Below are 109742 nucleotides of genomic sequence, written 5' to 3' on the forward strand. Positions count from 1 at the left end.
CGGAGAAGTTGAGGTCGACGTCGGTGACCGAGACCACAGGCTTGCTGCCTGCGCGTGAATCCGCGCGGCCGGCCTCCGGGGGGGGGGCGCGGTTGTCGTCCTGTGCGTGATCGATGCTCATGAGAGCCACCTCTTGCGTCGCTTGTAGTGCTTGACGTCCCGATATGACGTCGCGGCGTCCCCTCGCCCGAGGTAGAAGTCGCGAATGTCGTCGTCCTCGAGCAGCTCTGCGGCCGGCTTGTCCATCACGACCTTGCCGTGCTCCAGGACGTATCCGTGCTGGGCGATCGAGAGCGCCATCGTCGCGTTCTGCTCGACGAGCAGCACCGTCGTGCCGCGGGAGTTGATCTCGACGATGATCTCCTTGATCTGCTGGACGATCTTGGGGGCGAGCCCCAGGCTCGGCTCGTCCAGCAGGAGGTAGGTGGGCTGGGCGACGAGGGCCCGGCCCATCGCGAGCATCTGCTGCTCCCCGCCGGACAGGTAGCCCGCGGTGCGCTTGCGTCGCTCACGCAGGACGGGGAACAGCTCGTAGATCTCCTCGATGCCCTCGGCGAGGCCGCTGGAGCGGGTGTGGCCACCGACGCGGAGGTTCTCCTCGACCGTGAACTCGCTGAAGACGCGCCGGCCCTCGAGGACCTGGCCGAGTCCTGCGGCGACGATGCGGGGTGCGCGCCACGTGTGGATCGGGGTCTCGTCGAGCAGCACCTGGCCCTTGGTGATCTTGCCGCCGTGGACGTCGAGCAGGCCGGTCAGCGCGCGGAGCAGTGTGGTCTTGCCGGCTCCGTTCGCACCTAGCAGGGCGACGATCGATCCCTTCGGCACATCGAGGCTCACGCCGCGAAGGACCTGGATGACCTCGTTGTAGACGACTTCCAGGTTCCTTACCTGCAGCATGTGCCCCCCGCTCGATGTGACGTAGGCGGGACTGTACGCGTGATCCAGGTCACATGAGCATGGGGGTGGCTATCGTCGAGGGCGACGAGGTCCGGGGGGCGCGGTGTGATGCACGTCTCCAAATACATGCACCTACAGTGTAGGTTGATCGCGTCGAGGTCAACACCTGATCGCGATTGATGTTTCGGCGGGCAGGGGGTGGACCGGGTGACGGATGGGCGCAAGCACAACACCGACGGACGGATCGCGCGCGGCGAACGGACCCGGGAGTCCATCGTGGCCGCGCACACCGCGCTGCTGCGTGAGGGAGTGCTCAAGCCGACCGGCAAGGTCATCGCAGACCGGGCCGGCATCTCCCTGCGGACGCTGTGGCTCAACTTCAAGGACCTCGAGGCTCTGCTGGTCGAGACGACCGGCTACTGGCTCGCACTCGACGAGGAGCTACGCACCAAGATCGATTCCGGCCAGTCGCAGGCGCGGAGGATCAAGGCCTATTGCCGGATGCGGGCGTCCCGTCTGGAGAACATCGCGCCGGCGGCCCGTTCGGCGCGCCTGGGTGAGCCGTTCTCCGAGGCGTTGCGGGCCAGCCGCCGCCAGCACGTCGACCGGGTCGTGGCCGATGTCGAGGCGGTCTTCGCGACGGAGCTCAGCGCTGCCGGAGATCGCCGTGACTTCCTGCGCGCGGCTCTGGTCGTCACCTCGAGCTGGCCCACCTGGGCGATGGTGCGGGACGACCTGGGCCTTTCCGCGGTCGACGCGGAGGACTTCATGCGTAAGTCGATCGGCGTCCTGCTGCAGGCATGACGAAGGGCCGGCTCCTCACGGAACCGGCCCTCCAGAGTCGTGCTTGCGTCAGTGCCTAGCGCTCGACTTCTCCGCGGATGTACTTCTCCAGCATCTCGCGACCGAGGTCGTCGGGACGCTGCTCCGGGGGGGACTTCATCAGGTACGACGAGGCCGACAGCAGTGCGCCGCCGATGCCGCGGTCCTTGGCGATCTTCGCCGCACGGATCGCGTCGATGATGATGCCGGCCGAGTTGGGCGAGTCCCAGACCTCGAGCTTGTACTCGAGGTTGAGTGGGACGTCTCCGAACGCGCGACCCTCGAGGCGGACGTACGCCCACTTGCGGTCGTCGAGCCACTGGACGTAGTCGCTCGGGCCGATGTGCACGTTCTTGGCACCGAGGTCGTGGTCGATGTTCGACGTCACGGCCTGGGTCTTGGAGATCTTCTTGGACTCAAGACGATCACGCTCGAGCATGTTCTTGAAGTCCATGTTGCCGCCGACGTTGAGCTGGTACGTCCGGTCGAGGACGACGCCGCGGTCCTGGAACAGCTTGGCCATCACGCGGTGCGTGATGGTGGCGCCGACCTGGCTCTTGATGTCGTCGCCAATTATCGCGACGCCGGCGTCCTCGAACTTCTTGGCCCACTCGGGGTCGGAGGCGATGAAGACGGGCAGCGCGTTGACGAACGCGACCTTCGAGTCGATCGCGCACTGCGCGTAGAACTTGTCGGCCTCTTCGGACCCAACCGGGAGGTAGGAGACCAGGACGTCGGCCTTGGTGTCCTTGAGGACCTGCGCGACGTCGACCGCCGGAGCGTCCGACTCCTCGATCGTCTCGCGGTAGTACTTGCCGAGCCCGTCGAGCGTGTTGCCCTTCTGGACGATGATGCCGGTCGGCGCGACGTCGGCGATCTTGATGGTGTTGTTCTCGCTGGCCTGGGTCGCTTCGGAGAGGTCGAAGCCGACCTTCTTGGCGTCGACGTCGAACGCGGCAACGAACTCGATGTCGTTGACGTGGTACTCGCCGAACTTGACGTGCATGAGCCCGGGGACGTTGCCCTCGGGGTCAGCGTCCTTGTAGTACTCGACGCCCTGGATCAGAGACGTGGCGCAGTTGCCCACACCCACAATTGCTACGCGTATCGAACCCATGGGTTCTCCTTCATTCTCGTGTCACTTCTCGGTGGTGTTGTTGTCTGTACTGGTCGTGCTGTCCTGCTCGTCGGGATAGCCGCCCGACCTTTCGCGGTCGATCAACTCGGTCAACCACTTCACTTCACGCTCGACGGACTCCAGACCGTGCCGTTGCAGCTCCAATGTGTAGGAGTCGACCCGGTCCCGCTTGCGCTGACCTGCCTGGCGAACGTTGTCGAGGCGTTCCTCGAGCCGGCTTCTACGCCCCTCCAGGATGCGAACCCTCGAGGCGGCGTCGGTGCGCGCGAAGAACGCGAACCGGACGCCGAACGTCTCGTCGTCCCACGTCGAGGGACCGGAGTCCTCGAGTGCCTGGGCAAAGTGTTCCTTGCCTTCGGCTGTGAGCTGGTAGACGATCTTTGCCCGACGTCCCCGTGCCTCGGGGTCCTCGGTCTCGTCGGCCACGATGTAGCCGGACTTGCCGAGAGCCTTGAGGCACGGATAGAGCGTGCCGTAGGACAGGACGCGACCCCAGCCAAGCAGGGCGTTGACCTGCTTGCGCAGCTCGTAGCCGTGCATCGGGGCATCGTGGAGCAGTCCGAGGACTGCTACCTCGAGTGCCGCGCCGCGTCGTGTCATCTGACCTGTCCTGACAAAGTATGCCGTTTGTTCGTATATCGGAACGATACATCGAATCGGTGTATCGGTAATACCCCCGCCCTCGTGACGCGCGACACGGAGCGCAGTTCGATTAACCAATACTCAGGTAGGTTCGGCACACTTGGACGTTGGAGGATCCGATCCCGGGATCCCGATGGAGGTATACGGACCCTTGGCAACTCAGCGCAGGAAGCCCTCGCGCGCGAAAGCGCAGCGCAACGGACGACTCAGGACACTCGCCCGCAAGATCGGTGGCAACGGTCCATGGTGGCTCGGGACCATCAGGTGGTTCGCCTTCCTCGGCGTGCTCGGGCTCCTGTCCGGTGCGGCCACGTTCTTCATCCTGTATCGGGCGATCTCGATCCCGGATGCCAACGCGGCCTTCCAGACGCAGACGACCAAGGTCTACTACTCCGACGGCAAGCACCAGCTCGGCACCTTCGCCCAGCAGGACCGCGAGAGCATCACGATCTCGGACATCCCGGCCTCGATGCAGGCCGCAGCGATCGCCGCCGAGGACCGCACGTTCTACACCAACCGCGGGATCGACATCAAGGGAATCATCCGGGCGGCGCGCAACAACGCGACGAGCGGCACGATCCAGGGTGGCGGCTCGACGATCACCCAGCAGTACGTCAAGATCCTGTACCTCACACAGGAGCGCTCCTACAGCCGCAAGGTCAAGGAAGCGATCCTGTCGATCAAGATCCACAACCAGCTGGAGAAGAAGGACATCCTCGAGGGCTACCTCAACACGATCTACTTCGGCAACGGCGCCTACGGCGTCGAGGTCGCCTCCAAGACGTACTTCGACAAGCCTGCCTCCGAGCTCGACTACGCCGAGTCAGCGGTGCTCGCGACGATCATCAACAGCCCCACCTACTACGACCCGTACGCCGAGGGCGCCGAGGACCGGATCGGGCCGCGCTTCCGCTACGTCCTGGCCGGCATGGTCAAGTCCGGTGCGATCACGGCCGACGAGTCCGCGAAGTACAGCGACAAGCTGCCGAAGTTTGCCAAGAAGCGGGACATCAACAAGTTCAGCGGCTCCAAGGGCTACCTCCTCGATCTGGTCAAGCGCCAGATGGACGACCTGGAGTTCGACGCCCAGCAGGTCGACGGCGGCGGTCTCCGGATCGTGACGACGTTCAACTACGACCGTCAGAAGGCCGCGGTCAAGGCGGTCAAGGACCTCCGGCCGAGTGGCGCCGAGGAGCTGCACCAGTCGCTCGTGTCGGTCAAGCCCGGGACGGGTGCAGTGCAGGCGATGTACGCCGGCCGGGACTACGTCGACAACCAGTTCAACTGGGCGACCAATGGCACGCAGCCCGGATCGACGTTCAAGGCGTTCGCCGTCGTCGCCGCGCTCGAGGACGGCTACAGCCTCAAGACCAAGCTCAACGGATCGTCGCCCCTGATCATCGATGGCAAGCAGGTCACGGAGAACCAGGGTGACAGCGGCGGTCAGTCCTTCGGCTCGGTCCCACTGGAGGTTGCGGCGCAGAAGTCGATCAACACCGCCTTCGTCGATCTGATGGACCAGATGACCGATGGGCCGACCAAGACCCTCGATGCCGCGGTCCAGGCGGGTGTGCCCGCCTCGATCGTGGACAAGATCAAGGACCAGGCCGGCGGTCCTCCGTTGGTGACTCCGCTGGGCTACTTCCCGGTGCCACCGGTCGACATGGCCAACGCCTACGCGACACTCGCCGCGGGCGGCAAGCGCGCCGACTGGTACGTCATCCAGACGGTCAAGGACGACCGCGGCAAGACCCTGCACAAGCACAAGAACAAGAGTGAGCAGACGATCCCCGAGGATGTCGCCGCCGACACCATCTCGGCGATGCAGAAGGTCGTCAACTCCGGCGCGGCCGGCACCGGTTCGCGGGCGCGGACTGTCTGCCCGACGGCCGGCAAGACCGGCACGGCCACGGCCGGCGCCGACAATGACCAGCATGTGTCGTCGTCGTGGTTCGCGGGCTACACGCCGAAGCTCGCCACCGTCGTGATGTACAACCGGGGCAAGTTCGGCAACGGTGACCTCGAGGGCTACATGCTGCCAACCTTCTACGGCGGCGGGATCCCGGCGCAGACCTTCCAGGCGTACATGAATGCCGCGCTGCAGGGCACCGACTGCGGCTCGTTCCCGACGCCGGCCAACCTCAAGAGTGACAAGGGCACGGTCTACAAGCCGCCGCCGCCCAAGTGCAGCAAGAGCCAGGAGCTCAACGACGCGAAGACCAAGTGCGTCGCCAAGCCGACGCCGACGCCGACGCCGACGCCGACTCCGACTCCGACTCCGACTCCGACTCCGACTCCGACTGCGACGACTGAGCCGGCTCCGAAGCCGAAACCCGGCGGAATTCTGGGCGGTTAGCGCAGGTTGACGGCGTCGAACGTCGCGGTGGTGAATCGCACCGCGACGTCGACGCGGTCACCGACCTGCGGGGCACGCGCGTTCGCCGGCAGGAAGATCATGCTGGCCTGCATGTGTGGTGGTTCGGCGAACCATCGCTGTTTGCCATCGATCGTGAACGGTGACAACGAGAAGCCGGCCGCCTCGAGTCCGCCCTTGGCCAGCGATTTGCCGCGCTGGACGACGCCAGCAGTCGCCTTGGGCGCCTCGAGTGCGATGCCGTGGCTCGTGCCACCGGAGATGACCAGCAGGAAGCCGTCGCGCGGCATGGGCCGCTGGCGATAGCCGACGCGTTCGCCGCGGGCGACCAGATGGGTGTCCAGGACCGTCGCGCGCACCGACAGGGCGCCCAGGTCGCCGAGCCACAGTGACGTGCCGATCCGGGGACGGACGTCGAGGTTGGGGCGACGCTCACACAGGATCGTGAGCTCTGCCGGGGTCAGGTGCGAGACGTAGAACGTCGTCGTCTCGACCTGCGACGCCTCGAGGGCAGCGGCCCACCGCTCGGCCTCACCGAGATTGCTGCCTGCCATCGGTAGGTGGATCGCGAATCCCTCGACCCGGAGGTCGCCGAGCGCGGCGACGGCGGCGGCCAGCTCGTGCCGGTCCAGACCATGCCGGGACATCGAGGTCTCGCCCTCGACCAGCACACGCGAGCCCGATCCGGCGCCGGCGGACAGGGCAGCGATGTCCTCGACCCGACCAACGGTGTGGATGACCCGGTCGTCGAGCACGACATCGGTGAAGAACGGCCGCCACGGGGTCAGCACCATGACATCGCCACCGAAGGCGGCAAGCGCGGCGGGCACCTCGGCGTACGTGCCGACCGCGATGGTGTCGAGGCCCAGCTCGGTGGACTCGACGGCGAGCCGGTCACGTCCGAAGCCGTAGCCGTTGCCCTTGATGACCGGGACGATGCCGGGCGTGTGCTCGACCAGGGCGCGAAGCCCACGGCGCCAGCGTTCAGCGTCGACTTCCAGATCGAAGGCCACCGTCATCGCCTCTTCAGATATGTGGTGAAGCCGAGATACAGCGCGCGGTTGAGCGGCAGATCCCACTCACCGAGATACTCGACGGCTTCACCGCCGGTGCCGACCTTGAACTGGATCAGGCCGACGTGCGGGTCGTCGGGGTCCAGCGTCTCGGTGATGCCGCGCATGTCGTACGCCGAGGCGCCGGCCTCTCGCGCGTCCCGGATCATCTGCCACTGGATGGCGTTCGACCCGCGGACGTCGCGCTTCTCGGTGGTCGACGCGCCGTAGGAGTACCAGGCGTGGGAACCGACCCGGACCATCGTCGTCGCGGCGACGAGATCACCGTCGTGACGCGCCAGGTAGAGCAGCAGCCGATCGGGTTCCTCGGCGGTGAGCGCGTCCCACATGCGCTCGAAGTACGGCAGCGGACGCGGGGTGAAGTGATCGCGCTCGGCGGTCTCTGAGTAGACCCGGTGGAAGTCGGCGAGATCGGCGCGGGACCCGCGGGTCACCTCGACGCCCGCCTTGGCGGCCTTCTTGATGTTGCGGCGCCACTGCTGGTTCATGCCGGCGAGGAGGTCCTGCTCGTCCCGGCCGGACAGGGGGATCTGGAAGTTGAACTTGGGCTGGCCGGCGGAGAAGCCGCCCTCCGTGCCGATCTCCTTCCAACCCAGCCGCCCCAGCGCCGCGGCGACCTCGAGTGCCTCGCTGTCGCTCTCGTCGGCGGGGACGGCGGACAGCGTCGTCAGCACGGGATCGGCGATCGCCTGCTTGATCGTGGCGGCGTGCCAGCGGCGGGTCACGACCGGTGGGCCCATGCGGATGCCGAAGGCACCCTGACTCTTGAGGTGCGCCGCGAGCGGGGTGAGCCAGCGGGCGAGGTCGCCGTCGGTCCAGTCGATGTCCGGGCCCTCGGGAAGGTAGGCCAGATAACGCTTTAGCCGGGGCAGTTGGCGGTAGAGCACCAGTGCGGCACCCACGAGCGTGACGCCGTCGAACCAGCCGATCGACTCGCCGCGCCACTCGTTCTTGACTGTCGCCCACGCAGGGGTCTGCAGGAAGCTCACGGAGGGCCGACTTCGCACGAAGGCGAGGTGTTCCGGTGTGCTGATGGGCCGGACCACGAGTGCTGACATCACCAGGTCACGCTACCAACCGGCGGCGAGTCCATGCCGCTCGCGAGGCGCGGCCGCTCCACAAGGCTGGACCGACCTCACGCGACGACGACGAACTTCGGCTGACGAGGGGTCAGGAGGAGCGCCATGCCGGCCTCGGCCGGGGTGCGATCGGCCTTGCGATGGTTGCACCGCAGGCACGCGGCGACTGCGTTCTCCCACGTCAAGGCCCCACCCCGGCTGCGTGGTACGACGTGGTCGACCGTCTCGGCCTGTCCTCCGCAATACGCGCACATCCGGTCGCGGGCCTTGATCGCGCTCTTGGTGCACAGGCGTGGCCGGCGGTGCCGCCAGCGGGTCACGACGTAGCGAACCAGGCGCAGGACCTTGGGCACGGGGAATGGGCCGAACGATCCACCGGCCTCCTCCTCGATGACGGCGACCTGGCGAACCAGCATCTTGATCGCGTGCCGCATGGAGACGCGCTGCAGGGGCTCATAGCTCGCGTTGAGCACCAAGACATACGCATCGCTCATCGGTGCGGCCCCTTTCTGAGCGAAAGCGTAGCCGCCGATTCCCCACATTGGCTGAAGTCTCGCCCGAAAAGTGCTCCGGCCGCAGGGCCGGATGCTCGCCGAAACACGCCAACGACGAATCTGACCTACGGTGGACGCTGTGGACACACCAGAGCTCTTCGACGGTTACGGACCCGTGGTGGGCTTCGACGAGATGTTCCAGGACGGTGCGGTCCGGTCCAACTACGGCCAGGTGCACGAGTCCTTCGACACGATGGGCGCCGACGAGGTGCGGCTGCGGGCCGACTCGCTGGCCTCGTCCTATCTTGAGCAGGGCGTCACGTTCGGCGTCGAGGGTGAGGAGCGGCCGTTCCCGCTCGACATCGTCCCGCGCCTGATCGAGGCGGCCGACTGGGAGCACGTCGAGCGCGGGGTCCGCCAGCGGGTGTTGGCGCTCGAGGCTTTCCTCGCCGATGCGTATGGCCCCGGCGAATTGTTCGCCGATGGTGTGGTCCCTCGTGCGACCGTCATGACCTCCCCGCACTACCACCGCGTCGTGGCCGGCCTCGAGCCCGCCAACGGTGTGCGGGTCCACGTCGCCGGAGTCGACCTGATCCGCGACGGCAACGGAGACTTCCGGGTCCTCGAGGACAACGTGCGGGTCCCCTCGGGCGTCTCGTACGTCATGACCAACCGCCGCGCGCTGTCCGCCGCGCTGCCCGAAGTCTTCGCGGATCACCGCATCCGGCCCGTGTCGCAGTACTCACAGCAGCTGCTCGCAGCACTGCGCAAGGCCGCGCCGGCCGGCGTCCACGATCCGACCGTCGTCGTGTTGACGCCGGGTGTCTACAACTCGGCCTACTTCGAGCACACCTTGCTGGCCCGCACGATGGGCGTCGAGCTCGTCGAGGGCCGAGACCTGGTGTGCCGCTCGGGCCGGGTCATGATGCGCACGACCAACGGCCTCGAGCCGGTCGACGTGATCTACCGGCGCATCGACGACGAGTTCCTCGACCCGGTGCAGTTCCGGGCGGACTCCGCGCTGGGAGTCCCGGGCATCATCAACGCCGCCCGCGCCGGTCACGTCACGATCGCCAACGCCGTCGGCAACGGTGTCGCCGATGACAAGCTCCTCTATACCTACGTGCCTGACCTGATCCGTTACTACCTGTCGGAGGAGCCGATCCTGCGCAACGTCGACACCTGGCGGATGGGTGAGGCCGACCAGCGCGAAGAGGTCCTGGACCGACTCGACGAGCTGGTGCTCAAGCCCGTCGACGGCTCCGGCGGCAAGGGCATCGTGATCGGGCCGGCCGCATCGAAGGACGAGCTGGACGAACTGCGCGGCAAGATCCTGCTTGACCCCCGCGCGTGGATCGCGCAACCGGTCATCTCGTTGTCGACCGTCCCGACGCTTGTCGAGGACGGAATCCGTCCGCGGCACGTCGACCTACGGCCGTTCGCGGTGCACGACGGCGACGACGTGTTCGTCCTCCCCGGTGGGCTGACCCGGGTCGCGCTCCCGGAAGGCGAGCTGATCGTCAACTCCAGCCGTGGCGGCGGCTCCAAGGACACCTGGGTCATGGCGAGCCCGACCGATCCCGACGACGAGGGCGAGGTCGCGCCGACCGCGAGCATGGTCGCTGGAACCCCGCAGTCCGCAGGACCCGCGATCGACGGTGAGTCCGGTGGACTCCACGTGCAGGAGCAGGAGCAGCAGCAACAACAGCAGCACGACGGAGGACCGACATGCTGAGCCGTATCGCGCAGTCGCTGTTCTGGATCGGCCGCTACCTCGAGCGGGCCGATGACACCGCCCGCATCCTCGACGTGCAGATGCAGGTCCTGATCGAAGACCCCGGCATGGACGAGCGCACCTCCTGCGAACAGCTGCTGTCCGTCATGGGCGTCGAGAGCTACACGGGCAACCCCAACCGCTGGATGATCCTGGACCTGCTGGCGCACAACGCCGACTCCCCGGTATCCATCGCGGCCGCGATCGGCGCCTCCCGGGAGAGCGCGCGCCGCGCCCGCGAGACGTTGTCGACCGATATCTGGGCCGCGATCAACACGACGTGGCGCGGCCTGCCGGCGGCGCGCGCGATGCGCTCGCCGGACATGTTCGCGTGGGTCCGCAACCGCACCGCAATGATCTCCGGCATCGCCGACTCGACGATGTCGCGCGATGAGGGCTGGCAGTTCTACATGCTCGGCCGAAGCATCGAGCGCGTCGACATGACGGCGCGACTGATGTCGACCGCGGCTCTGGCCTCGGGTCCACAGGTTGCCTGGCCGACCACGTTGCGCGCGTGCGGAGCGTACGAGTCGTTCATCCGCGCCTATCGCGGTATCGAGGCCGATCGCCAGGCCGCCGAGTTCCTGCTGCTGGACCGCTGGTTCCCCCGTTCGATCGTGTCCTCGCTGGCGCAGGCCGAGAAGGCACTGACCAAGCTCGAGCGGAGCGGCCAGCGCTCGGGCTTCAGCGACGAGGCGCAGCGCCTGCTCGGCCGGGCCCGCACCGAGTTGGAATATCGCCCGCTCGCGGACATCGTCTTCGACCTGCCGGTCGAGATGGAGCGGCTGCAGCGCAGCTGCGCCGCTGCAAGCGATGCCGTCACGGCACGCTACTTCGCCGAGTACGAGGAACACACGTGGAGAGGCGGGGTCCTGCTGTGAGCTCGCACCAGAGAACTGATCGCTCGCACGCTGCCGGAGGTCCCGCATGAGCATGCAGATGCGGATCCGGCACACGACCGGCTACCAGTACGAAAAGGGTGCCGTCGCGTCGTTCAACGAGGCGCGGATGACTCCCATGACCACGTCCGAGCAGTACGTCCTGCGGTCGCGGCTAGAGATCTCGCCGACGCCGTGGAGCTATGAGTACCGCGACTACTGGGGCACGACCGTCACATCGTTCGAGGTCCACGACCCGCACGCCGAGCTGACCGTCGTCGCGACCTCGACGGTCGAGACCCAGGAGGTCCCACCCAAGCCGCACGGCGTGACCTGGGACGAGCTCAAGGCCGTGCAGGACGAGTGGTGCGAGTTTCTCGAGCTGTCCCAGTGGGTCTCACCGTCACCCGCCCTGCTCGAGGAGCTGCGACCGCACCGTGAGGCTGCGGCCAGTCCCAGCGACTACGCCATGGCGGCGACGCGCTTCCTGCACGAGCGGGTCGCGTACGTCCCGGGCAGCACCGAGGTCACGACGACCGCGGCCGATGCCTGGGAGGCGCAGACCGGCGTGTGCCAGGACTTCGCCCACCTGACCCTCGGTGTCCTGCGGGAGGCGCGGATCCCCGCCCGCTACGTCTCGGGCTACTTGCATCCGTCGCCCGATCCGGAGATCGGTGAGGCGGTCGAGGGCGAGTCCCACGCATGGATCGAGTGGTGGGACGGCGAATGGGTCGGCTGGGACCCGACCAATGCGATCACCTCCGGTCCACGTCACGTCGTCGTGGCGAAGGGCCGCGACTACGGCGACAGCCCACCGCTGCGCGGAATCTTCTCGACCTCGGGCGGCTCCCAGCTGTTCGTCGGCGTCGAGATCACCCGCCTGCGCTAGCGTCGGGCCCATGGCACTCCTGTACGCAGCCCAGCTGACCCCGTCGAAGATCGAGCTGATTTTCGGCTGGCTCCCGACCCGTTCCTGGTTCTCCGGCGACCCTGCCGGGCTGGAGTCGATCGGGGCCTACCGATTCGACGACCCCGATGGCGAGGTCGGCGTCGAGACCCACCTGGTCCGCGGACCGGATGGCCCGACGTACCAAGTGCCGTTGACCTATCGGGGCGCGCCGCTGGCCGGTGCCGACGAGTGGCTCGTCGGCACGATGCAGCACTCGGTACTGGGAGATCGCTGGGTCTACGACGCGTGCGGCGACCCGGTCTATGCGCAGACCCTCGCCGCCGCGATCCTCACGGGCGGCACCCAGGCCGCGATCGAGATCGACGACCACGGTCACCGCTCATCGGCCGAGCCCACGGCCCGGGTCAAGGGCAGCGGGCTCCTGACCAAGCTCGGCACGGTCGGCCTGGTCGACGTCCGTGACGAAGACGAGACCACCGTCGTGGTCACCTCGGTCGCCGAGATCGTCGTGCGCCGGGTCATCGGCGCCGGCTCCTCGGTCCTCGGCGAGCACGAGCTGGTCGGCACGTGGCCTGGCGTGTCCGATCCGACGGTGCTGGCCGCCGCCCGGTCGACGGGCTGACCAGGTCTCCCCGACTCGCGTCTGCCCGGTCCCCGGCTAGCGTGGACACCATGACCGACAGCGCCTCCTTCGCAGATCCCGTCCCCGAGCTCCACCAGCCCTACGTCGCGGCAGCGGATCGCTACACCCACTGGGACTATCGGCGGGTCGGTCGGTCTGGTCTGCTGCTGCCGCCGCTCTCGCTGGGCCTGTGGTGGAACTTTGGCGACAACTTCCCCTTCGACAACCAGCGGGCCGTCCTGCGCCACGCCTTCGACCGTGGCATCACACACTTCGACCTGGCCAACAACTACGGCCCGCCGTACGGCTCGGCGGAGGAGAACTTCGGCCGGATGATGCGTACGGACTTCAAGCCGTACCGCGACGAGCTGATCCTGTCGACCAAGGCCGGCTACGACATGTGGCCCGGGCCCTACGGCGACCGTGGCTCGCGGAAGTACCTGCTCGCGAGCCTGGACGCCTCGCTGGAGCGCATGTCGGTTGACTACGTCGACATCTTCTACTCCCACCGCGCCGATCCCGACACGCCGCTGGAAGAGACCATCGGCGCGCTCGACACCGCGGTGCGTACGGGCAAGGCCCGTTACGCCGGCATCTCGTCGTACTCGCCGGAGCGCACCGCCGAGGCGGTCGCGATCGCCGAGGACTTCGGGACGCCGATCGTGATCCACCAGCCGTCCTACTCGCTGGTCAACCGCTGGATCGAGGAGGGCCTGACGACGGTCCTGGCCGAGCACGGCGTCGGCTCGATCGGCTTCGGGTCGTTGGCCCAGGGCCTGCTGTCGGACCGCTACGTCGAGAGCTCCGACCCCGAGCGCTCGCAGGACCGCGGCTCGTTCAATTCCTCGATGGCCAGCGAGGACAACCGCAAACGGCTCAAGGGGCTCGCCGCGATTGCCAAGAAGCGCGACCAGACCCTCGCCCAGATGGCGATCTCGTGGACCCTGCGACCCGGTGGCGTCACGTCGGCCCTGATCGGTGTCTCGTCGGTCGAGCAGCTCGACGAGAACCTCGCGGCGGCCGGGCGGGTCGACTTCACCGACGAGGAGCTCGCCGACATCGACACGTACGCCGGCGAGGCCGGCATCAACCTGTGGGCGCCGAGCTCGCAGGTCTGACGGTCAGCTGGTCGGCGCCGCCCTGATCCGCCGGGTCAGCTCCTCCGGTGGGATCGGCACGATGTCGGTGATCCTGGCGGTCCCGACCTCCAGCTCCCCGTCGTCCAACGGTTCGCACCGGACGCCGGCGTGGCCACGCAGCGCCTGGTGCGCGCCGGGCGCGTAGACCGTGTTCATCCACGCGCACGGGTTGGCTGGTGTCATGCAACGGAACCGGATCGGTCCGTGACCGCCGTCGAGAGTGAATGTCGTGCGGGCCAGTGCGTCGACGTCGAGCCCGCGGGTCACGATGTTGCGTCGCGCCAGCGCGGGTTCGAATGGTGTCGCGGCGGCCGGGAACAGTCCCTCGCCGGCGATCTCCTGCTCCAGCCGCTCGATGCTCTCCGCGGCGAGCAACGTGACCGCTGCGAAGGCGAACCGGGTGCCGAAGTAGCGGTCACCGACCAACCCCTTGTGCGCCCGCACGCGGACCCGGTCGACGATCTCGGATGGGACGTCATACGGCTCGGGACCGTCAGCGGGACGCCCGTCGTAGCGGCGGACGCGCGAGACCAGCAGCGTCACGATCTCGAGCTCCACGCCTCGACGGTACTCGTGGGGGCGTCCCCTCCGGCGCAGATGTCAGGGTCAGGACGGGACAAACCTTCAGCGTCGTGGTCCGCACCCACGGATAACGTGGTCTGACACGAGCCGATCCGACCCAGGAGACCGCATGACCGAGACATCAGTCCGCACCGTCGCCGCCCGGACCACCGATCTCACCAAGGTCTACGGCGAGGACGACGCTGAGGTCCGCGCACTGGCCGGGGTGAGCGTCGAGATCTATGCCGGTGAGTTCACCGCCGTCATGGGTCCCTCCGGCTCGGGCAAGTCCACGCTGATGCACTGCATGGCCGCGCTCGACAACCCGACCGCCGGCACGGTGCACATCGGCGACGTCGAGCTGTCGAGCCTCAAGGACAAGGCGCTGACCGAGCTGCGGCGCGACCGGGTCGGCTTCGTGTTCCAGGCGTTCAACCTGGTGCCGACGCTGAGCGCCGAGGAGAACATCCTGCTCCCGCTGTCGATCGCCGGGCGCAAACCGGACGCCGAGTGGTTCGACACCGTAGTCGACACGGTCGGCCTGCGCGACCGCCTGCGGCACCGGCCCCACGAGATGTCCGGCGGCCAGCAGCAGCGGGTGGCCTGCGCACGCGCGCTGGTCAGCCGGCCGTCGATCGTCTTCGCCGACGAGCCCACCGGCAACCTGGACTCGATCTCGAGTGCCGAGGTGCTGGGCTTCCTGCGCCGCAGCGCCAGCGAGTTCGGCCAGACCATCGTGATGGTCACGCACGATCCGATCGCGGCGTCCTACACCGACCGGGTCATCTTCCTCGCCGACGGGCTGGTCGTCGACGAGATGCGATCGCCGACTGCCGAGTCGGTGCTGGAGCACATGGCGGCCCTGCAGACCCGCGCCATGGAGTCCTGAGATGTTGCGGGTCACGCTGCGCAACCTGCTGGCGCGCAAGGTCAGGCTGGTCCTGAGCGCGTTCGCGATCGTGCTGGGCGTCGCCTTCTTGTCGGGGTCGCTGATCTTCACCGACACGATGGGCAAGAGCTTCGACAACATCGTGAGTGGCTCGGTGAGCGATGTGTCGGTCCGGCTGACCGGCCTCGACCTCGGTGGCGGGTTCACCGACGCGGTCAACATCGACAGCCGGCAGATCCCGGCCTCGCTGGTGCCGACGCTGGCTGCCGCCCCGGGCGTTGCGCGAGCCGACGGCTCGGTCGACGGCCAGGGCCTGTTCGTCGTCAAGAAGAACGGCAAGCTGCTCGGTGGTACGGGCGCACCGACGCTCGCGTTCAACTACAGCGACGCACCCAATGCCAATGGCGACCGGTCCGTGCTGATCGCCCAGGGCCGGGAGCCCAGCGGCCCCGGTGAGGTCGCGATCGACGAGAAGTCCGCGACCTCGGCCGGCTACGCGATCGGCGACACCGTCGACATGATCACCGCGGGCGCGCAACCCAAGGTCGAGGCGAAGCTGGTCGGCTATGCCGAGTTCGCCGGCGGTGGGCTGGCGGGTGCGAGCCTGGTGTTCTTCGACACCAGCACGGCGCAGGACATCTTCCTGGACGGCGCCGACGCCTTCACCAGCATCGGGCTCACGGCCAAGCCCGGGTTCAGCCAGCAGCAGGTCGTCGACGCGATCGAGCCGCTGCTGCCCCAGGACACCGAGGCGATCACGGGCAAGAAGGCGGCCGCCGAGATCAAGAGCATCGTCGACACCGCCCTGGGCTTCCTCAACACCTTCCTGCTGGTCTTCGCGGCGATCGCGCTGGTCGTCGGCACGTTCCTGATCATCAACACGTTCTCGATCCTGGTCGCGCAGCGCAGCCGCGAGCTGGCCCTGCTGCGCGCGCTCGGGGCATCGCGTCGGCAGGTCACCCGATCGGTCCTCGTCGAGGCAGCCGTCGTCGGCCTGCTCGGCTCGACCCTCGGACTTGGCCTGGGCTTCGGGCTGGCGGCCGGGCTGCGTGCCCTGTTCGCCAACTTCGGTCTCGACCTCACCGGCAGCCCCTTGGTGTTCCAGACCAGCACGGCGGTCTTCGCGTACGTCGTCGGTGTCCTGGTCACGATGTTCGCGGCCTACCTACCGGCTCGCAGAGCCTCCCGCATCGCGCCCGTTGCGGCGATGCGCGACGACATCGCGCTGCCCGAGGGCTCGATCCGACGACGTCTGGCGATCGGAGTCGGCCTGGCGATCCTGGGAGCTGTCCTGATGACGACAGGCTTGATGGGCTCGGGCTCGTCGGGTGCCACCCAGGTCGGTCTCGGGATCTTCGCGATCCTCATCGCGATCGCGCTGATGAGTCCCGTGCTCGCGGTGCCGGTGCTCGTGCTGATGGGCAGTGTCTACGTACGGCTGTTCGGCACGGTCGGGCGGCTCGCGACCCAGAACTCGCTGCGCAACCCCCGCCGCACGGCGGCGACCGCGTCGGCGCTGATGATCGGGCTGGCCCTGGTCACCACGATGTCGGTGCTGGGCGCGTCGATCAACAAGTCGATCGATGTCGGCGTCAAGAAGGAGTTCACCAGCGACTACCTGGTCTCCAACGCGATCGGTCAGCCGTTCTCGCCGACGATCGCGGGCGACATCAAGGCCGTCGATGGTGTCCGTACCGTCGCTGCGACCCAGCTCGTCTCGGCCGAGATCGATGGCGATCGCATCAACATCTCCGCTGGTGACTCCCGGGCGCTGGGACAGATCTTCGACATCGACTACCTCACGGGTGGCCCGGCGCTGCAGGACGGCCAGCTCGCCCTGGTCCAGGACAAGGCGGACTCCCTCGGGGTCGCGGTCGGCGACACCGTCACGCTCCGGTTCGCCGCAGGCACGGTGCCGCTCACGGTTTCGGGCACCTACACCTCGACGTATGTCGTCGCCAGCGCCATCACGCCGTTCTCGACCGTTGCTGCCGGCAAGGTCCAGCGGGCCGACTCCACCATCGCGGTCAACGCCGACGACGGGGTCGACCAGGTCGCACTCGGCAAACGGCTCGAGGCCGCGACGCTGGCGTTCCCCACCGTCACGGTGCAGAACCAGGAAGAGTTCGCCCAGGCGCAGCGCTCGCAGGTCGACCAGCTGCTCTACCTGATCTACGCGCTGCTCGGCCTGGCGATCATCATTGCGGTGCTCGGCATCGTCAACACGCTGGCGCTCAGCGTCATCGAGCGCACCCGTGAGGTCGGGCTGCTGCGAGCGGTGGGTCTTGGCCGCGGACAGCTTCGTCGGATGGTGCGGCTCGAGGCGATCGCGATCGCAGTTCTAGGTGCGCTGCTCGGCATCGCAGCGGGTCTGCTGTTCGGCATCGTGCTGCAACAGGCCGTCGCGGACCAGGGCATCACGGACCTCGCGATCCCGTGGACCCGCCTCGCGGTGTTCGTCATCGTCGCCGGTCTCGTCGGGGTCCTCGCAGCGGTGCTGCCTGCCAGGCGTGCGGCCAAGCTCAACGTGCTCCGGGCCATCACGACCGAGTGACCGAGCCCGAGTCCATCGAGTCGCCGATCTGCCGGTCGGGCCGCGGATTGGCTTTCATTCCGGCTGTTCCCGTAGACTTCACCGGTTGCCAATCGGTAACGCCTCTCCTGCCGCAGGGATCCTGCGGCCGTTTAGTCCGAAGGAGACTGAATGTCATTGCGCCCGTATGAAGTCATGATCATCCTCGATGGTGACCTCGAAGAACGTACCGTCGCCCCCAGCCTCGACACCTACCTCAACGTGATCCGCCAGGACGGCGGAAGCGTTGACAGCGTCGACGTGTGGGGCAAGCGCCGCTTCGCCTACGAGATCAACAAGAAGACCGAGGGCATCTACGCCGTCGTCCAGCTCCAGGCCGAGCCGGCCACGGTCAAGGAACTCGATCGCCAGCTCACGCTCAACGAGTCGGTTGTGCGTACGAAGGTCACACGTCCCGACGTGAAGTAGGCCCGACCCACGGACAGAGATGTCCACAAGGACCGCGCGTGACACCTCGCAGGTGTCGTACCGCTGCGGTTCACTTGGAGTCAGACACCCCAAACCCGAAAGGCTGCGCACATGGCAGGCGAAACCGTCATCACCGTCATCGGCAACCTCACCGACGACCCGGAGCTCAAGTTCACTCCTTCGGGCGCCGCAGTTGCCAACTTCACCGTCGCGTCGACGCCTCGCACGTTCGATCGTCAGACGAACGAGTGGAAGGACGGCGATGCGCTGTTCATCCGCTGCGCCGCATGGCGCCAGCTCGCCGAGAACTGCGCTGAGTCGTTGCAGAAGGGTCAGCGCGTCATCGTGACGGGCGCCCTTCGTGTTCGCAACTTCGAGCGCCAGGACGGATCGAAGGGCACGAGCGTCGAGATCAATGTCGACGAGATCGGCCCCTCGCTGCGTTACGCCACGGCCAAGGTCACCAAGGCCAACCGGTCCGGTGGCGGCGGCGACTTCGGTGGCGGCCAGGGCGGCGGCAACGCCGGCAACTCTGGCGGCGGAGGCGGCGGGGCACAGAGCAACCCGTGGTCGACGCAGCCTGCGGCACCACAGGGTGGTGGGTCTGACGCCTGGGGCGGCAACGCCGGCACGACCGACGAGCCCCCTTTCTAAACACACGTCAGCATTAAGTTCAGGAGCATCATGGCAAAGCCAGTCATTCGGAAGCCGAAGAAGAAGAGCAATCCGCTCACCGCGGCCAAGATCACCGAGATCAACTACAAGGACACCGCGCTGCTGCGCAAGTTCATCTCCGACCGCGGCAAGATCCGCGCGCGTCGCGTCACCGGTGTCACCGTCCAGGAGCAGCGTCTCATCGCCAAGGCCATTAAGAACGCCCGCGAGATGGCGCTGCTGCCCTACACCTCCACCAGCCGCTAAGGGGCCCGAGATGAAGATCATCCTCACCCACGAGGTCACGAACCTCGGCACCCCCGGCGACATCGTCGAGGTCAAGGACGGCTACGGCCGCAACTACCTGCTGCAGCGCAACTTCGCCATTCGTTGGTCGAAGGGCGCAGCCAAGCAGGTCGAGTCGATCCAGGCTGCGCGTCAGGCGCACGCCGTCCACGACCTCGAGGAAGCCCAGAGCATCAAGGGCAACCTCGAGGCCAACACGATCAACGTGCCGGTCAACGCCGGCGCCGGTGGTCGTCTGTTCGGTGCCGTCACGGTCTCGGACATCGCCGACGCCCTCGGCGTCGTCGGTGCCAAGGTCGACAAGCGTCGTATCGAGGTCGGCAACCCGATCAAGTCGCTCGGAGTCCACACCGTCTCCGTGCGCGTGCACCCCGACGTGAGCGCGCAGGTCAAGCTCAACGTCGTCATCGCGAAGTAGCCGCCTGGCGGGTCAGGTCCGGCGAGATGCCAGATCTGACCCGCTACGGGTGGTTTTCCCGACCATGCGTACGCCCGCAGCCTCTGCTGCTCTTCTTCTCGCCGGAAGCCTCGTGCTCTCCGGCTGTACTGGTGCGTCGGACGACGGCAAGGACGCCAAGCCGGCTCCCTCCAGCACCTCGGCCGATCAAGGCCCGCGCAGCACCGCTTGGACTGCCGCGTCGCGAAGCCGGGTCGCCGCAGGTGGCACCCTGCGTCTCGGCGCGGACGCCGTGCCCAACAACTTCAATCCCGCGCATCCCGCAGCGACCAACTCCGAGGCCGGCAGGCTGTTGGCGCCAACAGTCGGTGGCGCGGTGCGGATCACCGCCGACGGTGGGTGGAAGGTCGATCCTGACTACGCCATGTCGGTCGAGGTGGCCGACAAGGATCCGCTGAAGATCGAGGTGCGCCTCAATCGCGACGCGGTGTGGGAGGACGGCACCTCGATCACCGCGAAGGACATGACTGCCTACTGGAAGGCGCTCAACGGTTCCAACAAGGATTTCGAGGTCGCCTCGACCTCCGGTTTTGAGGACATTTCCGGGGTCACTCAGGGCAAGACCAAGTTCGACTACACCGTGACCTTCAGCAAGCCCAACGCCGAATGGCCGCGCTACATCTATCCACGCCTGGCCGCCGACGTGACGTCGTCCCCCAAGCTGTTCAACAAGGGCTTCCGTGACAAGGCGATCTCGTCCAACGGGCCGTTTGTCGTGTCGTCGATCGACGCCAAGAAGGGCACCGTCACGGAGGAGCCCAACCCCCGTTGGTGGGGAGCCAAGCCCAAGCTCGCCAAGATCGTCTGGCAGGCGGCCGACCCGGGGCTGCAGGCCAAGGCCTACGCGGCGGGTGACCTCGACGCGGTCGATCTGGACGCCGACACCTACGACACGGGTGCGCAGGCCAAGATCGGCGAGGTCCAGCGCGCCGCGGGCGTCGACTGGTCGCAGGTGACGCTCAACGGCGGGCGTGGACCACTCGAGGACGCCGATGTGCGCCGAGCGGTCGCCCATGCCATCAACCGCGCCCCGATTGCCAAGGCAGCCGGCGCCGAGTTCGGCGCGCCGCCCCAGCCGCTCGGCAGCGTCATCCTCGTGCCGGGGCAAGAGGGCTACGAGGATTCCTCCGACGGGTTGGCCTACGACCCGAAGAAGGCTGCGGACCTGCTGACCAAGGCCGGCTGGGTCGAGGGCTCGGACGGCGTCCGCACCCGCAAGGGCAAACCGCTGACCCTGACGATGCCGGTGCCGGCTGACACGCCCAGCAACAGCGACCGGGCCAGACGGATCGTCGCTGACCTCGGCAAGGTCGGCATCGACGTCGAGCTGGAGGACGTGCCGGCCGGGAAGTTCTTCGACAGTCGGGTCATCCCGTTGGACTTCGACCTGGTGACCTTCCTCCGACAGGCCTCGCCCTTCCCGCTCGCCGGGGCCAGGGCGCAGTTCTACCCGATCGACTCGACCCAGAACTTCACTGGCATCGGTCGGGACAAGGTCGGTCAACGCTGGGATGTCGCGACCGCGACCCTTGACGACAAGCTGCGACTCAAGCGCATCACCAATCTCGACGAGCTGCTGACCGAAGACCCGACCGTCGTGCCTCTGGCGGTCACGCCGCTTGCGGTCGGGGTCCGCGACGGACTGGTCAACTACGGCGCCGCCCAGTTCGAACAGCCGGACTGGACGATCGTCGGGTTCAGCGCGAAGAAGTAGCCGCGGCGACGACTGCCGCAACCCGGACGACGGCTTCGGTGGCGGCTCTGGATCGCGACGGCAGATAGCGCTCGGTCCGTTCGACATAACGCGTCCCGATGATGCTGGAGTGATCCGCGTCGATCGCGTGCAGCGCGGTGCTCCAACCGGCATGGCGCAGACGCAGCTCGAGGCCCGTGACGAGGTCCGGGGTTGCGCCCGGGTCGTGCTCGCCGTACGCGAGATCGATGTGGCAACGGCCGGCGCCGGGCGGGAAGGCCACGGGCAGGGCAGACCCGGAGATCGGCTCGATGACACGAGGCCCGTCACCGGGAGCGATCAGCACGACCCCACCGACCGCGATCTCTGATCGTCCGGCGTTGGCGGCGACGCCGACGGCGGCGGTGCCCCCGAGGGACCAACCCCCGATGACGACGGATCCGGGATCGCGGCCGTGCCGTTCGGCGAGGTTGCGGGCGAACCGCAGTGATGCCAGCAGGTCCGACCGTCCACGGTCGGTCGCCTCCGAGCTCCAGTCGACCGACAGGGCGAGCAGGCCCGCCGCGGCGACCTGGTCGGCCAGCGGATGCATCGACGAGCGGTGGTCCACGCCGCGGCCGTGCCACAACAGCACGATCGGGCCGTCAGGATCGCCCCGGATGTCCAGAAGTCGTCCCGGCGCGTAATCCTTGGTCGTCGTCACGCCCTCAGTCTGCCGAACGAGTGGTGCCGAGGACCATCCATGTGCTGCCGCGCTGACGTTGCCACAGTGTTGCCAGCCGCGCCGCGATGAATCCGCCGTAGGCGACCCACAGCCAGGTGAATCCGGCGTCCAACTGGCCGACCGCCAGGACCAATGGCGCATAGACCGCGAGCACGACCAACCCCGCGCGGGCGAGATAGGCGCCGTCCCCGGCACCGATCAGCACTCCGTCGAGCACGAAGACGACGCCGGAGAGGGGCTGGATCACGGCCACGACCAGGAGGGCGGGCACGAGCGCATTCCGAACGGCCGGATCCGAGCTGAACAGGTGCGGCAGCAGCGGTGCCGTGACGGCGAGGAGCACCGCGGCGACGATCCCGGTGCCGACGCCCCACCCCACCATGCGATTGGTGAGGGCTCGGGTGCCGGCCGCATCGCCCGCGCCGAGGGTACGTCCGGTGAGCGTCTGCCCGGCTATCGCGATCGCATCGAGCCCAAAGGCCAGGAATGTCACGAGTGACATGGCAACCTGGTTGGCCGCGAGCGGCACGTCGCCGAGATCGGCCGCGACCAGCGTGCCCAGCACGAGCGAGATCCGCAGTGTGACGGTTCGGACCAGCAGGGGTACGCCCTGTCGAGCCGCGTCGACGATCTCAGCGAGCCGCGGGGAGGTGGACGCCCGGACCCGGCGGGCCCGCCGTACGACCACCGTGACGAGCCAACCGGCGGCAAACCACTGCGCGAGGACGGTTCCGGTGGCCGCTCCACGGATGCCCCAGTCAAGCCCGTAGACGAAGATCAGGCTCAGCACGACGTTGAGGACATTCGCCGCGATCGCGGCGATCAGCGGAGTGCGTAGGTCGAGCACGCCGCGCATCGCACCGGTGGCCGCGAGCACCAGCAGCATCGCCGGCACCGCGAGCGCGGAGATGACCAGGTACTCCTGCGCGAACCCGGAGACGGCGACCGAGCTCGACAGGGCGCCGGCAAGCAGTCCGCTGGTGGCGCCGGTCAGCACCGCGAGCGCGAGACCGAGCGCCGCCGCGAGCCACAGGCTGCTGAGGGCAAGACCCAGGGCGGTGCGTTCATCCCCGGCACCGTGGTGTCGCGACACCGTCGCTGTGCTGCCGTAGGCCAGGAAGATGCACAACCCGACGACGGTCCCCAGCACGACCGACGCGGCGGCCAGGCCACCCAGCTGGGGAGTCCCGAGGTGGCCGACGATCGCGGTGTCGGCCAGGAGCATCAGCGGCTCGGTGATCAGGGCGAAGAAGGCAGGTACGGCGACGGCGACGATCTGCCTGTCCACCTCACGCAAGGGGCGCATCAAGGCCTTCCAAAAGTGACGGGACGGTGTCGTGGGGACAAAGTGACGGGATTTGTCGACAAGTCTATGAACAGGCACCCGTGGATGGCGGCCGGGGCAGAACTATTTTGTCTCCACACGCTTTCAGAGGCGTTTGTGCAGGTCAGAGGATTTTGGCCCAACAAACAAAAAACTTTGTCCACACCTTCGTCCACTGGCTGTGCACATGGCCATCGGCGTTTTCCACAGGCTCATCGAAGTTGTGCACACCCCCTGTGCGGCGCTGCCTGTGCATGCGGGTCACAGGGGCCTACTGTGACGGGTCGGCACCTACCTGCGGCAAATTGACAGAGCCGGCGGCTAGCGTGGGACTCGGGCGAAAGGTGACAATTCTGTGAGCGTGACGGACCTCTACGAGGCAGCATCCGGGCCTGAAGAGGACCCCGGCTCCGGACGCGTCCCGCCGCAGGATCTGGCCGCCGAGCAGAGCGTCCTCGGCGCGATGCTGATGAGCAAGCAGGCCATCGACCCAGCCACCGACATCCTCCAGGGTCGCGACTTCTATCGCCCTGCACACGAGCTGATCTTCGACACGATCGTCGACCTGGCGAACCGTGGCGAACCGGCCGACGCCATCACGGTGGCGGCCGAGCTGCATCGCCGCGGCGACGTGGGTCGCATCGGCGGCGCGCCCTACCTCCACACCCTGGTGGCGGGAGTGCCGATCGCGGCCAATGTCGACTTCTACGCCGACATCGTCCGCGAGAAGGCGGTGCTGCGCCGGCTCGTCGAGGTGGGCCAGCGCATCGCCCAGCTCGGCCAGGCCGGGCAGGGTGACGTGGCCGAGATCGTCGACCGGGCGCAGGCCGAGGTCCTCGACGTCGACGGCACGAGCCAGAACGACGACTACCGCTCGGTCGCCGACCTGATGAGTCTGACGATCGACGAAATCGAGGACATCCAGGGCCGTGACGGCCAGATGACCGGTGTTCCTTCCGGCTTTCCCGACCTCGACAAGCTCACGACGGGCTTCCGTTCCGGTCAGATGATCGTCGTGGCGGCTCGTCCGGGTGTCGGCAAGTCGACGCTGGGCCTGGACTTCTGCCGCTCGGCCTCGATCCGCCACGGCATCCCCAGCGCGATCTTCTCCTTGGAGATGACGGGCGCCGAGATCGCGATGCGCATGCTCTCGGCCGAGGCCCGCGTCAGCATCTCCCACATGCGCGGTGGCGGCATGCACCAGCGTGACTGGGACGCCATCAGCAAGGCCATGCCGCGCGTCCAGAGTGCGCCGATCGTGATCGACGACAGCCCCAACATGACGATGCCGGAGATCCGGTCGAAGGCGCGCCGGATCAAGAAGCAGTACGGGCTGGGCCTCATCGTGATCGACTACCTCCAGCTCATGACCTCGGGCAAACGAGTCGAGAACCGTCAGGTCGAGGTCTCGGAGTTCTCCCGCCAGATCAAGTTGTTGGCCAAGGAGCTCGAGCTGCCGGTCGTCGCGATCAGCCAGCTCAACCGTGGGTCCGAGCAGCGGACCGACAAGACGCCGCAGCTGTCCGATCTGCGCGAGTCCGGCTCGATCGAGCAGGATGCCGACATCGTGATGCTGCTCAACCGCCCCGACGCGCACGGAGCCGGTGAGTCAGAGCGTCCCGGCGAGGCGGACATCATCGTCGCCAAGAACCGCTCCGGTCCGGTCAACAAGGTCGCAGTCAGCTTCCAGGGTCACTACTCGCGCTTCACCCCGATGGCCCACGACGCGGAGCCGTCCGGTGCCGCGGCGGGCGACTTCTTCGGCTGACGCCGCTACTGATACGTGATCAGGTCGGGGTGAGGGCGGACCCGACGCCACGTCTGCGCGACAGTCAGCATGCGCGGGTCCTCGTCGTAGAAGTTCTTCCAACCCCAGCCGATCCCTTTGGGTGCGTCGTGCCGCAGAGTCTTCCACGTCCCCTGCTTGGCGCCCTGCGAGCCCGAGCCGTCGACATGGATGACCGTCGCGAGCTCGGCGTGCCGGGTGTCGAGCCGATCGCGGTGCTTGATCATCGACAGCGAGAACTGGTGCAGCACGAACAGCTTTTGCGGCAGGACCTTGCGTCGGGTCAGGTCGGCCAGCCAGTCCGCGACTCGGTTGACCTCGGCTGCCTGCACGGAGCCGATCTGGCGTAGGTGCTTCTGCCCCTTCTTGAGCCGCCACTCCGGGTCCAGGGCCAGGCCAACATGGGGCCGTTCCAGCAGTCGGCGGTACAGCTTGGCCTGGGTCAGGAAGTCGCTCCGTCCGGGCTGCAGGTCCAAGATCACGTAGACGCCGGCCTCCTCGGCGGCGTCGACCAACGGAGTCAGCTTCTCGATCGACGCCTCCTGGGAGTAGTCCCTGTCCTTGCCCGCCCCCCCGGATGCGACCGTCGCGATGATCTCGAACGTCGGCACGAACTCGGCCTTGCTGACCGCCCGATACTTCTTGGCCAGCCGCTTCACCCGGGCGATCGAGGCCGCGACGCCCTGTTCTCCGAGGACCCCGAGTGACGGCGCGCCGGGATGACCGTAGAGCGCGGTGTAGTGCCTGCCGAGCGCGAGGTAGCCGCCGGAGGCCTGCGTGGCCCGTTCGCGTACGACCGCCAGGGAGTAGGTGAACCCATCGGCGAATGCCGTGCCGAGGGCGACGACCGGCGTTCTGGGGCGGGCGGCGAGGATCTTCGCGGCGGCCGGATCGCGGCGCGGATCCGCGCCCGGGATCTCGACGACTTCGGCGCCGGCGCTGACCGCGCTGGCGACCGCGGCGGCATTGTCATTGCGGGATCGGGTCACCACGATCGTGTCGAGGTGGCGCTTGCCGGGTCCGGCCGTCGTGCCACGGATCTCGGCGACCACCTCGGCTGCCCGGGTACGGTCGACCGGCACGGTCCGCGCGCGGGGCACGTCGTGCGTCGCACCGAAGGTCAGCACGGTTCGCGCTCCCAGCCTCTCGAGCTCGGCTGGTGCCGCAGGGTCGTCCAGAAGTACCGGCACGCCGAGCGCCGACGCCGAGGCGATCGCGATCCGTTGAGCCTGCTGGTCCTTCGCGTCGACGAGCACGGCGGTGTTCGACGACCGGTACAGACGCCGGGACACCTCGATCGAGAACCGGTTCGGGTCGGTCGACCGGACGATGTCGACGCTCGCGGTCGGTTGCCGGACCTCGGTGTCGTCACCGGCCGGAGATCCGGGCGACGAGCGGTCCATGGTGTGTACGACGGCCCCGATCACGAGCGTCAGGGCGACCGCGGCGCCGACCACGATGATCCGATTGCGACCGACGGATACGCTCATGCCCGTGACCCTACTGACCACCCTGATGACCGAGGCAGCAAGCGCCCCCGACTCCGGGCTGGCCGGCTGGACCGTGGACCTGATGGACAAGCTCGGTCTGTTCGGCGCGGCGCTGGCGGTCGGGATGGACAATCTCTTCCCGCCGATCCCGAGCGAGATCATCCTTCCGCTCGCCGGATTCGCCGCGAGCCAGGGCACGTTCTCGTTGACCGGGGCGCTGATCGCCACGACGCTGGGGTCCGTCGTCGGCGCCGCGATCCTCTACTGGCTCGGAGCGATCTTCGGACGCGACCGCGCAGTCATGGTGTTCGAGAAGGTGCCTCTGCTCAAGGTCAGCGATTTGGAGAAGACCGAGGCGTGGTTCGCCAAGCACGGCGGCCGAGCGGTGTTCTTCGGTCGCATGGTGCCGATCTTCCGCAGTCTCATCTCGCTGCCCGCCGGCGTGGAAAAGATGAACTTCTGGCTGTTCCTGCTGCTCACGACGCTGGGCAGCCTGATCTGGAACTCGCTCTTCGTGGTCGCCGGCTATCGCCTCGGTGAGAACTGGGACGCCGTCGAGCCGTACGCCTCTGCGTTCCAGAAGGTCGTGATCGGACTCGTCCTGCTGGTGATCGGCGTCTTCGTGTTCGTCCGGATTCGCGAGAAGCGGCGCCCGGCCACGTCCTGAGATGATCCGGATCGCGCAGCGGGTGCCAGGTCTCGACCCGCGACCTACAGTGGCGGCATGAGCGCATTCGACGAGAAGCAGGCCATCGAGGCAGTCCACCCCCAGCTGCTGATCGGTGGGCAGTGGCGTGACGCTGAGGGTGGCAAGACATTCCCGGTCGAGGATCCATCGACCGGGAAGACCCTCGTCGAGGTCGCCGACGGCACGGTCGCCGACGGCAAGGCGGCCATCGACGCCGCAGTCGCGGCGCAGAAGGACTGGGCCGCGACCCCGCCTCGCGACCGCGGCGAGATCCTGCGCAAGGCGTTCGAGCTGATCACCGAGCGAACCGATGAGCTCGCGATGCTCATGACCCTCGAGATGGGCAAGCCGCTCAAGGAGAGCAAGGCCGAGATCGCGTACGGCTCGGAGTTCTTCCGCTGGTTCGCCGAGGAGTCGGTCCGGATCTCGGGCCGCTATTCCGTGGCGCCCAACGGAGCGACCAGGTTGCTGACGCTCAAGCAGCCGGTCGGTCCGGTGCTGATGATCACCCCCTGGAACTTCCCGCTCGCGATGGGCACGCGCAAGATCGGCCCGGCGATCGCCGCGGGTTGCACGATGGTCGTCAAGCCCGCGGGCCTGACCCCACTGACGATGCTGTGGCTCGGCGCGGTGCTCGCCGAGGCCGGCCTCCCCGACGGGGTGCTCAACATCATCACGACCACGAGCACGGGCGAGGTCATGGAGCCGATCATCCGCGACCCGCGCCTGCGCAAGCTGACCTTCACCGGATCGACCGAGGTCGGGCGGTCGCTCATCGAGCAGAGCGCCCAGGGCCTGCTGCGGGTGTCGATGGAGCTCGGCGGCAACGCGCCGTTCCTGGTCTTCGCGGACGCTGACCTGGACAAGGCGGTCGATGGCGCGATGCTCGCCAAGATGCGCAACATCGGTGAGGCCTGCACGGCCGCCAACCGCTTCATCGTCCACGAGTCGGTCGCGGAGGAGTTCGCGACCAGGCTGACCGAGCGGATGCAGGGCCTGTCCGTGGGTCGCGGCACGGACGATGACATCGACGTCGGGCCGCTGGTCGAGGCCAAGCAGCGGGACAAGGTCGCTGAGCTGGTCGACGACGCCGTGCAGAAGGGTGCCACGGTGCTGACCGGTGGATCCGCCCCCGAGGGGGCCGGCTACTACTACTCGCCGACCGTGCTGACGGACGTGCCGCTGGATGCCCGACTGACCAAGGAAGAGATCTTTGGCCCCGTGGCCCCGATCTTCACCTTTGCCGACGAGGAGGACGCCCTGCGGATGGCCAATGACACCGAGTTCGGACTGGTTGCCTATGCGTTCACGCAGGACCACGCCCGGGCGATCCGAGTCTACGAGGGCCTCGAGACCGGCATGGTCGGCCTCAACCAGGGCATCGTGTCGAACCCGGCCGCCCCGTTCGGTGGCGTCAAGGCCTCGGGCTTCGGCCGCGAAGGTGGCGCCGAGGGCATCGAGGAGTACCTGGAGACCAAGTACGTCGGCATCGCCCTGTGATGCGGCGAGCGCTGACCCTGGCCGGGGCGGCGGTGCTGCTGCTGTCGGGCTGTGGCGGATCCAACGCCGACTCGGCTAGTCCGACGCCCACCACGGCGAGCGGATCGCCGGCCGCGATCGATCCCGCCGAACCCGCGTGCGGCTTCCTGACCCCGCCCGAGCGCGAGGCGCTGATCGGGTCGGCGATCGACGAGGTCGTCGCGACCGGTGGCTCGAACGACAGCAGCCTGTGCCGGTGGCAGGCAGCCACGGCTCTGCTCCAGGTCACGACGCTGCCCGCTCGGGAGTGGGCCAAGACCCTTCCCGACGTCGTTGCGCAGCTGGAGAAGTCCGGCACGACGTCCGGCGACGACGCCAAGGATCTGGCCCGGGCCAAGAAGCTGCTGACCGGCGCGGACTCGTTCTCCGACGCCGAGGCGTGTGCCGCGTTCACGACCCTGGCCGAGATCGGCGGCGCCGACAAGGGCGCCACCACGACGATTGCGACGGTACCGATCACCGAGACCGAGTCCGGTCTGTCCGGCCAGATCTGCTCGGGCGGCGAGCTGACTTCGATCCTCTACTCGGTCCCAGACCTCGAACGCACCACGAAGGTCGAAGCCGCGGTGCAGAAGGCCCTGAAGGCAGCCCAGGCACGCGCAGTGGCCGCCCGCTAACCTCGCGATTTGTGACGAGCGGGGCGGGGGGGGGGCTAGAAGGAGACGTCGGCTCGGCGCTCGTCGTGGCCGGGCTTGTCGCAGTACGTGTGGCCGTCGGTGAACCGCACGCCATCGGTGAAGCGGGCCTCGATCTGACCCGAGCCGAACTGCTCGACGTACAGCCGGGAGTACAGCCCACCCAGCTCCAGCAGCTCGCCATGCGTCCCGCGCTCGACGAGCTTGCCGTCCTCGAGACCGAAGATCACATCGGCATTCTGGATCGTCGACAACCGGTGCGCGATCGCGATAGTGGTCCGGTTGCGGGTCGCCCGCTCGAGCGCATCCTGCACCAGCCGCTCGGTCTCGGAGTCGAGCGCCGAGGTCGCCTCGTCGAGGATCAGGATGCGGGGATCCATCAGCAGCACCCTGGCGATCGCGAGCCGCTGCTTCTCGCCGCCGCTGAGACGATATCCCCGCTCGCCCGTGATGGTCTCGTAGCCGTCGGCGAACGACAGGATCCGGTCGTGGATGTTGGCGTCGCGCGCCGCCTGCTCGATCTCGTCGGCCGTCGCGTCGGGCTTGGCGTACGCGATGTTGTCGCGGATCGTGCCGTGGAACAGGTAGGGCTCCTGCGTGACCATGCCGACCGCCTCGGCGACCGAGCCCATCGTCAGGTCGCGCACGTCCATGCCGTCGATCAGCACGGCGCCCTCGCCGACGTCGTAGAAACGCGGCACGAGGTACGTCATGGTGGTCTTGCCCGAACCCGACGGGCCGACGATCGCGGCGAGCTGGCCGGGCTCGACCTTCAGCGACACACCCTCGAGCGCCCAGCCCTGCTCGGGAGCCGGGTCGACGCGCTCGATCCGGACACCGTTGTCGCCGAAGCGATCTGTGCTCGGCGAGCCGGTCAGGCTGCGCGGCTCGGGATAGCGGAAGAACACGTCGCGGAACTCGATCGATCCGCGCAGGTCGTCCGCGGCGAGCGTGACCGCGCCCGGGCGCTCGCTGATCGCGGGCTCGAGGTCGAGGTACTCGAACAGCCGCCGAAACAGTGCTAGCGAGGTCTGCACGTCCAGGGAGACTCGCATGAGCTGCAGCAGCGGCATCTGCAGCCGGGCCTGCAACGTGGTGAACGCGACGAGTGTTCCGGCGGTCAGGGCCGTGCCGCTGTTGAGCATGTAGCCGGCGGCGAGGTAGATCAGCGCGGGGGTGATCGCGAAGAACGTCTGCACCGTCGCGAAGAAGGCCCGGCCGGTCATGGCCTGCTCGACCTGGAGCCGGGTCTGGTTGCGGTTGGCGCGGCGGTAGCGGTCGACCTCGGAGTCGGCCCGGTTGAAGACCTTGGACAGCAGGATGCCCGAGACGCTCAGTGCCTCCTCGGTGATCGCGGTCATCTCCGACAGCGACTCCTGCGTGCGGCGGGCCAGTCGCTGCCGACGCTTGCCGACCTGCAGCTGGATCCACACGAACAGCGGCATCACGACCAGGGTCAGCAGGGTCAGCTGCCACGACAGGATGACCATCGAGATGAAGGCCGCGATGACCGTGACGCTGTTCTGCAGGATCGAGGTCGCGGTGTCGGTCAGGACCGTGCGCACCCCGGCGACGTCATTGGCCAGCCGCGACTGGATCGCCCCGGTCTTGGTCGCGGTGAAGAATGCGAGCTCCATCTTCTGCAGGTGCGCGAACAGGTCGCCGCGCAGGTCGGCCATCGCCGAGTTCCCGATCGTCGAGGTCAGCCAGTTCTGGCCGATGCCGATCAGCGCGGTGACGACCGGGATCGCACACAGGGCGCCGACGAGCCACCCCAGCAGGTGGAGGTCGACCGCGCCCCCATCGGTCGGGAACAGAGCCTGGTCGAACACCGCCTTGGTGAAGAACGGTGCGATCGAGGTGAGTGCGGCCGCGGAGACGACCGCGACCGCGACGTACGCCATCTTGCGGCGGTAGGGCCGGAGCATGCGGGCGATGCGGCCCAGGATCGGCGGGCCTCCAGCGATCTCGTCGTCGGTGAGGTGCGTGACGCCCGGCCCCCCGCGAGGCATCAGTCGTCGATCTTGGTGAGCAGCACCTCGGTCGACCCACTCGTCACGGCGACCAGCTCGGTCGTGCCCCAGACGCCGGACTCGGTGCGCAGCGCCGCCCAGATCAGCAGCGCATCGGGGTCGGCGACGAACTCCGGATCGACGTGCAGCGTGAACTCGACGGGCACACCGGGCGCCTCGATCGCGGTCGCGGCGAGGACCTCGCCGTCCGCGTCGGTCAGCTTGATCGTCGCGACGGCTCCGGGCGGCACGGCGATGCGTTCGCGGAAGAAGACGGTGCCGTGGACAGTGAGGACGGGTGCGGAAGCCATGACCTGAATGTTATGCCTCCATGCCACGGCACCGCCTCCGGAAGACCCCGACGCGCGACCGGGTTGCGCTGGAGGCGAACACGGGTGTTCCGGACGGCTCCCCGCGTGGTTGATTGAAGGCATGAGCTCGATGCTGGTCCTCGGTGGCACCTCGTGGCTGGGTGGGCACATCGCCTCCGCCGCGGTGGGCCGCGGCCACGACGTCACGTGCCTTGCGCGCGGCGAATCCGGGGACGCCCCGCACGGTGTGACGTTCGTCCGAGCCGATCGCGCGCAGCCGCACGCGTACGACGCCGTCACCGGCCGACCCTGGGAGCTGGTCATCGACGTCGCCCGCCAGCCGGGTCACGTGCGTTCGGCGATCGACGCCCTCGGTGCCACGTCGTCGCACTGGACGTTCGTCTCGACGGGTTCGGTCTACGCCGACCAGAGCGGCCCGCTGACCGAGGACTCGCCGCTGCTGGAGCCGCTCGACGGCGACACCGGCGAGCCCGAGCAGTACGGCGAGGCCAAGGTCGCCTGCGAGCAGCTGGTGCGCAGGCTGCCCCACCACCTCGTGGTGCGGGCCGGGCTGATCGGCGGCCCGGGTGACCGCTCGGACCGACTGGGCTACTACGTGTCGCGGTTCGCGCTCGCCGGTGCGGAGCCGGTGCTCGTGCCCGACGTGGCCGAGCAGCCGATGCAGGTCGTCGACGTGCGCGACCTGGCCGACTGGATCGTCGGCGCGGCCGAGGCGGGGATGACCGGCGTCATGCACGGCGTCGGCGAGCCGACGACGGTGGGCGACCTGCTTCAGCTGTCGGCCGAGGCGGCGGCCTTCACCGGCAGACAGGTCGCCGCGGGTGAGGACTGGCTGCACGCGCACGATGTCGAGGAGTGGATGGGCCCTCGGTCGTTGCCGCTGTGGCTTCCCGCGAGCCATCACGGCATGGGCCTGATGGACGACTCGCTCGCACCGTCACACGGCATGATCCGGCGCCCGCTGGTCCAGACGCTGCTCGACGTGCTGGTCGACGAGCAGGCGCGCGGCCTGGACCGGGAGCGCCGGGCCGGGCTGGGCAGGCCCGACGAGATCGCACTGCTGGCTCTCCTGCGCCCTTGAAATGTACCCCTAGGGGGTATAAGTTCGAGCCAGAAGACATACCCCCTAGGGGTAACTGGAGGAGCGATCATGACGAGCGACCAGCAGCCGCCCTACGGCTACGTCGACAAGAAGGACCAGTACCTCAAGCGGCTGCGCCGCATCGAGGGCCAGGCGCGTGGACTGCAACGGATGGTCGAGGAAGACCAGTACTGCATCGACATCCTGACGCAGGTCTCGGCGATGACCAAGGCGTTGCAGTCGGTCTCGCTCGGCCTCCTGGACGACCACCTGAGCCACTGCGTCGTCGACGCGGCCCGCGCGGGAGGCGCCGAGTCCGACGCCAAGATCCGCGAGGCATCCGAGGCGATCGCCCGGCTCGTCCGCAGCTGACCACCCTCACCACACGAGAGGAACACCCATGAGCACCAGCACCTACACCGTCGTCGGGATGACCTGCGAGCACTGCGTCCGGTCCGTCACTGAGGAGGTCGGCGCGATCCCGGGCGTCAGCGACCTCAGCGTCGACCTGACCACCGGCGAACTGACCGTCACGAGCGAGGCAGCACCGGTTGCCGACGATGCCGTGCGCGACGCCGTGTCCGAGGCCGGCTATTCCCTGACATGAACACTCCCGCCAAGGTTGGCGCCTTCGTCGCGGCACTCGTCGTCATCTTCGGCGCTGCCGCGGCGCTGGGCAACGCCGTCGGACCCGTTGGCTCCGGCGAGACCACGACCATGAGCCACGAAGCCGATGACGCGATGGGTGACATGACGGGTGCCTCCGATGAGCTGCCGGGTGGACTCCAGGTCGCCGAGAACGGCTACCGACTCGCCCTCGCCGAGACCCGGCAGCAGCCTGGCGAGCGCGCACCGATCACGTTCTGGATCATCGGACCGGACGGTGAACCGCTCACCCAGTACACGACGCTGCACGACAAGCGCCTGCACCTGATCGTGGTGCGACGCGACCTGGACGGGTTCCAGCACGTGCACCCGACCCTGTCGGCCGACGGCACCTGGTCCACCGAGGTTGCGCTCGACCCCGGCCAGTGGCGGGTCTTTGCCGACTTCGATCCGTCCGGTCCGGACCCCCAGGTCACGCTCGGTGCCGATCTCGCCGTCGCCGGGTCGTCCACGGCGAAGGCGCTGCCCACACCGTCGCGCACGGCCCGGGTCGACGGCTACACCGTGAGCCTGGAAGGGCAGCCGGTGGCCGGGGCGGACTCCGAGCTGACCTTGACCGTGGAACGTGACGGCAGGCCGGTCGCCGACCTGCAGCCGTATCTCGCGGCGTACGGCCACCTGGTGGCACTGCGCGACGGAGACCTCGCCTACCTGCACGTCCACCCCGACGGCGAGCCCGGTGACGGGCGGACCGAGCCGGGGCCCGGCATCACCTTCCACACCAGCTTCCCCTCGGCCGGCAGCTATCGGCTCTACCTGGACTTCAAGCACCAGGGCACGGTGCGCACCGCGGAGTTCACGGTCGACGTACCGGCCGGCGACGGGCACGACAACACGAACGGACACGGACACTGACATGACCGTCACCGACAAGACCCCCGCCACCGAGCGGACCGACCTGACGATCGCTGGGATGACCTGCGCGTCGTGCGCGATGCGTATCGAGAAGCGTCTCAACAAGCTCGACGGCGTGACCGCGACGGTCAACTACGCGACCGAGAAGGCGCGCGTGGAGTCGACCGGCCCGATTGCGGCCGAGCTGCTGATCGCCGAGGTCGAGAAGGCGGGCTACTCCGCCGAGGTGCCGCGCACCGCCGCAGAACCGACCGAGGAGACTCCGGTCCACGACGATCCAGCGCGTGAGGCCAGGACCCGGCTGATCGTCTCGGCGATCCTCTCGGTCCCTGTCATCGCGTTCGCGATGGTGCCGGCGCTGCAGTTCACCTACTGGCAGTGGCTGTCATTGACGCTCGCGGCGCCCGTCGTCGTGTGGGGCGCACTGCCGTTCCACCGCGCGGCGTGGGCGAACCTGCGCCACGGCGCCGCCACGATGGACACGCTGATCTCGATCGGCACGCTCGCGGCCTTCTCGTGGTCGGTCTACGCACTGTTCTGGGGCTCGGCGGGCGAGCCAGGCATGAAGCATCCGTTCGAGCTCACGATCTCTCGCTCGGACGGCAGCGGGAACATCTACTTCGAGGCCGCAGCCGGCGTCACGACGTTCATCCTGGCCGGCCGGTGGTTCGAGGCCCGCTCGAAGCGACGGGCCGGCTCGGCGCTGCAGGCGCTGCTGGCCCTGGGCGCCAAGGAGGTCTCGGTGCTCCGCGATGGCGTCGAGGTCCGCATCCCGACCGACGACCTGCACGCCGGCGACGTCTTCGTCGTCCGGCCCGGCGAGAAGATCGCGACGGATGGCATCATCACGGACGGCAGCTCCGCGGTCGACGCCTCGATGGTCACCGGCGAGTCCGTCCCGAGCGAGGTCGTCGAGGGCGACCGGGTCGTCGGCGGCACGGTCAACACGAGCGGACGGCTCACGGTGCAGGCGACCCGGGTGGGTGCCGAGACACAGCTGGCCCAGATGGCCCAGATGGTCGAGGACGCGCAGAGCGGCAAGGCCCAGGCCCAGCGGCTCGCCGACTCCATCTCGGGGGTGTTCGTGCCCATCGTGATCGCGCTGGCGATCGGGACGCTGGGCTTCTGGCTCGGGACCGGAGCGGGCGCGTCGGCAGCGTTCACGGCGGCCGTCGCGGTGCTGATCATCGCGTGCCCGTGCGCGCTGGGACTCGCGACGCCGACCGCCCTGATGGTCGGGACCGGACGGGGCGCGCAGCTCGGCATCCTGATCAAGGGGCCGGAGGTCCTGGAGTCCACGAGGTCGATCGACACCGTCGTGCTGGACAAGACCGGCACCGTGACGACCGGTCGGATGACCCTGCAGGACGTCGTGGTCGCCGCAGGTGAGGACCGGGCGACGGTCCTGCGGATCGCGGGGGCGCTCGAGAACGCCTCGGAGCACCCCATCGCCCGGGCGATCGCTGATGCGGCCGCCGCCGAGGTCGGCGCTCTGCCCGAGGTCGAGTCGTTCGACAACACCGAGGGTCTCGGCGTGCAGGGGGTTGTGGAAGGTCGTGCCGTCGTGATCGGCCGGGCCGCCTTCCTGGCCGACTGGTCTCAGCACCTCGGCGATCTCGAACCCGCCCTGGTGGCGGCCGAGTCCGCAGGTCGTACCGCCGTGGTGGTCGGCTGGGACGGTGCCGTGCGCGGCGTGCTGGTCGTGGCCGACACGATCAAGGACTCCAGTGCTGATGCAGTGCGTCAGATGCGTGAGCTGGGGCTGCGGCCGGTCCTGCTGACCGGCGACAACGAGCCGGCCGCGCGAGCCGTGGCCGCGGCGGTCGGTATCGACGAGGTCCACGCCGGGGTCCTCCCGCGGGACAAGGTCGAGGTCATCCGTCAGCTGCAGCAGCAGGGACGGACCGTCGCGATGGTGGGTGACGGGGTCAATGACGCAGCCGCGCTGGCGCAGGCCGACCTGGGGCTGGCGATGGGCACGGGAACAGATGCCGCGATCGAGGCGGCCGACCTGACTCTGGTCCGTGGCGACCTGCACGCGGTCGTCGACGCGATCCGGCTATCGCGCCGCACCCTGGGCACGATCAAGGGCAATCTGTTCTGGGCGTTCGCCTACAACGTCATCGGGCTGCCGCTGGCCGCGGCCGGACTGCTCAACCCGATGCTGGCGGGTGCCGCCATGGCGCTGTCCTCGGTGTTCGTCGTCTCCAACAGCCTGCGGCTGCGACGCTTCACGTAGAACCACCAGGAAGGAAACGACCATGAGTGCCCACGACCACAACCCGACCGGCCGAGCATTGACCAGCAGCGCGATCGCGGCGACGGTCCACTGCCTGACCGGGTGTGCCATCGGTGAAGTCCTGGGCATGGTCATCGGGACCGCGCTGGGCCTGCACAACGCCGCGACACTGATCCTGTCGTTCGTGCTGGCGTTCGTCTTCGGCTACTCGCTGACGATCCGTCCCGTGCTGGCCGCGGGACTGCCGCTCGCCCGGGCGTTCAAGGTCGCCCTGGCGGCCGACACACTGTCGATCCTGACGATGGAGATCGTCGACAACGGCGTCATCGTCGCGGTGCCGGGCGCGCTCGACGCGGGACTGTTCAGCCTGCTGTTCTGGGGCAGCCTGGCGTTCTCGCTGGTCGTCGCCTTCGTCGTCACGGTCCCGGTCAACCGGTGGTTGATCGGTCGCGGCAAGGGCCATGCCGTCATGCACGAGTTCCACTGACCGCGACCCCACGGAGCAGGCCGTGGGTCGGCTCCCTAGGCTCGGGCCATGAGTGACATTCCTGGACTGGACGGCATGCTCGGCGTGGAGTACGTGGAGGTGACGGCCGACCGGGTCGTCGCGCGCTTCACGATCGGCGACCACCACCTGCAGCCCTTCGGCATCCCGCACGGCGGCGTCTACTGCGCGGTCCACGAGTCGACGGCCAGCGTCGCGGGCCAGGTCTGGCTCGGCGACCGAGGCGTTGTGGTGGGCACCAACAACTCGACCGACTTCCTGCGGCAGGCCAAGGTCGGCGACGCGATCACGGTGACCGCCACGCCGATCCACCGGGGGCGCAGCCAGCAGTTGTGGCACCTGAACTCGGTCGGCGAGGACGGCAAGCTGATCGCGCAGGGCCAGGTGCGCCTGGCCAACCTTGACCAGGAGGTGCCGCCCGAGGTCGTCGCGCGCATCACGGGTGTCCACACGCAGGAGTGATCCGGTGTGGCCACGGGTTGAGCGGCGTTCGAGTCCGGCGCTCTCACCCGGTACGCTGGTCGTAGTCGATCGCGACTGGCGTTGAGGTGGGTACCACCGGGGAGCGATCACCACATCGAGACATCGGGACCGTTCGCCTGGGCCCCACGTCAGCCAAGTACCGCTGACTGGAGGCATCCGAGATGATGATGACCATGACGAACACTGATCCTTTCCCGACCTCGTTGCTGGGCGACGAGGACGTACGCGTCCTGTTGCTCGAGAACATCCACACCGATGGTGCGGAGTTCCTCCGCGGCAAGGGCTACCAGGTCGAGACCCGCAACAGCGCGCTCACCGAGGACGAGCTGATCGAGGCCATTCAGGGCGTCCATCTGCTCGGCATCCGCTCCACGACGTACGTCACGGAGAAGGTGCTGGCCGCGGCTCCTGACCTGCAGGCGATCGGCGCCTTCTGCATCGGCACCAACCAGATTGACCTCGAGGCCGCCACCCGCAGGGGTGTTGCGGTCTTCAACGCGCCCTACTCCAACACCCGCAGCGTCGTCGAGCTCGCGATTGCCGAGATCATCTCGCTGGCCCGCCGACTCCACGAGAAGTCCACCGACATGCACAACGGCGTGTGGAACAAGTCCGCGGCTGGCAGCCACGAGGTGCGCGGTCGCACGCTCGGCATCATCGGCTACGGCAACATCGGCAGCCAGCTGTCGGTCATCGCCGAGGCGCTGGGCTTCAAGGTGGTCTTCTTCGACATCGACGACAAGCTCGCGCTCGGCAACGCCCAGCGCTGCTCGACGATCGAGGAGCTGCTGCAGATCTCGGACGTCGTGACGCTGCACGTCGACGGCCGGCCGGGCAACGCCGGCCTGTTCGGCGCCGAGGAGATGGCGCAGATGAAGCCTCGCGCGCTGTTCCTCAACCTGTCGCGCGGCATCGCGGTCGACACGACCGCGCTGCGCGCCCACCTCGAGTCTGGCCACATCGCGGGTGCCGCGATCGACGTGTTCCCGGTCGAGCCCAAGCGCCAGGGCGATCCGTTCGAGTCGGACCTGCGCGGGCTGCCCAATGTGATCCTGACTCCCCACGTGGGTGGGTCTACCGAAGAGGCGCAGGTGGACATCGGCCGATTCGTCGCGTCGAAGATCCGCTCGTACGCCTCGTTCGGAAGCACCTCGTTGAGCGTCAACATGCCGGAGATCAACCTGCCGGGCGACTCCACGAAGCACCGACTGGCCCTGGTCCACCGCAACGCCCCCGGCGTGCTTGCGACGATCAACGGTCTGCTCGGCGAGCACGGGGTCAACATCGAGGCGCAGTCGCTCTCGACGCGTGGTGAGATCGGCTACGTGCTGACCGACGTCGCCGACGAGGTCGGTCCCGACGTGCTCAAGGAGCTGGCCGGACTGCCCGAGACAGTTCGCCTGCGCCAGCTCAGCTGACGGTCCTTGAGCCTGTCGAAGAGTGTTTCGACAGGCTCAGGGGACCTGACGGACTAGGACGTGCTGAACGGCGGGTAGTCGTCGGTCAGCAGGTAGAGGTAGCTGTTGACGCGCAACGACCAGCGCGTCATCCCGATCACGAAGTTGCGGAGTCCCGAGGGCCAGCGACCGGTGATCAGCACCGCGAACCAGCCGATCACGACCACGAGACCCAGCACCATGCTGATCAGCCCGAGCACGATGAACTGCGGAATGGCCAGGAACAGCCGGAAGAAGATCGTGAGCCGGTTGCGGTTCTCGATCGCGGGGGCGAAATCGACGCGCACCCGGGGATCGTCGCCGGGATCGGCGAGGGTCATGTCGAACGAGAACGGCGGGTAGTCCTCCTTGAGGAACAGGAGGTAGGTCGTGACGCGGGTGTTGTAGCGGAGGTACAGCGCGATGAAGCCCAAGATGCCCTCCGGGACTCGTCCGGTGAAGACGCCGAGGATCCAGGCGACAAAGCCCAGGATCTCGGCGACGAACTGCAGGACTGACAGCACGATCAGGTGCGGGATCGCCAAGATGATGTTGCCGATGACTCGCCAGCGGGCGATCGTCTCGGGCGGGTCGAAAGTAAAGGTGACGGGATAGGCGGGCACGGCTGCGTCGCTCATGGGAGGTCCTCGCATCGGCGGAAGTGTCATCCGCACCGTATCGCCGACGCAGGGTGCCGGGTTGGGCGTTGGTCAGACTGCCAGTGCGGCCAGCGTCTCGGCGCAGCCGGCGTCGACCTTGAGGGTCGCGAGGTCGTCGGCCCGGGTCGCGCCCCGGTTGACGATGATGATCGGGATGTCGCGCTTGCGGGCCGCGCGGACGAACCGCAGACCAGACATGACCTGCAGCGACGAGCCGAGCACAACCAACGCCTCGGCCTGCTCGACGAGCCCGTAGCTGCGCTGCACCCGGTCCTTCGGGACGTTCTCACCGAAGAACACGACATCGGGCTTGAGGTCGCCGCGACACGTCGTGCACGCAGCGACCCGGAAGTCATCGGTGACGCCCAGGACCACGTCGCCATCGGGTGCGATCTCACCGATCCGTGACTCATAGCCGGGGTTGAGCGCCGCCAGCCTGGTGTGCAGGTCGGCGCGCGGTGTCACGTCGCGACAACCCAGACAGATGACCCTGTCGATCCGACCGTGCAGGTCGATGACCTCGCGGTGCCCGGCCCGCTCGTGCAGCCCGTCGACGTTCTGCGTGATCAACCCGGTCAGTCGGCCGGCCCGCTGCAGACGGGTCAGGGCCAGGTGCGTTGCATTGGGCTCGGCGCCCCGCATCCGGCTCCACCCCACGTGCGCGCGGGCCCAGTAGCGCTGTCGTCCCTCGGGTGTGCGCACGAACTCTTGGTACGTCATGGGGGTTCTCGCGGGCGAGCCCGGGCCGCGGTAGTCGGGGATGCCCGAGTCGGTCGAGACACCTGCGCCGGTCAGGACCAGCCAGCGGCGATCCGCGAGGACATGGGCGATCGCGCGCCGGTCAAGGTCAATCACAGCCCCAAGCCTAGGGCGGTGGGTGAAGGCCGCGCGGGTCCGGCAGCCGTAAAACATGCGGATCCCGGTGGTCGGAGTAGCGTCGTCGTCCAGTCTGGTCGGCGCAGGTCGGCCATGGGAGGAAGGGAAGAATTGTGATCATTCTTGGAGTCGTCCTGTTGATCCTCGGGGCGCTGCTGAACATCTCGATCCTGTACACGATCGGGGCGATCCTCGTCGTGGTCGGTGCGGTCCTGTGGATCCTGGGTTCCATGGATCGCGGCATTGGCGGTCGAAGGCACTATTTCTAGCCACCGCCTGACGAAGGGCCGCCACCGTGAGGTGGCGGCCCTTCGCATTCAGTCGGACAGCTCGATGAGCTTTGCGACAGTCCGGAGGTTGCGAGCCGTCCCTGGGACGTGCAGCGCGCGGCTGATCGACTCGGACTTCATCATCGGGCGCCCCGCCCCGTTGGCGTACCGGATGTGCATCTCGGTGCCGATCACGGCCCAGCAGTCGTCCCCGGTCTCGTACGTCCCGGCCTTGACGATCGCCGCTGGGCTGGGCTGGCCGGCGAGGAACGAGACGTAGGAGTACTTCGGTTCGATCACATCGAAGGGGTGCGCGTCGAGCGCGGTCCGTAGCTCGGCCGGTGTGCGTGACATGACGTCGCGGAACCAGCCGAAGCGCTGCTCGAGCGCCTGCTCGAGCGCGCGGTCGAAGTCGGCGGCGGGGCCCGGCACGTCGGCGAGCAGGTTGCCCGAGGCGATGTAGGTCGAGACGTCGGTTGCGCCGAGGTCACCGGCGATCGATCGCAGCTCGGCCATCGGCAGCTGCGCGGGTCCGACGTTGACCGCGCGCAGCAGGATGATCCGTTGGCTCATCCGACCAGTATGTCCGGTCAAGCCCCCGCGAACGTGACGTCTGCGGGCCGGAATCCGGCGGATTCCGGCCCGCCAACGTCACACTCAGCGAGTGGTGTGCCTGTCAGAGGCGCGCGGCGAGCTCTGTGGCCTGCTTGATCGCGCGCTTCGCGTCGAGCTCGGCCGCGACGTCGGCGCCGCCGATCACGTGGACCGTCACACCGCGGGTCTCGAGCGGCTCGATCAGGTCACGCACCGACTCCTGGCCTGTGCACAGGACGATGGTGTCGACGTCCAGCACACGGGACTCGCTGGTGTCCTTGCCCGTGGCAACCGTGATGTGCAGGCCGTCGTCATCGATGCGGTCGTACGTCACGCCCTTGACCATCTCGACGCCCGAGTCCTTGAGTGTCTGGCGGTGTACCCAGCCGGAGGTCTTGCCCAGGCCCTTGCCGAGCTCGGTGGTCTTGCGTTGCAGCAGCGTCACCTCGCGCTTCGGCGGTGACTTGAGCTTGGTGGTCAGACCGCCCCGCTCGATCTCCGGATCCGTGATGCCCCAGCGCTGCATCCAGTGCTCGAGCGACTCGTCGGTCTCGTGCAGCAGGAACTCCGACACGTCGAAGCCGATGCCGCCGGCACCCATGACCGCGACCCGCTGGCCGACGGGCGCGTCGTGGCGGATGACGTCCTGGTAGTTGACGACCTTGGCGTGGTCGACGCCGGGGATCGAGGGAACCCGTGGCTCGACGCCCGTCGCGACGACGACCTCGTCGAAGTCAGCGAGTTCGTCGATCGTCGCCCGGGTCCCGAGGTGGATCTTGACGCCGTTGATCTCCAGCTGGCGGGAGTAGTAGCGGATCGTCTCGGTGAACTCCTCCTTGCCGGGGATCGCCATCGCCAGACGGAACTGACCACCGAGCTCGGAGAGCGCCTCGAACAGCTCGACGGTGTGGCCGCGGCCCGACAGCTCGGTCGCAGCGGCGAGGCCGGCGGGCCCGGCACCGACGACCGCGATGCGCTTGGACGTGCGCGTCGGGGACAGGATCAGCGTGGTCTCGTGGCCGGCACGTGGGTTGACCAGACAACTGGCCCGCTTGTTCTGGAACGTGTGGTCCAGGCAGGCCTGGTTGCACGCGATGCACGTGTTGATCTCGTCGGCTCGACCCTCGGCCGCCTTGTTGACGAAGTACGGATCCGAGAGCAGCGGCCGGGCCATCGACACCAGATCGGCCTGGCCCGAGGCGATGATCTCCTCGGCGACCTCGGGGGTGTTGATCCGGTTGGACGCGACGACGGGCACCGAGACCTCGGGCCGGAGCTTGGCGGTGACCCACGCGAACGCGGCGCGCGGCACCGAGGTGACGATCGTGGGAACGCGGGCCTCGTGCCAGCCGATGCCGGTGTTGATGATCGAGACGCCGGCGCGGTCGACCTGCTTGGCGAGGTGAACCGTCTCGTCCCAGCTCTGCGCGTTGTCGACCAGGTCGAGCAGCGACATCCGGTACATCACGATGAAGTCCTCGCCGACGGCCTCGCGGACCCGCTCGACGATCTCGATCGGGAAGCGCATGCGGTTCTCGGGGCTTCCTCCCCAGCGGTCAGTTCGGTCGTTGGTCCGGGCCGTCAGCATCTGGTTGATCAGGTAGCCCTCCGAACCCATGATCTCGACGCCGTCGTAGCCGGCCCGGCGGGCCAGGACGGCGGACTTGGCGAAGTCGGTGACGGTGCGGTCGACCTCTTTGGTCGACATCGCCTTGGGCTTGCCCATCGGAGTGATCGGCGAAGGCTTGCTCGATGCGCCGCGCTTGAACGGGTGGTAGCCGTAGCGGCCAGCATGCAACAGCTGCATCACGATCTTGCCGTCGTGCTCGTGCACCGCGTCGGTCACGATCCGGTGCTTGTCGGCGAACTTCGCCGAGGTCATGGTCGAGCCGAAGGGCAGCAGCCAGCCGTGCCAGTTGGGGGCGTAGCCGCCGGTCACGGACAGGGCGACGCCGCCCTTGGCGCGCTCCGCGAAGAACGCCGCGAGCTCGGGAAGGTGCTTGGCGCGGTCCTCCATGCCGGTGTGCATCGAGCCCATGATGACGCGGTTGCGCAGCGTCGTGTGGCCGAGGTCGAGCGGCTCGAGCAGGTGTGGATAGGGGTTCATCGGGCTTCTCCGGTCATGTCGGCGATGGCTTCTGCCTGGATCTGGGGGAACTGGGCGCCCATCGCGGCGGCGAGGGCGTTGGCGGCCGACAGCGGGCGCACCATGACGGTGAGCTCGGTGATCAGGCCCGCGTCATTGGTGCGGATCAGGTCGAGACCATGGATGCTCACGCCGTCGACGACGGTCTCGAACACCAGGGCTGAGCCGTGCCCGTCCTCGTCGGCAAGCTCGCGGACGTAGCGGAAGTCGGTGAAGACCCGGCCAACACCGCGCAGGATTGCCGCGACGATCGGCTTGCCCTCGTACGGCTTGAAGGCGACGGGGCTGCGGAACACGACATCATCGGCGAGCAGGGCACCCACGGCAGCGAACTCTCCGGACTCGACGGCGGCGCGAAACTCTTTCATGCAAACTCCTGTGATGGGATGGTCTGGTGATCTCGAAAAATGCGGCCCGGTTCCTTGTCGTCGCGGGCCTGTTCAACGTCGTGATCTGGCCGCGGTTCGCCAAGGCGATCGTCGACGACGACCGGGCGTGGAGCGGTGAGCACTGGCACAGCACCCCGCAGGCGTTCTTCTGGGTGCATGCCGTGCTCATCACGACCGCGATCGTGATCGGCCTGGGCGTGCTGGTGGTGGGCGTACGCGCTCATCGCTCCTCCAGCCGCTGAAGGATCTCGTCGCACCACGTGATGCCGGCCTGCTCGGCGAGCATGCCGCCGCGCAGCACGAGCCAGCCGCCGATCTCGTCGTCGGTCAGGTCGTCGGGGTGGGGATAGAAGCGCGCTGCGCTCTCCTCGTAGTACGCGATCTGCGCCAGGTGCGCCCGCCTACGCACGCGGACGTCGTCGACGATCGCCGCACTGTCGCCGAACGGCAGGGCGCGGAGCTTGACCGCGAACTCGCTGCGCAGGTGCTCGACCGGCGTGGCCTTGGACGTCCAGAGCGCGAGCTCCTCGCGGCCCCCGGACGTGATGACGTAGACCTTCTTGTCTGGACGACCGTCCTGCGCGACGAGCTCGGAGGCGACCCAGCCGTCACCCTGCATGCGGCCCAGGACCTTGTAGATCTGCTGGTGGCTGGCCTTCCAGAAGTGCCCGATCGAGGCGTCGAACCGGCGCGCGAGGTCATATCCCGACGCGGACTTCTCCGCGAGGGACACCAGGATCGCGTGCTCGAGTGCCATGCCGGAGACCGTACTATGCAACGAGTTGCAATGCAATGGGATGCGTATGCGTGGTCTGGGGGCTGACCGTTCCCTCCACGAGGCTGGCAGGATCGGCCCATGCCCTACTTCGCCACGATCTACCACTACATCGAGGACTCCGTCGAGGCCCGCGATGCCGTCCGCCCGGCCCATCGTGACTATCTCGCCGAGCTGACCGCGCGGGGCGACCTGCTGCTGTCCGGTCCGTACGTCGGCGGTGCGGCCGCCGCGCTGCTGGTGTTCGACGCCGCGGGCGAGGCGGAGACCCGGGCTCTGACCGACCAGGATCCGTTCGTGCTGGAGGGCCTGGTCGCCGAGGTCAGCGTGCGGGAGTGGCAGCCGGTGTCGGGGCGGCTCGCGCCGCAGACCTGAGCCACTCGACCACACCCCGGGCCGCGGCACGCCCGGCCCGGTTGGCGCCGATCGTGCTGGCCGACGGGCCGTAGCCGACCATCTGGACCCGGGGGTCGGCGACCGCGATCGTGCCGTCGAGCCGGATGCCTCCGTGCGGGCTCCGCAGGTGCAGGGGTGCGAGGTGGTCGACCGCGGGCCGGAAGCCCGTCGCCCAGAGGATCACGTCGACCGGCTCGAAGGTGCCGTCGGCCCAGCGCACGCCGTCGGGCTCGATCCGTGCAAACATCGGCCGGCGGTCGTATGCCCCCAACCGTTCGGCCTCGCGCTCCTGCGGACGGAGGGAGAGCCCGGTGACGCTGACGACGCTGCGTGGGGGCAGGCCCTGGCGCACGCGCTCCTCCACCTTGGCCACGACCTCGCGGCCGATCTCCGCGCTGAACTCACCGGTGCGCCAGACCGGCGGGCGGCGGGTGGCCCAGAGCGTGTCGGTGAGCGGTCGCAGCGCGCCGAGGAACTGCACCGCTGAGGCACCACCCCCGACGACGAGGACGCGCCGGCCGCGGAAGTGCTCCGGGCCCGGGTAGTCCACGGTGTGGAGCTGCTCGCCGAGGAATGTCTCGGCGCCGGGGTAGTGCGGGATGAACGGATGCGACCACGTGCCGGTCGCGTTGACCAGCGTCCGGCTGAGCCACGATCCGGCATTGGCATCGGCGTCCGTTCGCAGGAGGCCGGACTCGTCGCGCACGGAGCGCACCCGGACCGGCCGGACGATCGGCAGCTCGTGTCGCTTCTCGTATTGGCCGAAGTACGCCGGCACGAAGGAGTTGGCCTGATCGCCCTCGCGCGCCGCCGGGATCGGTTCGTCGGGGAGGTTCGCCACCCCGTGCACGTCCTGCATCGTCAGGGCGTCCCAGCGGTGCTGCCAGGCCCCGCCGGGTGCAGAGTTGGCGTCGAGCACGACGTGTTCGACACCGCGCCGAGCCAGGTGGTGGGACGCCGACAGCCCGGCCTGGCCGGCACCGATCACGATCGCGTCGAGGATCTCCACATCTCGTGCAACGCCGGCGCGCGCCGGCCTATTTCGCCGATCCGGGCGCGGATCCAAGGGTCACGAGCTCGGGTTCGGGCGCTCCGCAGCACCCGCCGCCGGTCTCGGTCGCGTCGAACGTGCCGGCGCCACCGCACACGCCGGTGTCGGGCAGCGTCAGCTCGACCCGCGCCGCCGACTCCCGGTCGCCGCTGATCTCGGCGACGACCGACCGGGACTGCTCATAGCCGGTCAGGCTGAGGAATGACGTCGCCCGGCCATAGGACTTCATGCCGACCAGGTAGAAGCCGGTCTCCGGGTGCGCGAGCACCGCGGCTCCGTGCGGCTCGACCGTCCCGCACGAGTGCACGTTGGGATCGATCATGGGCGCGAGCTCGCGGGGCGCCTGCAGGACCGGGTCGAGGTCGAGGCGAATCTCCGACAGCATCGAGAGATCAGGACGGAAGCCGGTCAGTGCGATGACCTCATCGACGCCTTCGACGACCTGCCCGTCGGACGATCCGAGGGTCAGCGTGCCGTCGGCCGCGTGGGTGATCGAGGAGGTGCGGAACGTGTTGACGGTCGTCACCACGGGGGATGTCGCGGCCTGCTGGGCGCGCCTGCCGAGGGCCCCCCGCTCGATGAGCTCGTCATTGCCGCTACCGGCGAAGGCCTCGCCGACATCGGCTCGGCGGACAAGCCACGAGACCCGGGTGTCGGGTGCCTGGCGGGCCAGCTCGACCAGGGCGACGAGGGCACCCTTAGCGGACGCTCCGGTGCCGGCCACCGCGATGTGCCGCCCGGCGTACCGGGCGCGGGTCGCCTCGTCGTCCAGGTCGGGGATCCGGTACGAGATGCGGTCGGCCGCTGCCCGCTCGCCGGGTGCGGGGACGCCATCGGCGCCGAGCGGGTTGGGGCCCGACCAGGTGCCGGACGCATCGATCACGGCCCGCGCCTCGATGACCTCCTCGCCGGCAGCCGACTCGACGTGCACCGCGAACGACGCCTCGTCGCGACCGGAGTCGACCAACCGGTCACGCTGGCTCTTGGCGACACCCACGACACGAGTGCCGAGGCGCACACCGTCGCCGAGTGCGTTGGCGAGCGGCTCGAGGTAGTCCCGAGCCCATTCGCCGCCCGTGGGATAGCCGGCCGGATCGGGGCTGGTCCAGCCCGCGGCGTCGAGCAGCTCGGCGGCGTGCGGCTCGATGAGCTCGGACCAGGGCGAGAAGAGCCGCACGTGGGACCACTCGCGGACCGCGGCACCGGCCGTCTCGCCTGCCTCGAGCACGACGTACGCGAGGCCGCGGGTCCGGAGCTGGGCTGCCGCGGCCAGTCCGGCGGGGCCGGCCCCGATCACGGCGACGGGAAGGTCGGTGTCATGCGTGCTGCTCATGGTCTCCACTCTCGATGATCCATTGAAGTCTGTCGATGTAGGACTCTACCGCTTCATCGACGAATGTCAATCAATGGTGCACAATGGAGTCCATGAAGACTGCGCAGCCCGTGCTGGACACCTCCGACCCGGCGGGCTGCTGCGCGCCGATCGGCGATGGAGCGATGACGGCCGAGGACGCGACGGTGCTCGCGGCGAAGTTCAAGGCGATCGGCGACCCCAACCGGCTGCGGCTGCTGTCGCTCGTCGCGGCGCAGTCCTCCGGCGAAGCCTGCGTGTGCGACCTCAACGAGACGGTCGACCTCTCGCAGCCCACCGTCTCGCACCATCTGCGGATCCTGGTCGAGGCCGGGCTGCTGACCCGCACCAAGCGCGGCACGTGGTCGTACTACGCGCTGGTCCCCGGTGCGCTGGACGCGCTGGCCGACACCCTCAGGTCCTGATCGAACCCGTCGCTGCCAGCAGCGACGTGGCACGAACTGCTTCGCTACGCCAGACCCGATGCGTCGCCTGGTGAGCGCTGCGCTCCGGCACCGTGTGGCGCGCCAGCAGGTGCTGCATACCGCCCAGATTGCCCTACCTGTTCGGGGGGGGTAGACGCGCGGACAGAAGTCCTGGGCACTTCCTCCGAGTGCGCACAGAGCGACCTCGTTCCGGCACTTTGGTCCGTGCGTCCACGACCTCGGTGCTGCGTTACGCCGCGAGCGGCGGCGACAGATCATCCGAGGGCGATCACCTCCGACGCAACCTCGACTTGGCCGTGAAAGCGTTCGGCTTCCGGTACGCCGCGGCTGTCACCTGATGGTGCAGCAGACCCAATTGGACTGATCTATGGACCACGCGACGGTCCGGTCGCCGAGCTCACAGGGCGGGCCCAAGCTGTGCGGGCAGGATTCATGTGACGAGGAGGGGCAGGGTCACGACGGCGAGGAGGGTCTGAACCCCGGTGATGGAGGCCATGAGTCGCGTGTCGCCGCCCATGCGCGATGCCAGCACGTAGGACGACGGCGCGGTAGGCACGGCGCAGATGACCACGATGCTGGTCAGCAGGGCACCCTCGGCTCCCAGCGCGTGGGCAATCGCACCGGCCGCGAGCGGGACCGCCACGAGTTTCAGCCCCGACGTCAGCGTGATATCAAGCAGATCGCAGCGCCGAAAGCGCACGGTCATCGCGGCTCCGACTGCCAAGGTTCCACTGACCAGTGCCGGTTCTGCCAGCAGGCCGAGAGAGGAAGCCAGGAAGCCGGGCAGCCGCAGGCCGAGCAGGCTCAACGTCAGACCGATAGCGCAGGCCTGGATCAACGGGTTGCCGATCAGTTCGCGCGCGAGGCGTCTCGGGCGGAGTGTGGCCTCGTTGGCACCGTGGATGCTCAGGACGACGACGCTGATGACATTGACAAGCGGCACCATCAACGCCGAGGCCAGCGCGAACAGCGCGACGCCCTCGTCTCCGTGGAAAGCAGCCATGAACACCAGGCCGATGTAGGTGTTGATCCGGATACTGCCTTGCACCAGTGACGTCGCCCGCGGACCATCGGCCTGGAGCTCTTCAGCGTCGAGGCCGAGGGCCAGCGCCTCGGGGTCTGTGGTGCACCTGGCTGCACGACCGCCTTCATCGACACCAGCCGTAACGGCAGGCGCGCCTACTGCACCGCCAGATGTGGCAACGCGGTCGCCGTCCGTCGGCACCGCGACAAACACGCATGACCCCGGCCGCGCATCCTGTGCATAGGACCACCAGTCGGCGCGGGAGGGACTGCCCAGAGTTCAGTTGCCACCGTGACCTGCCCCACTTCGCCGCGAACCGGGGGCCGGGTTGCGGTTGGGTGCGTCGCAATCTCGGTGAGGAGCATTTGCGCCGGGCGCATCCTTCTACTGGTTCGCGCCCTTGTCGGTCCATTCCAGGCCGCCATCAGCGAACATGTGGACATAGCCGCAATTTGCGCAGATCGCACCTTCCGCGGACTTGTTCGCCCAGTCAATGTCAAAGAAGGTCATTCCAGTCGTTTGCATCTTGATTTGACGCGAATAGAACTGGTTCGACTGGCAAACCACACACGCCAACGACTTGCCGCGTATGAGTAGCGTGCCCATCTTTAGTTTCGCCATAGTGCCTCCGGGGGAGCAGTTGTCTCAACCCCGTCAGCGTGCCAGATCTGGAGAGGTCAGGGGTTGCTGCCGCGCACAGGGAATCCAAGTGCGACGGCTCCTCATCGCCAGGTGGGATCGCTCGCCGTACGCAAGGTCCGTGTCAATCACCTCGACCTGAGTCGATCCGCCGCCTTTGGGCGCCCTCATTTCGACCAGCTTGGCACCTGGCCAGACAAGACATGGCCGGACTGTTCTGCGCCAGAGGGCGGAGTCGACGAACGTAATCAGCGGCCGGGTTGTAGGCGTGGATCTCGTGGATCAGGTGGGTGTGCAGTTGCCTGCGGGCAGACTCACCCCTGAGTCGAACTGACGCCGACGGCGCGGCCCAAGAGTTCGCGGCGGCTGTGTACGCCGGCCTTGGCGAAGATTGACTTGAGGTGGTCCTGCACCGTGTTCGGCGTGATGACCAGTCGCGCCGCGGCGTCTGCCGTGTCGACCCCCTCGGCGAGTACGTCCAGCAGCGCGCGTTCCCGGGGCGACAGACCGTGCGCCCGAGCGAACATCTCGATCCGATCCGCTGGCGATGCGAGTTCGATTGTGACGGCGATCTGGCCCGACGGGATGAGACGAGAGGCACGCAGCCGCAGCCAAACCGCACCGCCTACGTGAACCCGGCCGATCGCGGGGGAGTCGTCGACATCCGCCTCGCGCGCGAGGAGTTGCGCTGCGACGTTGAAGACAGCAGCCGGCACGGTCGAGCCCCGGGAGTCCGGCGGCAGCAGCCGCGTCAACCACGCCTCTGTGCCAGGGGTGCTGCCCGTGATGACCAGCCCACGATCCGGCGACGCATCGAGCAGTACGACCGCCGGACCCTCCTCAGCAGTGTCGCCGTGCCCCATCCCGTCGTCTGCGGAGGCAGCAAACGTCGACGCCTGGCACTCGCGCACAGCCGCGGTGAGCACCGCGTTCAGTTCCCGCAACAGGTTCAGGTCGCAGTCGGCGTACGGGCTGCCCATCGACCACAGATCGACGAAGCCCCAGCAACCGTAACCGTCGCGCAGCACCATCGAAGCGACGTCCACGACCCCCCGCGCGAGTACGTACTCGTGCCATGGACCTCGTGCAGCGACCGGCGTCGCGGCGAGCGAGACGACGTCGTCGAGAGTCGTCCACCGGTGCGTCGGTGTCGTGTACTTGAGCGCGATCACCTGCGGAAGCTCGCGCAGGTCGGGGATGCTCGCGAGCGGATCCACACCCACGGAGGTCTCGGGGTCGGTGAGCACGAACGCGTAGGCGTCGACCGGCATCTCGCGGCCGAGCAGGTCAATGACGTCTGCACGCAGGTCACGACAATTGACGGTGCCCGCGCGGAGGTGCCCGACAGTTGCGAGCAGCCGGGCGGATGGGCCTCCGGAGGGTCTCATCGCCACACAGTGAGCATAGAAGCGGGGCGTTCCGTCTGCTCATCACCGCGAAGATCCCAGACGTCTGGGATGGTTCCGGGCGGCACCGTCCGCGAGGCTGGTCGGCATGACCACTCTTCGTATCGAGCACCCCGTCACCGACTTCACGACCTGGCACGCCGCCTTCGACCGGTTCTCCGAGATGCGTGCGCAGTCGGGCGTTCTCGAGCACCACATCCGGCGTCCCGTTGACGACGACCGCTTCGTGACCCTAGACCTCGAGTTCGCATCCATGGCGGCTGCCGTGGCATTTCTGGGTCTTCTCATGGAGCGGGTATGGGCCGTCCCTGCGAACAGCCCTGGACTCGCCGGCTCACCGATAACTCGATTCCTCGAACCTGCGTCCTGAGCTCTGGCAGCAACGACCGGTCGCCGCAAGGGGATCGTCATTCGGGACCGTCGAAGGTGCGTCATATCACCGCAACACGGCGCCTGCTCAGGCGCAGTTCACCGTAGCCATCTGCGCGCCCAACGGGTTTGATCCTGCTTTCCGGAGTCATGCATGGACCGTCGAGTCCGCGGGCTCTCAAGTCGCACAGGTGAGTGCCAGGTCGGCACGATCGACGGAGGCGCCCTGCATGATGGCGCGCTTGCTGAACACGAAGTCGCGCGGGCGATTGACGCAGTCAGCGGCGATCAGTTCGCCCTGGCGGAAATAGAAGCAGGTGAAGTCGCGTCCTCGAGCGGGGTCTCCGCTGAGCACAACTTCGTCGTAGCCGGTGTTCAGGCCCGCGATCTGGAGCTTCAGGTCGTACTGGTCCGACCAGAACCAGGGCAGCATCGAGATCTCCTTGGATCCGTCGCAGAGCGTCGAAGCGGCGACCTTTGCCTGCTCGCCTGCGCTCGGGACTGATTCCAGCCGGATACGGCGCTCGTAGCGGGCCATGTGATGGCTGGCGCAGTCGCCGGCTGCCACGACGTCGGCGTCGCTGGTCAGTGCCCGGCTGTCGATCACAATCCCGTTGTCCACGGCAAGTCCTGCCGCGGTGGCAAGCTCGGTGTTGGGCTCCACCCCGATCCCGATGATCACCAGGTCCGCCGGGAGTGCCTCGCCGTCGGCGAGGAGCACCTCCCGGACCTGCCCGTCACCGGTGAGGGCGACGACACACGCACCCGTCCGAACCTCTACGCCCTCCTCCCGATGGATCCGGGTGAAGAACGCCGACACCTCGGGGGCGGAGACCCGCTCGAGGACACGATCAGTGGCTTCGAGCACGATGACCTCCAGCCCCAGCGTGCGCAGCGACGCCGCAGTCTCCAGCCCGATGTAGCCGCCCCCGACGATCACGGCGCGTCGGGCAGCGACAGCCGCGGCACGTATGCCCTCGACGTCCACGGCTGTGCGCAGATAGTGGACGCCTGCGAGGTCGGCGCCAGGCACGGCCAGTCGGCGGGGGCGGGCGCCCATGCAGAGAGCGAGCTTGTCGTAGGAAAGCGCCTCACCAGTGTTCAGCGAGATGTGACCGGATGAGCGGTTGATCGAGACCGCCGTCGCATCCACGATCTGGATGTCCTGCTTGGCGTAGAACTCTTTGCTACGGATCGCGAACTCGTCAAGTGAGCACGTGCCCGAGAGGTAGGCCTTGGAAAGGGGGGGGCGCTGGTAGGGCAACGCCGACTCGTTGCCGATGAGCACGATCTCGCCGTCCCATCCCTCCTGGCGAAGCCCGCCCGCGAGCTGCGCGCCGGCGTGGCTTGCCCCGATGACGACCGCTCGCCGTGCGGTCATCCCTCTGACTTCGGGGTGAGGCGGACCATCATCTTGCTGTAGCCCTTGACGAAATTCGACTGTATGTACTCGGGTTCGCCGACTACTTCGATGTTCTCGAAGCGGGGCAGCAGTTCCTCCCACAGGATCCGCAGCTGCAACTCGGCGAGCCGGTTCCCCATGCATCGGTGGACGCCAAAGCCGAAGGAGATGTGGTTGCGCGCGTTCTCCCGATCGATGATGAGCTCGTCGGCACGCTCGAACCGACGCTCATCGCGGTTGCCGGAGGCGTACCACATCACCACCTTGTCGCCCTTGCGGATGAACTGCCCGTTCAAGACGGTGTCAGCCGTAGCGATCCGACGCATATAGGCGAGTGGAGTCTGCCACCGGATGATTTCCGAGACCATTGTGGGGATGATGTCTGGGTTCGCCTTCAGCTTCTCAAACTGATCGGGGAACTGATTGAGTGCCAGCACTCCGCCACTCATCGAGTTCCGGGTGGTGTCGTTGCCTCCGACGATCAGCAGGACCAGGTTGCCGAGGAATTCCATCGGGCGGTCGATCAGGTCCCGAGTGTTCTCGTTGCTCTGCAGCATGGTGATCAGGTCGAACCCGGGCTCCTCGCCTGCCGCCGTCCTGGATGCCTTGTCGTGCCAGAGGGCCGCGAAGCTTTTCGCCATGTCGCGCATGCCTCGAAAGACCTCGTTGTTGTCGGAAGGGCCACCGTTGGTCTCCTCCATCGACGTGGCGAGGTCCGACCAAAAGACGAGCTTGTGGCGCTGCTCGTAGGGGAAGTCGAGCAGGGTGGCGAGCATCCGTGCGGTCAGTTCCACCGAAACGTGCTCGACCCAGTCGAAGGTCTCGCCTACGGGGAGGCCGTCGAGAACCTCCTGGACGCGCTGCCGGATCAGGCCTTCCATCTCGCGCAGGTTCTTTGGCGCGACGACGCCCTGAACTGCCTGGCGTTGGAGGTCGTGCCGGGGTGGATCCATCGCGATGAACATCTCGAGGTCGAGGCCCCGCGGTGGGGTGCCGATGATGATGAACGGCTCGGCGGAGAACAGGTCGTGGTTCTTGTCAACGGTGAGGATGTCCTCATATCGAGTGACCGACCAGAACGGGCCGAACGGGCTCTTCGCCTGGTAGTGCACGGGTGCCTCGTTGCGGAGGCGCTCGAAGTAGGACTCCCAGCGACCCTGTCGAAAGAGGAACGGGTTGCTGACGTCAATGTCGGTCAGAGCGACGTCCTCGACGGGCGGGATGGGGCGCTCGACGAAAAGCGGCTCGCCGTTGTCGCGCTGGATCCAGCGCCGGGTCCGGTCGTAGAGGTGCGCGCCTTGGATCTGGCGCTCCATCGGGATCGTGGTCTGCACCTTCCCGAGGACTGTGCTGACAACTGTGTTGCGGAGCTTCATGGTGTCCATTTCTCGACTTCCCGTCAGACCTGAAACTCAGGCAGGTGGAGGATGAGGCCGTCCAACGCGTCGCAGGCTCGAATCTGGCAGGAGAGACGAGAGGCCGCCTGACGCTCCGGGTTCATGGCGAGCATCGGCTCCTCGTCCGCTCCGGACGAGCCGACCAGCTCGGACCATTGGTCGTCGACGATGACGTGGCAAGTGCCGCAGGCGATCTCACCACCACAATCGCCGTCGATGCCTGGTACTGAGTTGTTGGTCGCGACCTGCATCAGCGACATGCCTTCATCCAGCGGAGCCTCATGTTTCTCGCCGTCGTGGGACAAGAAGGTGACCGTTGCCATGGGTGCTCCTAGAAAGTTGTCTGTCCGGGTTCTGCTGTCCCGACTCTTGTTGCACAGCCGGCGGATGGCTATGGTCATTCGGGGCTGATAGTTGTGAATTCGGCTCAGGATGGAGTGTGCGCGTGCAGCTGGACGAACCTGGAATACCTGCCCACGCCTTCGCGCAGCTGCTCGAAAGCGATGCGTTCGACGCCCCCTCCATCGCCCGCTTCCGAGCGATCCTGAAGCGTGAGGGAGTGGACGCCGACGCACTGGAACGCATCGGCGCACAAGCGCCCCTCAGGTGGTTCCGAGACGCCTCCCCCGGTCTCGATGCGGACCAGGCCGCCAGGCTGGGTCACGTCTGCGGCCAGCAGGCCCGGCTGACGTCCTACGGCCCGTTGAGCTTGCCGTTGATCAGCGCCGGATCTGTGGCCGAGATCTTCGAGCTGCTCGCCTTCCTTCCCCTGATCACGACGGCCATCAGCGCTCACCTCCACACGACCGGCGAAGGCCTTGTGGTCGTACTCATCGGCCAGACGGGCGACCCGGACCTGGACAGCCTGGCGGTCCACTACAGCGGCTCAGCCCTGATGCGACTGATCCACCTCCACGTCGGGGAGCTGCCCTCGGTCTCCCTGCACATCAACCGGCCGGTACCGTCCTCACTCGCCGACCATGAGGATATTCGGATGGGGAACCTGGTCTTCGACGCTCCAATGTCGTTCGTCCACGTACCGACTGCAACGCTTGAGGCAGTCTGCCGATTTTCCGACCGGATCGCCTACCAGCACGCCATCGCCGACCTGCGCCAGTCCCTCGACCATCGGATCCGCAACAAGTCATTCTCTGGCCAAGTGAGGAGGCTGCTGAACGAGGGACCCGGGCTGCAGCGCATCCAGAATGTCGCCAACGAGCTGATGATCTCGACCAGCACGCTCAAGCGACGACTAGCCGACGAAGGCACCACATTCCGCGAACTGCTCGAAGTGTCGCTCTATGAGCGCGCCACGCTGCGGCTGCTCGACCCCGCGGTGACGGTGTCCGAGACCGCCACCGATCTCGGATACAGCGACCTGACCAACTTCTCCCACGCGTTCAAGCGGTGGACGGGCCAGTCTCCGGGTCGGTTCCGCCGCGAGCACCAAGGCTCCTGAGCGTCGCGGCCATCGTCCTCGCCCTGATCGTCGCCAACCGATCGTCGCCCGCGATCCTCGAAGTGTTCGCTGGTTCGGCGTGTGGATCATCCCGGCGTCGTAGCTCTGCACCAGCGTCACCCACCGCGGACGGTCTATGCGCTCTCGTTCTCGTTTCTCAGTGAGTGGATCATGCTCTGCAGGATCGTGAACGCAGCCGACTGATCGGCTGGCGTCATGCCTCCCAGCATTCTGACCTCGACGGATCGGACCGCAGCAGTCGCCTTCGCGAGGCTTCGCCGCCCCTGGGGCGTGAGCCGCGTGGGACGGACTTTCCCTACGGGCGGCTCTGCCGACCTGGACACGTCTCCGCCTCGTTCCAAGCTCTGTAGCAGCACGTTCATCGACTGCCTCGTCACGAACGCCCCTCGCGCAAGCTCGGAGTTGGACAACCCGGGGCGCTGAGCCAGCAACTCGAGGCAGGAGTAGTGCGTCACCGTCATCTCCAGTGGCCGCAGCACCGCCTCCATAGCTTGGCGGAGGGCACTTGACGCCTCTTTCAGCAGGTATCCCAGTGATGTCTCCAGGTCGATGCCGACACCGCCTTGACTCATGTCAGTATTCTGACATACATTCATGCATGTCAGGCAACTGACACAAACCATAGGAGCACCATCATGCCCGCCACTGGCCCCGACTTCATCTCCCTGCAAGCTCGCGACCTCGCCGCTTCGCAGGCGTTCTACGAGAAGTACCTCGGCCTCGTGCGATCTCAGGCGGGCCCTCCTCACGCCGTCGTCTTCGAGACGAAGCCGATCACGTTCGCTCTCCGCGACGTCGTTCCTGGCACCGATCTCGCGTCCGTCGCTCAGCCCGGTATCGGTGCCGCGATCTGGTTCCATGCCACCGATGTCCAGGACATTCACGATGCCCTCGTCGCTGACGGCCACACCATCGTCTCTGGGCCTATCGACGGCCCTTTCGGCCGGACGTTCACCTTCGCCGACCCCGACGGATACCAAGTCACTCTCCACGACCGTTCATGATCGGACACATCGGCATGACGTGCGTCAATCCGCCTCGATTGGCCGGTGTTTCGCGGAGAGCCACCTTCACTGGGTGTTGGGGCGCTGGTCAACAACGGCAAGACGACACTGACTATCGTTGGGGGTGATGATCACCCGCCGCGACGCTGCCCAACGCTTGGACATCCCCCTGGAGATGGCCACCCGGCACGGCCTCCCTACGACGCTCACCGAAGCCGAGTTGGCCGAGATCGAGCACAGCCCGCCACCGTGGCTGGTCCAGTCGCGTGCCAACCGGACCGGCAAGAAGCCGGTGTGGGTCGACTTGGTGTGCGACGTCTGCGGGTTTGCCGAGAAAGCCCGGCCGAAGAAGTGGTGGCCGGCGTTCACGTACCTCAGTTGCGACTCCCATCAGCCCTCCGACCTACCGAGCCCGCTCCACGGCGAACATCGTACGGAGATGCCGGGGATTGGCAGCCGGTTCGTCGGCTGGGTCGACACACCCGTGGACTGAGCCAAGACGCTGCCCGCCCTGAGAGCACGACGATTCGGCATTGCGCCACCCCGCCGCGACAGTCGCTCAGCGCAACGACCTGGCCCATGCCGATCGCCGTCCCTGTGCTCCGGGTGTTAGAAGCCTGCCGCGGTGGTCGAACCAACGGGCCGCTGATCCTGCGACCGAACTCGGGCCGCGAGGTCGACGAGCACGTGGCGGCCGGACGAGTCACCGTTCACGAAAATGACAGCGACTTCCTGACCCACCTCGACAAACTCGACTCGGAGTGAAATCCGTAACCACCCCAGCCTTCGACAGCGACTACCGGCGTCTGAAGGCCGAGCACGCCACTGAGTTCAAGAACGTCGTACGAGAAAAGTTCGTACCCGCTCCCGATTAAGTCGGTCCGATCAGCCCACGGAGTCCTTGAGATGACGTGGTCGTCCGCCAGCCCTGACGGCCGAGCAACGTTCGAGTTTGTCAGCATCGACCATGAACTCGCAGTCCAATGGCGCCGCGTCGGCGACCACGACGTCTTCAAGAACCCCTGAGCAACTCACTAATCGCTATAACGCGACGCAGGCCCGGAACGTCAGACCGCGTCAAACCGCCGCGATCTCATTGCATAGCGGCGCAAGCCTTGGCGGTGGCCAGTTGGACTAAGCGCGCCGAGCCAGCAGGCTGACAACGTAGGTGTTCAAGCTCTGCTGTTCGCGTTCCGCTTTCAGAGCCAGTTCTCGGTGCAGCCCAACTGGCAGCCGCAGGTTGAACTTGCCAGAGAAGGTCCTTTGACCAAAGGGTTCGGGTGCTGGTTCACCAGACTGACCCATGTCTTCGAGCACCTCGGCGACCAGAGCGACTAGGCCGTCTTCTGCTGCTCGGCGATCTCCGTCGATCCATGACAGGGACGGGAACTCAGCGACCGTTGCCACGAACCCCTCGTCATCGGCCGACCAGCTGACCGAGTACGAGAACCGATCCGCGAGGCTCGGCCTTTCTGCGACCTTGCTCATGATTGCTTCCCTTCACTGTCGATCTTGTCGATTGCCGCAAGGACTTGGATTACCTGGTAGGACTTCGCTTTGCCTTTGTCATCTTGGATGTTGACCCTCGGATCGCCGGCCCAAGGCATCTTGAATACTGCGTGTGAGCCACCGGTGGTGCGTGGTTCTCCGAAGTAGTCGATGCCTCCTTTCAGGAGGTCGTTGTACTTGATGTTCTTGGAATTTTTTCGCATCGCCTCGAGGATCTTGGCAACGCTTGGCACTCCTTAATGGTACTACGGGTAGTACCACGAATCAATCTCACCGACCTGCGTCTATTCACCGCGTTCGCTCCACCGAGCGTCGAGCATCAGGTGGCGGCGAGGTCGGGGTACGCGTTGACGACATAAGCGTCGTGGGCGGAGATACGGGTCTGGCCGACGAATGATCGATGTCGTTCTGTCGAAGTGACGAGCCAGGAGTCTGGGACGGCAACATGGTCGATGTTGAGAAGGTCTTCGACTTGATGCGGTGAGGAGGCGGTCGGTGCGACAAGCTCCAGGCGTCCCACAGCCGAGCGTAGGGACCGTCCACCTGCGACGCTGCCCGCCCAGTAGCAACTGCGATCGGTGGTCCGATGAGGACCAACGCCCCTACTTGGGCCGCCAAGCCCGTGTGACGCTGGTCAACCGAGGTGGGATGGAGGCGCCGAGATGTCCGAGCCCGTGCAACTCAGCTATTGGCAGTGCGAATCGATCCTTCGTGCCGAGGTTCTGGGGCGCATCGCGTTCTCTGCACCGGACGGCCCGCACATCGTGCCGATCAACTATTCGGTGGTCGATGAAACGATCATCGTGCGCACCTCGCCGGACAGCCTCCTAGCCGCTCATGGTTGCGGCGTCACAGTTGCCTTCGAGGTCGACTACATCAACCACGCTCACCGTCGTGGTTGCAGCGTCGTGGCCCGTGGTGAGACCGAAGTCGTGACGGATCCGGCCGTGGCGGCGCACATTCACCGGGTGTGGGAGCCGCGACCGTGGGTCGGCGGCACGCGGCCCTTGCTCCTCCGACTTCGATGGAGTGAGCTGAGCGGACGCCAACTGGATCCCAGTTGGGATCCGCTGTCCGAAGTGCCGGTACGCCGGACTGAAAGCCGACCTCGCTGAAACTCTCGGGGACCACGTCAGTCCGCAGCGACGGGACCCGCCCGCCGGAGCCGGGACCGATCAGCACAGGTGTCTCCTAGTTGACCTGTCGCGAAGGCCGCAAGTGTGAGGGCGAGCATGGGTGCAGGTCGTTCTTCGACCGCGGGACGAGCATGGGCGAGCCGGGACGGCTCGTGGTCGGGGCCCCGATAGCGTTCGGGGGTGGCCAGTCCTCGTCGATCCAGCGCCAGACGACGAGGTGGGTCGTCGCGTCGGAGCGGGACGCGGCAGCCACTGCGGCCGTTGCCGGTCGCTGGGCCGGGGGAGCGCCTGTGGGTGCTCGACGTGCCCTACGCGACGCAGGTCGACGGCGCCATCTGGCATCCAACTCTCAAGGCCCACCTGCACGTCGGGCGCGCTTTGCCCGCGTACCTCGCGCCCTACGCTCCAGGTCCGCACACCCTCGGGCGGTTCATCGAGAACTCCCTCAACCCCGACCATCGGACGCCCAGTCCCGAGCCGACCGATGAGCTCAAGCCGCGAAGGATCCAGTTCGAAGCGGCTGATGCGATCGCGGCGCGGGCCATGGCGGGCGGGCGGCAGTTCCTGCTGGCCGACGAGCCCGGCGTGGGCAAGACGATCGCCGCGGTCCTTGGCGCGACGGCGGTGGGCGACCTCCGCGGCGCGCGACGAGTGCTCGTCGTCGCCGACCGACCGGCCGCGATCACGATCGGCCACTGGTGCCGCACCATCACGGCGCTGGGCGACGGCGGTCTGGAATGGGTCGTGATCACCTGGGACCGGCTCGACAAGGTCAAGGACCACACGTGGGACGTGATCATCGCCGACGAGGCGCACGCACTGCGACGTACGACGACGAAACGGTGGAAGCTCTGGGCGCGGATCTCGGGTCACGGGCGCCCACACGACAGGGCGCCGTTCGTCATCGCGACGACCGCGACGCCCGGTCACACGCCGCTCGAACTGCCCTACCTCGCGCCTGCCTATGCTCAGGTGCTCGGCGAGCCGATGCAGGAGTGGACCTCTGCCAGGCAGCCCGGGGCCGTGTTCGCCACCGCGCTCGAGCGTCACGGCGTGGGGGTGGAGCACGGACGCTACGGCGCGACGTGGACTGCCGATCCGGCCCGGCGTGCCACTGATCTCAAGCTGGTTCGCGGCTGGCTCGACGAGGAGCGGCCCCCGGCGATGCTGCACCGTGCCGCGACGTGGGGGCCGGTGCCGATCTCCGGCATGCCGGTAGCGCTCACACCGGCGGAGCGCACGGCCTACCAGGCCGACTGGGGCGAGTTCTGTCGGGAGATGGACATCGCCCGGCGCGGCCGCAACGTCGCGAAGGGTCGTGCCGCGCTGCTGCGCTTCCGGCAGAAGGCCAGCCTGATCCGCGTCGACTCGACCGTCGCCTGGATCGCCCAGCAAGTCCACGCGGAGCGACAAGTGGCGTGCTCGGTCGAGTTCGTCGCGACCGCCGCCGATCCCATCGCCGAACGGCTGCGTGACTCCGGTATCGAAGTCGCCACGATCTACGGCCGCGACCGGTTCGACCCCGAGGCCGAGCGGCTCCGGTTCCAGACCGGGCAGGCCAAGGTCTGCGTCTTCACCACGGTCGCCTCGATCAGCCTGCACGCCAGCGAGACCCTCAGCGCGGGCCACCGGGCGAGCCCCGAGACTCGGGTCGGCGTCTTCCACCAGCCCCGCTTCTCAGGCATCGCCGCACGGCAGGTCACCGGCCGCACCCACCGCGACCACCAGGTCTCGCCGTGGCACATCGCCTACGCCGAGGGCACGGTCGAGGAGCAGATCGGCAAGGTGATGGTGGAGCGCATCGCCGCCGCCTCCGACACGGTGGGAAGCGACACCACCAGCCTCACCGCCCTCGCCCAGCTTCTCGGGGCCGACTGGCTGCCGCCCGCGACCTTGGCCGAGGAAGGCGCCTGAGACTCGTCGGCGATCAGGAGGGCTGCGCGGCGGCGGCCGCCGCCGCGGCCCGGGAGACCCAGCGTGGCAGGTCGCCGTAACGCTGGCTGGGGATGAGCTCGCGGCGGCACAGCACTCGATCAGCGGTGTCATCCGTCGGTCGCCCTTGAGCAACTGGGTGTCGCCCCGGGGTTCTCCCGCGCTCTGGCGAAGGGGGGCGGTGGATGCCGGAGTTTTCTCGCTGGCACTCGCTGGCACTCGCCGGTTCCTCCGAGCTGCGCAGCACGTCCAGGTACACGAACTTGTCACCCGCGGCCACGAGTGAGCGCGGCGTCTTCGGCTCACCGAATCCATGCACGGTCATCCCCGATTCCCGCAGCCTGTGGGACGATCCACGCTCGTGCGGGGCCGCGTGGTCAGCCGGTCGGCGTTGCTAGGATCGCTCCTGTGCAAAACGAACTCGGCCAACCTGTACTTGACGTTCAAGGAGTCGACTTCGTCCGGGACGGCTTGGTTCTGCTCGGTGGGGTGAATCTGACGGTTCGGAGTCAGGAGCAATGGGCCCTGATAGGGCCGAATGGTGCCGGCAAGACGACGTTGCTCAACCTGTGCGGCGCGGTCAACCATCCGACCCGCGGCACAGTTCACGTCCTCGGCAAACAGCTCGGCCGCGTCGATATTCGTGAGCTTCGGCGGGACATCGGTTTCGTCAACCCGCGGCATGCGCTGAACTCCAACCTCTCGGTCGAGGATGTCGTGCTGACGGGCGCGACCGGCACGATCGAGACCCTGCCTCGCTGGACACCGAGTGAGGCCGAGAGGGATCGAGCTGCTCTGTTGATGAAGCAGTTCGGCGTCGACGCCGCGAGCTCGCCGCACTGGTTCACGATGTCGCAGGGCGAGCGCGGTCGCACCCTGATCGCCCGGGCGCTGATGCCCGATCCACCGCTGCTCCTGCTGGACGAACCATGCACCGGTCTCGACGTCGCCGCTCGCGAGCAGTTTCTTGCGACGCTGGACGAGCTGCGACGCTCGCACCCCGAAACCTCGACGGTGATGGTGACACACCACTTCGAAGAACTCCCACGCACCACGACGCACGCGGCCCTCATTCGCGGTGGAAAGGTCGTCGCGGCCGGTCACGTCGACGACGTCCTGACCACCAGCCTGGTCAGCGAGTGCTTCGACCACCCGATTCGCATCTCACGCGCGGACGGCCGGTGGGCTGCTACAGCAGGCTGACCGCATCCTGCAACGGCACGACGACCTTCTGCACATCGAAGTGCAGGGGGTGTCGAACCGGCAGATCCAGCACCTCGACACCGCCCTGAGCCGGACACGTGGAGCGACGGTGCAGGTACGTCATTGCGCTTGTGCCGCGGCGGCCGCGGCTCGCTCCACCCACCTCGGAGTGTCTCCGTAGCGTTGGTTCGGCACGAGCATGCCTTCGGCGCAACACTCGATCAGCTGCGTCATCCGGCGGGCGCGGGTGGCCTCCTGCTTGGCGGAGGTCACCCAGACGGCGCAGACCTTGCGGTAGGTCGCGGTCGAGGCTTGCCAGAAGGCCGTGGCCGCCGGTGATCCGGCCAGTGCCTCGGCGTACGAGTCCGGCAGTCCGGCCCAAGGTCGCTCGTGGCTGTACGGCGCCTCCTCGCGGCTGCGCTGCTCCCAGATCGCCAACCCGCTCGGTTGCATCCGCCCCTCGGCCCGCAGCCTCTCGACAAGAGCGAGATTGACCCGGCTCCAGTGGGACGTCTTCTTGCGAGGGGTCCAGCGCTGCCGCCGGGACTCCTCGTCGATGCGCTGCGCGACTGAGTCGATCCATCCCCAGCACAGCGCCTCGACAACCGCTTGCTCCCAGGTCAGGCCCCGATCCGCCACGCCCTTCTTGTTCAAGCCCATCCACAGCACAGTCTCGGTGTCGTGGTGCAGTGCCAGCCAGGCACCGAACTCCTCGGGGCTGTCGAAGAACCGCGCGGGCCGCTCGGGTGAGCCGCCCATCCGACCCGGAGTCTCGGGCCCTGCCTGTTGACCTGTCATGCACCGATTGTGCCGCCAGGCACCGACACCAACAGAGCCGAAGAGATGAACTGGGTCCGGCCGAGGGTGGCCGGCCCCGTGCGCATCAGTCAGGCGACGCGCGCGGCCGAGTCCGTCGCTGCTGCCACGGTCTGGTCGATGACCCGGACGATCAGCTCCGGATCGTCGATCATCGGCACGTGGCCGCAATGCGGGAGCGCGACGTGCTGCGCCTCGGGCAGGCGTTCCTGCGCGATCGCCGAGGAGCTGTACGGCAGGATCAGGTCGCGGGTGCCCCAGGCAATGGTCGTCGGCACTGCGAGGCGCTGGTGAAAGGCGTAGCGGATGCCCGAGACGATCGTCCGTTCGAAGCCCGTGCAGTTCTTGAGCGCGAGGGCGTCGCCGTAGACCTGCTCGGGGGTGAAGCGCTGGGGGCGCGTGTAGAGCGAGCCGCCGGCGAGTCTGCGGCCCCAGGCCCGGTTCGACGTGAATCGCAGTGCACCCGCAGGCAGCAGGCTGCTGACCCGCAGCATGATCAGGAGCACGAAGGTCTGCAGCTTGTTGACGATGCCGAAGAATCCGGCCGGGCTCAGCGCGGTGACCGATCGGGCCAGGTTGCGAGCGCCGAGCTCGAGCGCGATCGCACCACCCAGCGAGTTGCCGACGACGTGCGGTCGGTCGATGCCCCATGCGGCGAAGTTGGCGGCCAGGTTGTCGCAGGCGCCGTGCATGTCGTACTTGATGCCCGCGGGGTACGCCGGGGACTCTCCGAAGCCTGCGAGGTCGACCGCGATGACGTCGTACTTGGTCGCGAGCTGCTCGAAGACCGGGTCCCAGGCCTGCCGGCGATGCCCAATGCCGTGGATGAGCACGAGGGGCTCACCAGAACCCTTGCGGGTATAGACGAGTTCGGAGTGCATGTGGGGGCCTTCCATCGATCCGGGAACGTGACATTGATGATGACACATCCCCGTACTGTCGGTATGTGACGTCCTTCACTTGCGATCGTAACAGTGGAACTGTCACAATCGCGCTGTGACCAATTCTTCGAACAAGCCGGCTGCGTCCGGACCACTCCACGGCGTGCGGGTGGTCGAGCTCGTTGGCATCGGCCCGGGCCCGTTCGCGGCGATGCTGCTGGCCGACCTCGGTGCCGACGTCATCCGGATCGACCGTCCCGGCGGCAACGCGATGCAGGTCTCCCAGCCGGACAAGGACATTCTCGGGCGCGGCCGCCCGTCGGCGGCGGTCAACCTGAAGGATCCGCGTGGCGTCGAGCTCGTGCTCGACCTGATCGAGCAGGCCGACATCCTGATCGAGGGATTCCGCCCGGGCGTCACCGAGCGGTTGGGGCTCGGCCCGGAGGCGTGCCACGCCCGCAACCCCGCGCTGATCTACGGCCGGATGACGGGCTGGGGCCAGGACGGTCCGCTCGCGCTGACCGCCGGCCACGACATCAACTACATCTCGGTCGCCGGAGCGCTCGACCCGATCGGTCGTGCCGGCGGACCGCCGCAGATCCCGCTCAACCTGGTCGGCGACTTCGCCGGCGGCTCGATGTACCTCGTGACCGGGGTGCTCGCCGCCCTGATGCACTCGCGTGCCACCGGCGAGGGGCAGATCGTGGACGCCGCGATCACCGACGGCGCGGCTCACCTGCTCGCGATGCCCATGACGATGCAGCAGAGCGGTGCCTGGAATCCCGAGCGCGGCACCAACCTGCTCGACTCCGGCGCCCCGTTCTACGACGTGTACGAGACCGCCGACGGGCGGTGGATGTCGGTCGGTGGGCTCGAGCCGCAGTTCTACGCCGCGATGGAGCAGGTGCTCGCGATCGACGACCTGCCCGATCGCTACGACCCGGCCCAGTGGCCGGCCCTGCGCGCGATCCTCGCCGAAGCGTTCGCGACGAAGTCACAGGCCGAGTGGACCGCGCTGTTCGACGGGACCGACGCCTGTGTCGCACCGGTCGTGCCGATGCACGAGGCTGCGCAGCACCCGCACAACCTCGCGCGTGGCACGTACGTCGAGCACGAAGGTCTCGTGCAGGCTGCTCCGGCGCCGCGGTTCTCGCAGACACCCGCGACCTTGACGACACCCCCGGCTCGAGCCGGCGCCAACACCACCGAGGCGTTGACCGCCTGGGGCATCACCGACATCGACCGGCTCATCTCAGACGGCGTCGCCGTCCAGGCCAACTGACCACTCAACTCAACCGCACCAACAGAGGACAGACCATGCAGCGAGGAATTTTCGAGGCCGACCACGAGGCCTTCCGCGACACCGTCCGCACATTCTGCGAGAAGGAGATCGCCCCGCACCACGACCAGTGGGAGAAGGACAGCATCGTCCCGCGCGAACTGTGGGAGAAGGCCGGCGAGCTGGGCATCCTGGGCTTCATGATGCCCGAGGAGTTCGGCGGAGGCGGCATGAACGACTTCCGTTTCAACGCCGTGATCTCCGAGGAGCTCATCCGGGTCGGCGCGAGCGGCGTCGGTTTCGTCCTGCACACCGACCTGGTGTCGGGCTACCTGCTGTCGTACGCGACGGAGGAGCAGAAGCAGCGCTGGCTGCCGAAGTTCTGCACCGGCGAGATGATCACCGGGATCGCGATGACGGAGCCCGGCACCGGCTCGGACCTGCAGGCGATCCAGACCACTGCGGTCCGCGACGGCGACCACTACGTCGTCAACGGCGCCAAGACCTTCATCTCCAACGGCATCCTGGCCGACATGGTCATCGTCGCGGTCAAGACCGACCCCGAGGCCGGCGCCATGGGCGTCTCGCTGATCGCCGTCGAGCGCGGCATGGAGGGCTTCGAGCGCGGTCGCAACCTCGACAAGATGGGTCTCAAGGCGCAGGACACCGCCGAGCTCTTCTTCGACAACGTCCGCGTGCCGGTCGCCAACCTGATCGGTGAAGAGGGCAAGGGCTTCATCTACCTGATGGAGAAGCTGCCGCAGGAGCGCCTCGCGATCTCGGTCGGCGCGATGGCCGCGACCCGCGCGATCATCGACATGACGCTGGACTACGTCAAGGAGCGCACCGCGTTCGGCAAGCCGATCGGCTCGTTCCAGAACTCGCGCTTCGTGCTGGCCGAGCTCGAGACCGAGATGCAGATCGGCCAGGCGTTCGTCGACAAGAGCATCGTCGCGCTGAGCAAGGGCGAGCTGACCATCGAGGAAGCGGCGATGGGCAAGTGGTGGACGACCGAGCTGCAGAACAAGGCGGCCGCCAAATGCCTCCAGCTGCATGGCGGCTACGGCTTCATGTCGGAGTACCCGATCTCCAAGGCGTACACCGACAGCCGGATCCAGACGATCTACGGCGGTACGACCGAGATCATGAAGGAGATCATCGGTCGCACGATGGGCCTCTGACACCGCGTATCGTCCCCCTCGGACCTGCCGACGGCCGGACCGGGACGAGGGGGACGCCGCGTGGCGCTGCTGGAGGTACGGGGACTGTCACGGCGCTTCGGTGAGGTCGAGGTCTTCACGGGCCTGGACCTCGACGTCGCGGCCGGTGAGGCGGTGGCCCTGACGGGCCGCAACGGCGCCGGCAAGTCGACCGTGCTGCGATGCATCACGGCTGCGGACCAGCCGACCGCCGGCACGATCGAGCTCGACGGCACGACGCTGGACGAACGTTCGCCGCTGATCCGCACGGCGCTGGCGGTCGTGATGGACGACCTCGACTTCTTCCCCGATCTCAGCGTCGTGGAGCACCTGGACCTGTTCGCCCAGGCGCACCGGGTCGAGAACGCGCAGGAGGTCGTCGACGAGGTCCTGACCGAGGTCGGGCTCGTGGCGCAGTCCGGCCAGCTGCCCGGGACGCTGTCGTCGGGTCAGCGGCGACGGCTCGCGCTGGCGAGCGCGTTCGTGCGTCCGCGTCGCCTCTTGGTGCTCGACGAGCCCGAGCAGCGACTCGACGCCGCGGGCCTGGAGTGGCTCGCCGAGCGTCTGGTCCGTGAGAAGTCCGAGGGGCTTGCGATCCTGATGGCCAGCCATGACCCGCGCCTCGTGGAGACCGTCGCCGACCGGATCGTCGATCTCGGCACCCTGTCGTGAGCGCGTCGGCCGAGGTCTGCGAGCTCCGCGGCGAGATCCGGCACTGGCGACGTAGTCGCGCCGACACGAGCCTGTACGAGGCGCTGTCTGACGCGTACATCGCGGTCTTCGCGGTCGTGCTGCTCGGTTCCATGACGATCAGCGCTGTGCTCAACGTGCGGCAGACGGCGGGCGACTCGTGCACCAGTGCCGGTTGCCTGGAGACCCGTGCGTTGCTGCCATGGCTCGTGGCGTTGACCGGTGTCCTGCTGGTGGTCGTCGCGGCGCGGATGTTCGGGCCGTTGTTCGTGTCACCGGCGGTGTCGTCGTGGCTGCTGCCGACGTGGGCGGACCGAGCGGCCCTCCTGCGACCCCGGCTGCTGCGGTCGGCGTTGCTGGCCGTCGCACTCGGCGCCGCGGTGGCACTGGGCGGCGCGTCCCTCGGGGGCTTCTCCGGGTCCGCCATCGTGCTGCTGACGCTGTCGGCGGGGCTGGCCGGGCTGGCGACGCTGTGCTTCGCGGCGAGCTCCCAGACCCGCGAGGACTCCGGCGCCCGCCTGCTGACCTGGGCTCTCGCTGCCGTGATCTGGCTCGGGCTGATGGTGCTGGCGCTCGGCCGTGGGCGGGTCACGTCCCCGCCGGACGGATCGCTCGCGTGGATCGTGGGTGTCGTCGCCGGTGGCCTCGCGGTCGTGCTGCTGCTGGCGCGCGTCGTGCGGCGGCTGGGAACCGTGCGTCGGGTCCACCTGCTGGCCGGCGGGGCACTCGCCCCGAGCCTGTCCGGAGCCCTCGCCGGGCTCGACCTCGCCCTCGCCTACGACGTGCTCCTCGCGCGCCGCTGGCGCAATCACCCGCCAGTGCGCTCGCGTCGGGGCGGTCCGGCGGGCGCCAAGGCGCTGGTGTGGCTCGACCTGGTGCGGGTCACCCGCAGCCCGCACTCCCTCCTCCTGCTGGCGGCCGCTGTTGTGATTCCGTACGTCGCGGAGACGGCTGACCTCGGCGACGCCGTGCTGCTGGTTGCCTCGCTGACCGGGTTCGTCGCCGGACTCGGGCTGTGCTCGTCGCTGCGAGTCGTGGGCCGCACCCCCGGGCTGGCGCGCATGCTGCCTTTCCCTGACGCGACGACCCGAGCGGCAACGATCGTCGTGCCGTCCGCCGCGATGATCGCTTACGGGCTGGCGACTGGTCCGGCGCTTCACGGCGCGACCGGCGCCTCGTGGGCCGTCACGTGGTACCTCGCGCTGGCGGTCGGCGGCTCCTCGACGGCCGCCGCGGTCCGTTGGGTCACGGGACGTCCACCGGACTACTCGCGGCCCCTCGTGTCGAGTCCGGCCGGAGCGATCCCGACCAACCTCTACGGCAGCGCGGTCCGTGGCTTCGACATCGCCCTGCTGACGATCGCGCCGGTGCTGATCTGGCCGACCGACAACGGCGCGCTCTTCTCGCTCGCCCTGAGCGGGATCACGCTGTCCTATCTGACGAGTCGCAAGTAGGTCAGGTGCGGCGACGGACCGTCTCGCGCTTGGCCTCGTCGACCGACGACTCGTAGGCCGAGACAAGTGCCTGGATCGTCAGCGGCTTGAACCGCTCGATCATCGAGGTGATCGCCTCGGGGGGCTGGCCTGATGACTTCAGGTGCGGCCACACGGCGGTGCGGAACAGCTCGGTCAGGGCGACCGCCATGGCGTGGCCGTGCTCGGTGATGATGCGCCGGGCCGCCAAAGCCGCCTCGGTCGGCAGTCCGACGTCGAGGAACTGGATGCCGACCGCAAGGTGGGCCGGCGCGACCTGGAAGACGTCCTCGACCGGCGTCGGCTCGATGACACCCAGCGCGACCAGCAGCTCCAGGTCGTCGTCGGAGAGTGCGCGACCTGATCGGGTCTCGAGCTCGGGCCGGGTCACGGTCTCGGGCAGGTCCGGCATCCACGGTGCGAGCAGCGTGCGGTGCATCGCTACCTGCTCGGGCGTCGCGTCAGCGGGGATGTTCTCGAGGTACCCCTCGATCGCCGAGAGAGTGAAGCCGTGCGCCTGGAGCTCGCGGACGAGCTCGAGCCGGGCCAGGTGATCGGGGCCGTAGTAGCCGTTGCGACCCTCGCGACGTGGCGGCGGAATCAGTCCACGACCGGCGTAGAAGCGCACGGTCCGGACCGTCATGCCGACGCGCGACGACAGCTGCTCGACGCTCATCGTCTCGATCGGCACGGGGTTCATGGTGCTGACTATGCCACCAACACTGTCGAGGTTGCCTGTAGCGGCTGCGGGCCGATGTGGTGGCGTGACGTGGGCCACAGGGGCTGCCCTACCACTTTGACAGTGTTGGTGTCACAATCGAAGATGTCACTTTGGTGGCACGCCGTTCACCTGAATCTTGTGAGGACACAGCAATGACCGAGGCCTTTGTCTACGACGCCATCCGCACCCCCCGTGGTCGCGGCAAGAAGTCCGGATCGCTCTACGAGGTCAAGCCGATCTCGCTCGTGACCGGACTGATCGACGAGATGCGCACGCGCAACCCCACGCTCGACACGGACGGCATCGAGGATCTGATCCTCGGCTGCGTCTCCCCGGTCGGCGACCAGGGCTCCGACATCGCCAAGACCGCTGCACTCGCCGCTGGCCTGCCCGACACCGTTGCCGGCGTCCAGCTCAACCGTTTCTGCGCCTCGGGTCTGGAGGCCGTCAACCAGGCCTCGGCGCGCGTGCGCTCGGGCTGGGAGGACCTCCTGCTCGCTGGCGGCGTCGAGTCCATGAGCCGCGTGCCCATGGCATCGGACGGTGGAGCCTGGGCGATGGATCCCCAGACCGCGTTCGACACCGACTTCGTGCCGCAGGGCATCGGCGCCGACCTGATCGCCACGATGGAGGGCTACAGCCGCACCGACGTCGACACGTTCGCCGCCGAGTCGCAGGCCCGTGCTGCCAAGGCGATCGCCAACGGCTACTTCAACAAGTCGGTCATCCCGGTCCGCGACGCCTCGGGCCTGACGATCCTCGACCACGACGAGTTCGTCCGCGAGGGCACGACCGTCGAGAGCCTCGCCAAGCTGCCCGCCTCGTTCGCCCAGATCGGCGAGCAGGGTGGATTCGACTCGGTCGCACTGGAGAAGTACCACGAGGTCGAGCGGATCAACCACGTCCACCACGCCGGCAACAGCTCGGGCATCGTCGATGGCGCGGCCCTCGTGCTGATCGGCTCGGAGGCAGCCGGTGAGCGCAATGGCCTCAAGCCCCGTGCCCGCATCATGTCGGCCGCGGTTTCCGGGTCCGATCCGACGATCATGCTGACGGGCCCCGGACCGGCCAGCCTCAAGGCACTCGAGCGCGCCGGACTCAGCGTCGGCGACATCGACCTGTTGGAGATCAACGAGGCCTTCGCCGCGGTCGCACTGCGACTCATGAAGGATCTCGGCGGCTTCCCGCACGATCAGACCAACGTCAACGGCGGATCGATCGCGATGGGCCACCCGCTCGGCGCGACCGGCGCGATGATCCTCGGCACCCTGATCGACGAGCTCGAGCGTCGTGACCAGCGCTACGGCCTGGCCACCCTCTGTGTCGGCGGCGGCATGGGTATCGCCACCGTTGTCGAGCGCCTCAGCTGATCGTCCCTCCACCTCCGTTTTCACAAACTTTGCAGAAAGTACTCACACATGACTGAAGCAGTGCGTTACGAGGCCGAGGGCGGCATCGTCAATCTCGTCCTGGACGATCCCAACCAGAGCGCCAACACGATGAACCAGGACTACGCCGAAGCGATGGCGGGCGCGGTCGACCAGCTCCTCAAGGACATCGCAAACGACCCCGAGTCGATCAAGGGCGTCATCATCTCCTCGGCGAAGAAGACCTTCTTCGCCGGCGGTGACCTCAAGCTCATGACCCAGGCGAAGCCGGCGGACGCTCAGCGTCTGTTCGACGAGGTCGAGGGCATCAAGGCCTCGCTCCGCAAGCTCGAGACGTGTGGCAAGCCCGTCGTCGCGGCGATCAACGGCGCCGCGCTCGGTGGCGGACTTGAGATCGCGCTCTCGGCCCACCACCGCATCGCGGTCGACGGCGGCTACATGCTCGGTCTGCCCGAGGCCACGCTCGGACTGCTGCCCGGCGGCGGTGGCGTGACCCGCACGGTGCGGATGTTCGGCATCTCGGACGCCCTGATGAAGTTCCTGCTGCAGGGCACGCAGATGCGTCCGTCCAAGGCGCTGTCCGAAGGGCTGGTCGACGAGGTCGTCGCGACCCAGGACGAGCTGATCCCGGCCGCGAAGGCCTGGATCGAGGCCAACGCCGACAACGAGGACGCGGCAACCCAGCCGTGGGACCGCAAGGGCTACCGCATGCCCGGCGGCCTGCCGTCCAACCCCAAGCTCGCGGCGTTCCTGCCGGCGTTCCCCGCCAACCTGCGCAAGCAGACCAAGGGTGCGCTCTACAAGGCGCCGCGCAACATCATGAGTGCCGCGGTCGAGGGTGCGCAGGTCGACTTCGACACCGCGTCACGCATCGAGTCGCGCTACCTCGTCGAGCTCCTGGTCGGTCAGCAGTTCAAGAACATGACGCAGGCGTTCTTCTTCGATCTCGGTGCGATCAACGCCGGCAAGTCGCGACCTGACGGCATCGAGCCCACCCGGGCCGAGAAGATCGGCGTGCTCGGCGCCGGGATGATGGGCGCGGGCATCGCGTACGTCTCGGCGAAGGCGGGCTTCGACGTCGTCCTCAAGGACGTCGAGCTCGCCGCTGCCGAGAAGGGCAAGGCGTACAGCCAGAACATCGTCGACAAGGCCGTGTCCCGTGGTCGCATGACGCAGGACAAGGCCGACGAGCTGCTGGCCCGCATCACGCCGACCGCGGACTACGCCGATCTTGCCGGCGTCGACTTCGTCGTCGAGGCCGTCTTCGAGTCGGTCAAGCTCAAGCACGAGGTGTTCGGAGAGCTGGAGTCGATCGTCAAGCCCGACGCACTGCTCGGGTCCAACACGTCGACGCTGCCGATCACGATCCTGGCCGACGGCGTGAAGCGTCCCGAGGACTTCATCGGGATCCACTTCTTCTCACCGGTCGACAAGATGCCGCTGGTCGAGATCATCGCGGGCGAGAAGACGTCCGACGAGGCCATCGCGCGCGTCGTCGACTTCACCAAGGCGATCAAGAAGACCCCGATCGTCGTGGGCGACAGCCGCGGATTCTTCACCAGCCGGGTCATCGGCACGTTCGTCAACGAGGGCATCGGCATGCTCGCCGAAGGCGTCTCGCCGGTCTCGATCGAGCGGGCCACGACCCAGGCCGGTTTCCCGGCCCCCGTGCTCCAGCTGAGCGATGAGCTCAACCTCGAGCTGATGGTCAAGATCCGCAACGAGTCGAAGGCAGCGGTCGAGGCCGAGGGTGGCACGTGGCCCACGAACGCGGCCGAGGACGTCATCGACGCGATGATCGCGCTCGAGCGCCCGAGCCGCCTCAAGGGCGCAGGCTTCTACGAGTATGTCGACGGCAAGCGCCAGGGACTGTGGAGCGGACTCGCCGACAAGTTCCCCGTCGCGGCCGATCAGCCTGCGTTCGAGGACCTCAAGGAACGTCTGACGTTCATCATGAGCCTCGAGACGATCAAGTGCCTCGACGAGGGCGTGCTGCGCACGATCCCCGACGCCAACATCGGCTCGATCTTCGGCATCGGTTTCCCGGCGCTCCAGGGCGGCGCGATCCAGTACGTCAACGGCTACGAGGCTGCTGACGGCAGCATCGGCATCGCGGCGTTCACGGCTCGTGCGCAGGAACTGGCCAAGAAGTACGGCGACCGGTTCACCCCGCCGGCCTCGCTGCTGGAGAAGGCAAGCAAGGGCGAGAACTTCGCCTGACGTACCACTGCTGAACGACACGGACCCACGAGCCTTGGCTCGTGGGTCCGTGTCGTTGCGGCGCTGGAGGAGACCGCAACACGATTTGTCGGTAGCATCTGGTAATCCTATTCCTATTAGGAAGACTCGCACGCCATCGTTTGAGGAAAGGCACCAGCATGAGTGGCCCATTCGCCGTCGAGGCGATCGACCTGGTCAAGCACTTCGGTGACAACAAGGCTGTCGATGGAGTCAGCTTCGTCGTTCCGCAGGGCTCTGTGCTGGGCATCCTCGGTCCCAATGGGGCCGGCAAGACCACGACGGTCCGCATGCTCACGACCCTCAGCGTGCCCAGCAGTGGCACCGGGCGGGTCGCAGGGCACGACATCATCACCGAGCCCGAGGCGGTCCGCCGCAGCATGGGCCTGACCGGCCAGGCAGCGACGGTCGACGAGCACCTCACCGGCCGGGAGAACCTGTGGCTGATCGGTCGACTCTACGGACTGCCCAAGCCCTACGTCGCCCAGACGACCGAAGAGCTGCTTGAACGGTTCTCGCTGACCGAGGCCGGTGACCGGCCGGCCAAGACCTACTCCGGTGGCATGCGGCGGCGACTTGACCTTGCCGTGAGCCTGATCGCCGCTCCACCGGTGCTGTTCCTGGACGAGCCGACCACGGGACTCGACCCGCGCAGCCGCACCGAGCTGTGGGAGGTCCTCCGCGGGCTGGTGCGCGATGGCACGACCCTGGTCCTGACGACGCAATATCTTGAGGAGGCCGATCAGCTGGCTGACGAGATCATCGTGATCGACAAGGGACGGGTCATCGCCTCGGGCACACCGACGCAGCTCAAGGACCAGGCCGGCGAGGCCGCAGTCGTGCTGACGCTGACGCACGCCGCTGACCTCCCGGCGGCCGAGGCGCTGATGCGCCAGCACTCGCCCGAGGTCCACGTGGACGCTGGGGCGCGTCGGCTGACCGCCAAGGCCGATGGCCTTGGTGACATGTCGCGCATCGGCAACGCCTTCGATGCCAGCGGCATGGCCGTCGACGATCTGGGACTCAAGCGACCCAGTCTCGACGATGTCTTCCTGCACCTGACCGGCCACCGGGCCGACGATGTTGATGAGTCCGATGAGATGGAAGAGGTCCCCGCATGAGCGCCCCGAGCATGAGCATGGGCATGGCCGAGCGCCCTGCCGTGAACCCGCCCAGCCTGATGAGGTCCTCGGCGACCGTGGTGTGGCGCAACCTGATCCACATCAAGCGCATGCCCGAGATGTTGCTCGACGTGACGATCCAGCCCGTCATGTTCGTGCTGCTGTTCGCCTTCGTGTTCGGTGGTGCGATCTCGGTGCCCGGCGGCGGCAACTATCGCGAGTTCCTGTTGCCGGGCATCATCGTCCAGACCATCGTCTTCTCCTCGGCGATCACCGCGATGGGCATCTCGAACGATCTGTCCAAGGGCATCGTCGACCGGTTCAAGTCTTTGCCGATCTCCCGGTCCTCGGTCCTGGTAGGTCGCAGCATCTCGAGCCTGATCCACTCCAGCATCGGCATCACCGTGATGTCACTGACCGGCTTGCTGATCGGCTGGCGCATCCGCGACGGCCTGGTCGACGGTGTCCTGGCCTATCTCCTGCTGCTGCTGTTCGGATTCTCGATGATCTGGTTGGGCATCTGGATCGGATCGCTGATGCGCACGGTCGAGGCCGTGCAGGGCTTCATGTTCACCGTGATGTTCCCACTGACATTCGTCGCCAACACGTTCGCGCCGACCGGCAAGATGCCGACGGCACTGCGTGTCGTGGCGGAGTGGAACCCGGTCTCGGCGCTGACCCAGGCAACCCGGGAGCTGTGGGGGAATGCGCCGGCGGCGGCCGACAGCGCGGCGTGGCCGCTGCAGCACGCCGTGGCGGTCTCGATTGTCTGGCCGATCATCTTGACTGCGATCTTCGCGCCGCTGGCACTGCGCGCGTTCAAGGGCCGGTCGCAAGACTGATCCACCAGACACCTGGTCACAATGCAAGATCACGCGATTATCGATGCTCTGACCCGGGCTGCACGTGATTGGCTGAGGCATGGACGAGCTCATCGAGATGCCGATGTTCCCGCTCGGGTCGGTGCTCTTCCCGGCGATGCCGTTGTCGCTGCGGGTGTTCGAGCCGCGTTACATGGCGATGCTCGATGCGTTGCTGTCGACCGAGTGCCCGGAGTTCGGGGTCGTCCTGATCGAGCGGGGTCAGGAGGTCGGCGGAGGCGAGCAGCGGTTCAGTCATGGGACGGTTGCGCGGATCATCGAGGTCGCCAGCGACGAGGGCCACGTCAACGTGCTGGTGACCGGTCGGGACCGGATCGAGATCGTGGAGTGGCTGGAGGATTCACCCTTCCCGCGGGCGGTGGTGCGAGTCCTGCCGCTACTGCTGTGGGAAGAGGTGTGTGAGCCGCGCCGGGAGCAGACCGAGCTGCTCGTGCGCCGCACCCTGCAGCGCGCCAGCCGGCTCGACGAGCACCTGTGGCCGTCCACGATCGACCTCGACGACAATCCCGTCAACCACATTTGGCAGCTCGCCGGCATCGCGCCGATCGGGCCCCTGGACCAGGTCCGGCTGCTGGGTGCGCGCAGTGTTCGAGACCTGCTCGACTCGATTTTTGTCGCCGTCACCGACGTCGCCGAGTCGCTGGACCTGCGTTCGGGCTAGGCGTCGGAGTGGCCGCCGGCCCGACGCTCGTACTCGTTCCGGGCGGCAGCATCGACCTTGCTGAGGGCCTGGTCGGCGCCGATGGCGTGGCCGGCGGCATTGCGGACGCGCCGGGGCAGGGTGTTCATCGTGTAGAACAGTCCCTTGCTCCAGCCGGGCACCCACGTCTCGAACCGGGGCCGCCGGGCGACCTTGATGATTGCGCGGGCAACCTCGCCAGGCTCGACCGCGCGCATGCCCTTGGTTGCCGCGACACCGGCCGCAAGCTCGGTGGCGACCACGGTCGGTAGGACGCATGACACGTCGATACCGGCCGGCGCGAGCTCGGACTGCATCGCCTCGGAGAAGCCGACAACGGCGAACTTGCTGGCGCTGTAGGTCGCGCCGTTGGCGACGGCGATACGACCGACGGCGGAGGCGACGTTGATGATGTGTCCGCGCCCGCGGGCGATCATGTCCGGCGCGACGAGCTTGGTGCCGGTGATGACACCCCGGAGATTGATGTCCAGGATCCTGTCGGTCGCCTGGTCCGTCTCGTCCACGAGTGCCGACAGGGGCATGATGCCGGCGTTGTTGACCAAGATGTCGATGGGACCGAGGGTGGCGGCGAACTCGATGAACCGCGCGTACGACGCGCGGTCGGCGACGTCGACGACATGACCCACCGCTCGACCGCCGATCTGCAGGGCGGCCTTCGCGGCCACATCGTCGTCGAGGTCGCCGATCACCACGATGGCGCCTGCGGCAGCGAACTGTGTGGCGGTGGCGAGACCGATCCCTCGGCCCGCTCCGGTGATCACGACGATCTGGTCGTCAAGGCTGGTGAGTCGCGGCATGGTGTCTCCTGCTCAGAGGGGGGTGAGGTGGATGGGCTGGCCATCCTTGGGGAATGGCAGCGACTGATAGTTCATGGGTGCGGCGTAGTCGGGGTCGACGGTCCACGTGAAACGTCGCAGCAGGTGCACCAGGATCGTCTTGACCTCGGCGCCGGCGAAGAACATGCCGATGCACTTGTGCACGCCGCCGCCGAAGGGCTCCCAGGCGTGCCGGTGCACCTTGTCCTCGCGGCGGTCATCGGCGAATCGTTCGGGATCGAAGCGTTCGGGATCGGGCCACAGCTCCTCCATGTGGTGGGAGAGGTGCAGCATCACCACGACGAGCCGGTCGGCGGGAATATGGTGTCCGAGCACCTCGGTGTCCTTGACGGTCTTGCGGGCCAGCACCGGCACGGGCGGCACGAGCCGCAGGCTCTCCTTCATGACCAGGTCGATGGCCGTGAGTCCGTCCAGATCTGCCAGCGAGGGGTGCTCGGGCAGTGCCATCGCCTCGTCCCGGCATCGCTGCTGCCACTCGGGGTGCTGCCCGAGATGCTGCATCATCGTCGAGACCGTGATGGTCGACGTGTCGTGCGCTGCCATCAGCAGGAAGATCATGTGGTTGACGATGTCCTCGTCGCTGAACGTCTCGCCGTCCTCGGTTGTGACCTGGCACAGCACCGAGAACAGGTCGGTGCCGGGATTGGCGCGCTTCTCGGCGAGGTGGCGACCGAAGAACTCCTCGAGCAGGGTTCGTCCGCGCAGTGCCCGTCCCCACCGGGTCCCCGGAATGTTCAACCGCAGGAGTGCGGTGGCCGACTGGACGCAGTCGATGAAGGCGCGGTTGACCCGGTCCAGCTCATCGGGAGTGGCCAGGTCGGCACCGCCCATGAACACCGTCGTGGCCAGGTCGAGGGTCAACGACTTGAGTGCGGGATATGCGCGGAAGCCGTTGCCGGGCTCCCACTGGTCCAGGCCCGCGACGACCGCCGGCTGCAGCGCCTCGGTGTAGCGCTCGAGGTGGTCTCGGGTGAAAGCCGACTGCATGATGCGGCGATGACGGTGGTGCTCCTCGAAATCCAGCAGCATCAGTCCGCGATCGAAGAAAGGTCCGACGAGGTAGCCCCAGCCGTCGCCACTGGCGAACGCCTTGTCGGCGTTGCGCAGTGCGACGTCGCAGGCGTCCGGCCCGAGCAGGGCGGTCCACCGCTTGCCGATGAAGTCCATCTCCGAGACCGCGCCGAATCGGTCGTACTGGCCACGCATCATCGCGAGCGGGTCCCGCACATAGGCAATGGTCTGGCCCACATAGGGCAGTCCGCGGCGGCGCGGCGGCGTGGTCGTGGTCACAGTCATGTGGACATCTTGATTCAGACAGGACGCTCTGTCAATATGAAGTCATGGCAGTCAAAGCAGGCACATACCGCGGCATGAGCGCCGAGGAGCGTCGGGCGGACAGGCGATCCCGGCTGCTCGCGGCGGCGCTGGAGGTGTGGGGGCGAGACGGCGGACCCAAGGTCACGATGACCCGGATCTGCGCCGAGGCAGGCCTGACCGAGCGCTACTTCTACGAGAGCTTCGACGGCCTGGACGCCGCACTCGTCGCGGTGCTCGACGAGATCGCCGACGAGATCACCCTCCGCACCGTCGCGGCCCTGGCCAGCGCACAGGGCGGTCCGACGGAGCGGGTGCGGGCCAGCATCGGCGAGTTCGTGCGGATCCTGACCGACGACCCCCGCAAGGGACGGGTCGCGATCGTGGAGTCAGTCGCCCATGACGCCATGCGGGCACGCCGGGCTGAGGTGCTGCGTGAGTTTGCCGAGCTCGCGGCCCGTGAGGCGCGCGAGCTCTATGGTCCCGAGGCGTGGAGCGAGTCCGAGGGCCGGATGGCCGCAACGATGTTCATCGGCGGCGTCGCCGAGCTCGTCACCGCCTGGATCGAGGGGGTCATCACCGCGACGCCCGACGAGCTCACCGCCGCGGCGACTACTCACTTCACCGCGACGGCGCACCGCTGAGGAATCACTCGGTCGTGGGCGCCAGCTCTTGGACCTTCCTGCTCCCACCGTGTGGCAGCCGCAGCCGCTCTTCAGCGGGCCTTGACGTAGCGCGCCCAGGCGAGGCAGAACAGGCCGAAGACCGCGAGGCCGAGGGCGACCAACGTCAGCAGGACGGGGCCGTACGGCTGCTCCCGAACCGTCTTGAGGGCATCGTCCAACCCGCCCGCCTTGTCGGGGTCGTACGAGATCGCTGCCCAGCCGAACAGCATGCCGACCGGTGCGATTGCGATCCCCTTGCCGACGTAGCCGATCCGTCCGGCGGCCAGGACTCCCGCTCCGGAGGAGCCTGCTGTGGCGCGAGCCTCGAGGTCGTGCGCGAATCCATCTGTGACGCCGCGCCGCACATGGTTGACGGCGAGCGCGATGATGATCAGGCCCACCAGGGCGACCAGGACACGACCGGCGGGGACCGCCAGCAGCCGGGCCGTGAGACCTTCCTCAGTGGAGTCGCCGCCACCTGAACCCCCCGAGCCCGACGCGATACGTACCGCCGATCCGGCCAGCGCGGCGTAGACGCCGGCCCGCCCCACCGCGGCCAACCGCTTGAGGGTGCGCCGCCGGTTGTCGTCCTCCGACTCGTGGCCCCAGAGGGCGGTCAGGAGCTGCCACACCGTCAGGGCGGCAAGCCCGGCCGCGGCAATCCACAGCAGCACCTCGCCGAAGGGTTTTTGGGCGATCTCACGCAGTGCACCACCGCTGCTGGCGTCGCCACCGCCGCTCCACGCGATCTGCAGGGCGATCCATCCGATCAGCAGGTGCACCACGCCGTAGGACACCAGCCCGACGCGGGCCGCGGCGCGCATCGTCGTGCTGTGCCGGGCCTGTCTGCCCTGCTGTTCCACATCTCCCATTTCGTGCTCCCTCTCGCCCGGCCGATCTTGTCAGAGGGCGGAGGAACCCGCATCCGCAGCGGGATGGCCGATCAGGACTCCAGCGCCTCGGCGGCCTTGGCGATGTTCTTCTGCATCGAGCCGAAAATGATGCCGTGGAACGGGTAGATCGACCACCAGTAGAGGTGCCCGAAGAGCCCTCGGGGGTGGAACAGGGCGCGGTGATGGAATGTCGTCGTGCCCCCGTCGGTGGACCCGACCTCGAGCTCGAGCCAGGCCAGTCCCGGCAGCTTCATCTCCGCACGGAGGCGCAGGAATGACTGGTCGTCGGTCTCCTCGACCCGCCAGAAATCCAGGGCGTCGCCGACCCGGAGATCCTTGGCATTGCGGCGTCCGCGACGCAGGCCAGGGCCTCCGACGGCGCGGTCAAGGATGCCGCGCACCCACCAGGCGAGCGCCCAGGAGTACCAGCCGTTCTTGCCGCCGATGCCCTCGATGATGGCCCAGAGATGCTCGGGACTGGCGTTGACCTCGCGGGTCCGTTCGTCCTCGTACAGCGAGCCACCGGCCCAGTCCGGATCGGTCGGCAGCCCCTCGGACGGTGCTCCGGCAGTTGATGCGGATGACCAGCGGGTGGGCACGTCGAGGTTCTGGATCTTGGTCAGCGCCAGCTGGACCGCCCGATCGAAGCCGATCAGCCCATCGGCTGGATCCGGGACGTACTCCTTGATGTCGGTCTCGGCGGCGACCACGGTGTTCTTGAGCGACTCGACCAGCGGACGGGCCAGGCTCGCCGGCACGGGTGTGATGAGCCCGACCCAGTGGCTCGACAGTCCGGGCGACAGGATCGGAACCGGCAGCACGCGGCGCTTGGCCAGTCCGGCGACCGCGGCATAGCGCTGCATCATCTCGAAGTACGTCAGCACGTCGGGACCGCCGATGTCGAAGCGCCGGTTGACGTCGTCGGGCAATGTCGCGGAACCGACGAGATAGCGCAGGACATCTCGGATCGCGATGGGCTGGATCTTGGTGTGCACCCACTTCGGAGTCACCATGACCGGCAGTCGCTCGGTCAGGTAGCGGAGCATCTCGAACGACGCCGAGCCCGATCCGATCACGACGCCGGCCTGGAGCACCGCCGTCGGTACGCCGGAGTCGAGCAGGATGTCACCGACCTCCTCGCGGGAGCGCAGGTGTTCCGACAGGTCCTCGCTCGAGGGATTCATGCCACCCAGGTAGACGATGCGGCGCACCCCGGCGCGCTTGGCCTCGGCGGCGAATGTCTCGGCCATCTTCTTCTCGGTCTCGCCGAAGTCGTGTCCGGTGCCGATCGAGTGCAGCAGGTAGTAGAGGACGTCGACGTCCTTCATCGCGCTGGCCACACCTTCGGCGTCGGACGCGTCGCCGACCGCGATCTCGACGTCGTCGGCCCAGTCCCGGGCCCGGGCCTTGCGCTCGTCGCGGACCAGGACGCGCACGTCGTGGCCCGCCTCGAGAAGCTGTGGCACGAGTCGGCCGCCGACGTAGCCGGTCGCTCCGGTGACGAGACTGCGTGGAGAGGTCATGTGTCCAGTGTTGGCGTTTCGGGGGTCACGCGCACGCCGAGCGTCACGTGAGAAGCCGCACTCCGAGGTCTTGATAGGCGAAACAGTTGGGGAAGGCGTGCGGTGTCATGGGGCGGCCGGTCGGCGTGGTGGACCCGGGGTCGGCCGGGATGTCCGGGCACTGGCGCGCGTACCAGTCGTTGCGCAGGACAAACCGATCGTCGACCACGGTGCCGAGGTAGCTTCCCTCGCGGTCGACCGCGTCGTGGTCGTCCCACGGGAACCAGCCGATCCAGTGGCCATGCAGGTCAAAGACGTGCGGGTCGGTCCACGTGCGTCTGAACGCGATGGGCTCGCCCCCCATGTCAAACAGGTAGACGCTCATCCGAGACTGTCCTTCCGGTGCTTCTGTTCCGACGGTACGTTCGCCCGCCGACATTCGTGGACATTCAGCCCGCGACAGGCGGAAATGACTCGGAAGGATCAGATCGGCTAGTCCGGTCGGGCTCGTCTCCACCACTCGATCAACCGTGTGTGGCCCGTCTGCGTGACGCATCGCGCTAGCGTCTGATCATGACGAATGACACCGAACGCTCCGTCGAGCTGGTCCGCACGGGCAAGGCGCGGTTCCGGGCCACCAACGTGCGTGGGGGGACCCTTGACTTCGGCGAGGGCGACGACACGGACTTCACCCCGGTCGAGCTGCTGCTCGTGGCGATCGCCGGCTGCAGCGCGATCGACGTCGACCACCTCGTCGGCAAACGGGTCGCCCCGGACTCCTTCTCGGTCGGGGTGCGGGCCGACAAGATCCGCGACGACCTCGGCAACCGGCTGACCGACATCCGGCTCGCCTTCGAGGCCGCGTTCCCCGAGGGGCCGGACGGCGATCAGGCGCGAGAGCGGATGCCAGCATCCGTGGCGCTGTCGCACGACCGGCTGTGCACTGTCGCGCGCACCGTCATCGTGGGCACCGAGGTCGAGGCGATCGTCGGGTAGGACCGGGCTCCGGCGTCAGGACGTGCCGTCGAAAGCGTCCTGCAGGTCCTGGATGCTGAGCCGAGTCATCTGCAGCATCGCGGCCTGGGCCCGGCCGGCGGCCTCCCGATCGGGATCGCCGAGCAGGCGGGGCAGGGCCGTCGGGATGACCTGCCACGAGAGCCCGAAGGCATCGGTCAGCCAGCCGCACGGACCCTGCTTGCCGCCTCCGGCGAGGAGTGCCTCGGAGATCGAGTCGACCTCGTGCTGCGTCTCGACGCTGACCGACAGGGAGAACGCCTCGGTCAGGGTGTGGTGTGGACCGCCGTTCATGAGCGTGAGGGCCTGACCCTGCAGGCGGATCGTCGCGAGGAACAACGAGCCGTCCGGCAACCGCTGCTCATCGAGCAGCTCGGTCGTGTCGAAAACCGCGAGATAGCGCTGGATCGCGGCGTCGGCATTGTCGACGAACCACAGGAACGGGGTGACGGTGACGTGGCTGCTCATGCGCCTGCTCCTTCTGCCGGTACGTATCGGTACTTCTCCGGGGTTGCGAGATGTGCGTCGAGCGGGCCTCGCCGGCGGTCAGTGCAGGCGGAGTTCGGGGTTGTGCGGGCCCTTGGGCTCGACCCAGAAGTCCAGCGCCAGGTCTGCTTCAGTGCCACCGTTGAGATAGATCGAGAAGTCCGTGACGCCGGCATCCTCGAGGATGTCGTCGTCGATCAGGAACTGGCCGGTGAAGTCCCGGCTCGACCGGTTGAGGATCTCGTAGGCCGCGTCGGCCATGATCTCCGGCGTGCGCGAGTGGCTCGCCAGCCCGGCACCGACGACGTTGCGCACGGCCGCGGTGTCGATCGCGGTGCGCGGCCACAGCGCGTTTGCGGCGATGCCGAACTCGCGCAGCTCCTCGCTGAGGCCCAGCGTCACCAGGCTCATGCCGAACTTCGCGATCGTGTACGCCGTGCTGGTCGCGAACCACTTGGGATCCAGGGTGATCGGCGGCGACAGCGTGAGGATGTGGGCGTTGTCGGACTTCTTCAGCCACTCGATCGATGACTTGGCCAGTAGGAACGACCCGCGAGTGTTGATGTCGTTCATCAGGTCGTACTTCTTCATCGTGACGTCCGACGTGCTGGACAGGTCGATCGCGCTCGCGTTGTTGACCACGATGTCGATGCCACCGAACGCCTCGGCGGTCTTGGCGACGGCATCGAGCACGAAGTCGTCGTCGCGCACATCGCCGACGAGGGGCAGCGCCTTGCCTCCGACCGCCTCGATCGCCGCGGCGGCGGTGTAGATCGTGCCGGGGAGCTTGGGGTGCGGCTCGGTGGTCTTGGCCAGGAGCGCCACGTTGGCGCCGTCCTTGGCGGCGCGGACCGCGATCGCTTCGCCGATCCCGCGGGATCCGCCGGACATGATGATGGTCTTGCCTGCAAGTGACATGGCCACACCCTAGAGGTTGTCGCGGTGCGCCGAAACGGTGAATCGGTGCTCGGGGGTCGTTGTACCCGCCACGAGGTCGGCGATCATGGCCCCGACCAGCGGCACGAACTTGAAGCCATGCCCGGAGAATCCAGTGGCCACCGTGAGTCGGCCGATGCGGTCGATGACGAAGTCGTCCTCGGCGAGCCCGCCGTACAGGCACGTGCCCGCAGCCAGGCTGCTCGGCACGACGCCGGGCACCCAGTCCGTGACGTAGGCGCGCAGGTCGTCGATCTCCGCGGCGACGACGGGAACGTCATGGCGGTCCGGATCCACGACCACGCCGCCACCGTGGAAGCCCACCTTGATGCCGTGGGGGGACGGCAGCCCATAGGCCTCCGGCACCGCGCGCCCGTCCGCTCCGACACGGCGGTGGATGAACGTCGGCCAGGTGGCGCGGGGATCGACTGCTGCGAAGTGCGCGGGCTGCACCTGGGTCGCGACGTCGTCGGGAAGATCGGCAAGCCGGTGGCTCCACACGCCAGCGGCGAGCACGACGTGGTCGGCGTTGAGCACGCCGTCGCCGGTTACGACGCGCATGCCGCCCGCGGTCTCCTCGACCGCCGTGACCCGGGTGCGCGGACGCAGCTCGGCGCCATGCTCGGCGGCCCCCCGCTGCAGGATGCTCAGTGTGTTGTCGGGGTGCGCGACACCCCCGTCGGGCTGGAACAGCACCGTGTCGTCGAATCTCAGGCCGGGCCACCGTCGGGCTGCGTCACTCGGTGTCAGGAGCTCGTGGGCCACGTCCTCGGCCTCAAGTGCCGCGACGAACGGTTCGAGCAGCCAGCGTGGACCGTGGTCGACGCTCCCGGTCCGGCGGAACACCTCGAGGTCGGTGCCGTCCTGCAGCCGGTCCCACAGCGGCCGTGCCCGCATGGCAAGGCGGACGTAGAACCGGTCGTCGTAGACCAGACGCACGATGCGCGAGCTTCCGTGGGAGCTTCCGCGCGCGTGCAGCAGGTCGTGCTGCTCGAGAACCGTCACGGCGTGACCACGCCGCGCCAGCTCGTGGGCGGCGCTGGACCCCATCGCGCCGGCGCCGACCACCAGCACGCTGGGCAGTGACATGCGGGATCCTCTCGGCCTGGCGTGTGTCGATCGTGCCGCGGCCGTCACCTACGGTCAATACCGACGGCAGGTGGTCAGGCAGGTCGTCCTGGACCCGCAGGCCAGTGCGGTCCTGGGAGCCCAGTTCTGAGAGTGAGGGAGTGACATGGCGTGGATCTCAGGAGCGGGCTCGGAGCTCGAGCCCCATGACGCCCGGTCGATCCGGGTCCTCGGGATCGTCCCCCTGGGATGGACGCTCGCGGCCGTCGTCGCGCAGGTCATCCTGACGGCCGTGCTGGTCCCACGCCTGCCTGCCACCATCGAGCTCCATGTCGTCGGCGCGGTCTCCTCCGGTCCAGGCCACTACCGGGTTGCGGTCGACGGCCTGGTCCTCACGATGTGGATCCTCTTGGCGGTGCTCGCCCTGGTCAGCGTCGGGCTCGCGCTCCTCGCCGCCGTGGGACGGTCCACGCCGGTGACGTCGGCGGCGGCCGCCGTCGTGGCCTGTCTGATCCCCACCGGGCTGGGCCTCCTCGTGGCGAGTGTGCTGCCGCAGGTGGGGGCGAGCGCGCCGGCGGAGGTGGGCACGAGCGGTGGGGGAGGCTCGGCCTGGGCGACGGTGGGGCTCGTCGTGGGGCTCGCGCTCGGGCTGGTCAGCGTGCTGGCTCTGCCCCAGAAGGTCCGTGGAAGGAATGCCGCTCGCTCGCAGCCATGAGACGTCTGCGTGGGCCCGGGGTGTCCGCCGCGCCCGGGGCGTCCGTCGATCGCGCCGCGGCCATCATTTACAGTCAATACTGACGGTAAGTGAGGAAGTTCATGGCTCCAGAGGTACCAGCATGGTTCGCCGAGGCGCTCGCGCAGTCGCACGACGCGTGCGAGGTCGAGGTCGACGGAGCCCGCATCAGTTATCGCGCGTGGGGCAAGCCGGGCCTACCGGTCGCGGTCCTGGTGCACGGCGGCGCGGCCCACGCCGGCTGGTGGGACCACGTGGCACCACACCTGGCGACGGGCCACCGTGTCCTCGCGGTCGACCTGTCGGGTCACGGGGACAGTGCCCACCGCGACCGATACACCCTCACGACGTGGGCTGACGAGATCATGGCGGTTGCCGCCGCCGAGTCAGACGAGCCGCCGGTCCTGCTCGGCCACAGCATGGGCGGATTCGTCGTGCTGACCGCCGCCCAGAAGTACGGCGCCGCGGTCCGTGGCGCGGCAGCGATCGATTCGCCGGTCCGCGAGATGTCGCCGGAGGCGCGCGCCTGGGTCGCGACCGCCAAGGAGATACCGGGCAGCAAGACGTATCCCGACCGGGCCACGATCCTGAGTCGCTTCCGCACGTTGCCGGCCGACGGCGCGGGCCTGCCGTACGTGCGTGAGCACCTCGCGGCGGGCTCGATCCGTGAGACCGAGGGCGGGTGGACGTGGAAGTTCGATCCACGTATCTTCCTGCGCTCGATGATGGAGCCTGAGGAGCTCGCCGCTGCGGCCTGCGACATCGCCCTGATCCGCGGCGAGCGCGGCATGGCCACGACCGACATCACCGACGTCGTCGCCGAGCGGCTGGGTCGGGACGTCCCCGTCACGATGATCCGCGACGCCGGCCACCACATCATGCTCGACCAGCCCATCGCGCTCATCGCGGTGCTGCAGACCCTGCTCGGCCAATGGAGGAACCCATGAGTGATTCCGTGCTTCTCGACACCAGCGACGGTGTCCTCACCATCACGTGGAACGAGCCCGAGCGCCTCAATGCGCTGACCGCGGAGATGCTTCACGACGCGGCCGCCGCGATCGAAGGGGTCGGCCCGGACGTTCGGCTCATCGTGGTGACCGGCACGGGGAGGGCGTTCTGCTCGGGTGCCGCTCTGGGCCCGGGGTTCGACGGGTCTGCGACGTTGGACGGCGCCAACCGGCTGGTCCGCGCCATCACCAGGACCCCCGTCCCGGTGCTCAGCGCGGTCAACGGCATCGCAGCGGGCGTCGGCTGCTCGATCGCGATCGCCGCAGACATCACGCTGGCCAAGAGCTCGGCGTACTTCCTGCTGGCGTTCATCAACATCGGGCTGATGCCCGATGGCGGCGCGACCGAGCTCGTCGCGGCGTCGATCGGCCGGGCCCGCGCCAACCAGATGGCGATGTTGGGCGAGCGGTTGGCCGCCGATACCGCCGCCGAGATCGGCCTGATCCACAAGTCGGTCGACACCGAGGAGTACGACGCGGAGCTCGCCGCACTCGTCACCAAGCTGGGCCACGGCCCCACCGTCGCGCTCGGCCAGACCAAGGCGGCGATCGCGGCGACCACCTTGACCCACCTCGATGCCGCGCTGGACCGCGAGCGGGAGAGCCAGATCGGGCTGTTCGACACGGCGGACGCGGCCGAGGGTGGCACGGCCTTCGTCGAGAAGCGCAAGCCGGAGTTCACCGGACGATGAGCGAGGACACGATGAGCGAGGACACGATGAGCGACTTCGAGGTCGTGGACCGGGTCCTGACCGCACGACGCAGCTGCCGGGGATTCCTTCCCGACGAGGTGTCGCGCGATGTCACCGAACGGCTGCTGTCTGCTGCCCAGCACACCGCGTCGTGGTGCAACACCCAGCCGTGGCAGGTCCACATCGTGTCGGGCGAGGCCAAGGAGGCGCTGTCGAAGGCCGCAGTCGAGAACGTCCTCGCGACGCTCGGGCAGCCCGCCCCATCTGACTTCCCCTTCCCCGCGGCCTACACCGGCGTCTACGACGTGCGTCGCAAGGAGGTCGGCTGGCAGCTCTACGAGGCGGTCGGCGTCGTCCGCGGTGACCGTGACGGATCCGCGATGCAGATGCTCCGCAACTTCGAGTTCTTCGGAGCTCCGCACATCGCGATCATCACGACCGCCGCGGACCTGGGTGTCTACGGGGCGATCGACTGCGGTCTCTACGTCAACTCGTTCATGCTCGCCGCCGAGGCATGGGGCCTCGGCACGTGCGCCCAGGCCGCGATGGGGCAGGTCGCGCCGGCGATCCGCGAGCAGCTGGCCCTGCCGGACGACCGGCTGGTCGTCTGCGGGATCGCGTTCGGCCACCCCGATCCCGACCACCCGACGGCGCAGTTCACGTCGACCCGGGCCGCGATCACGGACGCCGTCACCTTCGTCGACTGACCGCGCAGCCGGACTTCACCCCCGGAGCGCGCCGATGCCCAGCACTGCGGCGAGGCCCAGCGCGCTGCGTGGGTGGTAGGCCGAGGTCCACAGTCCCCCGTGCGCGGCGTTGACCGCTTCGTCCTGCCACGGCTCGGCCTGCGGGGCCGTGTCGGCGCGCAGGTCGTACGCCAGCAGGGCCGCCATCAACGTGTTGCTGGTGGCCGGCTCGAACACCTCGACGCCGAATCGGTGCGCACCTGCGTAGGCCGCGGCCAGGGCCTTGTTCTTGACGACCGAGCGGGTGCGCGTCGCGGGGGCGACATTGAGCGACACCGTCGTGCCAGCCTGCCGGGCCGTGGTGGCCCGCCACCGCTGGAGGCGCTTGGCCAGCGCGTAGTTGGGACCCTGTTGGGGCACCAGGGCGTCGCAGATCCCGGGGTCCGCGCCGGGCGGGTAGTTGCGCTGGAGCAGTCGGCCACCGCTGATCATCCGCAGGGGAGCGCGCACGAGTCGCGAGGAATCGGCGTACGCCTGATTGGCCATGGCGACCTCCTCGGCCGGCACCGCGAACGTGTCGGTCGGTGTGGCGAGGAACGCCAGGGCGGTCTCGGGCCGCTGCTGGGTCAGGTGCGTCGCGAGCGCGTCGGCCGCCATCGACACACGCACGTGCATCGAGCCGTCGGCGTAGCAGTAGTTGCCCAGGACGAGCCGACCATCGATCCCGTCGAGCCAGTGCGCGACGGCCGACAGCTCGGTGACCAGGTCGGCACCCGAGTCGTCGTCGCCGTTGGTCATGATGCGGGCGGGGACGTGGACCCGGCCGGCCGACTCCTCGGCGTGTGCGCGCACCCGCGCCTGCATGTCGGGGTTCGGCAGGTCGATCGCGACGATCTCGGCCCCCCAGCGGAGCAGGGCGCGGTATGGCGCCATTTCGGCGCCGGCGCCGAGGATGACGATCGTGTCGCCCTCCAGCCGGAGCCACGAAGGGTTGGCCTGCACGGTCTTGAGGGCATCGGCACACGACTGCGTGATGATTCCGGTCGCGGCCCACACCTCGATCTGGTCGGTCAGCGCCTTGCCGCCGAGCCGCTCGCCGCGGTACGGGACCGTGAGCTGGGTTTCGGCCGCGGCGGTGCCCTGGATCGTGCGGGTGTGGAACACCTGCGACAGCGCGGTGCCGCTGATCGCCTCGTCGAGCCCGACGTCACCGAATCGCATGGCGCCGCGGGCGGCGGCCAGCCCGTCCGCAGCGATCGCCTGCGCTGCGGGTGGCTCACCGATGCCGGCCTCGACCGCTCGCCTGAAGTGACTCAGGTAGTTGCGCCGCCAGCTCGTCTCGTTCTCGACCGCCCGCGCTCCCACGGGATCGGCCTTGCGCAAGGCCTCGGACAGGATCGTGCGTGCAGTTGCCGACGTGCTCTCGGTGGAGAACGCCACTCCCAGGGTGCTCATCGGCTCAGCGTAGGAGTGTTCAGGGGTTACTCACGAGTCGCCCTACGAAAAAAAGTTCCCCACGAGCAAGATCATTTCCAATCTCACCAATCCTTCGGCAGAACGGTGGCGAAGCACTGGTACAAGCCACCCACACATGATTGAGAGAACACCATGAGCACCAACCGCAACCGCAAGTTCTTCGCCGGCATCGCGCTGGCCGCCGTCGCAGCGTTCCCGCTCGCGGCCTGCAGCTCCTCCGATTCGGCCGGTTCCTCGTCCTCGTCGTCCTCCTCCTCCTCGACCTCGGCCCCCAAGCCGCTGGCCGCGATCAACGCACTGACCGGTGAAGACACCGCCGTGGCGCTCGACAAGGGCTTCACCGACGCCCTGACCTCGCTGAAGCTCACGCCCGGCGTCGTCGGCACCGCCGAGCTCGTTGATGGCTCGCTCGTCTTCCCGATCTCGGGCGGAAACGTCACGTACTTCAAGCCGGGCACCGTCTCGCCCTACGTCATCGGCCAGATCCAGCACGAGGGTTCGGGCTTCTCGCTCGAGGCCGGCGACACCAAGGTCGAGATCACGAACCTGAACGTCGACCCGGGCGAGTCGCGTGTCTACGGCGACGTGTCGGTCAACGGCAAGCTCGCCGTTGCCAGCGCGTACGTCCTGACGCTCAATGGCTCCACGCTGAAGCCGCTGCAGACCGAGGGTGACACCGCGATCCTCGAGGGCACCAAGGTCTTCATCAGCCCGGTTGCTGCCGGCCTGCTGAACGACGTCTTCAAGACCGACGCCGTCACCAAGGACCTCCTGGTCGGCGTCGCGAAGATCACGGTCAACACGACCTCGGGCGACTGATCTCAGTCTCACCCAGCTTCCCCTGAGGGAGCGAACCCAGCAGCCGTCGTACCGGACTCCCGGTACGACGGCTGCTGTCGTTCGTGAGGGACGCACTCCAGCTCGAGATCCTCCCGCACTGGCAAGAAGATTCAGCGATTCGGCAGATCTGTTCGCAATCCCACCAATCCCTCGGCCCGGTGGCGGCGAAGCACTGGTACAAGCCACCCACAGGATTGAGAGAACACCATGAGCACCTTCAAGAACCGCAAGTTCGTCGCCGGCATCGCCATGGCCGCCGCCGCAGCAGTACCCGTCACGATCATCGCGACCACGATCGACTCGGCTTCGGCCGCTTCCTCGTCCGCTCCCAAGGCGCTGGCTCACATCAGCGCGCTGACCGGTGAAGACACCGCCGTGGCGCTCGACACGGGCTTCACTGACGCCCTGACCTCGCTGAAGCTCACGCCCGGCGTCGTCGGCACCGCCGAGCTCGTTGATGGCTCGCTCGTCTTCCCGGTCACCGGCGGAAACGTCAGCTACTACAAGCCCGGCTCGATCTCCCCGTACGTCCAGGGCCAGGTCCAGCACGAGGGTTCGGGCTTCTCGCTCGAGGCCGGCGACACCAAGGTCGAGATCACGAACCTGAACGTCGACCCGGGCGCCTCGCGTGTCTACGGCGACGTGTCGGTCAACGGCAAGTCCGTTGTCACCAGCGCGTACGTCCTGACGCTCAACGGCAACACGCTGAAGCCGCTGCAGGCCGAGGGTGACACCGCGATCCTCGAGGGCACCAAGGTCTTCATCAGCCCGGTTGCTGCTGGCCTGCTGAACGACGTCTTCAAGACGGACGCCGTCACCAAGGACCTCCTGGTCGGCATCGCCAAGATCACGGTCAACACCACGTCGGGCGACTGACACCACGCCCCTGACGGGGCAACAAACAAAGCTGTGGACGCGCCTGGGGCGCGTCCACAGCTTTGTTTGCTGCAGTTGCCGAACGCACCCATCCTTGGTCCTCGCGGCGACGAATCACCAGTGAAAGACACAGCACGCCCCGTACGCCGACCGGCGCATCGGGGCCATCGATCAGTGAGGAGCGCGCCATGACCGACCTGCATGCGTTCGCCGGTGCGTACGCACTGGACTCACTCAACGACCGCGATCGCGCCCGCTTCGAGGGCCATCTCGAGGCCTGCGAATCCTGCCGGGCCGAGATGGCTGGCTTCTTCGCCACGACCGTCCGGCTCGCCGAGGTCACCGCGATCTCACCCCCGGACGCGATGCGCGCACGGGTGCTGGCCGCCACGCGGTCGACGTCCCAGATCCGACCGGTCGTGGCCGAGCTGGACCGACACCGCCGCCTGCGTCGCGTGCTGCCCCGGTTTGTCGTGGCCGCTGTGTTCGCGCTCGGAGCCGTCTCAGCCGGTGGGTTCGCGATCGAACGAGGCAACGCCCGGGACAGCATGGTTGCCAGCGAGTCCATCTCGTCGGTGCTCGCCGCACCTGACGCCTCCACCAAGGCCCGTGCCTTCTCCGGCGGCGGCAACGTGCGGCTGGTGTCCTCGTCGGCGCGCGACGTCGCGGTCATCGTGGCCAATGACCTGCCTGCCCTCAAGAAGGGCAGCGTCTACCAGGTGTGGATGATCCAGGGCCCCGATGCCCGCTCCCAGGGGACGTTCGCGACCGGCGGCACGATGATCATGCGAGACCTGAAGGCGGCCGACCACGTCGCCGTAACGGTCGAGCCGCGCGGTGGCTCCCTGGAGCCGACCACTGCAGCTGTCATCTCGCTCGCGATCTGACCCGGCGACCGAGTCCCCGGCTCGGCCCGCGACCTCGACGCTAGGCTGCGTGGATGGGATCGGTGCACCTCGTCAGGCATGGCCAGGCCTCGTGGGGCAGTGACGACTACGACGTCCTCTCCTCGACCGGAGTCGAGCAGTCGATCGGGCTCGGCACCTCCTGGGAGGCATCGGGCTGGGCGCCCACCTCGGCGGTGGCGGGATCCATGAAGCGCCACGCGCAGACCGCTATCGCCGCGATCGACGCGTGTGGTCACGGCGACGGCTACGACGTCGATGCGGGCTGGAACGAGTACGACCATCTCGCGATCGCGAAGGCCTATGACCCCGGATCGATGACGGCGGACCCCAAGGCCTTCCAACGGGTGCTCAACCTCGCGCTCGACGAGTGGATCGCGGGGCACGGAGAGCATGCCGAGACCTACCAGGACTTCGTGGCCCGGGTCATGACGTCGTTCGCCGCAGTGGCCGCCGACGCCAGCTCGGGTCGTTCGGTCGTGGTGTTCACCTCCGGGGGGCCGATAGCCATGGTTGCCTCACACCTGTTGAGCGGCGACGACTCGCTGTTCCAGCGGCTCAACGACGTCGTCATCAACGCGAGTGTCACGACCGTGATCGTCGGATCGACCGGGCCCCGTCTGCTGGCGTTCAACGAAAGCACGCACCTGCCCCGGGACCTGATCACCTTCCGATGAGCCGCCGTCCAGATACCGCTAGTATCTGGACATGTCGATTGCCCTCGATTCCCGCGTCCTGGTCACCGGCGCAGCCTCCGGGCTGGGCCTGGCCCTGGTCCACCAGTTCGTCGAGCGTGGTGGCCGTGTCCTCGCCACGGACGTTCACGCCGAGCTGCCCGAGTCGCTGCGCGGCCTCGACCGCGTGTCCTACCTGACCCTGGACGTGACGCAGGACGTCGACTGGGCCAGGGCGCGCGACTGGGTCGTCGAGGAGTGGGACGGCCTGGACTACCTGTTCAACAACGCCGGCGTCGCGGCTGGTGGCCGGATCGAGCTTTCCGAGATGGACCAGTGGCAGTGGATTGTCGACATCAACCTGCTCGGCGTCGCCCGCGGCTGCCGCACGTTCACGCCGATGTTCAAGGCGCAGGGGAGCGGGCACATCGTCAACACCGCCTCGGCGGCCGGCCTGATCCACCCGCCGCGGATGAGCGAGTACAACGCGGTCAAGGCCGGCGTGGTCGCGCTGAGCGAGACACTGTTCCACGAGCTCAAGCCGTTCGGCGTCAAGGTCTCGGTCGTCTGCCCGACGTTCTTCAAGACCAACCTCACCGACTCCCTGCGTGGCAAGGACGAGGCCGCCAACGCCTCGGCCGCCAAGCTGATCGACCGGGCCAAGCTCAGCGCCGACGACATCGCCGCGCGCGTCATGTCCGGTGTCTCGAAGGGGCGGCACATCATCCTCACCGACCGCGACGGCAAGATCGCGTATGCCGCCAAGCGCTTCGCCCGGCCGCTGTACTACTCGATGATGAACAAGGCCTCCATCCAGATGTCGAAGAAGGACTGAACACATGCGCAAGAACGTACTCATCACCGGCGCGAGCTCCGGGCTCGGCGCCGGCATGGCCCGTATCCTCGCCGCGAAGGGGCACAGCCTGGCCCTGACCGCTCGGCGGGTCGACCGGCTCGAGGCGCTGCGTGCAGAGCTCGTCGCGGCCCATCCCGACATCGATGTCGTCGTCCACGCACTCGACGTCAATGACCACGAGCGGGTCTTCGCGGTTTTCAAGCAGGCCGTGACGGATCTCGGCGGGCTCGACCGGGTCATCGTCAACGCGGGCCTCGGCAAGGGCGGCCGCATCGGCACGGGCAAGTTCCAGGCCAACAAGCAGACCGCCGAGACCAACTTCATCGCCGCGATCGCTCAGTGCGAGGCCGCGATGGAGCATTTCTACGAGCGCAAGGCCGGTCACCTCGTGGTGATCTCGTCGATGTCGGCGATGCGCGGCATGCCGTCGTCGATGACGACGTATGCCGCGACCAAGGCCGGTATCGCGATGGTCGCCGAAGGTATCCGCTCGGACCTGATCGGTCGCAAGGGCCTCGACATCAAGGTCACGACGCTGTTCCCGGGCTACATCGCCTCGGAGATGAATTCGCAGGTCGAGCAGTCCTCGCCATTCATGGTCGATACCCACAAGGGGTGCGTCGCCTTGGTGAAGAGCATCGAGAAGGAGGTCACCGACGCCGCCGTGCCGTCATGGCCGTGGGCGCCGCTGGGCCAGGTCATGAAGCATGCGCCGCTCAGCATCGTCCGCCGCATGGTCTGACGCCGCTACGGCAGCGGGATCCGCAGGAACCGCGGTCGGTAGAGGAATGGATTGGCGTTGATCTCGCCGACGTCGGTGTTGTTCTGGCTGTACGACACGACGATGCTCCCCTGCTCGGGGAGCAGGTCCGGGTGGGCCAGCGGCATGTAGCGCAGGGCTCCGGTCTTCTCGTTGGACGGGATCTGGGCCACCGGGGGAGCTGCGAAGAACGGGCCGGTCGGGCCGGGGGACGACCAGACGACGAGGTCGGACCCGAGGAACTCGTCGCGCTTGCTGACGGCGTACCACCGGCCGGCCTGGCGGAAGACGCTCAGCGTCTGGGACACCCCACCGGTCGCCGGGATGAGGGTCGTCGCCTCGGAGGCGTGCTGCTGCCAGCGGGACCCGTCCCAGTAGCGCCAGCGCGAGGCGTCGAGGATGTCGTCGGGTCGGACCCGGGCCACCTGGAGGGAGAAGCCGAACACCAGGTCCGCGCCGGGCGATGCGGTGCCGTAGAGGTAGACCCACCCGCCCTCGACGGCCGTCGCCGCTCCCCACGTCGTCCGCTTCGTGCCGGCCAGATCGGCGCCGATGTCACGGACCTCGAGGAGCTGGGGCGTGTCGCCCCGCCGAACGACGAACAGGGCGATCGCCGGACCGAGGTTCTCGAAGGCCGCCGCTCCGTCCGGCTGAGCCGCGCCTCGAACCCGCTGCGCCGCGACCCCGACCAGGTCGTAGCCGACGTGCTCGACCTTGGCGATCGACATCGGCCAGTAGCCCACTCCGTCCTCACGGTCCGGGATGAGTGCGCCGTGGTCGGCCGGGAGCACGACGTCCGCGCAGCTGTCATCGAACACCAGCATCGAGTTGCGGACGAACCGTTGGCCGCTGAACGTTGGCGACCTGAGCGTGTCACCAAAGACCCAGAGCCGGCGGCCGTCCTGCAGTTCGACGTCCGCACCCACGTCGGCGCCCTGGAACTCCGGGCTCCCCCGCAGGGTCGAGGCGATGTCGTTGAGACCGTCAACGGACGTGATCGGTTCGATCGGCAGGCACTGGGTCTCCGACGCGCGGGGGACATCGCCGACTGCCGGGTCGCTCGAGGTGGGAGCGAGGGCAATGGCGGCAAACATCGCGGCGCCGGCGGGCACCGTCACGAGCAGCACCCGGACCCTCCACGGAAGACGCGCGATGCTCATGAAGTCCACGGTTCCACACCGCGTAGGTTCGGTGCTCATGAGGCGAGCACAGGTGTTGACGATCGTGCTGGTCGGGTTGCTCCAGCTCGTCGTGATCGTGACGCTCGCACTGGCCGGTCCCGAAGAGGATCCGCACGCGGCACCGATCCGGGTCGTCGCCCCGGCCGTGGTCGGGGCCTTTGTCGTCGAGCGTGCGAACTCGCTCCAGGGGCGGCCGGTCGAAGCCGAGGCGCTGTCGACGCCGGCCGAGGCCAGGGACAGCGTGCGCGGCGGGCGGAGCGTCGCGGCGATCGTCGTCGACCTCAGGCAGGAGACCGACCGGGTCTACGTCGCCTCCGCAAACGGGACCCGGCTCAACCAGATGGTCCTGGCCCAGATCACTGCGATCGAGTCCTCGTACGGACGCAGCATCGCGGTCACGGACCTGGTCCCCGTGCGGTCGGGCGACGCGGACCACTGGCACGCGTACGTCCTGGCCGGGACCTGCGTCGTGGTCGGCCTGGGTGTCGCAGTGCTCATCACGTGGCGGCGCGGTCCACACGCCGAGACGCTCACCGGCGGGTCTTGGCGCCTTGCCGCCAGCGCGGCTGCCGCCGTCGTGGTCGGGGGAGTCCTCGCTGTGCTGGCGGCCGCGTACTACGACACAGGCATCGCGGCGTGGTGGCTGGTCATGGCGTTGACGATCCTCGCCGGCGCGACCACGACGCTCGCGTTGGAGAGCCTGCTCGGCGTTCCCGGCATCGGTGTCGCGACGACCGTGCTGGTCCTGTCGGCCGCTCCGATGGTGACGCTGGCGCATCCGCTGCTGCTCCCCGAGCCGTGGGCCACCCTCACCCAGTGGCTCCCCCACGGGGCTGGACGGGATGCTGCGACCAGCATCGCCTACTTCGGCGGCGGACAGATCGTGCGCCCGGTGTTGGTCCTGGTGGTCTGGTCGGTGATCTCGGTCGTGACGACCGCGGTCGCGAGGCGTGAGCGCGCCCGTCACCTCGCGGTCAACCCCTGACGGAGTCCACGACTACGCTCGTGTCGTGATGATCCGGGATGCCGTGGACGACGACTGGACGCAGATCTACCCGATCTTCGCCGCCGTGGTCGAGGCGGGCGAGACCTACGCCTTCCCCGAGGGCCTGAGCGCGGACGAGGCGCGACCGTGGTGGATGGATCAGTCCTCGGGCCGGACCGTCGTGGCGGCCGAGGGTGACCTGGTGCTCGGCTCCGCCAAGATGGGGCCCAACCGGCCGGGCCGTGGCGCCCACATCGGCACGGCCAGCTTCATGATCGACGTTCGGCAACGCGGTCGTGGCATCGGCCGAGCCCTGGCCGTGCACATGATCGAGTGGTCGAGGCAGCAAGGATTTGCCGGCATCCAGTTCAACGCCGTCGTCGAGACCAATCTCGCGGCCGTGGCGCTGTGGACGTCACTCGGCTTCGCGATCGTCGGCACCGTGCCCGGTGCCTTCGACCACGCTTCTCAAGGTCGTGTGGGCCTCCATGTGATGTACCTGGAGCTGTGAGCCGGGCGCCCGGTGTAGCGCGGATCGCGCTTCAGTCGGTGACGATCCCGGCCCTCCACCGCGTCACGACGGGTGCGCTGGACCTGGCGAGAGCCGTGATGCCCTCGGGCGGGGCGATGATCTCGGACCGGACGCCCTGCGCCATTCGATAGGGCTGGCGGGCGATGACCGAGCCCAGGACCTTCCGGAGCCGGGAGATCTCGGCGCGCACCGTTACGACCCGGGTCGGGTCCGCGAACAGGTCGTCGGCGATCTCGGCCGCCGATCGTCCGCCCGGGTGCAGCAGCAGCGTCAGGAGGATCTCGCCGTGGCGAGGCGTCAGGGCGTGGGCCCAGGTGCTGCCCGCCGCAGTCAGCCTGACCACGGGATCCGGTGAGGACAGGTCCAGGGTCATCGAGGAGATCTGTTCCTCGCCGTCGTCATCCTTGATCCGCAGGAGCCATCCGCCGGGCAGCGGCTCGGCCGTCACGAGACCGAACCCGGCGACCCAGGCGTCCTCGCCGCCGAATCCGATGGGCAGCGCGACGCGATCTGGTGGGACCAGGCCCGTCGCGGCGGCGGTCGTGCCATCGGATGCCACCACGAGTGCTCGCCCGTCGAGCCGCGCAAGCAGCGGGGCGGCGATCGCCCGGAGTCCGTGGAGTCGCTCCTGGGTCGCGGCGCGGATCTCCAGTTCGGCCAGCCGCGCTGCGAGGGTCACCATGGACAGGGTCCCGGCGTGCACGGTGTGGACCGGGCCGCTCAGGTCCACGACACCAAGGACCCGGCCGGTGGCCGGGTCTCGCAAGGGTGCCGCGGCGCACGTCCACGGGGTGTGCGACTGCGCGTAGTGCTCGGCCGCGTGGATATGGACGGGGGCCTCGGTGACGAGGCACGTACCGATCGCATTGGTCCCGACGTTGCCCTCGGTCCACGCCGAGCCGCCCACAAAACCAAGATGGTCTGCGTGTCGCAGGACTCCGACCTGGCCTTCCCGCCACAGCACCCTGCCCTCGACATCGGCGACGACCATGAGCTGTCCGGTCGCCTCGCAGGCCGGGAGCAGGTGCTGCCGCAGCAGCGGCATCAGCGGCTGGAGCCCACTGCCCTCACGTCGGCGGAGCAGCTCCTCGCCCGGCAGGGGTGCGATCTCAGGAGCGCCAGCCGGGCTCAGGCCCTGCAGTCGCATGCGGCGCCACGACGCGCCGATCACCGACCTGATCGGGCCCGGCGCGCGCCGGTCCTCGAGCGCGGCCTGGCGTACGACGTGGGTAGCTCGGGTGAGTCGGAGCGGATCGGCGTGCAGAGCTTCTCGGGCCATGCTGCATCGTGCGTGTCCCGCGGTTGCAGGGTCGTTGCAACCCCCTGCAACTCTTTCGAACTCCGGGACCGATGCGGTGTGCTGTGGGTCACATCCCGAGGAAGGGAGTCGACATGACTCAGACCATCGAGCGCGAGACTGATGCCCCGACGCCGCAGCAGAGGGTCGATCGCTGGCTGGCGCTGTTCGAGGGCGCCCTGCGGTCTCGAGACGCGCAGGGAGCGGCCGCTCTGTTCACCACCGACAGCTATTGGCGCGACCTGGTCGCGTTCACCTGGAACATCACGACGGTCGAGGGCCGCGAGGGTGTCGCCGACATGCTCGGCGAGTGCGTGGCCGAGACCGATCCGTCCGGCTTCGCGACGACCGAGACGCCCACCGAGGCTGACGGCGTCACGGAGGCGTGGATCGAGTTCGAGACCGCGACGGGACGCGGCAAGGGTCACCTGCGCCTCAAGGGCGACCAGGGCTGGACGCTGCTCACCAGCCTGCGTGAGCTCAAGGGTCACGAGGAGAGCCAGGGCGAGACCCGGCCGCAGGGTGTCAGCCATGACTTGTCCAAGGGCAGGGCGTCGTGGAAGGAGCTGCGCGAGGCCGAGGAGGCTGATCTCGGCTACCGCACTCAGCCGTACGCCGTGGTCATCGGCGGCGGCCAGGGCGGTATCGCCCTGGGTGCCCGGTTGCGCCAGCTCGGCGTGCCCGCCCTCGTGATCGACAAGCACGATCGGCCCGGCGACCAGTGGCGCTCGCGCTACAAGAGCCTGTGCCTGCACGATCCGGTCTGGTACGACCACCTGCCCTATCTGCCGTTCCCGAAGAACTGGCCGGTGTTCGCGCCCAAGGACAAGGTCGGCGACTGGCTCGAGATGTACACCAAGGTCATGGAGGTCCCGTACTGGTCGCGGTCGACCGTGACGGCTGCGGTGTACGACGAGGAGTCCAGCACCTGGAGCGTCACGGTGGACCGCGACGGCGAGAGCGTCGAGCTGCGCCCGACCCAACTGGTCTTCGCAACGGGGATGTCGGGCCAGGCCAACGTCCCCGAGTTCCCCGGCATGGACGTGTTCCGCGGCGAGCAGCAGCACTCGAGCCAGCACCCCGGCCCCGAGGCGTACGCCGGCAAGAAGGTCGTGGTGATCGGGTCGAACAACTCGGCCTTCGACATCTGCGGCGCTTTGTGGGAGAACGACGCCGACGTGACGATGGTGCAACGCTCGTCAACCCACATCGTCAAGTCGGCCTCGCTGATGGACATCGGGCTGGGCGACCTCTACTCCGAGCGTGCGGTGGAGTCGGGTGTCACGACCGACAAGGCCGACATGATCTTCGCGTCGTTGCCGTACCGGATCATGCACGAGTTCCAGATCCCGCTCTACCAGCAGATGGCCGAGCGCGACAAGGACTTCTACGATCGGCTCGAGGCGGCTGGCTTCGACCACGACTGGGGCGACGACGGGTCGGGCCTGTTCATGAAGTACCTGCGACGTGGCTCGGGCTACTACATCGACGTCGGCGCTGCCGAGCTCGTCGCCGACGGCAAGGTCAAGCTCGCGCACGGCCAGGTCGACCACCTGACCGAGGGCTCGGTCGTGCTGGATGACGGCACTGAGCTGGAGGCCGACCTCGTGGTCTACGCCACGGGATATGGCTCGATGAATGGCTGGATCGCCGATGTCGTCGACCAGCAGACCGCCGACAAGGTCGGCAAGTGCTGGGGTCTCGGCTCCGAGACCACCAAGGACCCCGGTCCGTGGGAGGGGGAGCAGCGCAACATGTGGAAGCCGACGAAGCAGGAGAACCTCTGGATGCACGGAGGCAACCTGCACCAGTCGCGCCACTACTCGCTCTACCTCGCCCTGCAGCTCAAGGCCCGATATGAGGGCATCCCGACTCCGGTCTACCGGCAGGCGGAGGTGCACCACCTGAGCTGATCCGGGGAATGCGGACGGGACGTCGCTTGTTGACAATCATGTTCAATCAACGAGAGGTGAGCACCATGGCACGTCACACCGACCTCCGACCGATCATCAAGCTCCGGTCGACCGCTGGCACCGGATATACATACGTGACTCGCAAGAGTCGCCGCAACGACCCGGACCGGATCGGACTCCGCAAGTACGACCCCGTCACCCGGCAGCACGTGGAGTTCCGCGAGGAGCGCTGACCCGGCCCACCGCGCGTGACGCCCGTCTGGCGCCGGGCGGTCTCAGGCCAGCAGATCGCGGGCGAGCTGGCCCACGCGGTCGGCCTCGACCAGGAAACCGTCGTGCCCGTAGTCCGATCGCACGACCTCGAGCGGGGCGGCGTCGGGGATGCCGTCGGCGAGCTCCTGCTGCTGGTAGAGCGGATACAGCCGGTCGGAGTCGATGCCTGCGACGACGGTGCGCGCTGTGACCCGGGCGAGCGCCGCCGCGATCCCGCCGCGATCGCGCCCGACGTCGTGACTGTTCATCGCGGCGCTGAGCAGGATGTACGAGTTCGCATCGAAGCGGGACACCAGCTTGGCGCCGTGGTGCTGAAGATAGGACACGACCGCGAACCGGCCGTCGTCCTGGACGTCCCGGCCGAAGCGCTGGGACAGCTCGGTCTCGCTGCGATAGCTGATGTGCGCCATCCGGCGGGCGAGGTCCAGGCCGTGCAGCGGACCGTGCGGACCGTCGTAGTAGTCGCCGCCGAAGAAGGCCCCGTCGGTGCGGATCGCGTCGATCTGTGTCGACGACAGGGCGATCTGGTCGGCCGAGGCGTACGCCGAGGTGGCGAGCAGGAACAGCCGTTCCACGCGCTCGGGGTGTTCGATGGCCCACTCCAGGGCGCGCATGCCGCCGGCTGATCCGCCCATCACGGCGCGCCACGTGCGGATCCCGAGCGCGTCCGCGAGCGCGACCTCGGCGCGGACCTGGTCACGGACCGTCAGGTCGGGGAACGATCCGCCCCAGGGCAACCCGTCCGCGTCCCGGGAGGATGGGCCGGTCGATCCCTGGCAGCCACCGAGGATGTTGGCGGCCACGACGTGGTGCCGGTTGGTGTCGACCGGCTTGCCGGGCCCGACGATGGCGTCCCACCAGCCCACCGTGGGGTGGCCGGCCTCGGCCGGCCCTGACACGTGGCTGTCACCCGTCAGGGCGTGCAGGACCAGGACAGCGTTGGATCCGTCGAACTCGCCCCACGACTCATAGGCGATCCGTACGTCGGGAATCGTGCGTCCCGAGTCGAGCTGCAGGTCGCCGATGTCGACGAACTGACGCCGACCCGACGGATCCCCCCCCCGCCACGCACCCGTGACGAGAGAGGGATCGATGCTGGGGCTGATCGTCACTTTGCCGCGCGGAACCCGGCGTCGAGATCCGCGAGGATGTCGTCGATGCCCTCGAGGCCGACGGCGAGCCGGACCAGTCCGGGGGTCACGCCGGCAGCGGCCTGCTCCTCGGCCGACAGCTGCGAGTGGGTCGTGCTCGCCGGGTGGATCGCGAGGCTGCGCACGTCACCGATGTTGGCAACGTGGCTGAACAGCTCGAGCGAGTCGATGAAGGCCTTGCCGGCCTCGACGCCGCCGGGCAGCTCGAACGTCAGGACGGCGCCGGCGCCCTTCGGCGCGTACTTGTCGGCGAGTGCCTTGTAGGGGCTGCTGTCGAGCGAGGCCCAGGTGACCTTGCTGACGTCCTGGCGCGCCTCGAGCCACTCCGCGACCTTGCGGGTGTTCTCGATGTGACGCTCGACGCGCAGGCTCAGGGTCTCGAGGCCCTGCGCGAGCAGGAAGGCGTTGAACGGGCTGATCGCCGGTCCGATGTTGCGCAGGAACTGCACGCGGAGCTTGGCGATGTAGGCCGCTGCGCCGAGCGCCTCGGAGAACACCAGGCCGTGATAGCTCGCATCGGGCGTCGTGAAGCCGGGGAACTTGTCGCCGTGCGCCGCGTAGTCGAACGTGCCGGCGTCGATGATGACTCCGCCGACCGCCGTGCCGTGGCCGCCGATGTACTTCGTGGCCGAGTGCACGATGGTGTCGACGCCGTGCTTGAACGGGTTGAGCAGGAACGGGGTGCCGATCGTGTTGTCCACGATGAACGGCACGCCGACCTCCTTGGCGACTGCCGAGATGGCCTCGAGGTCGAGGACGTCACCCTTGGGGTTGCCGATCGTCTCGCCGAAGAACACCTTGGTGTTGTCCTGGGCAGCGGCACGCCACGCGTCGGGGTTGTTGGAGTCCTCGACGAAGGTGACCTGGATGCCGAGCTTGGGGAAGCTGTGGCGCAGCAGGCTGTCGGTGCCGCCGTACAGGCTGGCCGACGCGACGATGTGGTCACCGGCCTCGGCGACGTTGGTCAGTGCGCCGGTCGTGGCCGACTGGCCCGAGGCGACGAGCAGGGCGCCGACACCGCCCTCGAGCGCGGCGAGCCGCTGCTCGACGACATCTTGGGTCGGGTTCATGATCCGCGTGTAGATGTTGCCGGGTTCGGCGAGGCCGAACAGGTCGGCGGCGTGCTGCGTGTCGCGGAACTGGTAGGAAGTCGTCTGGTAGATCGGCAGGGCGCGAGCGCCGGTGGTCGGGTCGGGAACCTGACCCGCATGGATCTGCTTGGTCTCAAATGACCACTGGTCGCTCATGGTGTCTCCTGAAGGCGTGTGGAGGAAAGTCTCTCCTCGAGAGTGCCATCGTCTCAGGAAGTGGCAAGCACGTCCCAATATGTGAGATATCTGACTTTCAGGACATCGTGAAGGGCTGCGCTGTCGACTCCAGGACCGAGAGCCACAGGTCGCCGTCGGGGGAGACGCTGTGCGACCCGGTCGTGACGAACGGGATCGGGACGTGCACGAACCGGTGACGGCGGCGGCCCACGACCATGTCGGTCCGTCCTGCCATCGCGGCATGCACCGCGGTCTGCGCCAGGCGGGTGCAGTAGACGGAGTCCGAGGCGTCGGCGGGCACGGACCGGATCGCGTAGCCGGGGTTGAAGTAGCGCATCGTCAACGGCTGGTCGCGATTGGCGAAGTCCTTGCTGATCTGCTCGCGGAGGTAGGCCGCGATGTCGCCCAGGACGGCATTGCCGCTCGCGTCGGTGCGGTCACTCGCCGGGATCAGGTCCTGCCCGGCGCCCTCGGCCAGCACGATCACGGCATTGCCCTTCTCGGCGACCCGGCGACGAAGCAGTGTGAGCAGCCCGTTGTCACCGTCGAGGGCGAACTCGACTTCTGGAATCAGGACGAAGTCGGCGTCGTGGTTGGCGAGTGCGGCGTAGCACGCGATGAACCCGGCGTGCCGTCCCATGACCTTGACGATGCCGACACCACCGACGGCGGCCTCGACCTCGACCCGGGCGCCCTTGATCGACTCCGCGGCCTTGGCGAACGCCGTGGCGAAGCCGAAGCTCTGTCCGATGTGCGGGATGTCGTTGTCGATCGTCTTGGGCACGCCGACGACGCCGATCGTCAGACCGCGCGCGGCGATCTCCGCCCCGATGTTGTGAGCACCCCGCATCGATCCGTCACCGCCGATGACCATGAGGATGTCGATGCCCAGCGCGACCAGCCGGTCGACGATCGCGACCGGGTCCTGGGCTCCTCGCGACGATCCCAGGACCGTGCCACCGCGCTCGTTGATGCGCGCGACACGCTCCGGCGTCAGGTCGACGACGTCATGACCATTCGCCTCGATGAGCCCGGCGTAGCCGTGCTGGAACCCGACGACATCACGCACGCCGTAGTGGGTGTTGAGCTCGAGCACGATCGCCCGGATGACGTCGTTGAGCCCGGGGCACAGGCCGCCGCAGGTGACGACGCCGACCCTGGTCGTGGCCGGGTCGAAGAAGATCTTGCGCCGTGGACCGCCGGACTCGAACGTCGGCAGATCCTCCAGCGCCACACCGCGGGCGGCAATCAGCTCGAGGGTGTCGTCGTACAGGATCCGGTCGTCCTCGCCGACGTAGTACTCATTGGTCTCGCGACCCCCGACGTACATCGCGAGGGGGCTGTCGAGCGTGCTCGCGCCGAGTGAGCGGACCTGGAGATCGTCGAGGGTGACCACGGGACAATGCTATCCGAGGCTTTCCTCAGGTTTTCGACGTTCCGGCGGGGCGCGGGATGATCGGTGCCGACCCGGGCGGGCGTGATCTAGGCGTACGCATAGTCCTCGAGCGGGAACCGGCTCGCCTCGCGGAAGGCGTTGATCGTCGAGGTCGGCCGCAGGAGTGTGGCCTCGCCGTGCTGGTTGAAGTAGTAGCTGCGCGAGGTGCCACAGTCACCGTTGACGAAGACCGAATTCTCGAGGTTGTCCTGCATGCGGGCCAAAAAGGTCGCATTGGCGCGGTCGGTGACCTCGAACGTCGCAGCCCCCCCGCGGTCCACCTCGCCCAGCAGCCGCTTCATGTGCCGCATCTGCGACTCGATCGTCGTGAAGTAGGAGAGGCCGGAATAGGAGTACGGGCTGTTGAGCGAGACGAAGTTGGGGAATCCCGGCACCGCGACACCTTCGTACGCCTGGAACTTCTGCTCGCGCCAGAACTTCCCCAGGTCCTTGCCGTCGCGGCCGATGACCTCGAAGGCGGGGAAGTTCGTGTCCCACAAGTTGAATCCGGTCGCCAGGACCAGGGTGTCGATCGTGGTCTTCCGGCCGTCGGCCGTCACGATGCCGTCGGGCTCGATGCGCGCAATGGGATTGGTCTCGAGGTGGACGTTGTCCCGGTTGAACGTCGGGAAGTACGTGTTGGAGAACGTCGGCCGCTTGCAGCCGAACGAATAGTCGGGGGTCAGCTTGCGCCGGGTCTCGGGGTCCTTGACCTGGCGTGCGAGGTGGCCGAGCGCGATCTTCTCGATCGCGCGGTTGAGCGGCCGGGTGCGCCGGTAGTTGAGGACGCCGGCGACCATCATGAGCTCGAGGATGCCGCTGCCGAGGCCGCGCACCGCGCGCTGGGCCAGCGGTACTCGCGCGTACATCTTCTGCACGGGTCGCGGGATGGCCCCGTCCTGCTTGGGGGTCACCCAGATCGCGGTGCGCTGGTAGACCGTGAGCTCGGCCAGCCGTGGGGCGATCTCGGGGATCAGCTGCACGGCGGTCGCCCCGGTGCCGATCACGGCCGCCCGGCGGCCGTCGAGGTCCAGGGAGTCGTCCCACCGGGTCGTGTGGACGATGGTGCCGGTGAACGAGTCGATGCCGGCGATGTCGGGGACGGCGGGCTGGGACAGGAATCCGGTCGCGGTCAGCAGGAGCCGCGCGTGGAGCCGTCCGCCACCGGCGATGTTGACGGTCCAGTGCTGCTGATCCTCGTCCCACACTGCGCCCTCGACCAGGGTGTCGAACCGCATGTGCCGGCGCACGTCGTACTTTGTCGCGACGTGCTCGGCGTAGGCCTTGAGCTCGGCGCCGGGTGCGTAGAGGCGGGACCAGTGCGGGTTGGGCTCGAAGGAGTACGAGTAGGTCGACGACGGAATGTCGACCGCGAGTCCCGGATAGCGGTTGACGTGCCATGTCCCGCCGAGATCGGACTCGCGCTCGAGGATCACCAGGTCGTCGCGGCCGAGCTGGCGGAGCTGGATGGCCGCTCCGATGCCGCCGAAGCCCGCGCCGATGATCGCCGCGTCGTGGATGTGGTCGGGCATAGTGCTCCTGGTGATCAGTTTCAGATAACAAGAATATCTGAAAGCAGTCAATCAGTCCGGCGGCAGCGTGACAAGTCCGGTGCCAGGACGGCAGCGCCGCCGTGCGCGTCGACGTCGCGATGGGCGGCTCGCACGGGTGCGCTACTGCGATCGCGGTACACCGACGGCCTGCGTCTGGACGATGCGCGATCGGGTCGGTCCCGGTCACGATGGACTTCATGATCGAAGTACAGAACCTCACCAAACGTTATGGCAGCACCACCGCAGTTGACGACCTCTCCTTCGTGGTCGAGCCGGGAATCGTCACGGGCTTCCTGGGGCCCAACGGCGCTGGGAAGTCGACCACGATGCGCATGATCCTCGGCCTCGACAAGCCCACCAGCGGGTTCGCGACCGTCAACGGTCGGTCGTTGGTCGAGCAGCAGGCCCCACTCACGGAGTTGGGTGCCCTTCTCGAGGCCAAGGCGGTCCATCCGAAGCGCTCGGGCCGCAACCACCTGAGAGCACTCGCCGCCACCACAGGAGTCTCCGCCCGACGGGTCGAGGAGGTCCTCGACATGGTCGGGCTCTCGGACGTGGCCGATCGGGCTGCGGGCGGCTTCTCGCTCGGCATGAGCCAGCGCCTCGGGATCGCGTCTGCGCTGCTGGGTGACCCGGCGACGATCATGCTCGATGAGCCGGTCAACGGACTCGATCCGGAGGGGATTCTCTGGATCCGCCACCTTCTGAAGGACCTGGCCTCAGAGGGTCGCACCGTGCTGGTCTCGTCGCACCTGATGACCGAGATGGCATTGACCGCCGAGCACTTCGTGATCATCGGGCAGGGCCGCCTGATCGCTGATGTGTCCGCTGCCGAGCTGGATGCCATGGGTGCTGAAGCAAGCGTCCTCGTCTGCGCCGACGACAACCAGCGGATGCGATCGCTCCTGACCCGCGACGGCGTGACGATTCGGTCCGAGCCCGGCGAAGCATTCTCGGTCACGGGCCTGGACAGCATGGAAATTGGCCGGATGGCTGCGACGAACGCGATCGCCTTGTCCGAGCTGACGACTCGCCGCAGCACGCTGGAGCAGACCTTCATGGACCTGACCAGCCACTCCGTCGAGTACAGCGCCCACGCCCTCACGAACGAGGCAGCGTGATGGCGATGCGTGACAGCACAGCCCCGATGCCCCCGGCTCAGCCCACGACCCCCGCCCGTAGCGCGAAGGAGCACACGATGACCACGACCCCCATCCCGACGAACGAGATCACCGCGACGCCCGTCCCACCGTCCCATGAGGCTGACGCCGCGACGAGTCGGGTGACGTTCGGCCGGCTCGTCTCGGCAGAGTGGTTGAAGTTCCGCACGGTGCGGGCCAATCTCGCTGCGCTCGGGGGCGCAGCAGCAGCTGCGGTCGGCTTCGGGGCCCTGTTCTCCTCGCTCGCCGGCAGCGGCAACGGGCCACAGGATCTCGGTCAGAATGCGTTGTCGCTCAGCCTCGGAGGGTTCCGGCTTGCCGAGATCATCATTGCCATCCTGGGCATGGCCCTCGTCGCTGGCGAATATCAAACCGGACTCATCCGGACCTGGTTCGGCGCAGCCCCCAGGCGACTGTCGGTGCTGGCTGCCAAGGCGACGGTCTACGGCGGACTCGTCTTCGTGGTTGCCTTCGCGGCAGCGATTCTCGCCTTCCTGGCAGGGCAGGCACTGCTCCCCGCCGGATGGGAGTCGCTCACCCTCGGCAGCGAGGGCGTCCTTCGAGCACTCGTCGGCACCGCCTTCTACAGCGCCGCGATCGGCGTCATGGGTATCGGGCTCGGATTCCTGCTGCGCAGCACGGCGTCCGGCGCCGGAGCTGTCGTCACGATGCTGATGATCGCGCCGCTGATGGTCTCCCTGTTGCCGGCATCGATCAGCGATCCGCTCGGCAAGATCCTGCCGAGCAACGCAGCCAGCGCCGTGGACGGTATGCAGACCGGCAGCGAGCTGCTGTCGACGGGATGGGGCGTTGCGGTGCTCCTTGCCTGGGTGATCGGTATCGTCGGTGCGGCGGCCATCTTGCTGAAGCGTCGCGATGCGTGAGCGAACCGCGGCTCAGGCAGGGAGAGGATGATGGTGTGGACACGCAGACGCGCAGTCAGGATCATCCTTCCCACGACACTGCTGGTGGCATTCGTCGCGGAGTTCCTCAGCCGTGAAGGACCCGACTACACCATCCACTCCTGGATCGGCATCGCGCTGATCTCGGTCATCGCCCTCCACCTGGCGGGCAACACCCGCTGGATCAAGAGCGTCTGGAACCGCAAACGGGAGCACCGGGAGTTCGGCCTGGGCGTCCTGAATGCAACCCTCGGAGCAGTCGTCGCTGTCTGCATCGGCAGCGGCTTCCCGATCTGGTTGGACTGGTCCGATGCCACAGCCTGGGTCACGCTCCACCGGGTGACCGGCATAGCCAGCATCCTGCTCATGTTCGTGCACCTGTGGAGGAACCGGACACGCATCAGGAGCCTTGTCCGACCTCGCGTGCGTAGAGTCGCCCAGATCGACCGAACCCAAAAGGCTCCACGATGACCACCAGTGGGGGGGTGGACCCGAGCGCGGTGCGCCTGCTGCCGTGGCGGATTCCTGACTGGCTGATCGATTCGATGTTGGTCGCGTTCCTGGCCGTCGGCATCCTCGCGCGGCATGTCGGGGGCGAGGGGGGGGGCTCCGGCGCGACCGAATGGATGGCCCTCGCCGTCGCCGCGGTACTCATCCCCGCGCGGCGTTGGTACCCAGTGCAGACGCTCGTGTTGGCGATCATTGCCTCCACGGTCATGGTCGCGGTGACCGATCGACCGACTCCGCTGTTCGTCGTGGTGCTGATCGCGCTGTTCAACGTCGTGCAACGGTACGGGCGGAGGACCGCCGTGGTGGCGGGCGCGATCACGACCGCCTACTTCTTGCTGACGGTCACGGCGGTGCTCGGCGAGATCCCCCTCGGTGGCGCCGGGTTGGCATCGATTGCCTGGCCGGCGTTCGCTGCCACTGCGGGAACGGCGGTCCGATCAACCCGGGACAGCATCGTCGCGGCTCAGGAGCGGGCGCTACGAGCCGAGAAGTCCCGCGAAGGCGAGGTGCAGCGGCGGGTCGCCGAGGAACGACTGCGAATCGCACGCGATGTCCATGACCTCGTCGCCCATCACATCGCGGTGATCAACGTCCAGGCGGCGGTCGCAGGTCACCTGATGCAGTCGGATGTATCCGCCGCCACGGCGGCACTCGACGTGGTGCGAGGTGCGGCGGCCACCGTGGTCGACGAGCTCGGCGGAATCCTCGCTGTGCTGCGGTCGGCCGATGAGGTCGACCAGCCAACCGCTCCCACGCCCGATCTGGCCGCCATCGATGGCCTCATCTCCTCCTTCGCTGCCAGTGGGCTCGTTGTCCGGCACGAGACCTCGGGGCCCCCCCGATCTCTCTCGGCGTTTGCCGAGCTGACGGCTCACCGGGTGGTCCAGGAGGCCTTGACGAACGCGCACAAGCACGGCGACGGCACCGCGACCGTGTCGTTGCGCTACGACGATGGAGGCCTCGAGGTGACAGTCGTCAACCCTGTCGGGCCCCCCGCCGGCGACACCGACGCGCATCGTGACGGCTATGGCCTCGTCGGGATGCGGGAGCGGGTCGAAGCCAGCGGCGGCACTCTGAGCGCAGCAACCTCGCATGCCGGCCGGCAGTTTGAGATCGTCGCGACGATCCCGGTGAAGGGTCACGAATGAACCAGCACGGGAGCAGCGCGGCAGTCGAAGGCGGCACGGTGATTCGGGTCGTCCTGGCGGACGATCAGACGCTCATTCGGGCTGGCTTCCGCGCGTTGATCGACAGCGCCCCCGACCTCACCGTGGTCGGCGAGGCCGACGACGGTGAGTCCGCGATCGAGCTGCTGCGCTCGACCCG

The 109742-nt window shown here is 67.9% G+C and carries 117 protein-coding genes and 1 riboswitch (2 of these 118 only partly in view); of the genes, 69 read left to right on the plus strand and 48 right to left on the minus strand.

Translation table 11 applies throughout. The annotated features are described in order from the left end of the window. A protein-coding gene (locus C6I20_RS15620) for an ABC transporter ATP-binding protein (RefSeq protein WP_118397748.1) crosses the window boundary here: on the minus strand, positions 1 to 121 show its beginning. It extends 740 nt beyond the left edge of the window; only the first 121 of its 861 coding nucleotides appear in the window; its start codon is at positions 119 to 121; its stop codon lies beyond the left edge, outside the window. Further along, complete coding sequence (locus C6I20_RS15625; protein ID WP_118397751.1) at positions 118 to 897, minus strand: ABC transporter ATP-binding protein; 780 nt, start codon at positions 895 to 897, stop codon at positions 118 to 120. Before C6I20_RS15625 ends, C6I20_RS15620 begins: the two co-directional genes overlap by 4 nt. A 207-nt stretch (positions 898 to 1104) precedes the next feature. On the opposite strand from C6I20_RS15625, the gene C6I20_RS15630 reads away from it, so the two are divergent. Next, entirely contained in the window at positions 1105 to 1701 is a 597-nt protein-coding gene (locus tag C6I20_RS15630) for a TetR/AcrR family transcriptional regulator (RefSeq protein WP_162891372.1), read from the plus strand. Positions 1702 to 1756: 55 nt separating this feature from the next. Here the strand turns inward: C6I20_RS15630 and C6I20_RS15635 are convergent, their stop codons facing one another. Further along, complete coding sequence (locus C6I20_RS15635) at positions 1757 to 2836, minus strand: inositol-3-phosphate synthase (RefSeq protein WP_118397757.1); 1080 nt, start codon at positions 2834 to 2836, stop codon at positions 1757 to 1759. Between the two features lie 21 nt (positions 2837 to 2857). Next, positions 2858 to 3457, minus strand: a complete 600-nt coding sequence (locus C6I20_RS15640) for a PadR family transcriptional regulator (protein WP_118397759.1) — start codon at positions 3455 to 3457, stop codon at positions 2858 to 2860. 175 nt (positions 3458 to 3632) lie between these two features. Between C6I20_RS15640 and C6I20_RS15645 the strand changes: the two genes are divergently transcribed. Continuing rightward, positions 3633 to 5855 (plus strand): transglycosylase domain-containing protein, encoded by a 2223-nt coding sequence (locus C6I20_RS15645; protein ID WP_118397762.1) that lies wholly within the window; start codon positions 3633 to 3635, stop codon positions 5853 to 5855. Here the strand turns inward: C6I20_RS15645 and C6I20_RS15650 are convergent. The 3 genes from C6I20_RS15650 to C6I20_RS15660 all read right to left on the minus strand — a co-directional run bounded on the left by C6I20_RS15650 (position 5852) and on the right by C6I20_RS15660 (position 8519). Then, positions 5852 to 6886 (minus strand): alanine racemase, encoded by a 1035-nt coding sequence (locus C6I20_RS15650; protein WP_118397765.1) that lies wholly within the window; start codon positions 6884 to 6886, stop codon positions 5852 to 5854. The two genes, C6I20_RS15645 and C6I20_RS15650, sit on opposite strands and share 4 nt — an antisense overlap. Positions 6887 to 6888: 2 nt before the next feature. Beyond that, entirely contained in the window at positions 6889 to 8004 is a 1116-nt protein-coding gene (locus C6I20_RS15655) for a peptidoglycan bridge formation glycyltransferase FemA/FemB family protein (RefSeq protein ID WP_118397768.1), read from the minus strand. 77 nt (positions 8005 to 8081) lie between these two features. Further along, entirely contained in the window at positions 8082 to 8519 is a 438-nt protein-coding gene (locus tag C6I20_RS15660; RefSeq protein WP_118399015.1) for an HNH endonuclease, read from the minus strand. A gap of 139 nt (positions 8520 to 8658) precedes the next feature. Here C6I20_RS15660 and C6I20_RS15665 point away from each other — a divergent pair, with 139 nt between their 5' ends. Genes C6I20_RS15665 through C6I20_RS15685 form a run of 5 tightly spaced genes read left to right on the plus strand, consistent with a single transcriptional unit; the run spans position 8659 to position 13821 of the window. Then, on the plus strand, positions 8659 to 10254 hold the full coding sequence (locus C6I20_RS15665; RefSeq protein ID WP_254052165.1) for a circularly permuted type 2 ATP-grasp protein: 1596 nt from the start codon (positions 8659 to 8661) through the stop codon (positions 10252 to 10254). Beyond that, positions 10248 to 11174 (plus strand): alpha-E domain-containing protein, encoded by a 927-nt coding sequence (locus tag C6I20_RS15670; RefSeq protein WP_118397771.1) that lies wholly within the window; start codon positions 10248 to 10250, stop codon positions 11172 to 11174. Before C6I20_RS15665 ends, C6I20_RS15670 begins: the two co-directional genes overlap by 7 nt. 46 nt (positions 11175 to 11220) lie before the next feature. Then, complete coding sequence (locus C6I20_RS15675) at positions 11221 to 12060, plus strand: transglutaminase family protein (protein WP_118397774.1); 840 nt, start codon at positions 11221 to 11223, stop codon at positions 12058 to 12060. Between the two features lie 10 nt (positions 12061 to 12070). Further along, positions 12071 to 12703 (plus strand): hypothetical protein, encoded by a 633-nt coding sequence (locus C6I20_RS15680; protein WP_118397777.1) that lies wholly within the window; start codon positions 12071 to 12073, stop codon positions 12701 to 12703. 50 nt (positions 12704 to 12753) lie between these two features. Next, complete coding sequence (locus C6I20_RS15685) at positions 12754 to 13821, plus strand: aldo/keto reductase (RefSeq protein ID WP_118397780.1); 1068 nt, start codon at positions 12754 to 12756, stop codon at positions 13819 to 13821. 3 nt (positions 13822 to 13824) lie between these two features. Here C6I20_RS15685 and C6I20_RS15690 read toward each other — a convergent pair whose 3' ends face one another. After that, positions 13825 to 14400: an MOSC domain-containing protein gene (locus tag C6I20_RS15690; RefSeq protein WP_216822914.1), complete on the minus strand. Its 576-nt coding sequence runs from the start codon at positions 14398 to 14400 to the stop codon at positions 13825 to 13827. Between the two features lie 133 nt (positions 14401 to 14533). Between C6I20_RS15690 and C6I20_RS15695 the strand changes: the two genes are divergently transcribed. From C6I20_RS15695 to C6I20_RS15725, 7 genes are all read left to right on the plus strand, one after another. Continuing rightward, on the plus strand, positions 14534 to 15292 hold the full coding sequence (locus tag C6I20_RS15695) for an ABC transporter ATP-binding protein (protein WP_118397783.1): 759 nt from the start codon (positions 14534 to 14536) through the stop codon (positions 15290 to 15292). 1 nt (position 15293) lies between these two features. Further along, entirely contained in the window at positions 15294 to 17846 is a 2553-nt protein-coding gene (locus tag C6I20_RS15700; protein ID WP_118397786.1) for an ABC transporter permease, read from the plus strand. Between the two features lie 156 nt (positions 17847 to 18002). Continuing rightward, positions 18003 to 18293, plus strand: coding sequence for a 30S ribosomal protein S6 (gene rpsF / locus C6I20_RS15705; protein ID WP_118399019.1), 291 nt, complete (start codon positions 18003 to 18005; stop codon positions 18291 to 18293). Positions 18294 to 18404: 111 nt separating this feature from the next. Continuing rightward, positions 18405 to 18947 (plus strand): single-stranded DNA-binding protein, encoded by a 543-nt coding sequence (locus C6I20_RS15710; protein WP_118397790.1) that lies wholly within the window; start codon positions 18405 to 18407, stop codon positions 18945 to 18947. Positions 18948 to 18977: 30 nt separating this feature from the next. Continuing rightward, positions 18978 to 19214, plus strand: a complete 237-nt coding sequence (rpsR, locus tag C6I20_RS15715; protein ID WP_118397792.1) for a 30S ribosomal protein S18 — start codon at positions 18978 to 18980, stop codon at positions 19212 to 19214. A gap of 10 nt (positions 19215 to 19224) precedes the next feature. Next, positions 19225 to 19671, plus strand: a complete 447-nt coding sequence (gene rplI, locus C6I20_RS15720; protein WP_118397795.1) for a 50S ribosomal protein L9 — start codon at positions 19225 to 19227, stop codon at positions 19669 to 19671. A 64-nt stretch (positions 19672 to 19735) separates the two neighbouring features. Then, on the plus strand, positions 19736 to 21424 hold the full coding sequence (locus C6I20_RS15725; protein ID WP_162891373.1) for an ABC transporter family substrate-binding protein: 1689 nt from the start codon (positions 19736 to 19738) through the stop codon (positions 21422 to 21424). Here C6I20_RS15725 and C6I20_RS15730 read toward each other — a convergent pair. Together C6I20_RS15730 and C6I20_RS15735 are read right to left on the minus strand one after the other, a co-directional pair. Beyond that, positions 21408 to 22106, minus strand: a complete 699-nt coding sequence (locus C6I20_RS15730; RefSeq protein ID WP_118397801.1) for an alpha/beta fold hydrolase — start codon at positions 22104 to 22106, stop codon at positions 21408 to 21410. The genes C6I20_RS15725 and C6I20_RS15730 overlap by 17 nt on opposite strands. A gap of 4 nt (positions 22107 to 22110) precedes the next feature. Further along, the gene (locus tag C6I20_RS15735) at positions 22111 to 23433 is read right to left on the minus strand and encodes an MATE family efflux transporter (RefSeq protein ID WP_118397804.1); all 1323 of its coding nucleotides are present in this window, start codon (positions 23431 to 23433) and stop codon (positions 22111 to 22113) included. A gap of 373 nt (positions 23434 to 23806) precedes the next feature. On the opposite strand from C6I20_RS15735, the gene dnaB reads away from it, so the two are divergent. Beyond that, positions 23807 to 25219 (plus strand): replicative DNA helicase, encoded by a 1413-nt coding sequence (gene dnaB, locus C6I20_RS15740; RefSeq protein ID WP_118397807.1) that lies wholly within the window; start codon positions 23807 to 23809, stop codon positions 25217 to 25219. A gap of 5 nt (positions 25220 to 25224) precedes the next feature. Here the strand turns inward: dnaB and C6I20_RS15745 are convergent, their stop codons facing one another. After that, complete coding sequence (locus tag C6I20_RS15745) at positions 25225 to 26727, minus strand: hypothetical protein (protein ID WP_118397810.1); 1503 nt, start codon at positions 26725 to 26727, stop codon at positions 25225 to 25227. Here C6I20_RS15745 and C6I20_RS15750 point away from each other — a divergent pair. From C6I20_RS15750 to C6I20_RS15760, 3 genes are read left to right on the plus strand one after another with little or no spacing between them, the layout of a single operon-like run. Beyond that, on the plus strand, positions 26726 to 27394 hold the full coding sequence (locus C6I20_RS15750) for a DedA family protein (protein WP_174232958.1): 669 nt from the start codon (positions 26726 to 26728) through the stop codon (positions 27392 to 27394). The two genes, C6I20_RS15745 and C6I20_RS15750, sit on opposite strands and share 2 nt — an antisense overlap. Before the next feature lie 57 nt (positions 27395 to 27451). Beyond that, positions 27452 to 28915 (plus strand): NAD-dependent succinate-semialdehyde dehydrogenase, encoded by a 1464-nt coding sequence (locus tag C6I20_RS15755; RefSeq protein ID WP_118397812.1) that lies wholly within the window; start codon positions 27452 to 27454, stop codon positions 28913 to 28915. Then, positions 28915 to 29571, plus strand: coding sequence for a DUF3558 domain-containing protein (locus C6I20_RS15760; protein WP_118397815.1), 657 nt, complete (start codon positions 28915 to 28917; stop codon positions 29569 to 29571). Before C6I20_RS15755 ends, C6I20_RS15760 begins: the two co-directional genes overlap by 1 nt. 35 nt (positions 29572 to 29606) lie before the next feature. Here C6I20_RS15760 and C6I20_RS15765 read toward each other — a convergent pair whose 3' ends face one another. Then, positions 29607 to 31601, minus strand: a complete 1995-nt coding sequence (locus C6I20_RS15765) for an ABC transporter ATP-binding protein (RefSeq protein WP_118397818.1) — start codon at positions 31599 to 31601, stop codon at positions 29607 to 29609. Beyond that, positions 31601 to 31912, minus strand: coding sequence for a YbaY family lipoprotein (locus C6I20_RS17200; protein ID WP_162891374.1), 312 nt, complete (start codon positions 31910 to 31912; stop codon positions 31601 to 31603). Before C6I20_RS17200 ends, C6I20_RS15765 begins: the two co-directional genes overlap by 1 nt. Before the next feature lie 121 nt (positions 31913 to 32033). Here C6I20_RS17200 and C6I20_RS15775 point away from each other — a divergent pair, with 121 nt between their 5' ends. The 8 genes from C6I20_RS15775 to serA all read left to right on the plus strand — a co-directional run bounded on the left by C6I20_RS15775 (position 32034) and on the right by serA (position 39180). After that, positions 32034 to 33014, plus strand: a complete 981-nt coding sequence (locus C6I20_RS15775) for an NAD-dependent epimerase/dehydratase family protein (RefSeq protein ID WP_216822916.1) — start codon at positions 32034 to 32036, stop codon at positions 33012 to 33014. A gap of 69 nt (positions 33015 to 33083) precedes the next feature. Beyond that, positions 33084 to 33386: a metal-sensitive transcriptional regulator gene (locus C6I20_RS15780; RefSeq protein WP_118397821.1), complete on the plus strand. Its 303-nt coding sequence runs from the start codon at positions 33084 to 33086 to the stop codon at positions 33384 to 33386. A 28-nt stretch (positions 33387 to 33414) separates the two neighbouring features. Next, complete coding sequence (locus tag C6I20_RS15785; protein WP_118397824.1) at positions 33415 to 33621, plus strand: heavy-metal-associated domain-containing protein; 207 nt, start codon at positions 33415 to 33417, stop codon at positions 33619 to 33621. Beyond that, positions 33618 to 34535 (plus strand): hypothetical protein, encoded by a 918-nt coding sequence (locus C6I20_RS15790; RefSeq protein ID WP_118397827.1) that lies wholly within the window; start codon positions 33618 to 33620, stop codon positions 34533 to 34535. Before C6I20_RS15785 ends, C6I20_RS15790 begins: the two co-directional genes overlap by 4 nt. Position 34536: 1 nt before the next feature. Continuing rightward, on the plus strand, positions 34537 to 36774 hold the full coding sequence (locus tag C6I20_RS15795; protein ID WP_118397830.1) for a cation-translocating P-type ATPase: 2238 nt from the start codon (positions 34537 to 34539) through the stop codon (positions 36772 to 36774). A 22-nt stretch (positions 36775 to 36796) separates the two neighbouring features. Then, complete coding sequence (locus C6I20_RS15800; protein ID WP_118397833.1) at positions 36797 to 37261, plus strand: DUF4396 domain-containing protein; 465 nt, start codon at positions 36797 to 36799, stop codon at positions 37259 to 37261. Positions 37262 to 37309: 48 nt separating this feature from the next. After that, the gene (locus tag C6I20_RS15805) at positions 37310 to 37741 is read left to right on the plus strand and encodes a PaaI family thioesterase (RefSeq protein WP_118397835.1); all 432 of its coding nucleotides are present in this window, start codon (positions 37310 to 37312) and stop codon (positions 37739 to 37741) included. 61 nt (positions 37742 to 37802) lie between these two features. Further along, a riboswitch (ZMP/ZTP riboswitch) is annotated at positions 37803 to 37891 on the plus strand. A 44-nt stretch (positions 37892 to 37935) separates the two neighbouring features. After that, positions 37936 to 39180 (plus strand): phosphoglycerate dehydrogenase, encoded by a 1245-nt coding sequence (gene serA / locus C6I20_RS15810; protein ID WP_254052167.1) that lies wholly within the window; start codon positions 37936 to 37938, stop codon positions 39178 to 39180. A 53-nt stretch (positions 39181 to 39233) separates the two neighbouring features. Here the strand turns inward: serA and C6I20_RS15815 are convergent, their stop codons facing one another. Together C6I20_RS15815 and C6I20_RS15820 are read right to left on the minus strand one after the other, a co-directional pair. Continuing rightward, a complete protein-coding gene (locus C6I20_RS15815; protein ID WP_162891375.1) occupies positions 39234 to 39836 on the minus strand; it encodes a DUF4389 domain-containing protein in 603 nt (200 codons plus the stop codon). A gap of 72 nt (positions 39837 to 39908) precedes the next feature. Beyond that, the gene (locus tag C6I20_RS15820) at positions 39909 to 40712 is read right to left on the minus strand and encodes an NAD-dependent protein deacetylase (RefSeq protein ID WP_254052168.1); all 804 of its coding nucleotides are present in this window, start codon (positions 40710 to 40712) and stop codon (positions 39909 to 39911) included. 134 nt (positions 40713 to 40846) lie between these two features. Here C6I20_RS15820 and C6I20_RS17205 point away from each other — a divergent pair, with 134 nt between their 5' ends. Beyond that, positions 40847 to 41002, plus strand: a complete 156-nt coding sequence (locus C6I20_RS17205; protein WP_162891376.1) for a DUF6131 family protein — start codon at positions 40847 to 40849, stop codon at positions 41000 to 41002. 48 nt (positions 41003 to 41050) lie between these two features. Here the strand turns inward: C6I20_RS17205 and C6I20_RS15825 are convergent, their stop codons facing one another. From C6I20_RS15825 to C6I20_RS15835, 3 genes are all read right to left on the minus strand, one after another. Then, positions 41051 to 41575 carry a DUF1697 domain-containing protein gene (locus C6I20_RS15825; RefSeq protein WP_118397843.1) on the minus strand — a complete coding sequence of 175 codons (525 nt, stop codon included), beginning with the start codon at positions 41573 to 41575 and terminating at the stop codon, positions 41051 to 41053. 103 nt (positions 41576 to 41678) lie between these two features. Then, the gene (locus tag C6I20_RS15830; RefSeq protein WP_118397845.1) at positions 41679 to 43703 is read right to left on the minus strand and encodes an NADPH-dependent 2,4-dienoyl-CoA reductase; all 2025 of its coding nucleotides are present in this window, start codon (positions 43701 to 43703) and stop codon (positions 41679 to 41681) included. Continuing rightward, positions 43700 to 44110, minus strand: coding sequence for a nuclear transport factor 2 family protein (locus tag C6I20_RS15835; protein ID WP_118397847.1), 411 nt, complete (start codon positions 44108 to 44110; stop codon positions 43700 to 43702). Before C6I20_RS15835 ends, C6I20_RS15830 begins: the two co-directional genes overlap by 4 nt. Before the next feature lie 26 nt (positions 44111 to 44136). On the opposite strand from C6I20_RS15835, the gene C6I20_RS15840 reads away from it, so the two are divergent. Next, the gene (locus C6I20_RS15840; RefSeq protein WP_216822917.1) at positions 44137 to 44373 is read left to right on the plus strand and encodes an SCO4848 family membrane protein; all 237 of its coding nucleotides are present in this window, start codon (positions 44137 to 44139) and stop codon (positions 44371 to 44373) included. Here C6I20_RS15840 and C6I20_RS15845 read toward each other — a convergent pair. Beyond that, complete coding sequence (locus C6I20_RS15845; RefSeq protein ID WP_118397851.1) at positions 44352 to 44888, minus strand: PadR family transcriptional regulator; 537 nt, start codon at positions 44886 to 44888, stop codon at positions 44352 to 44354. The two genes, C6I20_RS15840 and C6I20_RS15845, sit on opposite strands and share 22 nt — an antisense overlap. 99 nt (positions 44889 to 44987) lie before the next feature. Here C6I20_RS15845 and C6I20_RS15850 point away from each other — a divergent pair, with 99 nt between their 5' ends. Further along, positions 44988 to 45281 (plus strand): YciI family protein, encoded by a 294-nt coding sequence (locus tag C6I20_RS15850; RefSeq protein WP_118397854.1) that lies wholly within the window; start codon positions 44988 to 44990, stop codon positions 45279 to 45281. Here the strand turns inward: C6I20_RS15850 and C6I20_RS15855 are convergent. Both C6I20_RS15855 and C6I20_RS15860 read right to left on the minus strand, forming a co-directional pair. Beyond that, positions 45229 to 46311, minus strand: a complete 1083-nt coding sequence (locus C6I20_RS15855; RefSeq protein ID WP_118397857.1) for an FAD-dependent oxidoreductase — start codon at positions 46309 to 46311, stop codon at positions 45229 to 45231. The genes C6I20_RS15850 and C6I20_RS15855 overlap by 53 nt on opposite strands. A 28-nt stretch (positions 46312 to 46339) precedes the next feature. Continuing rightward, entirely contained in the window at positions 46340 to 47686 is a 1347-nt protein-coding gene (locus C6I20_RS15860) for an NAD(P)-binding domain-containing protein (RefSeq protein ID WP_118399027.1), read from the minus strand. 92 nt (positions 47687 to 47778) lie between these two features. Here C6I20_RS15860 and C6I20_RS15865 point away from each other — a divergent pair, with 92 nt between their 5' ends. Next, positions 47779 to 48129 (plus strand): helix-turn-helix transcriptional regulator, encoded by a 351-nt coding sequence (locus tag C6I20_RS15865; protein ID WP_118399029.1) that lies wholly within the window; start codon positions 47779 to 47781, stop codon positions 48127 to 48129. A 451-nt stretch (positions 48130 to 48580) separates the two neighbouring features. Here C6I20_RS15865 and C6I20_RS17740 read toward each other — a convergent pair whose 3' ends face one another. Continuing rightward, complete coding sequence (locus C6I20_RS17740; RefSeq protein ID WP_118399031.1) at positions 48581 to 49153, minus strand: AEC family transporter; 573 nt, start codon at positions 49151 to 49153, stop codon at positions 48581 to 48583. Between the two features lie 147 nt (positions 49154 to 49300). Between C6I20_RS17740 and C6I20_RS17745 the strand changes: the two genes are divergently transcribed. Continuing rightward, on the plus strand, positions 49301 to 49393 hold the full coding sequence (locus C6I20_RS17745) for a CGNR zinc finger domain-containing protein (RefSeq protein ID WP_305765024.1): 93 nt from the start codon (positions 49301 to 49303) through the stop codon (positions 49391 to 49393). 734 nt (positions 49394 to 50127) lie between these two features. On the opposite strand, the gene C6I20_RS15885 is transcribed toward C6I20_RS17745, so the two are convergent. Continuing rightward, positions 50128 to 51201, minus strand: coding sequence for a LuxR C-terminal-related transcriptional regulator (locus tag C6I20_RS15885; RefSeq protein WP_162891378.1), 1074 nt, complete (start codon positions 51199 to 51201; stop codon positions 50128 to 50130). A gap of 106 nt (positions 51202 to 51307) precedes the next feature. On the opposite strand from C6I20_RS15885, the gene C6I20_RS15890 reads away from it, so the two are divergent. Continuing rightward, entirely contained in the window at positions 51308 to 51589 is a 282-nt protein-coding gene (locus C6I20_RS15890) for a hypothetical protein (protein WP_118397866.1), read from the plus strand. Between the two features lie 177 nt (positions 51590 to 51766). Here the strand turns inward: C6I20_RS15890 and C6I20_RS15895 are convergent, their stop codons facing one another. From C6I20_RS15895 to C6I20_RS15905, 3 genes are read right to left on the minus strand one after another with little or no spacing between them, the layout of a single operon-like run. After that, positions 51767 to 52969 carry an NAD(P)/FAD-dependent oxidoreductase gene (locus C6I20_RS15895; protein ID WP_118397869.1) on the minus strand — a complete coding sequence of 401 codons (1203 nt, stop codon included), beginning with the start codon at positions 52967 to 52969 and terminating at the stop codon, positions 51767 to 51769. Further along, positions 52966 to 54366 carry a cytochrome P450 gene (locus C6I20_RS15900; protein ID WP_118399034.1) on the minus strand — a complete coding sequence of 467 codons (1401 nt, stop codon included), beginning with the start codon at positions 54364 to 54366 and terminating at the stop codon, positions 52966 to 52968. The genes C6I20_RS15895 and C6I20_RS15900 overlap by 4 nt, the downstream gene beginning before the upstream one ends. Before the next feature lie 23 nt (positions 54367 to 54389). Then, a complete protein-coding gene (locus C6I20_RS15905; protein ID WP_118397872.1) occupies positions 54390 to 54710 on the minus strand; it encodes a 2Fe-2S iron-sulfur cluster-binding protein in 321 nt (106 codons plus the stop codon). A 116-nt stretch (positions 54711 to 54826) separates the two neighbouring features. Between C6I20_RS15905 and C6I20_RS15910 the strand changes: the two genes are divergently transcribed. Beyond that, the gene (locus C6I20_RS15910; RefSeq protein ID WP_254052169.1) at positions 54827 to 55846 is read left to right on the plus strand and encodes an AraC family transcriptional regulator; all 1020 of its coding nucleotides are present in this window, start codon (positions 54827 to 54829) and stop codon (positions 55844 to 55846) included. Between the two features lie 134 nt (positions 55847 to 55980). Here the strand turns inward: C6I20_RS15910 and C6I20_RS15915 are convergent, their stop codons facing one another. Continuing rightward, positions 55981 to 56490: a MarR family winged helix-turn-helix transcriptional regulator gene (locus C6I20_RS15915; RefSeq protein ID WP_371682643.1), complete on the minus strand. Its 510-nt coding sequence runs from the start codon at positions 56488 to 56490 to the stop codon at positions 55981 to 55983. A 12-nt stretch (positions 56491 to 56502) separates the two neighbouring features. Here C6I20_RS15915 and C6I20_RS15920 point away from each other — a divergent pair, with 12 nt between their 5' ends. The 3 genes from C6I20_RS15920 (at position 56503) to C6I20_RS15930 (ending at position 57636) form a co-directional block, all read left to right on the plus strand. Then, on the plus strand, positions 56503 to 56871 hold the full coding sequence (locus C6I20_RS15920; protein WP_118397878.1) for a VOC family protein: 369 nt from the start codon (positions 56503 to 56505) through the stop codon (positions 56869 to 56871). Positions 56872 to 56998: 127 nt separating this feature from the next. Then, the gene (locus C6I20_RS15925; protein ID WP_118397881.1) at positions 56999 to 57364 is read left to right on the plus strand and encodes a hypothetical protein; all 366 of its coding nucleotides are present in this window, start codon (positions 56999 to 57001) and stop codon (positions 57362 to 57364) included. 86 nt (positions 57365 to 57450) lie between these two features. After that, entirely contained in the window at positions 57451 to 57636 is a 186-nt protein-coding gene (locus C6I20_RS15930) for a hypothetical protein (protein ID WP_118397884.1), read from the plus strand. Positions 57637 to 58005: 369 nt separating this feature from the next. On the opposite strand, the gene C6I20_RS15940 is transcribed toward C6I20_RS15930, so the two are convergent. Continuing rightward, positions 58006 to 58359, minus strand: coding sequence for a type II toxin-antitoxin system HicB family antitoxin (locus C6I20_RS15940; protein ID WP_118397887.1), 354 nt, complete (start codon positions 58357 to 58359; stop codon positions 58006 to 58008). Next, a complete protein-coding gene (locus C6I20_RS15945; RefSeq protein ID WP_216823113.1) occupies positions 58356 to 58544 on the minus strand; it encodes a toxin-antitoxin system, toxin protein, HicA family in 189 nt (62 codons plus the stop codon). The genes C6I20_RS15940 and C6I20_RS15945 overlap by 4 nt, the downstream gene beginning before the upstream one ends. A gap of 498 nt (positions 58545 to 59042) precedes the next feature. On the opposite strand from C6I20_RS15945, the gene C6I20_RS15955 reads away from it, so the two are divergent. From C6I20_RS15955 to C6I20_RS15965, 3 genes are all read left to right on the plus strand, one after another. Next, positions 59043 to 59495 (plus strand): pyridoxamine 5'-phosphate oxidase family protein, encoded by a 453-nt coding sequence (locus C6I20_RS15955; RefSeq protein ID WP_118397896.1) that lies wholly within the window; start codon positions 59043 to 59045, stop codon positions 59493 to 59495. Positions 59496 to 59777: 282 nt separating this feature from the next. Next, a complete protein-coding gene (locus C6I20_RS15960) occupies positions 59778 to 61430 on the plus strand; it encodes a DEAD/DEAH box helicase (RefSeq protein ID WP_254052170.1) in 1653 nt (550 codons plus the stop codon). Between the two features lie 507 nt (positions 61431 to 61937). Next, positions 61938 to 62651, plus strand: coding sequence for an ABC transporter ATP-binding protein (locus tag C6I20_RS15965; protein ID WP_254052171.1), 714 nt, complete (start codon positions 61938 to 61940; stop codon positions 62649 to 62651). Here the strand turns inward: C6I20_RS15965 and C6I20_RS17210 are convergent. The 3 genes from C6I20_RS17210 to C6I20_RS15975 form a co-directional block, all read right to left on the minus strand. After that, complete coding sequence (locus tag C6I20_RS17210) at positions 62638 to 62775, minus strand: hypothetical protein (RefSeq protein ID WP_162891379.1); 138 nt, start codon at positions 62773 to 62775, stop codon at positions 62638 to 62640. The two genes, C6I20_RS15965 and C6I20_RS17210, sit on opposite strands and share 14 nt — an antisense overlap. After that, entirely contained in the window at positions 62772 to 63449 is a 678-nt protein-coding gene (locus C6I20_RS15970; protein ID WP_216822919.1) for a YdeI family protein, read from the minus strand. The genes C6I20_RS17210 and C6I20_RS15970 overlap by 4 nt, the downstream gene beginning before the upstream one ends. An 89-nt stretch (positions 63450 to 63538) precedes the next feature. Further along, positions 63539 to 64348 carry an alpha/beta fold hydrolase gene (locus C6I20_RS15975; RefSeq protein ID WP_216822920.1) on the minus strand — a complete coding sequence of 270 codons (810 nt, stop codon included), beginning with the start codon at positions 64346 to 64348 and terminating at the stop codon, positions 63539 to 63541. Positions 64349 to 64463: 115 nt separating this feature from the next. Between C6I20_RS15975 and C6I20_RS15980 the strand changes: the two genes are divergently transcribed. From C6I20_RS15980 to C6I20_RS15995, 4 genes are read left to right on the plus strand one after another with little or no spacing between them, the layout of a single operon-like run. Next, entirely contained in the window at positions 64464 to 65630 is a 1167-nt protein-coding gene (locus C6I20_RS15980) for a CaiB/BaiF CoA-transferase family protein (RefSeq protein WP_216822921.1), read from the plus strand. A gap of 35 nt (positions 65631 to 65665) precedes the next feature. Beyond that, complete coding sequence (locus C6I20_RS15985; protein WP_118397911.1) at positions 65666 to 66808, plus strand: acyl-CoA dehydrogenase family protein; 1143 nt, start codon at positions 65666 to 65668, stop codon at positions 66806 to 66808. 24 nt (positions 66809 to 66832) lie between these two features. Continuing rightward, positions 66833 to 67498: an ATP-binding cassette domain-containing protein gene (locus C6I20_RS15990; RefSeq protein WP_371682691.1), complete on the plus strand. Its 666-nt coding sequence runs from the start codon at positions 66833 to 66835 to the stop codon at positions 67496 to 67498. After that, positions 67495 to 68970, plus strand: coding sequence for a DUF6297 family protein (locus C6I20_RS15995; protein ID WP_118397917.1), 1476 nt, complete (start codon positions 67495 to 67497; stop codon positions 68968 to 68970). The genes C6I20_RS15990 and C6I20_RS15995 overlap by 4 nt, the downstream gene beginning before the upstream one ends. A gap of 1 nt (position 68971) precedes the next feature. Here the strand turns inward: C6I20_RS15995 and C6I20_RS16000 are convergent, their stop codons facing one another. Then, entirely contained in the window at positions 68972 to 69688 is a 717-nt protein-coding gene (locus C6I20_RS16000; protein ID WP_118397921.1) for a MerR family transcriptional regulator, read from the minus strand. A gap of 173 nt (positions 69689 to 69861) precedes the next feature. Here C6I20_RS16000 and C6I20_RS16005 point away from each other — a divergent pair, with 173 nt between their 5' ends. The 5 genes from C6I20_RS16005 (at position 69862) to C6I20_RS16025 (ending at position 75998) form a co-directional block, all read left to right on the plus strand. Beyond that, positions 69862 to 71079, plus strand: coding sequence for an acetyl-CoA C-acetyltransferase (locus tag C6I20_RS16005; RefSeq protein WP_118397924.1), 1218 nt, complete (start codon positions 69862 to 69864; stop codon positions 71077 to 71079). Between the two features lie 48 nt (positions 71080 to 71127). Continuing rightward, the gene (locus tag C6I20_RS16010) at positions 71128 to 73317 is read left to right on the plus strand and encodes a 3-hydroxyacyl-CoA dehydrogenase NAD-binding domain-containing protein (protein WP_118397927.1); all 2190 of its coding nucleotides are present in this window, start codon (positions 71128 to 71130) and stop codon (positions 73315 to 73317) included. Between the two features lie 158 nt (positions 73318 to 73475). Beyond that, on the plus strand, positions 73476 to 74456 hold the full coding sequence (locus tag C6I20_RS16015) for an ATP-binding cassette domain-containing protein (protein WP_118397930.1): 981 nt from the start codon (positions 73476 to 73478) through the stop codon (positions 74454 to 74456). Beyond that, positions 74453 to 75298, plus strand: a complete 846-nt coding sequence (locus tag C6I20_RS16020; RefSeq protein ID WP_118397933.1) for an ABC transporter permease — start codon at positions 74453 to 74455, stop codon at positions 75296 to 75298. The genes C6I20_RS16015 and C6I20_RS16020 overlap by 4 nt, the downstream gene beginning before the upstream one ends. Before the next feature lie 79 nt (positions 75299 to 75377). Then, positions 75378 to 75998: an LON peptidase substrate-binding domain-containing protein gene (locus C6I20_RS16025; RefSeq protein ID WP_118397936.1), complete on the plus strand. Its 621-nt coding sequence runs from the start codon at positions 75378 to 75380 to the stop codon at positions 75996 to 75998. Here the strand turns inward: C6I20_RS16025 and C6I20_RS16030 are convergent. Together C6I20_RS16030 and C6I20_RS16035 are read right to left on the minus strand one after the other, a co-directional pair. Next, positions 75995 to 76834 (minus strand): SDR family oxidoreductase, encoded by an 840-nt coding sequence (locus C6I20_RS16030; protein ID WP_118397939.1) that lies wholly within the window; start codon positions 76832 to 76834, stop codon positions 75995 to 75997. The genes C6I20_RS16025 and C6I20_RS16030 overlap by 4 nt on opposite strands. Before the next feature lie 12 nt (positions 76835 to 76846). Beyond that, positions 76847 to 78169, minus strand: coding sequence for a cytochrome P450 (locus tag C6I20_RS16035; protein WP_118397942.1), 1323 nt, complete (start codon positions 78167 to 78169; stop codon positions 76847 to 76849). Positions 78170 to 78213: 44 nt separating this feature from the next. Here C6I20_RS16035 and C6I20_RS16040 point away from each other — a divergent pair, with 44 nt between their 5' ends. Then, a complete protein-coding gene (locus tag C6I20_RS16040) occupies positions 78214 to 78831 on the plus strand; it encodes a TetR/AcrR family transcriptional regulator (RefSeq protein WP_118397945.1) in 618 nt (205 codons plus the stop codon). 71 nt (positions 78832 to 78902) lie between these two features. On the opposite strand, the gene C6I20_RS16045 is transcribed toward C6I20_RS16040, so the two are convergent. The 3 genes from C6I20_RS16045 to C6I20_RS16055 form a co-directional block, all read right to left on the minus strand. Next, positions 78903 to 79724 (minus strand): DUF1206 domain-containing protein, encoded by an 822-nt coding sequence (locus tag C6I20_RS16045; protein WP_118397948.1) that lies wholly within the window; start codon positions 79722 to 79724, stop codon positions 78903 to 78905. A 71-nt stretch (positions 79725 to 79795) separates the two neighbouring features. Further along, entirely contained in the window at positions 79796 to 81268 is a 1473-nt protein-coding gene (locus C6I20_RS16050; protein ID WP_118397951.1) for an SDR family oxidoreductase, read from the minus strand. 43 nt (positions 81269 to 81311) lie between these two features. Then, positions 81312 to 81632 (minus strand): hypothetical protein, encoded by a 321-nt coding sequence (locus C6I20_RS16055; protein ID WP_118397954.1) that lies wholly within the window; start codon positions 81630 to 81632, stop codon positions 81312 to 81314. A gap of 188 nt (positions 81633 to 81820) precedes the next feature. On the opposite strand from C6I20_RS16055, the gene C6I20_RS16060 reads away from it, so the two are divergent. After that, positions 81821 to 82243: an OsmC family protein gene (locus C6I20_RS16060; RefSeq protein WP_118397957.1), complete on the plus strand. Its 423-nt coding sequence runs from the start codon at positions 81821 to 81823 to the stop codon at positions 82241 to 82243. A gap of 15 nt (positions 82244 to 82258) precedes the next feature. On the opposite strand, the gene C6I20_RS16065 is transcribed toward C6I20_RS16060, so the two are convergent. The 3 genes from C6I20_RS16065 to C6I20_RS16075 form a co-directional block, all read right to left on the minus strand. After that, positions 82259 to 82729 (minus strand): VOC family protein, encoded by a 471-nt coding sequence (locus C6I20_RS16065; protein WP_118397960.1) that lies wholly within the window; start codon positions 82727 to 82729, stop codon positions 82259 to 82261. Positions 82730 to 82807: 78 nt separating this feature from the next. Further along, positions 82808 to 83665: an NAD(P)-dependent oxidoreductase gene (locus C6I20_RS16070; RefSeq protein ID WP_118397963.1), complete on the minus strand. Its 858-nt coding sequence runs from the start codon at positions 83663 to 83665 to the stop codon at positions 82808 to 82810. Positions 83666 to 83674: 9 nt separating this feature from the next. Further along, on the minus strand, positions 83675 to 84772 hold the full coding sequence (locus C6I20_RS16075; protein ID WP_118397965.1) for an FAD-dependent oxidoreductase: 1098 nt from the start codon (positions 84770 to 84772) through the stop codon (positions 83675 to 83677). 145 nt (positions 84773 to 84917) lie between these two features. Here C6I20_RS16075 and C6I20_RS16080 point away from each other — a divergent pair, with 145 nt between their 5' ends. From C6I20_RS16080 to C6I20_RS16095, 4 genes are all read left to right on the plus strand, one after another. Beyond that, positions 84918 to 85466: a hypothetical protein gene (locus C6I20_RS16080; RefSeq protein WP_118397968.1), complete on the plus strand. Its 549-nt coding sequence runs from the start codon at positions 84918 to 84920 to the stop codon at positions 85464 to 85466. A 101-nt stretch (positions 85467 to 85567) separates the two neighbouring features. After that, on the plus strand, positions 85568 to 86431 hold the full coding sequence (locus tag C6I20_RS16085) for an alpha/beta fold hydrolase (RefSeq protein ID WP_118397971.1): 864 nt from the start codon (positions 85568 to 85570) through the stop codon (positions 86429 to 86431). After that, positions 86428 to 87183 carry an enoyl-CoA hydratase gene (locus C6I20_RS16090; protein WP_118397974.1) on the plus strand — a complete coding sequence of 252 codons (756 nt, stop codon included), beginning with the start codon at positions 86428 to 86430 and terminating at the stop codon, positions 87181 to 87183. The genes C6I20_RS16085 and C6I20_RS16090 overlap by 4 nt, the downstream gene beginning before the upstream one ends. 11 nt (positions 87184 to 87194) lie before the next feature. Continuing rightward, positions 87195 to 87890, plus strand: coding sequence for a nitroreductase (locus C6I20_RS16095; RefSeq protein WP_254052172.1), 696 nt, complete (start codon positions 87195 to 87197; stop codon positions 87888 to 87890). 15 nt (positions 87891 to 87905) lie between these two features. Here the strand turns inward: C6I20_RS16095 and C6I20_RS16100 are convergent, their stop codons facing one another. After that, positions 87906 to 89324, minus strand: coding sequence for a hypothetical protein (locus tag C6I20_RS16100; protein WP_118397977.1), 1419 nt, complete (start codon positions 89322 to 89324; stop codon positions 87906 to 87908). Between the two features lie 153 nt (positions 89325 to 89477). Between C6I20_RS16100 and C6I20_RS16105 the strand changes: the two genes are divergently transcribed. The 6 genes from C6I20_RS16105 (at position 89478) to C6I20_RS16130 (ending at position 94238) form a co-directional block, all read left to right on the plus strand. Further along, positions 89478 to 90164 carry a hypothetical protein gene (locus C6I20_RS16105; protein WP_118397979.1) on the plus strand — a complete coding sequence of 229 codons (687 nt, stop codon included), beginning with the start codon at positions 89478 to 89480 and terminating at the stop codon, positions 90162 to 90164. Between the two features lie 228 nt (positions 90165 to 90392). Beyond that, positions 90393 to 91061, plus strand: a complete 669-nt coding sequence (locus tag C6I20_RS16110) for a hypothetical protein (RefSeq protein ID WP_118397982.1) — start codon at positions 90393 to 90395, stop codon at positions 91059 to 91061. Between the two features lie 188 nt (positions 91062 to 91249). Beyond that, positions 91250 to 91948 (plus strand): anti-sigma factor domain-containing protein, encoded by a 699-nt coding sequence (locus C6I20_RS16115; RefSeq protein WP_118399042.1) that lies wholly within the window; start codon positions 91250 to 91252, stop codon positions 91946 to 91948. 53 nt (positions 91949 to 92001) lie between these two features. Continuing rightward, entirely contained in the window at positions 92002 to 92643 is a 642-nt protein-coding gene (locus tag C6I20_RS16120) for a histidine phosphatase family protein (protein WP_118397985.1), read from the plus strand. A 31-nt stretch (positions 92644 to 92674) separates the two neighbouring features. After that, positions 92675 to 93475, plus strand: a complete 801-nt coding sequence (locus C6I20_RS16125; protein WP_118397988.1) for an SDR family NAD(P)-dependent oxidoreductase — start codon at positions 92675 to 92677, stop codon at positions 93473 to 93475. Positions 93476 to 93479: 4 nt separating this feature from the next. Continuing rightward, positions 93480 to 94238 carry an SDR family oxidoreductase gene (locus C6I20_RS16130; RefSeq protein ID WP_118397991.1) on the plus strand — a complete coding sequence of 253 codons (759 nt, stop codon included), beginning with the start codon at positions 93480 to 93482 and terminating at the stop codon, positions 94236 to 94238. Positions 94239 to 94243: 5 nt separating this feature from the next. Here the strand turns inward: C6I20_RS16130 and C6I20_RS16135 are convergent, their stop codons facing one another. Further along, complete coding sequence (locus tag C6I20_RS16135; RefSeq protein WP_162891380.1) at positions 94244 to 95416, minus strand: DUF4185 domain-containing protein; 1173 nt, start codon at positions 95414 to 95416, stop codon at positions 94244 to 94246. A gap of 37 nt (positions 95417 to 95453) precedes the next feature. Between C6I20_RS16135 and C6I20_RS16140 the strand changes: the two genes are divergently transcribed. Together C6I20_RS16140 and C6I20_RS16145 are read left to right on the plus strand one after the other, a co-directional pair. After that, a complete protein-coding gene (locus tag C6I20_RS16140) occupies positions 95454 to 96422 on the plus strand; it encodes a hypothetical protein (RefSeq protein WP_162891381.1) in 969 nt (322 codons plus the stop codon). Positions 96423 to 96450: 28 nt separating this feature from the next. After that, positions 96451 to 96933: a GNAT family N-acetyltransferase gene (locus tag C6I20_RS16145; RefSeq protein ID WP_254052337.1), complete on the plus strand. Its 483-nt coding sequence runs from the start codon at positions 96451 to 96453 to the stop codon at positions 96931 to 96933. 31 nt (positions 96934 to 96964) lie between these two features. Here the strand turns inward: C6I20_RS16145 and C6I20_RS16150 are convergent, their stop codons facing one another. Beyond that, on the minus strand, positions 96965 to 98233 hold the full coding sequence (locus C6I20_RS16150) for a helix-turn-helix domain-containing protein (RefSeq protein WP_118398000.1): 1269 nt from the start codon (positions 98231 to 98233) through the stop codon (positions 96965 to 96967). A gap of 113 nt (positions 98234 to 98346) precedes the next feature. On the opposite strand from C6I20_RS16150, the gene C6I20_RS16155 reads away from it, so the two are divergent. Further along, positions 98347 to 100164: an NAD(P)/FAD-dependent oxidoreductase gene (locus tag C6I20_RS16155; protein WP_118398003.1), complete on the plus strand. Its 1818-nt coding sequence runs from the start codon at positions 98347 to 98349 to the stop codon at positions 100162 to 100164. A gap of 65 nt (positions 100165 to 100229) precedes the next feature. Continuing rightward, the gene (gene rpmG, locus C6I20_RS16160; RefSeq protein ID WP_118399047.1) at positions 100230 to 100397 is read left to right on the plus strand and encodes a 50S ribosomal protein L33; all 168 of its coding nucleotides are present in this window, start codon (positions 100230 to 100232) and stop codon (positions 100395 to 100397) included. A 42-nt stretch (positions 100398 to 100439) separates the two neighbouring features. On the opposite strand, the gene C6I20_RS16165 is transcribed toward rpmG, so the two are convergent. From C6I20_RS16165 to C6I20_RS16180, 4 genes are all read right to left on the minus strand, one after another. Then, positions 100440 to 101549 (minus strand): homoserine O-acetyltransferase, encoded by a 1110-nt coding sequence (locus tag C6I20_RS16165; RefSeq protein ID WP_216822922.1) that lies wholly within the window; start codon positions 101547 to 101549, stop codon positions 100440 to 100442. Next, entirely contained in the window at positions 101546 to 102835 is a 1290-nt protein-coding gene (locus tag C6I20_RS16170; protein WP_118398006.1) for a bifunctional o-acetylhomoserine/o-acetylserine sulfhydrylase, read from the minus strand. Before C6I20_RS16170 ends, C6I20_RS16165 begins: the two co-directional genes overlap by 4 nt. A gap of 97 nt (positions 102836 to 102932) precedes the next feature. After that, positions 102933 to 104252 carry an ATP-dependent 6-phosphofructokinase gene (locus tag C6I20_RS16175; protein ID WP_118398009.1) on the minus strand — a complete coding sequence of 440 codons (1320 nt, stop codon included), beginning with the start codon at positions 104250 to 104252 and terminating at the stop codon, positions 102933 to 102935. Positions 104253 to 104338: 86 nt separating this feature from the next. Next, positions 104339 to 105823, minus strand: a complete 1485-nt coding sequence (locus C6I20_RS16180; protein WP_118398012.1) for an NAD(P)/FAD-dependent oxidoreductase — start codon at positions 105821 to 105823, stop codon at positions 104339 to 104341. Positions 105824 to 106041: 218 nt separating this feature from the next. On the opposite strand from C6I20_RS16180, the gene C6I20_RS16185 reads away from it, so the two are divergent. The 5 genes from C6I20_RS16185 to C6I20_RS16205 all read left to right on the plus strand — a co-directional run. Continuing rightward, a complete protein-coding gene (locus C6I20_RS16185) occupies positions 106042 to 106965 on the plus strand; it encodes an ABC transporter ATP-binding protein (protein WP_118399051.1) in 924 nt (307 codons plus the stop codon). A gap of 77 nt (positions 106966 to 107042) precedes the next feature. After that, positions 107043 to 107888: a hypothetical protein gene (locus tag C6I20_RS16190; protein ID WP_162891382.1), complete on the plus strand. Its 846-nt coding sequence runs from the start codon at positions 107043 to 107045 to the stop codon at positions 107886 to 107888. Between the two features lie 33 nt (positions 107889 to 107921). Continuing rightward, on the plus strand, positions 107922 to 108377 hold the full coding sequence (locus tag C6I20_RS16195; RefSeq protein WP_162891383.1) for a hypothetical protein: 456 nt from the start codon (positions 107922 to 107924) through the stop codon (positions 108375 to 108377). Beyond that, positions 108374 to 109564, plus strand: a complete 1191-nt coding sequence (locus C6I20_RS16200) for a sensor histidine kinase (protein ID WP_118398021.1) — start codon at positions 108374 to 108376, stop codon at positions 109562 to 109564. The genes C6I20_RS16195 and C6I20_RS16200 overlap by 4 nt, the downstream gene beginning before the upstream one ends. Continuing rightward, positions 109561 to 109742, plus strand: the 5' end (the start) of a protein-coding gene (locus tag C6I20_RS16205) for a response regulator transcription factor (RefSeq protein WP_118398024.1). 526 nt of this gene lie beyond the right edge of the window; the window shows 182 of its 708 coding nt (coding positions 1-182); it begins with the start codon at positions 109561 to 109563; its stop codon lies off the right edge, out of view. Before C6I20_RS16200 ends, C6I20_RS16205 begins: the two co-directional genes overlap by 4 nt.

Origin of the sequence: Aeromicrobium sp. A1-2, assembly GCF_003443875.1 — a bacterium.
Classification (GTDB): Bacteria; Actinomycetota; Actinomycetes; order Propionibacteriales; family Nocardioidaceae; genus Aeromicrobium.

Coding starts and splice junctions, on each gene's coding strand:
- C6I20_RS15625 (WP_118397751.1), bottom strand. CDS start 897: ATGCTGCAGGTAAGGAACCTGGAAGTCGTCTACAACGAGGTCATCCAG.
- C6I20_RS15635 (WP_118397757.1), bottom strand. CDS start 2,836: ATGGGTTCGATACGCGTAGCAATTGTGGGTGTGGGCAACTGCGCCACG.
- C6I20_RS15640 (WP_118397759.1), bottom strand. CDS start 3,457: ATGACACGACGCGGCGCGGCACTCGAGGTAGCAGTCCTCGGACTGCTC.
- C6I20_RS15645 (WP_118397762.1), top strand. CDS start 3,633: ATGGAGGTATACGGACCCTTGGCAACTCAGCGCAGGAAGCCCTCGCGC.
- C6I20_RS15655 (WP_118397768.1), bottom strand. CDS start 8,004: ATGTCAGCACTCGTGGTCCGGCCCATCAGCACACCGGAACACCTCGCC.
- C6I20_RS15660 (WP_118399015.1), bottom strand. CDS start 8,519: ATGAGCGATGCGTATGTCTTGGTGCTCAACGCGAGCTATGAGCCCCTG.
- C6I20_RS15670 (WP_118397771.1), top strand. CDS start 10,248: ATGCTGAGCCGTATCGCGCAGTCGCTGTTCTGGATCGGCCGCTACCTC.
- C6I20_RS15675 (WP_118397774.1), top strand. CDS start 11,221: ATGAGCATGCAGATGCGGATCCGGCACACGACCGGCTACCAGTACGAA.
- C6I20_RS15680 (WP_118397777.1), top strand. CDS start 12,071: ATGGCACTCCTGTACGCAGCCCAGCTGACCCCGTCGAAGATCGAGCTG.
- C6I20_RS15685 (WP_118397780.1), top strand. CDS start 12,754: ATGACCGACAGCGCCTCCTTCGCAGATCCCGTCCCCGAGCTCCACCAG.
- C6I20_RS15695 (WP_118397783.1), top strand. CDS start 14,534: ATGACCGAGACATCAGTCCGCACCGTCGCCGCCCGGACCACCGATCTC.
- C6I20_RS15700 (WP_118397786.1), top strand. CDS start 15,294: ATGTTGCGGGTCACGCTGCGCAACCTGCTGGCGCGCAAGGTCAGGCTG.
- C6I20_RS15710 (WP_118397790.1), top strand. CDS start 18,405: ATGGCAGGCGAAACCGTCATCACCGTCATCGGCAACCTCACCGACGAC.
- rpsR (WP_118397792.1), top strand. CDS start 18,978: ATGGCAAAGCCAGTCATTCGGAAGCCGAAGAAGAAGAGCAATCCGCTC.
- rplI (WP_118397795.1), top strand. CDS start 19,225: ATGAAGATCATCCTCACCCACGAGGTCACGAACCTCGGCACCCCCGGC.
- C6I20_RS15725 (WP_162891373.1), top strand. CDS start 19,736: ATGCGTACGCCCGCAGCCTCTGCTGCTCTTCTTCTCGCCGGAAGCCTC.
- C6I20_RS15735 (WP_118397804.1), bottom strand. CDS start 23,433: ATGCGCCCCTTGCGTGAGGTGGACAGGCAGATCGTCGCCGTCGCCGTA.
- C6I20_RS15750 (WP_174232958.1), top strand. CDS start 26,726: ATGCCCGTGACCCTACTGACCACCCTGATGACCGAGGCAGCAAGCGCC.
- C6I20_RS15745 (WP_118397810.1), bottom strand. CDS start 26,727: ATGAGCGTATCCGTCGGTCGCAATCGGATCATCGTGGTCGGCGCCGCG.
- C6I20_RS15755 (WP_118397812.1), top strand. CDS start 27,452: ATGAGCGCATTCGACGAGAAGCAGGCCATCGAGGCAGTCCACCCCCAG.
- C6I20_RS15760 (WP_118397815.1), top strand. CDS start 28,915: ATGCGGCGAGCGCTGACCCTGGCCGGGGCGGCGGTGCTGCTGCTGTCG.
- C6I20_RS15765 (WP_118397818.1), bottom strand. CDS start 31,601: ATGCCTCGCGGGGGGCCGGGCGTCACGCACCTCACCGACGACGAGATC.
- C6I20_RS17200 (WP_162891374.1), bottom strand. CDS start 31,912: ATGGCTTCCGCACCCGTCCTCACTGTCCACGGCACCGTCTTCTTCCGC.
- C6I20_RS15775 (WP_216822916.1), top strand. CDS start 32,034: ATGAGCTCGATGCTGGTCCTCGGTGGCACCTCGTGGCTGGGTGGGCAC.
- C6I20_RS15780 (WP_118397821.1), top strand. CDS start 33,084: ATGACGAGCGACCAGCAGCCGCCCTACGGCTACGTCGACAAGAAGGAC.
- C6I20_RS15785 (WP_118397824.1), top strand. CDS start 33,415: ATGAGCACCAGCACCTACACCGTCGTCGGGATGACCTGCGAGCACTGC.
- C6I20_RS15790 (WP_118397827.1), top strand. CDS start 33,618: ATGAACACTCCCGCCAAGGTTGGCGCCTTCGTCGCGGCACTCGTCGTC.
- C6I20_RS15795 (WP_118397830.1), top strand. CDS start 34,537: ATGACCGTCACCGACAAGACCCCCGCCACCGAGCGGACCGACCTGACG.
- C6I20_RS15800 (WP_118397833.1), top strand. CDS start 36,797: ATGAGTGCCCACGACCACAACCCGACCGGCCGAGCATTGACCAGCAGC.
- C6I20_RS15805 (WP_118397835.1), top strand. CDS start 37,310: ATGAGTGACATTCCTGGACTGGACGGCATGCTCGGCGTGGAGTACGTG.
- serA (WP_254052167.1), top strand. CDS start 37,936: ATGACGAACACTGATCCTTTCCCGACCTCGTTGCTGGGCGACGAGGAC.
- C6I20_RS15815 (WP_162891375.1), bottom strand. CDS start 39,836: ATGAGCGACGCAGCCGTGCCCGCCTATCCCGTCACCTTTACTTTCGAC.
- C6I20_RS15825 (WP_118397843.1), bottom strand. CDS start 41,575: ATGAGCCAACGGATCATCCTGCTGCGCGCGGTCAACGTCGGACCCGCG.
- C6I20_RS15830 (WP_118397845.1), bottom strand. CDS start 43,703: ATGAACCCCTATCCACACCTGCTCGAGCCGCTCGACCTCGGCCACACG.
- C6I20_RS15835 (WP_118397847.1), bottom strand. CDS start 44,110: ATGAAAGAGTTTCGCGCCGCCGTCGAGTCCGGAGAGTTCGCTGCCGTG.
- C6I20_RS15845 (WP_118397851.1), bottom strand. CDS start 44,888: ATGGCACTCGAGCACGCGATCCTGGTGTCCCTCGCGGAGAAGTCCGCG.
- C6I20_RS15850 (WP_118397854.1), top strand. CDS start 44,988: ATGCCCTACTTCGCCACGATCTACCACTACATCGAGGACTCCGTCGAG.
- C6I20_RS15860 (WP_118399027.1), bottom strand. CDS start 47,686: ATGAGCAGCACGCATGACACCGACCTTCCCGTCGCCGTGATCGGGGCC.
- C6I20_RS15865 (WP_118399029.1), top strand. CDS start 47,779: ATGAAGACTGCGCAGCCCGTGCTGGACACCTCCGACCCGGCGGGCTGC.
- C6I20_RS17740 (WP_118399031.1), bottom strand. CDS start 49,153: ATGGCTGCTTTCCACGGAGACGAGGGCGTCGCGCTGTTCGCGCTGGCC.
- C6I20_RS15885 (WP_162891378.1), bottom strand. CDS start 51,201: ATGAGACCCTCCGGAGGCCCATCCGCCCGGCTGCTCGCAACTGTCGGG.
- C6I20_RS15890 (WP_118397866.1), top strand. CDS start 51,308: ATGACCACTCTTCGTATCGAGCACCCCGTCACCGACTTCACGACCTGG.
- C6I20_RS15895 (WP_118397869.1), bottom strand. CDS start 52,969: ATGACCGCACGGCGAGCGGTCGTCATCGGGGCAAGCCACGCCGGCGCG.
- C6I20_RS15900 (WP_118399034.1), bottom strand. CDS start 54,366: ATGAAGCTCCGCAACACAGTTGTCAGCACAGTCCTCGGGAAGGTGCAG.
- C6I20_RS15905 (WP_118397872.1), bottom strand. CDS start 54,710: ATGGCAACGGTCACCTTCTTGTCCCACGACGGCGAGAAACATGAGGCT.
- C6I20_RS15915 (WP_371682643.1), bottom strand. CDS start 56,490: ATGGTTTGTGTCAGTTGCCTGACATGCATGAATGTATGTCAGAATACT.
- C6I20_RS15920 (WP_118397878.1), top strand. CDS start 56,503: ATGCCCGCCACTGGCCCCGACTTCATCTCCCTGCAAGCTCGCGACCTC.
- C6I20_RS15925 (WP_118397881.1), top strand. CDS start 56,999: ATGATCACCCGCCGCGACGCTGCCCAACGCTTGGACATCCCCCTGGAG.
- C6I20_RS15930 (WP_118397884.1), top strand. CDS start 57,451: ATGCCGATCGCCGTCCCTGTGCTCCGGGTGTTAGAAGCCTGCCGCGGT.
- C6I20_RS15940 (WP_118397887.1), bottom strand. CDS start 58,359: ATGAGCAAGGTCGCAGAAAGGCCGAGCCTCGCGGATCGGTTCTCGTAC.
- C6I20_RS15955 (WP_118397896.1), top strand. CDS start 59,043: ATGTCCGAGCCCGTGCAACTCAGCTATTGGCAGTGCGAATCGATCCTT.
- C6I20_RS17210 (WP_162891379.1), bottom strand. CDS start 62,775: ATGACGTACCTGCACCGTCGCTCCACGTGTCCGGCTCAGGGCGGTGTC.
- C6I20_RS15970 (WP_216822919.1), bottom strand. CDS start 63,449: ATGACAGGTCAACAGGCAGGGCCCGAGACTCCGGGTCGGATGGGCGGC.
- C6I20_RS15975 (WP_216822920.1), bottom strand. CDS start 64,348: ATGCACTCCGAACTCGTCTATACCCGCAAGGGTTCTGGTGAGCCCCTC.
- C6I20_RS15985 (WP_118397911.1), top strand. CDS start 65,666: ATGCAGCGAGGAATTTTCGAGGCCGACCACGAGGCCTTCCGCGACACC.
- C6I20_RS16000 (WP_118397921.1), bottom strand. CDS start 69,688: ATGAACCCCGTGCCGATCGAGACGATGAGCGTCGAGCAGCTGTCGTCG.
- C6I20_RS16005 (WP_118397924.1), top strand. CDS start 69,862: ATGACCGAGGCCTTTGTCTACGACGCCATCCGCACCCCCCGTGGTCGC.
- C6I20_RS16010 (WP_118397927.1), top strand. CDS start 71,128: ATGACTGAAGCAGTGCGTTACGAGGCCGAGGGCGGCATCGTCAATCTC.
- C6I20_RS16015 (WP_118397930.1), top strand. CDS start 73,476: ATGAGTGGCCCATTCGCCGTCGAGGCGATCGACCTGGTCAAGCACTTC.
- C6I20_RS16020 (WP_118397933.1), top strand. CDS start 74,453: ATGAGCGCCCCGAGCATGAGCATGGGCATGGCCGAGCGCCCTGCCGTG.
- C6I20_RS16025 (WP_118397936.1), top strand. CDS start 75,378: ATGGACGAGCTCATCGAGATGCCGATGTTCCCGCTCGGGTCGGTGCTC.
- C6I20_RS16030 (WP_118397939.1), bottom strand. CDS start 76,834: ATGCCGCGACTCACCAGCCTTGACGACCAGATCGTCGTGATCACCGGA.
- C6I20_RS16035 (WP_118397942.1), bottom strand. CDS start 78,169: ATGACTGTGACCACGACCACGCCGCCGCGCCGCCGCGGACTGCCCTAT.
- C6I20_RS16040 (WP_118397945.1), top strand. CDS start 78,214: ATGGCAGTCAAAGCAGGCACATACCGCGGCATGAGCGCCGAGGAGCGT.
- C6I20_RS16045 (WP_118397948.1), bottom strand. CDS start 79,724: ATGGGAGATGTGGAACAGCAGGGCAGACAGGCCCGGCACAGCACGACG.
- C6I20_RS16050 (WP_118397951.1), bottom strand. CDS start 81,268: ATGACCTCTCCACGCAGTCTCGTCACCGGAGCGACCGGCTACGTCGGC.
- C6I20_RS16055 (WP_118397954.1), bottom strand. CDS start 81,632: ATGAGCGTCTACCTGTTTGACATGGGGGGCGAGCCCATCGCGTTCAGA.
- C6I20_RS16060 (WP_118397957.1), top strand. CDS start 81,821: ATGACGAATGACACCGAACGCTCCGTCGAGCTGGTCCGCACGGGCAAG.
- C6I20_RS16065 (WP_118397960.1), bottom strand. CDS start 82,729: ATGAGCAGCCACGTCACCGTCACCCCGTTCCTGTGGTTCGTCGACAAT.
- C6I20_RS16070 (WP_118397963.1), bottom strand. CDS start 83,665: ATGTCACTTGCAGGCAAGACCATCATCATGTCCGGCGGATCCCGCGGG.
- C6I20_RS16075 (WP_118397965.1), bottom strand. CDS start 84,772: ATGTCACTGCCCAGCGTGCTGGTGGTCGGCGCCGGCGCGATGGGGTCC.
- C6I20_RS16080 (WP_118397968.1), top strand. CDS start 84,918: ATGGCGTGGATCTCAGGAGCGGGCTCGGAGCTCGAGCCCCATGACGCC.
- C6I20_RS16085 (WP_118397971.1), top strand. CDS start 85,568: ATGGCTCCAGAGGTACCAGCATGGTTCGCCGAGGCGCTCGCGCAGTCG.
- C6I20_RS16090 (WP_118397974.1), top strand. CDS start 86,428: ATGAGTGATTCCGTGCTTCTCGACACCAGCGACGGTGTCCTCACCATC.
- C6I20_RS16095 (WP_254052172.1), top strand. CDS start 87,195: ATGAGCGAGGACACGATGAGCGACTTCGAGGTCGTGGACCGGGTCCTG.
- C6I20_RS16100 (WP_118397977.1), bottom strand. CDS start 89,324: ATGAGCACCCTGGGAGTGGCGTTCTCCACCGAGAGCACGTCGGCAACT.
- C6I20_RS16105 (WP_118397979.1), top strand. CDS start 89,478: ATGAGCACCAACCGCAACCGCAAGTTCTTCGCCGGCATCGCGCTGGCC.
- C6I20_RS16110 (WP_118397982.1), top strand. CDS start 90,393: ATGAGCACCTTCAAGAACCGCAAGTTCGTCGCCGGCATCGCCATGGCC.
- C6I20_RS16115 (WP_118399042.1), top strand. CDS start 91,250: ATGACCGACCTGCATGCGTTCGCCGGTGCGTACGCACTGGACTCACTC.
- C6I20_RS16120 (WP_118397985.1), top strand. CDS start 92,002: ATGGGATCGGTGCACCTCGTCAGGCATGGCCAGGCCTCGTGGGGCAGT.
- C6I20_RS16125 (WP_118397988.1), top strand. CDS start 92,675: ATGTCGATTGCCCTCGATTCCCGCGTCCTGGTCACCGGCGCAGCCTCC.
- C6I20_RS16130 (WP_118397991.1), top strand. CDS start 93,480: ATGCGCAAGAACGTACTCATCACCGGCGCGAGCTCCGGGCTCGGCGCC.
- C6I20_RS16135 (WP_162891380.1), bottom strand. CDS start 95,416: ATGAGCATCGCGCGTCTTCCGTGGAGGGTCCGGGTGCTGCTCGTGACG.
- C6I20_RS16140 (WP_162891381.1), top strand. CDS start 95,454: ATGAGGCGAGCACAGGTGTTGACGATCGTGCTGGTCGGGTTGCTCCAG.
- C6I20_RS16145 (WP_254052337.1), top strand. CDS start 96,451: ATGATCCGGGATGCCGTGGACGACGACTGGACGCAGATCTACCCGATC.
- C6I20_RS16150 (WP_118398000.1), bottom strand. CDS start 98,233: ATGGCCCGAGAAGCTCTGCACGCCGATCCGCTCCGACTCACCCGAGCT.
- C6I20_RS16155 (WP_118398003.1), top strand. CDS start 98,347: ATGACTCAGACCATCGAGCGCGAGACTGATGCCCCGACGCCGCAGCAG.
- rpmG (WP_118399047.1), top strand. CDS start 100,230: ATGGCACGTCACACCGACCTCCGACCGATCATCAAGCTCCGGTCGACC.
- C6I20_RS16170 (WP_118398006.1), bottom strand. CDS start 102,835: ATGAGCGACCAGTGGTCATTTGAGACCAAGCAGATCCATGCGGGTCAG.
- C6I20_RS16180 (WP_118398012.1), bottom strand. CDS start 105,823: ATGCCCGACCACATCCACGACGCGGCGATCATCGGCGCGGGCTTCGGC.
- C6I20_RS16185 (WP_118399051.1), top strand. CDS start 106,042: ATGATCGAAGTACAGAACCTCACCAAACGTTATGGCAGCACCACCGCA.
- C6I20_RS16190 (WP_162891382.1), top strand. CDS start 107,043: ATGACCACGACCCCCATCCCGACGAACGAGATCACCGCGACGCCCGTC.
- C6I20_RS16200 (WP_118398021.1), top strand. CDS start 108,374: ATGACCACCAGTGGGGGGGTGGACCCGAGCGCGGTGCGCCTGCTGCCG.